Annotated in this window: 75 protein-coding genes (1 of these 75 running past the window's edge); 43 read left to right on the forward strand and 32 right to left on the reverse strand. The window is 68.8% G+C overall.

Features of this window, described 5'->3' with window-relative positions; genetic code table 11:
• The coding region (gene hrpA / locus D7X32_RS01400; protein ID WP_244238799.1) for an ATP-dependent RNA helicase HrpA at positions 1-3,670 on the forward strand (3,670 nt) is incomplete at its 5' end.
• A 288-nt stretch (positions 3,671-3,958) separates the two neighbouring features.
• Positions 3,959-6,532: a tetratricopeptide repeat protein gene (locus D7X32_RS01405; RefSeq protein WP_120600674.1), complete on the forward strand. Its 2,574-nt coding sequence runs from the start codon at positions 3,959-3,961 to the stop codon at positions 6,530-6,532.
• 28 nt (positions 6,533-6,560) lie between these two features.
• Here the strand turns inward: D7X32_RS01405 and D7X32_RS01410 are convergent, their stop codons facing one another.
• The 5 genes from D7X32_RS01410 to D7X32_RS01430 all read right to left on the reverse strand — a co-directional run bounded on the left by D7X32_RS01410 (position 6,561) and on the right by D7X32_RS01430 (position 16,559).
• Complete coding sequence (locus D7X32_RS01410) at positions 6,561-10,703, reverse strand: toll/interleukin-1 receptor domain-containing protein (protein WP_120600675.1); 4,143 nt, start codon at positions 10,701-10,703, stop codon at positions 6,561-6,563.
• A gap of 135 nt (positions 10,704-10,838) precedes the next feature.
• On the reverse strand, positions 10,839-12,860 hold the full coding sequence (locus D7X32_RS01415) for a TIR domain-containing protein (RefSeq protein ID WP_147449965.1): 2,022 nt from the start codon (positions 12,858-12,860) through the stop codon (positions 10,839-10,841).
• A 159-nt stretch (positions 12,861-13,019) separates the two neighbouring features.
• Positions 13,020-13,985 (reverse strand): CBASS cGAMP-activated phospholipase, encoded by a 966-nt coding sequence (locus D7X32_RS01420; protein WP_120600677.1) that lies wholly within the window; start codon positions 13,983-13,985, stop codon positions 13,020-13,022.
• Positions 13,986-14,118: 133 nt separating this feature from the next.
• On the reverse strand, positions 14,119-15,945 hold the full coding sequence (locus D7X32_RS01425) for a toll/interleukin-1 receptor domain-containing protein (protein ID WP_120600678.1): 1,827 nt from the start codon (positions 15,943-15,945) through the stop codon (positions 14,119-14,121).
• 320 nt (positions 15,946-16,265) lie between these two features.
• Positions 16,266-16,559, reverse strand: coding sequence for a hypothetical protein (locus tag D7X32_RS01430; RefSeq protein WP_120600679.1), 294 nt, complete (start codon positions 16,557-16,559; stop codon positions 16,266-16,268).
• A 236-nt stretch (positions 16,560-16,795) separates the two neighbouring features.
• Between D7X32_RS01430 and D7X32_RS01435 the strand changes: the two genes are divergently transcribed.
• Entirely contained in the window at positions 16,796-17,938 is a 1,143-nt protein-coding gene (locus tag D7X32_RS01435) for an esterase/lipase family protein (RefSeq protein ID WP_158625572.1), read from the forward strand.
• Positions 17,939-17,998: 60 nt separating this feature from the next.
• The gene (locus tag D7X32_RS01440; protein WP_120600681.1) at positions 17,999-19,327 is read left to right on the forward strand and encodes a PQQ-dependent sugar dehydrogenase; all 1,329 of its coding nucleotides are present in this window, start codon (positions 17,999-18,001) and stop codon (positions 19,325-19,327) included.
• Between the two features lie 12 nt (positions 19,328-19,339).
• On the opposite strand, the gene D7X32_RS01445 is transcribed toward D7X32_RS01440, so the two are convergent.
• The 5 genes from D7X32_RS01445 to D7X32_RS01465 all read right to left on the reverse strand — a co-directional run bounded on the left by D7X32_RS01445 (position 19,340) and on the right by D7X32_RS01465 (position 25,449).
• Positions 19,340-20,134 (reverse strand): alpha/beta fold hydrolase, encoded by a 795-nt coding sequence (locus D7X32_RS01445; RefSeq protein ID WP_208752275.1) that lies wholly within the window; start codon positions 20,132-20,134, stop codon positions 19,340-19,342.
• 10 nt (positions 20,135-20,144) lie between these two features.
• On the reverse strand, positions 20,145-21,086 hold the full coding sequence (locus D7X32_RS01450; protein WP_120600682.1) for an RNA polymerase sigma factor: 942 nt from the start codon (positions 21,084-21,086) through the stop codon (positions 20,145-20,147).
• Positions 21,087-21,173: 87 nt separating this feature from the next.
• The gene (locus D7X32_RS01455; protein WP_120600683.1) at positions 21,174-23,387 is read right to left on the reverse strand and encodes an alpha-amylase family glycosyl hydrolase; all 2,214 of its coding nucleotides are present in this window, start codon (positions 23,385-23,387) and stop codon (positions 21,174-21,176) included.
• 103 nt (positions 23,388-23,490) lie between these two features.
• A complete protein-coding gene (locus D7X32_RS01460) occupies positions 23,491-24,300 on the reverse strand; it encodes a class I SAM-dependent methyltransferase (protein WP_120600684.1) in 810 nt (269 codons plus the stop codon).
• Between the two features lie 204 nt (positions 24,301-24,504).
• Positions 24,505-25,449 carry an alpha/beta hydrolase family protein gene (locus tag D7X32_RS01465; protein ID WP_120600685.1) on the reverse strand — a complete coding sequence of 315 codons (945 nt, stop codon included), beginning with the start codon at positions 25,447-25,449 and terminating at the stop codon, positions 24,505-24,507.
• Positions 25,450-25,464: 15 nt separating this feature from the next.
• On the opposite strand from D7X32_RS01465, the gene D7X32_RS01470 reads away from it, so the two are divergent.
• The gene (locus tag D7X32_RS01470; RefSeq protein ID WP_244238800.1) at positions 25,465-26,514 is read left to right on the forward strand and encodes an AraC family transcriptional regulator; all 1,050 of its coding nucleotides are present in this window, start codon (positions 25,465-25,467) and stop codon (positions 26,512-26,514) included.
• A gap of 103 nt (positions 26,515-26,617) precedes the next feature.
• Here the strand turns inward: D7X32_RS01470 and D7X32_RS01475 are convergent, their stop codons facing one another.
• From D7X32_RS01475 to D7X32_RS01490, 4 genes are all read right to left on the reverse strand, one after another.
• On the reverse strand, positions 26,618-27,133 hold the full coding sequence (locus D7X32_RS01475) for a hypothetical protein (protein WP_120600687.1): 516 nt from the start codon (positions 27,131-27,133) through the stop codon (positions 26,618-26,620).
• 156 nt (positions 27,134-27,289) lie between these two features.
• A complete protein-coding gene (locus D7X32_RS01480) occupies positions 27,290-28,513 on the reverse strand; it encodes a methyltransferase (protein ID WP_120600688.1) in 1,224 nt (407 codons plus the stop codon).
• Between the two features lie 18 nt (positions 28,514-28,531).
• Positions 28,532-29,533, reverse strand: a complete 1,002-nt coding sequence (locus D7X32_RS01485) for an alpha/beta hydrolase (RefSeq protein WP_120600689.1) — start codon at positions 29,531-29,533, stop codon at positions 28,532-28,534.
• A gap of 51 nt (positions 29,534-29,584) precedes the next feature.
• A complete protein-coding gene (locus D7X32_RS01490) occupies positions 29,585-31,093 on the reverse strand; it encodes an HD domain-containing phosphohydrolase (RefSeq protein ID WP_120600690.1) in 1,509 nt (502 codons plus the stop codon).
• Positions 31,094-31,413: 320 nt separating this feature from the next.
• On the opposite strand from D7X32_RS01490, the gene D7X32_RS01495 reads away from it, so the two are divergent.
• The 6 genes from D7X32_RS01495 to D7X32_RS01520 all read left to right on the forward strand — a co-directional run bounded on the left by D7X32_RS01495 (position 31,414) and on the right by D7X32_RS01520 (position 40,803).
• Positions 31,414-34,281 (forward strand): variable surface family protein, encoded by a 2,868-nt coding sequence (locus tag D7X32_RS01495; protein ID WP_147449968.1) that lies wholly within the window; start codon positions 31,414-31,416, stop codon positions 34,279-34,281.
• Positions 34,282-34,429: 148 nt separating this feature from the next.
• A complete protein-coding gene (locus D7X32_RS01500) occupies positions 34,430-35,899 on the forward strand; it encodes a matrixin family metalloprotease (protein ID WP_158625573.1) in 1,470 nt (489 codons plus the stop codon).
• Between the two features lie 585 nt (positions 35,900-36,484).
• A complete protein-coding gene (locus D7X32_RS01505; RefSeq protein WP_120600693.1) occupies positions 36,485-36,865 on the forward strand; it encodes a hypothetical protein in 381 nt (126 codons plus the stop codon).
• A gap of 205 nt (positions 36,866-37,070) precedes the next feature.
• Positions 37,071-38,219 (forward strand): trypsin-like serine protease, encoded by a 1,149-nt coding sequence (locus D7X32_RS01510; RefSeq protein ID WP_120600694.1) that lies wholly within the window; start codon positions 37,071-37,073, stop codon positions 38,217-38,219.
• A 345-nt stretch (positions 38,220-38,564) separates the two neighbouring features.
• A complete protein-coding gene (locus D7X32_RS01515) occupies positions 38,565-39,593 on the forward strand; it encodes a hypothetical protein (RefSeq protein WP_120600695.1) in 1,029 nt (342 codons plus the stop codon).
• 181 nt (positions 39,594-39,774) lie between these two features.
• Positions 39,775-40,803, forward strand: coding sequence for a trigger factor (locus D7X32_RS01520; protein WP_120600696.1), 1,029 nt, complete (start codon positions 39,775-39,777; stop codon positions 40,801-40,803).
• Between the two features lie 20 nt (positions 40,804-40,823).
• Here D7X32_RS01520 and D7X32_RS01525 read toward each other — a convergent pair whose 3' ends face one another.
• Positions 40,824-41,234: a hypothetical protein gene (locus D7X32_RS01525; RefSeq protein WP_120600697.1), complete on the reverse strand. Its 411-nt coding sequence runs from the start codon at positions 41,232-41,234 to the stop codon at positions 40,824-40,826.
• Between the two features lie 19 nt (positions 41,235-41,253).
• A complete protein-coding gene (locus tag D7X32_RS01530; RefSeq protein ID WP_158625574.1) occupies positions 41,254-44,352 on the reverse strand; it encodes a Kelch repeat-containing protein in 3,099 nt (1,032 codons plus the stop codon).
• A 472-nt stretch (positions 44,353-44,824) separates the two neighbouring features.
• On the opposite strand from D7X32_RS01530, the gene D7X32_RS01535 reads away from it, so the two are divergent.
• The 4 genes from D7X32_RS01535 to D7X32_RS01550 all read left to right on the forward strand — a co-directional run bounded on the left by D7X32_RS01535 (position 44,825) and on the right by D7X32_RS01550 (position 52,897).
• Positions 44,825-47,647, forward strand: coding sequence for an alpha/beta hydrolase (locus D7X32_RS01535; protein WP_147449969.1), 2,823 nt, complete (start codon positions 44,825-44,827; stop codon positions 47,645-47,647).
• Entirely contained in the window at positions 47,619-48,152 is a 534-nt protein-coding gene (locus tag D7X32_RS01540) for a hypothetical protein (RefSeq protein WP_147449970.1), read from the forward strand. Before D7X32_RS01535 ends, D7X32_RS01540 begins: the two co-directional genes overlap by 29 nt.
• Before the next feature lie 152 nt (positions 48,153-48,304).
• Entirely contained in the window at positions 48,305-52,468 is a 4,164-nt protein-coding gene (locus D7X32_RS01545) for an MG2 domain-containing protein (protein ID WP_120600701.1), read from the forward strand.
• Positions 52,469-52,540: 72 nt separating this feature from the next.
• Positions 52,541-52,897 (forward strand): GatB/YqeY domain-containing protein, encoded by a 357-nt coding sequence (locus tag D7X32_RS01550; RefSeq protein ID WP_120600702.1) that lies wholly within the window; start codon positions 52,541-52,543, stop codon positions 52,895-52,897.
• A gap of 11 nt (positions 52,898-52,908) precedes the next feature.
• On the opposite strand, the gene D7X32_RS01555 is transcribed toward D7X32_RS01550, so the two are convergent.
• Both D7X32_RS01555 and D7X32_RS47790 read right to left on the reverse strand, forming a co-directional pair.
• Positions 52,909-53,280 (reverse strand): hypothetical protein, encoded by a 372-nt coding sequence (locus D7X32_RS01555; RefSeq protein ID WP_120600703.1) that lies wholly within the window; start codon positions 53,278-53,280, stop codon positions 52,909-52,911.
• Between the two features lie 637 nt (positions 53,281-53,917).
• On the reverse strand, positions 53,918-54,235 hold the full coding sequence (locus tag D7X32_RS47790; RefSeq protein WP_120600704.1) for a tetratricopeptide repeat protein: 318 nt from the start codon (positions 54,233-54,235) through the stop codon (positions 53,918-53,920).
• A gap of 297 nt (positions 54,236-54,532) precedes the next feature.
• Here D7X32_RS47790 and D7X32_RS01565 point away from each other — a divergent pair, with 297 nt between their 5' ends.
• From D7X32_RS01565 to D7X32_RS01580, 4 genes are all read left to right on the forward strand, one after another.
• Positions 54,533-58,141: an FG-GAP-like repeat-containing protein gene (locus tag D7X32_RS01565; protein WP_120600705.1), complete on the forward strand. Its 3,609-nt coding sequence runs from the start codon at positions 54,533-54,535 to the stop codon at positions 58,139-58,141.
• Positions 58,142-58,343: 202 nt separating this feature from the next.
• Positions 58,344-59,591 carry a hypothetical protein gene (locus tag D7X32_RS01570; protein WP_167506425.1) on the forward strand — a complete coding sequence of 416 codons (1,248 nt, stop codon included), beginning with the start codon at positions 58,344-58,346 and terminating at the stop codon, positions 59,589-59,591.
• A 174-nt stretch (positions 59,592-59,765) separates the two neighbouring features.
• Positions 59,766-60,248 carry a GNAT family N-acetyltransferase gene (locus tag D7X32_RS01575; protein ID WP_120600706.1) on the forward strand — a complete coding sequence of 161 codons (483 nt, stop codon included), beginning with the start codon at positions 59,766-59,768 and terminating at the stop codon, positions 60,246-60,248.
• 77 nt (positions 60,249-60,325) lie between these two features.
• Positions 60,326-62,272: an Ig-like domain-containing protein gene (locus tag D7X32_RS01580; protein ID WP_120600771.1), complete on the forward strand. Its 1,947-nt coding sequence runs from the start codon at positions 60,326-60,328 to the stop codon at positions 62,270-62,272.
• A gap of 23 nt (positions 62,273-62,295) precedes the next feature.
• Here D7X32_RS01580 and D7X32_RS01585 read toward each other — a convergent pair whose 3' ends face one another.
• Positions 62,296-62,685 (reverse strand): DoxX family protein, encoded by a 390-nt coding sequence (locus D7X32_RS01585; protein ID WP_244238806.1) that lies wholly within the window; start codon positions 62,683-62,685, stop codon positions 62,296-62,298.
• A 123-nt stretch (positions 62,686-62,808) separates the two neighbouring features.
• Complete coding sequence (locus D7X32_RS01590) at positions 62,809-63,663, reverse strand: hypothetical protein (RefSeq protein ID WP_147449971.1); 855 nt, start codon at positions 63,661-63,663, stop codon at positions 62,809-62,811.
• 19 nt (positions 63,664-63,682) lie between these two features.
• Between D7X32_RS01590 and D7X32_RS01595 the strand changes: the two genes are divergently transcribed.
• The 4 genes from D7X32_RS01595 (at position 63,683) to D7X32_RS01610 (ending at position 68,063) form a co-directional block, all read left to right on the forward strand.
• Positions 63,683-64,318 (forward strand): glutathione S-transferase family protein, encoded by a 636-nt coding sequence (locus D7X32_RS01595; protein ID WP_120600709.1) that lies wholly within the window; start codon positions 63,683-63,685, stop codon positions 64,316-64,318.
• A 104-nt stretch (positions 64,319-64,422) separates the two neighbouring features.
• On the forward strand, positions 64,423-65,481 hold the full coding sequence (locus tag D7X32_RS01600; protein WP_120600710.1) for a hypothetical protein: 1,059 nt from the start codon (positions 64,423-64,425) through the stop codon (positions 65,479-65,481).
• Positions 65,482-65,688: 207 nt separating this feature from the next.
• The gene (locus D7X32_RS01605) at positions 65,689-66,930 is read left to right on the forward strand and encodes a peptidoglycan-binding protein (protein WP_120600711.1); all 1,242 of its coding nucleotides are present in this window, start codon (positions 65,689-65,691) and stop codon (positions 66,928-66,930) included.
• A 203-nt stretch (positions 66,931-67,133) separates the two neighbouring features.
• Positions 67,134-68,063 carry a hypothetical protein gene (locus tag D7X32_RS01610; protein WP_244238801.1) on the forward strand — a complete coding sequence of 310 codons (930 nt, stop codon included), beginning with the start codon at positions 67,134-67,136 and terminating at the stop codon, positions 68,061-68,063.
• Positions 68,064-68,080: 17 nt separating this feature from the next.
• Here the strand turns inward: D7X32_RS01610 and D7X32_RS01615 are convergent, their stop codons facing one another.
• Entirely contained in the window at positions 68,081-69,076 is a 996-nt protein-coding gene (locus D7X32_RS01615; RefSeq protein WP_120600713.1) for an alpha/beta hydrolase, read from the reverse strand.
• Between the two features lie 67 nt (positions 69,077-69,143).
• On the opposite strand from D7X32_RS01615, the gene D7X32_RS01620 reads away from it, so the two are divergent.
• The gene (locus tag D7X32_RS01620) at positions 69,144-71,495 is read left to right on the forward strand and encodes an SH3 domain-containing protein (protein ID WP_120600714.1); all 2,352 of its coding nucleotides are present in this window, start codon (positions 69,144-69,146) and stop codon (positions 71,493-71,495) included.
• 7 nt (positions 71,496-71,502) lie between these two features.
• Complete coding sequence (locus D7X32_RS01625; protein ID WP_120600715.1) at positions 71,503-71,889, forward strand: hypothetical protein; 387 nt, start codon at positions 71,503-71,505, stop codon at positions 71,887-71,889.
• A 9-nt stretch (positions 71,890-71,898) separates the two neighbouring features.
• Here the strand turns inward: D7X32_RS01625 and D7X32_RS01630 are convergent, their stop codons facing one another.
• Positions 71,899-72,696, reverse strand: coding sequence for an endonuclease/exonuclease/phosphatase family protein (locus tag D7X32_RS01630; protein WP_120600716.1), 798 nt, complete (start codon positions 72,694-72,696; stop codon positions 71,899-71,901).
• Positions 72,697-72,811: 115 nt separating this feature from the next.
• On the opposite strand from D7X32_RS01630, the gene D7X32_RS01635 reads away from it, so the two are divergent.
• Positions 72,812-74,824: a right-handed parallel beta-helix repeat-containing protein gene (locus tag D7X32_RS01635; RefSeq protein ID WP_244238802.1), complete on the forward strand. Its 2,013-nt coding sequence runs from the start codon at positions 72,812-72,814 to the stop codon at positions 74,822-74,824.
• Positions 74,825-75,678: 854 nt separating this feature from the next.
• Here D7X32_RS01635 and D7X32_RS01645 read toward each other — a convergent pair.
• Complete coding sequence (locus D7X32_RS01645) at positions 75,679-76,830, reverse strand: serine/threonine-protein kinase (protein WP_158625576.1); 1,152 nt, start codon at positions 76,828-76,830, stop codon at positions 75,679-75,681.
• A 159-nt stretch (positions 76,831-76,989) separates the two neighbouring features.
• Here D7X32_RS01645 and D7X32_RS01650 point away from each other — a divergent pair, with 159 nt between their 5' ends.
• From D7X32_RS01650 to D7X32_RS01685, 8 genes are all read left to right on the forward strand, one after another.
• Complete coding sequence (locus tag D7X32_RS01650) at positions 76,990-77,880, forward strand: sigma-70 family RNA polymerase sigma factor (protein ID WP_120600719.1); 891 nt, start codon at positions 76,990-76,992, stop codon at positions 77,878-77,880.
• A 300-nt stretch (positions 77,881-78,180) separates the two neighbouring features.
• On the forward strand, positions 78,181-79,569 hold the full coding sequence (locus tag D7X32_RS01655) for a S8 family serine peptidase (RefSeq protein ID WP_120600720.1): 1,389 nt from the start codon (positions 78,181-78,183) through the stop codon (positions 79,567-79,569).
• Between the two features lie 60 nt (positions 79,570-79,629).
• Positions 79,630-81,483, forward strand: a complete 1,854-nt coding sequence (locus D7X32_RS01660) for a Hint domain-containing protein (RefSeq protein ID WP_120600721.1) — start codon at positions 79,630-79,632, stop codon at positions 81,481-81,483.
• Between the two features lie 133 nt (positions 81,484-81,616).
• Positions 81,617-85,249, forward strand: coding sequence for a choice-of-anchor A family protein (locus D7X32_RS46135; RefSeq protein WP_208752277.1), 3,633 nt, complete (start codon positions 81,617-81,619; stop codon positions 85,247-85,249).
• A gap of 86 nt (positions 85,250-85,335) precedes the next feature.
• A complete protein-coding gene (locus D7X32_RS01670; protein ID WP_158625577.1) occupies positions 85,336-89,274 on the forward strand; it encodes a M36 family metallopeptidase in 3,939 nt (1,312 codons plus the stop codon).
• Between the two features lie 48 nt (positions 89,275-89,322).
• Positions 89,323-90,075 (forward strand): class I SAM-dependent methyltransferase, encoded by a 753-nt coding sequence (locus D7X32_RS01675; RefSeq protein WP_120600723.1) that lies wholly within the window; start codon positions 89,323-89,325, stop codon positions 90,073-90,075.
• Between the two features lie 63 nt (positions 90,076-90,138).
• The gene (locus D7X32_RS01680) at positions 90,139-90,669 is read left to right on the forward strand and encodes a hypothetical protein (RefSeq protein ID WP_120600724.1); all 531 of its coding nucleotides are present in this window, start codon (positions 90,139-90,141) and stop codon (positions 90,667-90,669) included.
• A 24-nt stretch (positions 90,670-90,693) separates the two neighbouring features.
• Positions 90,694-91,170, forward strand: a complete 477-nt coding sequence (locus tag D7X32_RS01685; RefSeq protein WP_120600725.1) for a hypothetical protein — start codon at positions 90,694-90,696, stop codon at positions 91,168-91,170.
• A 71-nt stretch (positions 91,171-91,241) separates the two neighbouring features.
• Here the strand turns inward: D7X32_RS01685 and D7X32_RS01690 are convergent, their stop codons facing one another.
• Both D7X32_RS01690 and D7X32_RS01695 read right to left on the reverse strand, forming a co-directional pair.
• Complete coding sequence (locus D7X32_RS01690) at positions 91,242-92,051, reverse strand: hypothetical protein (protein WP_147449972.1); 810 nt, start codon at positions 92,049-92,051, stop codon at positions 91,242-91,244.
• A gap of 9 nt (positions 92,052-92,060) precedes the next feature.
• Positions 92,061-92,624: a hypothetical protein gene (locus D7X32_RS01695; protein ID WP_120600727.1), complete on the reverse strand. Its 564-nt coding sequence runs from the start codon at positions 92,622-92,624 to the stop codon at positions 92,061-92,063.
• Between the two features lie 94 nt (positions 92,625-92,718).
• Here D7X32_RS01695 and D7X32_RS01700 point away from each other — a divergent pair, with 94 nt between their 5' ends.
• Positions 92,719-95,469 (forward strand): TonB-dependent receptor, encoded by a 2,751-nt coding sequence (locus D7X32_RS01700; RefSeq protein ID WP_120600728.1) that lies wholly within the window; start codon positions 92,719-92,721, stop codon positions 95,467-95,469.
• Position 95,470: 1 nt separating this feature from the next.
• Positions 95,471-96,394 (forward strand): hypothetical protein, encoded by a 924-nt coding sequence (locus D7X32_RS01705; RefSeq protein WP_120600729.1) that lies wholly within the window; start codon positions 95,471-95,473, stop codon positions 96,392-96,394.
• On the opposite strand, the gene D7X32_RS01710 is transcribed toward D7X32_RS01705, so the two are convergent.
• The gene (locus tag D7X32_RS01710; protein WP_158625578.1) at positions 96,395-97,801 is read right to left on the reverse strand and encodes a serine hydrolase; all 1,407 of its coding nucleotides are present in this window, start codon (positions 97,799-97,801) and stop codon (positions 96,395-96,397) included. It lies immediately after the preceding gene.
• 267 nt (positions 97,802-98,068) lie between these two features.
• Here D7X32_RS01710 and D7X32_RS01715 point away from each other — a divergent pair, with 267 nt between their 5' ends.
• The 3 genes from D7X32_RS01715 (at position 98,069) to D7X32_RS01725 (ending at position 104,712) form a co-directional block, all read left to right on the forward strand.
• Positions 98,069-101,662, forward strand: a complete 3,594-nt coding sequence (locus tag D7X32_RS01715; protein ID WP_120600731.1) for a VWD domain-containing protein — start codon at positions 98,069-98,071, stop codon at positions 101,660-101,662.
• Between the two features lie 119 nt (positions 101,663-101,781).
• A complete protein-coding gene (locus tag D7X32_RS01720; RefSeq protein ID WP_244238803.1) occupies positions 101,782-103,773 on the forward strand; it encodes an ankyrin repeat domain-containing protein in 1,992 nt (663 codons plus the stop codon).
• Between the two features lie 255 nt (positions 103,774-104,028).
• The gene (locus tag D7X32_RS01725; protein ID WP_120600732.1) at positions 104,029-104,712 is read left to right on the forward strand and encodes a DUF1361 domain-containing protein; all 684 of its coding nucleotides are present in this window, start codon (positions 104,029-104,031) and stop codon (positions 104,710-104,712) included.
• Here D7X32_RS01725 and D7X32_RS01730 read toward each other — a convergent pair.
• Positions 104,706-105,344, reverse strand: coding sequence for a glutathione S-transferase N-terminal domain-containing protein (locus D7X32_RS01730; RefSeq protein WP_120600733.1), 639 nt, complete (start codon positions 105,342-105,344; stop codon positions 104,706-104,708). The genes D7X32_RS01725 and D7X32_RS01730 overlap by 7 nt on opposite strands.
• 105 nt (positions 105,345-105,449) lie before the next feature.
• Here D7X32_RS01730 and D7X32_RS01735 point away from each other — a divergent pair, with 105 nt between their 5' ends.
• Positions 105,450-106,379 carry a LysR family transcriptional regulator gene (locus D7X32_RS01735; RefSeq protein ID WP_120600734.1) on the forward strand — a complete coding sequence of 310 codons (930 nt, stop codon included), beginning with the start codon at positions 105,450-105,452 and terminating at the stop codon, positions 106,377-106,379.
• Between the two features lie 58 nt (positions 106,380-106,437).
• Positions 106,438-106,638, forward strand: coding sequence for a hypothetical protein (locus D7X32_RS44815; protein WP_147449973.1), 201 nt, complete (start codon positions 106,438-106,440; stop codon positions 106,636-106,638).
• Between the two features lie 67 nt (positions 106,639-106,705).
• Here the strand turns inward: D7X32_RS44815 and D7X32_RS01740 are convergent, their stop codons facing one another.
• The 3 genes from D7X32_RS01740 to D7X32_RS01750 form a co-directional block, all read right to left on the reverse strand.
• Positions 106,706-106,990 (reverse strand): hypothetical protein, encoded by a 285-nt coding sequence (locus tag D7X32_RS01740; protein ID WP_208752279.1) that lies wholly within the window; start codon positions 106,988-106,990, stop codon positions 106,706-106,708.
• A 151-nt stretch (positions 106,991-107,141) separates the two neighbouring features.
• The gene (locus D7X32_RS01745; protein WP_120600735.1) at positions 107,142-108,023 is read right to left on the reverse strand and encodes an NAD(P)-dependent oxidoreductase; all 882 of its coding nucleotides are present in this window, start codon (positions 108,021-108,023) and stop codon (positions 107,142-107,144) included.
• 67 nt (positions 108,024-108,090) lie between these two features.
• Complete coding sequence (locus D7X32_RS01750) at positions 108,091-110,490, reverse strand: M28 family peptidase (RefSeq protein ID WP_120600736.1); 2,400 nt, start codon at positions 110,488-110,490, stop codon at positions 108,091-108,093.
• A gap of 483 nt (positions 110,491-110,973) precedes the next feature.
• Between D7X32_RS01750 and D7X32_RS01755 the strand changes: the two genes are divergently transcribed.
• Complete coding sequence (locus tag D7X32_RS01755; RefSeq protein WP_120600737.1) at positions 110,974-111,753, forward strand: endonuclease/exonuclease/phosphatase family protein; 780 nt, start codon at positions 110,974-110,976, stop codon at positions 111,751-111,753.
• 83 nt (positions 111,754-111,836) lie between these two features.
• On the opposite strand, the gene D7X32_RS01760 is transcribed toward D7X32_RS01755, so the two are convergent.
• Together D7X32_RS01760 and D7X32_RS01765 are read right to left on the reverse strand one after the other, a co-directional pair.
• Positions 111,837-113,066: a M23 family metallopeptidase gene (locus tag D7X32_RS01760; RefSeq protein ID WP_120600738.1), complete on the reverse strand. Its 1,230-nt coding sequence runs from the start codon at positions 113,064-113,066 to the stop codon at positions 111,837-111,839.
• A gap of 13 nt (positions 113,067-113,079) precedes the next feature.
• Positions 113,080-114,303, reverse strand: coding sequence for a hypothetical protein (locus D7X32_RS01765; RefSeq protein ID WP_147449974.1), 1,224 nt, complete (start codon positions 114,301-114,303; stop codon positions 113,080-113,082).
• A 255-nt stretch (positions 114,304-114,558) separates the two neighbouring features.
• Here D7X32_RS01765 and D7X32_RS01770 point away from each other — a divergent pair, with 255 nt between their 5' ends.
• Positions 114,559-115,343, forward strand: partial view of an alcohol dehydrogenase gene (locus D7X32_RS01770; protein ID WP_120600740.1) — the 5' portion only. Its footprint extends 232 nt past the window's final position; the window shows 785 of its 1,017 coding nt (coding positions 1-785); it begins with the start codon at positions 114,559-114,561; the stop codon falls past the right edge of the window.

Genomic DNA, 115,343 nt, shown 5'->3' on the forward strand with positions numbered 1-115,343 from the left:
CACCCTGCACTTCCCCCCCGAGCTCCCCATCTCGAGCCGGGTGGAGGACATCACCGCGGCCATCACCGCCCATCAGGTGGTCATCGTCGCGGGGGCCACCGGCTCGGGGAAGACGACGCAGCTGCCGAAGGTCCTGCTCGCCATGGGGCGCGGCCGCCCGCGCCAGATTGGCGTCACCCAGCCCCGGCGCATCGCCGCGACGAGCGTGGCGGCGCGCGTGGCTCGTGAGCTGGGCACGGAGCTGGGCACGGACGTCGGCTACCAGATTCGCTTCGAGGACCGCTCGTCCAAGCGGACGGCCGTGAAGTTCATGACCGACGGCGTGCTGCTCGCGCAGATCCACAGCGACCCGCTCCTGAAACGCTACGACACCATCGTGCTCGACGAGGCCCACGAGCGCAGCCTCACCATCGACTTCCTGCTCGGGTGGCTCAAGCGCATCCTCCCCAGGCGCCCCGACCTCAAGGTGGTGGTGAGCTCGGCCACCATCGAGACCGAGCGCTTCTCCCAGTTCTTCGGGGGGGCTCCGGTCATCCAGGTGGAGGGCCGTACCTTTCCGGTGGACGTGCTCTACGAGCCGCCCCCCGAGGACGACGAGCTCGCCGACGCCGTCGCCGATTCGGTGGCGAACGTGATCTCGCTCGATCCGAACGGGGACGTCCTCGTGTTCCTCCCCGGGGAGCGGGAGATCCGCGAGGCGGAGAATGCCCTGAACGCGCGCGAGCTCCGCGGCACGGTGGTGCAGCCCCTGTATTCGCGCCTGTCGGCCGCCGAGCAGTCGCGCGTCTTCGCCACCATCCCCCAGCGCCGCGTCATCCTCGCCACCAACGTCGCGGAGACGTCGATCACCATCCCGGGGATCGTCTACGTCGTGGACACGGGGGTGGCGCGCCTGTCGCGCTACGACCCACGCTCGGGCACCACGCGCCTGCACATCGAGCCGGTCTCCCAGGCCAGCGCCGACCAGCGCAAGGGGCGCTGCGGCCGCGTGCGCGACGGAATCTGCGTGCGCCTCTACGACGAGGTGAACTTCACCACGCGGCCCGCCTTCACCGACCCGGAGATCAAGCGCACCGGGCTCGCGGGGGTCATCCTGCGGATGAAGTCCCTCGGCCTCGGTGACGTCGAGGACTTCCCCTTCCTCGACCCGCCCCAGCCGAAGGCCATCGCCGAGGGCTGGCGGGTGCTCGAGGAGCTCGGGGCCATCGAGGGCAAGGAGCGCACCTTGACGCCGCTCGGGCACCAGCTCGCGCGCTTCCCGGTGGACCCGCGCATCGCGCGGATGATCCTCGCCGGCGCCGAGTACGGGTGCCTGGAGGAGGTGCTCATCGTCGCCGCGGCGCTCAACCTGCAGGACCCGCGCGAGCGGCCACGGGAGCTCGCGCAGAAGGCGGACGAGTCGCACCGGCGCTTCCGTGACGAGCACTCGGACTTCACGGGGCTCCTCAAGCTGTGGGCGTTCGTGCGCGAGGCCGAGGGCCGGGGGACGTCCCACCTGCGGCGCGTGTGCCGGGACAACTTCCTGTCCTTCCTGCGGGTGCGCGAGTGGCGGGACGTCCAGCGCCAGCTCGAGGAGACCGTCCGCGAGCTGCGCCTGCCGCGCAAGGGCCAGGGCGCCCCGGCGCGCGGGGACGTGCTGCACCAGGCGCTCCTTACCGGGCTGCTGTCCCGCATCGGCCAGTGGAATCCGGAGCAGCGCCAATACACGGGCGGCAAGCAGACGCGCTTCACGGTTCACCCCTCGTCGGCGCTCGCGAAGAAGCCCCCTGCCTGGGTGATGGCGTTCGAGCTCGTGGAGACGTCCCAGCTGTTCGCGCGCACCGTGGCGAAGCTCGACCCGGAGTGGCTCGCGGCGGCGGCTCCCCACCTGCTCAAGCGCAGCTACTCCGAACCGCACTGGTCGGAGAAGTCCGCGCGCGCCGTCGTGAAGGAGAACGCGACCCTCTTCGGGCTTCAGGTCTTCAAGGAGCGCCCCGTGGCCCTGTCCAGCATGGACCCTGCCCGGGCACGGCTGATGTTCCTCGAGCATGCCCTGGTGCGCGGCGAGTACCGCACCCGGGGGGCGTTCCAGGAGGAGAACCAGCAGGTGCTCGATCGCGTGGCGCGCCTGCGGGACAAGGCCCGGCGCAGCGAGCTGCTCGACAGCGAGGCGCTGCTGACGTTCTTCGACCAGCGCGTCCCGGCGGACGTGACGGACGGAGCGGGCTTCGAGGCCTGGCGCCGCAAGGCCGAGGCGGCCGACCCCGACGTGCTCATCCTCACGATGGAGGATGCCCTCTCTCACGACCCGGGCCTGTCCCCTGCGCAATACCCGGATGCCATCACCCTGCACGGCGCGTCCGTGCCGGTGACGTACACCTTCGACCCCTCGGCCGACGACGACGGAATCACCCTGAGCGTGCCGCTGCTGCTGCTCGCCCAGCTGGTCCCGGGTGAGCTCGACTGGACCATCCCCGGGTGGCTGCGGGAGAAGCTCACCGCCCTGCTCGAGCAGATCCCCCGCGCCCAGCGCAAGCAGCTGGGGCCGGTGCCGGACCTGGTCGACCGTCTCCAGAAGGAACTGGTGCCCTTCCGCGGGCCGCTGATTCCAGCGCTCGCGCGTGCGGTGTCCCGGCTGTGCGGCGTGGACGTGCCCGAGGAGTCCTTCCGGGCGGATGCCGTGCCACCGTACCTGCGCATCACGCTCCAGGTGCTCGACGAGCGGGGAAAGGAGCTCGCGCGCAGCCGCGACGCCGACGCGCTGATCGAGCAGCACGGGGGACGTGCACGAGCGGTGCTGCGCAGCGTGGCACCGGCTTCGGACTGGGAGCGCAAGGGGCTGACCGCCTGGACCTTCGGCGAGCTGCCTTCTTTTATTACCCGGCGGGTCGGCGGGCTCGACGTCCGCAGCTACCCCGCGCTCGTCGACCGGGGCGCGGCCGTGGACCTGGTGCTGCTCGAGACCTCCGCCGCCGCCGACGCGGCCACGCGCACGGGAATCCGCCGGCTCCTGATGCTCGCCGCGCGCGGACACGTGGCCGTCAGCGCCGCGCGCATGCCCCTGCCCTTCCCGTCCCTGGACGGCGCGCCGCCCGCGCGGGGCCAGGCCGACGCCTTCCGGGCGCTCGTCCTGGCGCGCAGCGTCGACGATGCGTTCAAGCTCGCACCGGGTGCGCCGCTGCCCCGCACGAAGGCGGCCTTCGAGGCGCGGGTCCAAGAGGGCTCACAGCGCATCGAGCAGGAGGCCAAGGACTGGGCGAACGTCGTCGTTGCCACCTCCGCGGAGCTCGCTGAGACGCTCGCCGCACTCAAGGCAGCCTCCAAGGGGCCGAGCGGCGCGGCGGCCGTGCGGGACATCCGCTCGCAGCTCGGGCACCTGTTCCCCGCGAAGCTCATCGAGTGGATTCCCCTCGTGCGCCTGCTGAACTACCCGCGCTACCTCCGCGCGGCCCAGGCCCGGCTGTCGCGTGCGGTGGCGAACCCCCCCAAGGACGCAGCGAAGGCCACGCCCTTCACGCCCCTGTGGGAGTCCTTCCTCGCCAGGAGCGCCACCGTGCGTGATCAGGAGGCGGCGCAGGAGCTGCGGTGGGCCTTCGAGGAGCTCCGCGTGGCCATCTTCGCTCCGGAGGTGACGACGCCCGTGTCGGTGACGGTGGCGAAGGTCGGCGCGGCCCTCGCGGCGCTGCGCTAGAAGCGAGAGCATCGGCGGCCTCGAGGTGCTGCCGCCCGACTGCCCACCGCCGGCCGCGGGCGCTGCTGGGCGCTCCCTGCTCTCCGGCCCCTGAGCGCGGTCCCCATCCCGGCCCGAGGCCCGGATTGTGGCGGTCTTGTAACGTCCACCTCGGGATGGGATGGCTCATTTCACTACACGGCACTCCCGGAAGCGCATCACGAAACCGCGCAGGCCAACGCGCCTCCGATACACGAGCGATGACGCCAGGCACCGCATTGGGGAACACGGAATACCGTCGGAGACACCATGGGTCAGCGCTCCACTCCATCCGTTCGGAAATCACGCACCGGTACCTTCCGCTACGATTTCGCTTTCTCGATGGCGGGCAGTCAGAGGCGCAGAGCCCGGCGTCTCGCGTTGGAACTGCGCCGCCTGTACCCGAATGTGAAGCTCTTTCTCGATGAGGAACGCCCGTCGGAACTCGACTGGAAGAATGAGCACGACCTTCGCGAAATCTACGCCTCCAGCGCGCGCTACGTCGTGACATTCATCTCCAAGGACTACGAGACCAGCGACTGGACGCGCCTGGAGTTCGAGGCCGCGAGGTCGGCGGAGCGGCAGCGAGGCAATCGTGTCCTCCTCCCAATCCAGTGCGATGACACGACGTTCCTGGGACTGGGAAGCAACGTCATCAAGCCCGACGCGCGCAAGAGGACCCTCCGGAGCATCGCCGAGTCACTGCTTGCCAGGCTGGAGGAGAAGAGGCCAATCGAGCCTGGAGCGCCGCCCGGGCCACCGGTGCGCGAACTGTCGCGGCTGTTCTCGGCCAGCCATCGCCGTGCCCTGGGGCTGCTTGCCGTTTTCGATTGGGTTCCTTTGGAGCTGCTGCATCCGGCCTTCCCCGACATCCCCTGGACGAAGGTTCTCCGAGACGTGCGAAGCTCCGGGCTCGTGATGTCCGAGGATGGGCTCCTTCGGCTCAAACCCGAGCTGAGCCGATCGCTCCTGCAGGACGCCGATGAGGCGAAGAAGCATCAGTCTCGTTGGAAGGAAGGACTCACGAAGCTCCGGCATCATCCCGACATCGCCTTGATGTACGCAAAGGTCAGCTTCGACCTGGGCGACCTCCAGTCCGGGTGCGAGGCGCTGATCTCCGCAGGGCATTCCGTGGAGTTCCCCGCGTTGTTGAGCGCCTATACCGATGCCCTTGTGGGCATCCTCACTCACGAGCGCTTCCATGTGATTGGAAGCCACCAACGCAGGCGCGCCCTCAACTCGCTGGGCATCTGCCTCTGCCGGCAGGGAATGCTGCAGGAGGCGCTCAAGTACTTTCAGCATCTGCAGAGCTGGAGCAGAGCCTCGGGCGATGCCTGGGCACAGGGGCAGGCGCTGATCAACGCGGGTGTCGCGGAGGCCCGACTCGGGCACCTGCTCCATGCCAGGGCATTCTACGAAATGGCCGCCGAATTCGGCCGGAAGACCTCGGACCGCACCCTGCGGGCCAGGGCTCTGGGGAATCTCGCGATGACGGGAATGGGCCGTCCGGAGCGGGCCGAACGGATGCTGCGGGAGAGCATCGCGCTCAAGGAGGTCATCCACGATGAGGCCGGCCTTTTCGCTGGAGACTTCACTCAGGGGCTCCTGGCCGCGGGGGCTGGCCAATGGCGCGAGGCCATTCCACACTTCGCGAAGGCCGCCCAGCGAGCCCGGAGTACGGGAAGAGTGCCTGAAGAGGCGGCTGCGCTCGTGCAATTGGGTGAATCCCGGTTCAAGGCTGGACGCGTCTCGGCGGCCCTCTCGACCTATCGGAAGGCGCGACAGCGCGCGAGCAGCCTGCCGGAGCAGCATGCGGAGCGGAACGATGCACTCATCGGAGCCGTCCAGGGCGAGGCGGTGGTCCTGCGTGAGTCGCGGCAGTGGAAGGCGGCGGAACCCCTGTTCCTGGAGCTCATGCAGCTCAAGGAACACGGCGGAGACCGACGGGGCGCCCTTGACGTCGCCCACGACCTGGCGCTGCTTCACGAAGAGCATGGGAAGAAGGCGGAGGCCCTGAATCTCTTTGAGAAGACGGCGGCCCGGGCGCTCCGGTTGAAGCTCTTCGAGCCTGCCTGCCGGTGTCTCCTGGAAGCGGCGAGACTCACAGACGGGAAACACGCCCGTGCTCGCACACTGCTCCGGCGGGCACGGGCCGTGGTCGAGACCCACGGAACTTCCGAGCAGCGCATCCATGTCGCACGCCTCCAAGCGGCTTACGAGAACGCGCAGGGGTGCCCTGACAAGAGCGAAGCACTCCTCCGGGACGTCCAGCCCCTGGCGACGGAAACAGGACTGAAGCTGGAGCTCCTTCATTCCCGGATGGAGATACTCTTGCAGGCAAACCGCTGGCCGGAGGCAAGGCGGCTGTACTCGAGACTCACGCACCTTGCTGCGGAGAGCGGTCAGCACGCGGCATCTATCAATGCCCGCCTGGCCATGGGAGGCCGCCTCTGGGCCGCCGGCGGCGAGTCTCGCTTCGAGGCCTGTCAGGCCTATGTCATGGCGCTGCTCCTCGCGATTTCAGAGAGCGAGCACCTGGAGGCCGACGCGTTCATCACGGTGGGCATCCAGATGGTCGCGACCCTCATGAGCAATCCCAGCGGCAAGATTCCCTTCGAGAAACTCTCGGACAGGCTGGCGCGCTGGCTCATTCGGGAATGGGATCTGGCCAAGCACCCCGAGTTCCAGCATCTCGGACTCTGGCCACTTGCGGTCGTCCGTACACTTCAGCCGATACGCCAGCGGCGCAAGCCTTCCCTGCGCATCATCGAACGAGTGGTCGAGCACGAATTCAGGAGCGCACTGGACGGGGTCCAGAAGGTCCTCGTCCGCGGCCCCCAATGACGAGCTTCGGGGAACTCCTGATAGCGAATCAAGACCACCAGGTGCCCACATCAAGAATGGTGTGGATGGTTCGGACCAGTTCCTGCTCGCCACCGAGGAAGAGGAGGACGGGAGCGAGCGCCTCGAGGTCCGATAGCAGCTCCCTGCGTGGCCTGGCGGAGAGCGTGGGCAACATCTCGGCCCAGAGGCGGCGCAGTTGCTCTCGGGGGAGTCGTCGCAGCTCTGGAGCGAGCAGGTGAAATGCGGATTGGCGCGAGGCGGCGTGGCAGGCCTCTCGAAATGCTTCCTCAAGAGCCTCAATATGCCGCGCCGAATTTCCCATCTTCGCCAGGGTTCCAAGCACCACCGCGCGTGCTTCGGGCTCGGGCTGTTCCCTGGCGAGTTGGAAGAGCATCGGTAACAGGTCGACTGGAATGTGCGGTGCGATCTTGAGCAGCGGCTCCTCGGTCCAGACCAGACTGTATTGCAGGCAGCCGCTGAGCGCGCCTGTCAGCACGTCAGGTCTTCCTGGAAACCGGACAACCAGCGAGGCCAGTGCCTCGGTCTGGAGGTCCCCTGTATTCATGGATTGTGCAACGGAGATCGCCTCCTCGGCCAGGACGTCTGGAAGGAGTGGGGTGACCAGTCGCAGGAACTCCGCGATATCCATGTCGGTCGGCGATTCGCTCCGTAGCAGCTCGAAGGCCTCCCACAGCACAGGCTCACGCTCGGAGATGGAGAGCCGCGGGAGCAAGGCACCCAGCACCACTGCGCGACCGCTTCCTGTGCACCTCGCGACCAGGTCACGCGCCTGCGGGAGGAGATGGCGCTCCAGAGACGGAAGCAAGGCAACCAGCGTTTCGACAAGCTCGCCTGGCCTGCTGGCATGGCTGGAAGTGTCGAGGACCCAGCGCTGTGACTCGGGTGGCAGCCGTGGCGCCAACTCGCGGAGCCCGCCGCGAGCAAGCCATCCCTGGGTGTGCACGAACATGGCTTCCAGGGCATCCTGAAAGAACGCCTCAGGAATGAAGGGGACGAGCAGGTCCAACGTATCGTTGAGAATGTCCCTCCTCCGTTCCGCGACGAGGTGGCCCAGGGTCTCCCACACCCGTGGGTGGCCCGCAGCCTCACCCAACACGCGAAAGACGCCCCGCCAATCAAAGATGAGTCCCCGGACATTCGCTGCGGCGAGCGCTTCATCAAGAAACCCGGTTCGCATGGGTTCCTCGCACACCGATGCAAGTCGTGCCATGAGCCGATGCCAGTGGGGCTGTTCGCTTCTGAGTCGGGTGCCCAGTTCCACGAGCACCGGCTTCCGTGTCGGAAACGGAAGCCGGGCTGCGATTCCAATGCACGCATCAACCAGTGCCCACGAGTCCTGGACTTTTCGGGCAAGGGCCAGGGCTTGATGGAGCCGTTCCTGGCGTCCTGGAGCGGGCGTTCGCTCTGCCAGACTCGCCAGGACCCGGGCTTGGACATGTGGGGTCGGGAGCCTGTCCACGGCGCGCACGGCTTCATCGATTGAGTCCTGCTCGAGAAAGGGCGCCAACGACTCGATGGCAGTTCCCCGGGCGAACTCGTTGGGAATGGCGAACGCTGCCTTTGTCAGCCGCGGCAGGTCGCTCCTGGCCGGAGCACCCGGCAGTTTCGCCGGCTCGACCGCATGCCGTTTCCAAGCCTCATGCAGCGCCCGCTGGCCCTCTCGCATCGCATCCTCGTCGCCGAGCAATTGATTTAGTGCGAGCCCCAAGTCCAGGGGGACATGACTTCCGTGGGATTCGATTTCTGTTATTCCATGATGCAGGCGCAGGTCCGGGGACAGCTCCCCCAGAATCAGCTGCTTTGTGTTCTGTCGCGCTGCCGCGGCAAATGAGACAACCTCCTTCACCAATTCATCCTTGTTCGCCTCGGGCTGATGGTTGGCCAGGAACGCCAACACACGTGCCCGGAAGGACGCAGGCCGGAGTTGACGTGCGGTATCGATGACCTGGGCGGCGAGCTTCGGTGACAGGTGGGGAGCCAATTCGCGCAGTGCGTACTCCAGCGTGTCCTCCGGCGCCCGGAAGGTATGCTCTATCGCCTCACGCAGACACTCCTCCTCTTCACCGGGACAGGCCTTCCCAAGAGCAATGAGCGCCGTCACCCGCCCCACCACATCCGGAATCTGCCTCGCGTAGGCCCGGCACTGCGACAGTGTCCACTCCCCATGCTGCACGAGTCGTCTCAGGAGCAAGGGAGGGATGTCTTGCGCCAGCGTGTGGACACTGGCTCTTGCCATGGCGCAGCGGATTTCATCCGCCACTGCGCTTGTGGCGCCGCGACGTGCGGCAAGCTCCGCCTCCCGCTGGACTGCGCGCGACGCCCGTTCAAGATCAGTCAGGAAACTGGCGAGGGTCGAGTCACGCGCTTCCACCGCACGCCGCCATTCGTCACTCACGAGCCGCAACATCGTCGAGGCTCCGCTCCTGGCTTCCTCCAGGTGCGCCCCCAGATACTGAAACAGATATGGGGGGACTTCCGCTGGCGTAACGTCACCGGTCGCGAGCCCGCGCAGCGATTCCTCACCCCATTCGAGGAATCGCTCCTTCCACCTGCGCCGATCCCCTGTGCTCAGCTGGCCGGCAAAGTAGGTGCCCAGGCCTGGATGCGTGAACGTGTAGCCCTGATCGCGACCATTCCCGATGATGAAGCGGGCCAATGGCCGCAGCATCTCCACAAGTTCAAGGTCCGTATCGGCCCTCAAGAGCTTGAGGACCTCGTCCCGGCGCATTGGCCCCAGGGCGCAAGCCAGAAGGCCCAGGAGGTTCCAAACAGCCCGCTCATGTTGGGCAGCCTGGGCACCCCAGAGTTTCAGTTGCTCACTCCACCATCGCTCGAAGTAGCCCGTGAGTCCTGGATGGAGAGTCCCCATTCCAGCGGGTTCGTGAACGGGCCTCCCTTGCTCCTCCCATTCGGCGAGGTACAGGCTCAGCACCAGGGGGGCTCCCTCGGTGAGCCGGTACAGTTCATCCACCCGCGCTGAGTCCCGGGCGAAGTCCCCCAGGGGCGGTCCCAACTGCTCGATGGCCTCCTCGACTCCATCACGGTCCAGGTGCTCGAGCCCGCTCACCGAGGCGAGCCGAGCACGCTCCCAGCCCAGCTCCTGCCGCCACCAGACCGCATCGCGCGCCACCATCTGCCGTGCGGACAACAGCACGCGCAGTCCTGGCAGAGGGGCTTGTGGGAACAGGGCTGGGCCGAGGTCCAGGTCGGCCGCCTCATCGATTCCATCGAGGAGGACCAGCAGAGGGCGCCCGTCCTTCAGCGGCCGCGTCAGCGCATCCGAAATGAGCCGGCGCCAGGTCTCCAGCGTCATGTCCCGGCGCGAGGGAACAGCCTCGCCGTGAAGAAACGCGAGGCGCGCGCCCAGGGCACTGAGAATTGCCCCCGCGAGGTTGGTCTGGAAGCGCACGCTCACGGGCATGTACGCAACAGCCACGTCCGAGCGTGCCGCCAACCGGGATACCCACTGCGCGAGCAGCGCGGACTTGCCCTGGCCTCCTGGTGCCAGAAGCAGGCGGTAGGGAGCCTCTGTGCCCGATGCGAGCCAGGTGTCGAGCGCGCTCAACTCCCCTGCCCGACCGCCGAATGGCGCGGCTCGGCGGCTCGGCGCGCCCACGTAGTGGCGGAGGAAGCTCTCGATCCGATGCGCCAGGTCTTCCGGGAGCTCGGTGATGCCCCGAACCAGTGCCTGGACCGGGTCTGTAGGGGCGGCAAGCGACGTCACAGGCAGCGGAGTCGGAGGCACCTGCGTCCCGGGCTCCGCCACCGCGCGAAGGAGTTCTTGGACTCCACGCTCCCAGTGCCCTTCCGGAAAGACGTCTACCGCGTGACATGCCCTTAGGGCCGGGAGGAGAGCTACGTTCTCCAAACGAACCGGAATGACCCGGCAATCGCGGCCCGCCAGTTGGCGCTGTAGCGCGAGGTCAACCTCGCGCTCGACCCAGCGGCTCTCGCACGCGCCACGCGAGAGGCAAACCACCACGAACTCGGCTCTGGCGATCTCCTGTCCGATCCGGGAGGGGAAGGGCTCTCCTGCCCGGAGCCCGGTTCGATCCCACCAGACCGTGTGGTTGGCTCGGCGGAGCGCCTCCTCAAGCCGCGCGACCTTGCGCTCATCTTCACGTGCGTATGAAAGAAAGATCGTCGCCATGCGCGGCGGACGCGCAATGGAAGCGCATCCTGCGCCGGCATTAAACCCACCTTCCGAAGCGACACAACCCAGGTCGACTCAATCCGTGCGCGGGGCGTCGGACGCACGCCACAAGACCGCAGGAGCAGCGCGTCCTCACTTCTTCGCGCGCAGCCGGGACAGGCCGGTGAGGATCAGCTCAATGATGCGGTTGACATCGCGCGTCCAGAACAGCTCGCGGTTCTCGGGGCCGCTGAGCTCATTGCCACGGGAAAGTCCCTCAACGCCCGTCGTCCTCAGGAACTCGGTCATCTCGGAGTAGTCCCACCACCTGACGCCGCGCTCGTCATAGAGGCGGCGCATGCCCTCGGCGTGGGGCGCCTGCCTCTGGTAGTCCCAGGTGAACTCGCGCCGGGGGCGGTCCTCAAGGAGGTCGACGAGAACCGCGGAGGCACCTCCGAAGGCGCCCACGACATACAAGGCGCCATTCGCCGCGAGCGTCAGCAGCGCCTCCTCGATGACCCCGGGGATGCGTCCGGAGTACCACTGCTCCTTCTTGCCACCGTCCGGCGTCGCCGTAAGCGTGGGGCCGGCCTTGCCGCCCATCAGGATGCGCGCCTGGACCTCCTTCACCTGGCGCTCCCGCATTACGGTCATCCCACGGGCCCAGGCGTAGCGGCGCTTCTCATTGTCCGCAGGGAACCACGGCGGCTCCTCGGTGAAGGTGCCGGCCTCCAAGTCCTCAATCCCCTCAGGACGGGAGACGCGGACGAACGTCGCGAGCTTCCGGTACTCCGAGCGCTGCTCCTTGGAGATGGACAGCGGCCACCCCACGTAGTTGCGGATCCGCTCGACGGGAGGAATACCGCTCATCGACTGATGGGCCTTGACCAGGTTGAACAGAGTGGCGGTGTAGCCCTGCTTTCCAAGGTGCCCTCCGTAGGCCAGGCTGGCTCCGCGTACGAGCAGGTAGCGGGAGACCTCGACGAGCGCCGCGTCCAGGTGCTCTGGCAGGACTCCGTAGCGGTGCGGGTCATCACTCTCGGAGATGGACAGCGCGAGGGTGAGCCCCGCCAGCGGTTGCCCGGCGCTGGCGCGCTGGAGCGGAGTCTCGATGTGATGGCCCAGCGGCTCGAAGAGTTCGAGCTCCTCGTCGCCGAGCGGTGGGTCGGGGTACAGGACCCCCGCTCCCTTGGGGAGCCGGACGAGGGTTGCCAGCTCCGGGGGGACGGTGAGCACGACATCCCCCTTCCGCATCTGGGCCTTGAGCACGCATCGAGTGTGAAAGTGCCGCAGGGTCTCCTTCAGCATGAGGTCGACAGCGCGCGCGGCGCTGCCATCAGTCCAGCGCATCACGGGGGTGTTGCCGATGTACGGGAACCTGCGGAGGTCGAGGTCATCGAGCGCGTCGACAACCACGAGCGGGCGGTTCTTTTCCTTGGCGAGCAACACCTCCCGGCGGCACCAGGGACGCCCGCTGTAGCTCTTCGTCACGAGGGCCAACAGGACCGAGTCGTGAACCCCTTCCGCGATGGCCGTGGAAAACTCGGAGCCTCCTTCAATCTTCGCGCTGTCCACCCAAGTCTCGACGGGCTGGGTGGCATCCAAGTGCTTGACGATTTCGCTGAAGACCTGGGGAGCCGAGTGGATGTCCTGCTTGGCGTGGCTCAGGAACACCCGCACCGGAACCTTGGTGCCCCGCTCCTGCCCCATCAGGAAGCGAACCAGCTCGACGACGACGATGCGGGTGGTCCAGGCCGTGCGCTCCGCCTGGGGCTGGAGGAACGCCTTGTGGAAGCTGGTCTCCTCCAAGCGGGGGTCCAGTGGCCAGGCATGCTTCGTCAACTGCACCGGCAGGAAGCGATGCCGCCCGTCACAGCAGCGCTCCCACAGGTCGCCGATGAAGGTGGACCAGAGCTGACGGCCTAGTGGAAGCGTGTCGGGCTCGCTGTTCAGGTCGTCATCCGCGAGAACCACCACGATGCTGTTCTGGGCTTCATCCAGGGCGTGCTGAAGAGGGGGATGCCCCGTGCCGTCCTCGGCGACGAGGACGGTGGGCACGCGCAGCCCCGGGAGTGCAGGGTCGTCATTGAGCGCGCGGTGAAGTTCGACGGCCAGGGCCCGGGCCTCGTTGGACGCGGGATGGAACACGAAGTGGACGAGCAACGGAGTGGACACGTGCACCTCGGCGGGAGAGTGGGATGCCGCAGCCGAGCTTCCCACTCCTCAGCGGTGCCTGCACTCCACTTCTTTGCCACCGTTCAGGACCCGAACCTGCGCAGGTCGTGGAACTCCCATCGCACCAATGTCAGACTCCACGGTTCTTCGAGGCCGGCTCTAGAGTCGGTGATTGGGAACGAACGACTCGGCATGGACTCCGTTGAGAAAGCGCTGGCGAACGGAGGCTAGATGCGCCTCCTTCATCCCCTCGCCATGTCCGAGCGCAATGAGATCGTCGATAGCGCGAGCATCATCGAGGGAGAAACGCCCGGGGCTGACCACCTGGTCGATTCGATGCACGTTGCGCCCCGTCAGCAACTGCGCATGGGCCTGCGCCGCTTCTGCCTGACCTCTCATCAGGATATCGATGAGCGCCTTGTTCCACCCAAGGATGCCTGCGCGCCGGCGGCTCGGGGAGACGCTGAATGGCTCTCCAAGCGTCCCAATGCTAAGTACATCTATTTGATCCAGTGGAATCTCGAGGAAGTGAACTGCCTCGGCTACTCCAACCATGATGGGGCAGTTGGCCCACACACCGCCATCGACGTAGCTGGCTCCTGGATGGTCGGCGAAGGCGGCGGCGGCAAAGTAGGTGGGAGCCGCCGAAGTTGCGAGGGCGCAGTCCACCGCGCTCGCCTTGTACTCCCCGGTGAAGCGAGCATGGTGCGCGGTCTTGAGCAGGAAAATGCGTCCCCCGACAGCGTCGTACGTGGGAATGACGAGTCGGCAGCGCGCCTCGCCCAGGCGCATGTCGTTAAACACCGAGCGCAGCGCGGCCTTCAGCGCTTCGTGCGAGCGCTTCGGCGCGAACAACTGCCGGAGCGTGAGACTCGTGCGCTGCACGAGCCCCGTTCCTGGAAAGATGTCGAGCCCCTTGTCCCGGTAGAAGTCACGAATGGTCGACGCTGGGAGGCCCAACGCGAGACCAAGGGCGATGATCCCACCGGTCGACGTCCCTGTAATAAGATCGAAGTGGTCGACGCAGGCGCGGCCCGTCTCCTTCTCCAACGTCGCCAGTACCGAAGCGGAGAAAGCTCCCCGGATTCCCCCACCATCTAGACTCAGGATACGGAAGCGGCTCATCAGATTCACTCGCCTCAAAGGGTGTCAGCCGACCGGGCTTCAGATCAAGAGCTTGCTCCTGATGGGGTCTCCCAGGGAAGGGCAAGCGACGGCGCGGAAGGAAACCCACATGCTGGACCATTTGGGCGCCCCGCTACCGGCTCCCGGTGATGCCCCACAGCAATTGGCTAAGAGGATCAGGAGCGGTTCTGCGGTAGTCCACCCACATCATCCCCTCGAGAAACAGCGGTAACGTGGGTTCACCGACCAGACTTGGCAGCAGCACCGGGATCACCGGCCGGTGCGAACGCACAAAACCACGCAGGAGCGCGTCCACCTCCAACTGCTGCCAGGGCCCTGGCCCGCTTCCTCCCAAGAAGACGGCTGCCGCCTGGGCCTGCCGGACCTGCTCCTCCAGTGCGGTTTGCCATGGCAGACCTGGACGAAGCTCCCACTCATCGAACCAGGGCCGCAAGCCGACTGCCCGCATCTGGTGGGCAATGCTCCTCACCGCTGTCTTGTCCGCACTGTTGTGGCAGAGGAAGACATCAAAGCCGCTCGACTTGGCCGTTGGTGCGCATGGCGTGCACCTGCCCTGAAGGCGGTACTCCACGTCGGCATGCTTGACCAGGGGATGCGAGTCAACCAGCCGCTGGCCTCCTATCCCGGCCGAGCGGAACATGTCCAGCCCAGCACGTGGCCCCACCTCTTGGAAAACGGCTGTCAGCGATGGATGATCCGGCGCGATGCAGGCCGCAGTCAGCGATGAGATCCTGCTTCGCGTCGCCTCCAGCCGCTGCCTGCCGGTTGTCAGCGCCTCCCGGGCTCGTTCCAACTCCGGGCCCACCCGCTGCCTCAGTTGCTCAATGAGTTCCTCCTCCGTGGGCAAGAGCGCCAGGAGACGCCCAATCATATCTGCCTGGAGCTTTTCCATCTCGCGTACCCAGCCATTGCAAGTCTCCTGGATGACCAAGTCCGGAGGAGGCAGGCTTTCGGAGAGCAACGGCTGGACATGGCTTTGGTACAGTCGCTTGAGCTTGGCCTGCTCTCGATCTACTGCCTCGCGGCTAGCGCCATGGTACTGCAACGTGCCGATGGTCCGGCTTAGCCTTTGTAGATCCCGTTGCACCCGACGGACCTCGCCGAGGACTTGATCTGCTCGCGCGGCATCCAGGTTGGGGATTCTGCGAAGCGCAGCAGCAAGCAGCCTGGGGCTGCCTTCTTCTACTCTCCTCCTTACCTCCAGAAATGCAGACCGGATGACCTCCTGCTCCAACTGATACTGCGTCTCACAGTCGACCAGACTCTGCCTACCGCGCGCCAGCGACCAATCCTGCTGCTGCAATTGCTCCGCCAAGCTGTTGGCGGTCTGGATGTTTTCCAGGTAGCGACTGAATGTCGGCTGGCAACGCAGACGTTGCACAACTCGCCGTAGGATCGGCACCAACTCATGGAGGTGCTCAGGGGCCAGTGGGACGATGCACTGTTCCCGCTGGGGGATGCCGTCGATCACCACCATGCAGGGGAGGTGGTCCAATACCCCCAGTGATCGAGCGACCTCATCGGCTGCCGGCGTCACGGCCGTGATCTCCCGTGTGCTTCCAGACCACAGGGATTCCCCCTCCTCCACCAACCGCCGAGCACGCCCGAAAGCCATTCCAGGCTCGCGGCTGATATTCTTCAAGTAGACGTCATCGTTCTGTGTTTTCCGGATCGAAAACCGAGGCCTGGGCGACTCGGCGTATTCGCCATGCGACCGCACCCGAATCCGGCGTGCCAGGATGGCGCAGGCGATGTCCTCGCCGGTCAGAGAGTCGATAGAGACCAAGTGGCGCGCGAACCAAGTGGCGATCTCCGCATCGGCCTCCCCGAACAGGAAGAGGAGGTAGCCGCCGAAGGGCCGCCCGAAGACCTCGCCCGGGTTGGAGACGAGTGACGGCAAAATCGGGTCCGAGCTTCGCTCAACCTTTATCTGAAACATTCCCCCTCCACGGCGATTGGCTGGATGGGATCCCATCCTACCAGCACGTCACACGGCGTCGATGGGGTGACGCATGGCTTTAACAAGCTCGGAGAGCATAGGATGGCACCCTGCAGCCCGCGGGGGCTCGCGCGCCGGGGGCAGGCGCGCACCTGCCATGGGCAGGCCCAGGTGCTCCAAAATCGCGCGCCCCCTCGCGGCGTCTTTTCCTTCAGCGGCTCCTTACCGTGAACCGTTCCGGCATGAGCACGAGCCAATCCGGAGCGGGCCCCCTCCTCCCGCTCCGGTGGCATGGTCCCACGGCGACATGCCGCGGTCCTTCACTGCGCGGTCCAGATGGCGGCGATGCTCTCGTTCACCGTGGCACCGCCCGCTGTGTCGATGAAGATGGACCGGATGCGCTTGGTGGACTGGACGCCCACGAACTCGAAGGCATTGGGATTCGTATCGAGCACCGCGTCGTCGAGGACCTCCTGGGTAGCGTCCGTGAAGGTCAAGGGCACCTTGTGCCGGGCCAGGTTGTTCGTGAGCAACTCCAGGCCCACGGCGGAGACCGGACGCAAGAAGGCGATCTCGTAGTCGTCCTCACCGCTGGCGAGGATCGTGGGCTTCACGGTGGGGATTCGTGTTGTTGCTGTGGTTCCAGCCGGGTCCCATGAAGCAGAGCCAGGTCTTGGCGCGAGGCGCCAGGACGTTGATGGTGGGCGTGCTGAAGCCCCACGGCAACCCTTCACCGAGAAGGACCTGCGGTTCGGGTAAGGCTCCCTGCCGTCCAAGACAACGGTTCGGGACTTCACGTTGGGTCCGCGGCCCAGCGCCGCGCGCCATCCTCACGTCTAGGCTTGCCCCCATGGCAAACCGGCACCGCGTCTATCTGGTCCCCGGCTTCTTTGGCTTTACCCAGATGGGTGACAAGGAAACGGAGCGCATCGCCTACTTCCAGAACGTCCCCCGTTTGCTCCAACAGCGGTTCAAGGAGCGCGGCATCGATGCGCAGGTTCATGCCGTGGCCTCCTCCCCCACCTCCGGGCTGGAGGCGCGTGCCCGCGACGTGTTCCAGGAGATGGCACGGACCGCGAACGAGGACGACGCGCAGCTCCACCTCGTCGGGCACTCCACGGGCGGGCTGGATGCACGGAGCGTCGTCTCACCGCGCATGGCCCAGGAGGCCCCGGCCTTCGTGAAGCGCGTGCGCTCGGTCGTGACCATCGCCACCCCGCATCACGGCACCCCGCTGGCCAGCTTCTTCCACGAGGGCGACGTGGGGAAGACGCTGCTGCGCTACCTGTGGCTCTTCACCTTCCTCACCCTGCACCGCAAGGCCATGCCCTTCCGGACCGCCGCGCTCCAGGCGTGCTACTGGCTCGTCCTGAAGAGCGAACAGGCGAAGCTCCCGCCCAACCTCTTCAATCAGATCGTCCGGCTGACGGCGGACCTCTCCGAGGGCGAACGCGAAGACCTCATCCGGTTCTTCAGCCAGGTGGGCGAGAACCAGACACTGATCCAGGACCTCATGCCGGCCAGCATGCGGGCCTTCAACGCGACCACGGCGGACCGGGAGGGCGTGCGCTACGGCAGCGTCGTCACGGGCGCGCCGCCGCCCAAACGGGCCATCCCTCTTCTGCTCACCCCGGACACGCTCCTCCACGGAATCTTCTCCTTCCTGCACGCGAAGAGCGCGCCCCTGTCCCCGGAGCTCCAGATTCCCGCGCGCACGGCGGCCCAGTCCCAGTCCCTCCAGGATGTCTTTGGCAGGAAGTTCGAGCCCCGGAGCGACGGCATCGTCCCGAGCCGCTCCCAGGTCTGGGGACGGGTCCTCCACGTCGCGGTCGCGGACCACATGGACGTCATGGGCCACTTCGACCAGCCTCCTGAGTACATCAGCTGGCTGAAGTCGGGCTCCGACTTCCAGGAGCCGCAATTCCAGGCGATGTGGGAACGGGTGATTGACTTCACCGTGGGCGGCGCCGCGACTGTTCACCCAGGGAACTGAGGCAGCGGTGCGCGCCCGTCGGCGGATGACGTCCAGCCCGTCTCGACGGAGAGTCACCCCATGCGCCATGGACTCGTGACCCCGTTCCTCGCCGCCTTCCTGCTGAGCGCCACCCCCGAAGCGCAGGCCCAGACGTCCCGGCCGCCCACGCGCCAGGAAGGCAACCTCGCCCCGGGACGCGGCGGTGACAGTCAGCAGTCCGTGCCGCGCCAGGGCGACATCCCCTCGGGCGCGCCCGTGGAGACCGCGCCCCCCAACGTTCCGGAGTTCAAGCCCGCGTTCCCGCAGCAGACGCGCGCGCCAGCGGTGAAGACGCGCACGCCCATCGTCGTGACGGAGGTCGCCTCGGGCTTCAACAAGCCGTGGGCCATCGCCTTCCTGCCGGATGGCCGCTTCCTCGTCACGGAGAAGCCCACGGGCTCGCTCTTCATCGTCACCGCCGCGGGCAAGAAGTCGCCCCCGGTGACGGGCCTCCCCAAGGTCGACGGCCGGGGACAGGGCGGGCTGCTCGACGTGGAGGTCGGGCCCGACTACGCGAAGAGCGGGCTCATCTACTGGACCTATTACGAGCCGCGGGAGGGCGGCAACGGGCTCGCGGTGGCGCGCGCACGGCTGGTGGACGGCCCGAAGCCGCGCATCGAGGGCCTCCAGATCATCTTCCGCATGCAGCCCACGCTCAAGTCCACGCTGCACGCGGGCGGACGGCTGGTCTTCACGCCTGACGGCAAGCTCTTCGTCACGCTCGGCGAGCGCTCCATCCTCCAGGGCCGTGTCCAGGCGCAGGACCTCAAGAGCGACTTCGGGAAGATCGTCCGCATCCTCCCGGATGGCTCCATCCCCCAGGACAATCCCTTCGTGGGCAGGAAGGACGCCCGGCCGGAGATCTGGTCCTCCGGACACCGCAACGTCCTCGCCGCGGCCCTGGACGCCCAGCAGCGGCTCTGGGTCGTGGAGATGGGACCGCGAGGAGGCGATGAGCTCAACCGCCCCGAGCCCGGCAAGGACTACGGCTGGCCCACGATTGGCTATGGCGAGGAATACTCGGGTGAACCCATCCACAAGACGACGCAGGCCGCGGGCATGGAGCAGCCTGTCTATTATTGGGATCCGGTCATCTCGCCCTCGGGGCTCACCATCTACTCGGGGGCGCTCTTCCCGGAGTGGAAGGGGAACTTCTTCATCGGCGGCCTGTCCAGCCAGGCGCTGGTGCGGCTCGTCCTGAAGGACGACCGCGTGGTCGGCGAGGAGCGCCTGCTCACGGAGCGCAACGCGCGGATCCGCGAGGTGGTCCAGGGACCCGACGGTGCGCTCTACCTGCTCACGGACGATTCGAACGGCCGCCTGTGGAAGCTCACCCCGGGGGCCACCCCGCCGGGCCGCGCCCCTTGACGCGGCGATACCTCACCCGCCCAGGAACGCTTCCAGCGCTTGGGCGAGCGCCTTGGGGTCGACGGCATGCGTCTGTCCCTCCAGCGTCCGGTGGCGTGCGTTGGGAATGGCCCGTGCCAGGGTCTGGATCGCCTCGCGCATCCAGCCCGGGCTCGCACCTCCTTCCATGACGAGCGTCGCCGCGCGGACGGCCGACACCTGCTCGAGACGCAAGGGACCGCGGGCCGTGATGAGCAGGTCGTAGCTCAGCGTGTGAGCGAGGTGCTCGAGGCCCGCCCACATCGGCGCCTTGCGCATCTGCGCGACGGCCGACGCGGGCATCTGCATCACCTTCGTGAAGTACAGCTCGACGGCCTCCGAACGCCGATTCCCCGCGGCTGCGTCGTCGAGCTGCTTCGCGAGGTCTTCAAACGCCCGGGCCCTGCCCTCATCGAGGATGACGGGAGGCTCATAGACGACCAGCTTCGGGATCGAAAGGCCTCGGGCCGCGGCATCAAGGGCCAGCAGGCCACCGGACGAATTGCCGAACACGGCGGCGGATCCGCCAGCGGCGGTGATGAGCGCAGCGAGGTCCTCCACTTCCCTTTCGAGCGCATGGGGCGGTGTGTCCTCGCTGTCCCCACGGCCGCGCCGGTCGTAGCTGAACACGGTGAATCGCTGGGCCAGCAGGGCCGCCAGCGGAGTTCCCGAGGCCGGCGCCGTGCGGTCACAGAACGCTCCGCCGACCAGGATGAGCGGTGGACCCTTGCCGGTGGTTTCGAACGCGATGGACGTCCCATCGGCGGACTTCACGGTGTTGATCTTCATGGCAACTCCTTCAGGGCAAGGCAGCAGGCGGGTAGCCGTGCGTGCGGAAGGGGACGTCGAGCTCGCGGCAGACCTCGGTCAGCAGCTCGGGCGCGTGGTAGTAGTTCCGCAGCCGCGCGATGTGGTCGCCGTCCAGTTCGACCCGCACGACGGCGTGCACTGCGTCTCCCGACCACCAGAGGAAGAGCGATTCACCGCGGTGCGCTCGGAGCTCGCAACGAGGCGGATCCACAAGCCCGTAGCCGCCCTCGGGACAGCCGAAGAGCGTTCCCTTGAACGAGCCGTCCCGGACCGCCTGGGCCCCGGACTCGATCTTGAAGCCCGGATACTCCAGGGTCGCCGTATCGAGGAGGAGCGCCGTGAGACGATCGAGGTCCCGCGCGTTGAAGGCGTCACAGAAGGCGTTGAGGACGGCGGGCGCCACCGGAGCCGGTTCGGCCGGTTCCGGCGTCACCAGCTTCGCCCTCCCCCTGTGCAGGGCGGCCTTGATGGCTCCGGTGGTGGTGGAGAGCGCTTCGGCGGTCTCCTCGAGTGACAGCCCGAAGGCATCCTTGAGCACGACCGCGGCTCGCTCTTGTGGCGAGAGCTGGGAGAGCAGCGTTCCCGCGGCCTCACGCGTCGCACGAGGCTCGGCGCGCGTCGCCGGCTCCGGGACCTCGACGCCTTCGGGGATCGGGGCCTCTCGCGCCTGCCGCATCCGGTTGAGCCACAGGTTGCTCGCGACCCGGAAGAGCCACGCCCGCGGGCTGCGCGGTGGCTCCGCCATGATGGCGAGGCTCGCGAACGCCCGGGCCATCGTCTCCTGGGCCATGTCCTCGGCATCCCAGGGGCTGCGCGTCAGCTGCCGGCAGTACCGGTAGAGGTCCGGGCGGAGTGGCTCGTAGGTATCAAGGAAGCGGCGCCAGGACGCCTTGACGGCTTCTCCCAGCGGACCTTGCGACTCAGTGCTCATGACGGAGAGACACGCGACAGGCGAAAAAGGATACGGGCACTGCGGAGGCCCCCGGACATGCTCCGGGAGCCTCGACACGTCAGCGCGTCAGGGGCACTTGCTCACCATCAGCTCGCCGCCATTGTTGGTGGCATTGATGCGGAAACTGAACACGTAGTTGCCGGCCTCCGGAATGGCGAGCGAGGACTCCTTGCCGGGGCCCGCGGCGAGCGACATGGGCTGCTCCGAGGCAATCACCACCGGGGCCGAGCCCGACACCGCCAGCTCCGTCGACCAGTCCGCGCTGGCGAACTTGAACGTATAGGCAGTGACCGCCGGCTCGTTGACCACCACCTGGTAGATGTTGTCGCCCTTGTAGGCGAACCGGCGGTTGGCGGGCGTCGCACCGAAGTTGTCCCCACCCACGTAGCTGCCTCGGATGAAGAGCTCCTTGCCGAGCGGGCCGAGTCCGTCGACCGTCGGAGCGTCGCAACGGGCCAGCGGTCCCTGACCGGAGAGCCCGCCTCCCGGGCCTGTCTGCGGGCCCTCGGCCGTCGGCGAAGCGATGTCGAAGAACCTGCCCTCGAAGGGCTTCAGCGCAATCGCATGGTGCCCTTCCGAGAGAGCCACATCGGTGCCCCCCAAGAGCGCGACGAGGGCTCCCCCGCTGCCAATGGCCGTCCCTGCCACGGTGATGACCGCGGGCGTCGCCTTCGCGTTCAACACATACAAGACGTTGTCAGCGCCCTTGTCCTTGCGGTCGATGAAGACGTTGTCGTCCGCGTAGATGTGCGTCCGGCTGCCGTTCGCCAGCGCCGGATGGGCATCGCGCAGCGCCATCAGTGAAGCGACGTGGTGCCTCAGGTCCGCCTGCGCGGGCGAGAGCACCGTGGCGGGCGCCCCCACCGTGGTCGGGATCCCTTCCACGAGGGCGGAGGTCCGGGAGACATGGTCGTCGCAGACGCCCCGGACGGCGCAGGTCGCGTTGTCCTCCCGGGCCGCGAAGCCCGGCAGCTCCTGTCCGACCTCATCACCGTAGTAGAGGGTGATGGGGCCGCTGTACTCGGCCATGACGCTGAAGGCGGCCTTGTGCCGCGCCCACCAGGCGCTGTCCTGGGGCTCCGCCAGGGCCCCGCGCTGGAGGAGATCGCCGAAGCGGACCAGGTCGTGGTTGGTCAGCATCAAGTTCGGCATGGCGTGGGCCGGATACGCCAGCTGGTTCTGATACCCGGCCTGGAGGTTGCGAGCGGCGCGGTTCCCCGTGCCGGACTCCTCGACCGCCAGGGTCTGCACCAGGCTGGTGCGCATTGGGAAGTCGAACGCGGACAGCAGCGCGGGGCTCGCGGTGGTGCCATAGCCGTTGCTGGCGATGTCGTTCGGCCCGCTCCAGATCTCCGCCACCATGTACCCCAGCGGATGGACGATCTGGCCGGCTGCGTTCGTGTAGCTCACGTCCGCCGCGGCACTGGCGACAGCGGTCCGCAGGTCGTCCCAGTACTGCACCGGAACCTGGGCGGCCTGATCCAGGCGCCATCCGTCGACCTTGTACTCGGTGACCCAGTGCGTGGCGACCTCCTTGAAGAAGTCGAGGTCCGCCGGATAGACCGCCGCCCGCCCGGTGCCTCCCTGCTGCCCCGTGGTGGAGAGCTTGCGGCCCAGCGGCGAGGTGTAATCACTGGCATTGACCTTGTAGTGGCCGAACACGCCATCGAGGAAGACATACAGGCCCCGGGCATGGGCGCCCTCCACCAGCTCCTTGAGCCTGGCGTTGGTGCCGAACTTCGGATCGACGTTGAAGTAGTCCGAGGCGAAGTAGCCCGTGGCATCGAGGCGGCTGGCCCAGTCGTCCTGGCCACTCACGGGCACGCTGGTGAAGATGGGGGTCAGCCAGAGGGCGTTGACGCCCGTCGCCTTGATGGCGTCGAGGCTGTTGATGATGCCTTGCAAATCTCCCTTGTGATGGCTGGTGCCGTAACCGGTGTTGTAATCCGCGGTGCTGTCGGCATCGACGAAGGCCTCGACCATGACCTGGTACAGGCGAAGGTTGCACTCGGGTTCGCCGTTGCCCTTGAAGCAGGCCAGGCGGCTGTCGGCCCGTGCCGCGGCGGCGCTGACAGTCGCGGTGTAGACAGCGCCCGCATCCGTCCCCGCGTCCACCCCTCCATCCTCCACGCCAGCGTCCACACCCGCATCCACGCCAGCGTCCTCACCCGCATCCGATGGCGGAGGCTGGGTCCCTCCATCGCTTCCACTGCTCTCGCCCTGGCAGGCGACCAGGGCACCCGCCATCGCGAGCGTGAGAATGGACTTCCGCCAATGCATGACACGCGCTCCTCTGGGGCCGGCGCCCCATGAAAATCCATGGAGCAGCATACTGTCGGCATGGCGAGGTCCACCCCTCCTTCGGAACGCACGCCGCGAAAGCCTACGTGAGCACCCTCGCCCAGACTCCGAAGGCCAGCTCCCCGATGTAGGTCGCACCCGCGTTCACGCGCTCCTCCGTGAGCCGCAGGTCGAGCGTGTCCACATCGAGCTCCGCCTCCGTCGCGACACCGTGTCTCACGATGCGGGGCACCATCGCGCGGACGATGGCTCCCGTGGGATGCGCCTGCGCCGGCGTCTGCACGACGGCCACCGCCCGGACCTGTTCGACCGTGAGTCCCGCCTCCGTGAAGACCGACGCCAGATCGAAGCCCATGTGGATGTTCGCGCCCTCGCGCTCCACCGTGCGCCAGATCCACTCACGCACCTTCGCGTGAAGCGGCAAGGGCGTGAGGCTCACCGGTCCCACCGTCGAGTCGTGCTCCTGGAAGACCATCAGCCCTCCGGGCTTCACCGCCCTTGCGAGCCCCCGCACGGCCTCGACGGCGTTCGCCTGGTACATGAGCACCCGTCTTCCCACGACGGCGTCGAACAGGCCCTGCTCGTTCGGAATCGCATGGAGGTCTCCCTCCACGAACGTGACGTTCGACAGGCCCTGTTCCCGAGCCCTCACGCGGGCCTGTTCAATCGCCCCGGAATCACGGTCCACGCCTACGACCTGCCCCTGCGCTCCCACCAGGCTCGCGGCCATGAAGGTCACGTCGCCCCTTCCACAGCCGACATCGAGCACCCGCATTCCCGCCCGAAGTCCCGCATCCGCCAGCAAGCGTTCCGTCATCGTCGCCACATTGTCCATGCGACCGACCGTAGGCAGCCCGCGCCGTCCTCGGAAGGGCGCGGCTTCGGATGGCATCGGCGGATCTTTCGATACGCGCTTTCGTGCGGGGGGCGCGACGGCGGGCTGAAGTGAGGCGCCCGCTTCGTACTGAGTTCCGCTACTCCGCGAGCCGCATCAACGCGTCGAACAGGGAGTCCTCTACGTCCCGCCAGGCCGCGCTTCCGAAGCTTCAACGTGCCGATCGACTCGAAGGCCACCACGCCTCCTGACGTCAGGCGCTCATTTGCTTTCAACCCGTCCCTGCGGAGTCGGGCTCGCCATCAACTCCGCGCACGCCACGGACCAGGCGCGATCGTCGGGGTAGAACGCCGTGCGGAGGTACGCCCACGTGAGCCGCTGGACGGCTGCGACCCTCGCGGGGTTCTCGTCGGTCGTTTCCGTCACCAGAGACCCGGAGATTCCACCGAGCAGGTGCTCGGCTCCAAACAGCGTCAGGAGCGACTTGGGACCCGGGCTCAAGGTGTACGCGTCCGTGAACCATTCCGGACCGCGGACAGTCAACGGAGACTGGTCCCGATCGCCCGCGACGACGAGGGTCGGCGTGGTCATCTCGGCATAGACCTGATTCAAGTACGGAAAATGCTCACGCGCGAGCGGGCTCAGCGCGTCGCCCCCTCGGCCACCCGCGCAAAGCAACACGCCGACCTTGATCCGAGGATCGGACAGGTCGTCACCCAATCGGCCATCGGGCCCCCTCATTCTGGCGCCAAGCAGCATCCCCGTCGTCTGAGCCCCGAACGAGTGCCCAACCGCGGCGATCCGGCTGCGATCGACGCGGCCCGTGAGTCCCGGAACGGACGCTTCGATGACGTCCAGGTGATCAAGCACGCGCGTGACATCTTCGATGCGGTGTTTCCAGATCGACGGAGTCCGCGGGTCGTCCGGTCCGAGGCCGAACGTCCTCGAATCGAGAAAGGTGGGCTGGACCACGACGAAGCCACGAGCCGCCCAGGAGTGTGCGAGGGGAAGATAGCCGTCCGACGATGACCCATAACCGTGCGCGAAGACGATGATTGGCAAATCGCTTCCCGTGACGGGCGCCGAGACCCGCACTTCCAGATCCGCGCCACGCCCCGCCGCCGGCAGAACGACAGGACTCACCGACACCACCGGCGCGGGCGCGCCGAAGGCTCCGTCTTCAGCTCGAGTGATTGGCTTGCTCATAGGACCGCGCTCCCAATGTGTGACCTGGTCTTGGGATACCGCCTGCGCTATGGACGATCCATGCGCAAAACTCCAAAACAGTTAGCTGAAAAGCCAACGCCGTTGGAGCTCCGCGATCCACGTGGAGACGCGGTCGCCGACGTGCTCGGCGCCTCGCTGATCCGGCACGCGCTCTACAATCCCATCGAGGCGCGCGCGCCGTGGGGGCTTCGCATTCCCCGCCGGAATCGCGCGAGCTTCTACCTTGTCGCGCACGGCGGCGCGCGGCTCGAGGTCGAGGGGGAGCGAGCACACGTCCTATCGCCTGGAGAGGTCGGGTTCGTCCCACACGGCACGGCCCACGCGCTGCGCGACTCGGCTGACAGCGAGCTGCTCCCGGTCTGCGACGGACCCTACTCTCCCAGCTGGGTACCCCGGCGCATCGGGGGGCGCGGCGCAGCCACCACGATTGTCGCGGGCTTCTTCGAACTGAGCGACGGACGCGGGCCGGTGCTCCTTCAGGGCGTGCCGCCGCTCGTCGTCTTGTCGGCGAGCGACCCTGCCTCGGGGCCATGGATCTCCGCCGCGGTTCAATTCATTCTCGCCGAGAGCGCGGCGCCCCGGCCGGCGAGCAACATCGTGCTTCAGCGTCTTGCCGACGTGCTGTTCGTGCTCGCACTCCGCTCGACGGTGGGGGATGGCCCGTGTAAGCGCGGCGCAATCCCCGCCGTTGCCGACCCACGGATCTACGAGACGCTGAGCCTCATGCACGCCCGCGTCGCCGATCCCTGGACCGTCGACGTGCTCGCGCGACGCGTGGGCATGTCGCGCTCAGGGTTCGCGGCGCGCTTCACGGAGCTCGTGGGCGAGTCCCCGCTCCAGTACCTCGCGCGCTGGCGCATCGCGCGGGCCGCGGAGCTGCTTCGCGACACCACCGAGAAGGTGGAGACCATCGCGGGCCGCGTGGGGTACGAGAGCGTTCCTGCGTTCAGCCGCGCGTTCAAACGGTGGCAGGGCACGGGCCCGGCGGCGTTCCGGCGCGGGCCCTTCGCACACACACTCGAGAAGCGCTCCGCGACGCGATGAGCGCGAGGTTGCGCGGAGACAGGCGTGGGGAGGAGCTCGACCTGGAAGCCCAGCTCCTCCAGGAGAATCGCGCGATCGCGAGTGACAGTCGCGGGCGCGCCGGCTACCTCGCGCAGGTGTACAGGTTGCTGCCGACGTTGATGCCACTCATGGCATACCCACCGGCCCCGCACACATGCATGGGATAGGAGTCGGTGGTCGCGGGATTCCCGTCCACGTACTCGGAGACGACAGCCGTCCCCGGCGCCTGGCACGCCAGGTGGTTCTTGCTGGTGTTCATGCCGACCATGACGCTGCCGTAGGGACAGGCATGCATTCCGTTGCGCGAAGTCCCCGTGTCGAGGTAGCGGGCGCCGCTCGTGGATGAAAGCTGGGCGCACTTGAAGACGTTGTTGGTGACGTGCGCGCCAATCATGGCGTAGCCCACAGGACAACAATGCATGGTACTGCCATTGACGGTGCATTGCGTTCCCGCGTCATTGACCACCCATCCCGTGAAGGAGAGCGACGACTTCGACAGCTCGACGTCGAACTCCTCCACGCTTTCGGGCGTGCCACCACAGCCGCCCAGCACGGTGATCGCCGCCAGCACCAGGACCGCCTCGAATGCGCTCTTCATGATTTCATTCTCCGTTCGTCCGCCGTTGAGACCGTCGGCGGCTCTTGATGCGTTTCCCTGGACCGGTGGGCACCTGCCACACACAATTTCAGGCTTATCCGCATTATTACGGAGTTTGATTTTTCAAGCAAGACAATGCTCACAGCGGGAGTTATTTCAATCACCAACAGTATGACACGATGCGACGAGCGCGAGGTTGCGCGGAGACAGGCGTGGATCGAAGAGCTGGAGGAGCTCGACCTGGAAGCCCAGCTCCTCCAGCAGGAGCGCGCGATCGAGCAGGAGCACGACCTCCAACGCCCTCGCGAAGCGGTCTCTCAGCAGATGGCAGAGCAAGAGGTCCCGCGTCTCGACGCGAACGGACACCTCGAAGGCATCCAACTCAGCGTCCGTCATGCCGGCATCCAGGCCCAGGCGCTCCAGGCGGTCGCGCGCATAGACGGCGAAGCGTCCGTCATAGAGCGTCCGGGGCGCGTCCCCTGCCCTCACGAAGCCGCGCTCGGGGAAGCGCTGTCTCGACAGGAGATCGAACGCGAAGCGCCACGCGTACACCTGCTTCATCCGCGCGAACTCCACCTCGGTCTTGTGATGCCGTCCCCGCGTCGTCAGTGCCAGGGCATGCGGGGTGAAGGGCAGCGGATGCGCGCTCCCGAAGCGGGAGACGGGGTAATCCCTCGGGGCCTCCAGCTTGTCGTAGCAGCAGCCGATGTTCAGGACGAAGCCCGCCCCCTGGCTCTTGCGGAGCTGCGTGAGGGCGAGCGGCCCGCAGGTGTGCAGACCGATGGAGGCCCGGTCCCGGCCGTGGAAGAGCGGATCGATTCGCGGTTGGAGCCCGTCCTCGACGGAGGCCTGGATGAAACACAGGGTGTCCCCGCCCGGGGGGTGGGTTTTCGTCAGCCACCGCCGGCCCTTGTCCTGCAACGCGGCGTCCCGGTCGATGCTGTGGAAGGTCCACCCGAACGTCCGCGCACAGAGGCGGGCGAGATGTCCCATGCCGCCGCCGATATCGACCGCATGGTGGATGAAGCGCGTTCTGGGCGCGAGCAGGGCGAGCACCCGCTCGAGTTCGTGGGTCTTCTTGGCGCTGAGTCCCTGCGTCTCGGCGACCGTCAGTGCGTGAAGGCCCTCATGCCAGGGCAGCGCCGTCAGTTCCTGGAGCGCGCCCAGGAGCGCATGCAGGGACGGAGGCGGGACGCCCACGAGCGCCCCCTGGTCCAGCCGCCGCTCGCCCGCTTCATCGAGTGACCGGGCATAGGCCAGCCACTCCTCGGGATAGGCGGCGCCGGACCCGGGCCAGCCCTGGAGGATGGAGCGGGACCAGAGCGGGGACCAGGGCTGGAGTTGGTGCGTGAGCGCCTCGAGTCGCGCCTGGAAATCCATGTCGGCGCATCCTATGCGTCACTCACCCTGCCGTCGGTGGAGAGCGCGCTGATTCTCTGCCGGGCCCGCTGCGGCGGCGCTCGGCGGGACGTGTGCTTCCACCCAGCCCACGATGTCTCCGACGACCTTCGCCGCGTCCGGCTCGTGCGCGAGGTCATGGCGCTGGCCCTCGTAGATGATGAGGCGCTTGTCGGAGCTCGTGGCCTGCTCCACCAGGGCGCGGCTGCCATCGATGGAGGTGATGACGTCCTCGCCCCCGTGCACCACCAGCAGTGGGAGCTTCAGGTCCTGGAACTTCCCATCCAGCGCTTCGATGGCGGCGATGAGCGCCTTGGCGGAGCGCGCGGGCAGCTTCTCGTGGGTGATGAGCGGATCCGCGAGGAACTTCTCCTTCTCCGGGCCGTCGTGCAGGAACATCTGGCTGTCCAGGTCCTGCGCGGGAAGCCCGGGGAGGATCGTGCCGAAGATCTTCGCCAGCCGCGTGTCGAAGCCAGTCACCCCCGGCGGCAGCACGATGCCCGCGCCGCTCAGGATGAGCCCGGACACGCCGGAGGCGTGCTGGAGCACGTAGTGCGTGGCGATGAGCCCGCCCATGCTGTGGCCGAACACCATCACCGGCACGCCCGGGTGTCGCGCGCGGGCCTCCTGGACGACGCCGTCCACGTCATCCACCAACTGCTGCATTGACTCCATGCGCTGACGGTCCCCGCCGGAATGGCCATGGCCCCGGTGGTCCTGCGCGACGACGGCGAAGCCCTGGGCCTGGAGCGCTTCCGCGAGCCGGCCGTAGCGGTCGGAGTAGTCACGCAGGCCGTGGATGAGGACCACCACGCCACGCGCGGGCGGTTGGGTGGGCTCCCACCGGACGCTGCTCAGGCACATGCCGTCGGAGGCGGTCCGCTCGAAGCCGGGGGACGTGGCGGGACGCGTGCGGCACGCGGTGGCGGCTGCGCAGCCCTGCAACAGGACGAGCGCGGCCAGGGCGGTGAAGAAGGGGACGGCGGGAAAGGGCTTGTTCATGGGGCCCCATTCACCATGCGGTGCCCAGGCCCACATCGGCCAGATGGCGGATCACACGATGCCCGCGCGCGCGGCCACCAGTGAGGCGCCCGCGCGGGTGCTCACGCCCAGCTTTTCGTAGATGTGGATGGTGTGGTGCTGCACCGTGCGGTCCGACACCCCCAGCTTCCCGGCGATCTCCTTGTTCGTCGCTCCACCTGCCAGCAGGCGCAGCACATCCACCTCACGGGGCGTCAGCGCGGACGTGGGGCCGGGCTCGGGGACTCGCCGGACGTCCTTCGTCCCGGCCACCACCGCGACGCAGTCCGCGTCCAGCCTGCCCGCCTTCACCTCGGCCTCCAGGACCTGCTTCGCCAGGGCCGCGGCCCGCGCGGGACGGTGGGGCCGCTCCTCCTGGAGCGCGACCCAGACGTCGGCCACCGCGAGCAGTCGCGCGGCGCGGGACAGGCCCGCGGGCGGAAGGCCCCGGGGATAGCCTCCGCCATCCAGCCGTTCGTGATGCGCGCCCGCGAGCCGCGCCGCGTCCCGCAGCATGGGCGTGGCGGTGAGCAGCTGCTCGGTGGCGTGGGCATGGCTCCGGGAGGTCTCCCGGTCCGAGGGGGACCAGTCGGGTTGCAGCCACAGGCCGGTGGGCAGGGTCACGTGTCCCAGGTCATGCAGGTACGCCGCGAGCTGGAGCGCGGACTGCTCCGCCGCGTCCAGGCCCAGGCGGGGCGCGGCGGAGGCGCACGCTTCCGCCACGCGCCGTGAGTGTCCGCGCGTGAAGGGGCTCTGCAGGTCCGCGAAGTCCCCGAAGGTCGTCGCCAGCGCGGTGGCGTCGATGGTGGGCGGCGCTTCGAGCAGGCATGCTTCCGCCGCCTCGATGCGCGCATCCGACAAGGTCTGGAGCGAGGCAGTCGCGGCCAAGGCCCGCTTCGCCCACGCCGGGTCCAGCGTCGTCCCGGCTTGCAGCGCCAGGGCTTCCTGCGCCACGGCCGCGCCCGAGCCAACGAAGAAGACGACGGCCACATGCGCCGCCTGCGCGACGCGCCCGACCTCGAGCAGGTCCGTGCCGCCCAGCAATCGCGGGCCGCCCTCCCCGTCCCAGCGCTCGTACGCCTCATCGAGCCCCTGGAGCACTCGCGCGTCCAGCCCCAGGCCGGAGGCGAGCAGCCGCGCCGCGCCACATGCCTCCGCGAACCATTCCGAGCGCAGCCGCCGCGAGGACGTCAGCAGACGCGCCAGCCCGGCGGTGCGGCGGGGCAGGCTGGGATTGGCGTCCAGGACCGAGCGTACGACATGCGCGGTACGGCCCGCGTCCCCGCGCAGCAGGTTGCGGCGCAGGTGCACGTCGTTGCCCAGCCGCGACTCCTCGGCGGCGTAGGCGGTGCAGCCCAGGTGGCGCAGCAGGCCCACGTAGAAGGCGGCCCGGGCGTCGGCCCGTGACAGGCCGCCGTCCAACGCCAGCTCCAGCGAGAACAGACCGGTCAGCAGGCTCTTCTCCCCCTCCAACCCATTGGCGAGGTCGAGCACGGAGGACAACGCGGAAAGCGAAGCCACCGGATCCTGGCGCAGGTTCATCACGGGAAGATCTTGGCACGGAGACGGAGCAAGTGTCCGGAACACAGCGGGTCCTGGCCCGGAGCGCATCGGCCAATTGGCGGAGGCCCGACTGCCCGGGGACGCCAACCCCACTGCCTTCGGCCGACGCACGACCGGCAAGACAGGGGCAATCCATGACACAGTAGCCCCCGTGAGGGGGACACATGGACGGGTCAGCCGGGCTTCCTCGCCCACGACCCGACGCAAAGCCGCCCGCTCCTCCAGCCAGACGGTGATGGGACTTGCGTATGTTCTCCGGCACGCGACACGCCGACAAACATCCCCCCTGGGACCTCCCCATGAATACCGCCTCCCTGCTCCGGCGCTTCTGTCTGGCGCTTCCGCTGTTGTTCTCCTGTTCCACGCCGCCTCCTCCGGCGGCACCGGAAGCGGCGAAGGTGACGACGCGGGATGCCGCGCGGCTCGTGGCGCTTGGCGATGAGCGCACCTTCGGCCCGACCACGCCCCTGCCGTCCGCGTTCGACCAGCAACTGCCCGCGCTCTCCTCTGATGGCACCGGCTTCCTCGCGGTCTGGTCGGACGACGGGGCGCGTGGCGCCGGAAACATTCGCGGCGCGCGCATGGCGGCGGATGGAACGCTCGTCGACCCCGTGGGGTTCGCCATTGGCGAGGCGACGCAGTACTACCGCGTGGGTGCCCCCGGCGTCGTCTGGAACGGAAATGAACATCTCGTGGTCTGGCAGCGCGGCTACTTTTCGGAGTCCGGGAACATCCTCGTCACCGTCGAGTCCGCGCTCGTCAGCCCGTCCGGCGCCATCCGGCGGTCCGCCCTGGCGCCGCGGCTGAACCTCCTGGTGCCGCAGGCCGTGAAGATCACCATGGGCGCCCACGGCTTCCTGGCGGCCTGGTCCGTTGGCACGCGCATCATCGGCCTGCTCTTCGATGAGAGCGGTACCCCCGCGGCCCAGCCCATCGAGCTGATCGCGGGCAAGAGCCTGGGCGAGGGCCTGACGGTCATCTTCGATGGCACGAACTACCTCGTCGTCGGGTCCGGGCAGCTCACCACCGGCGGGAGCCAGGGCATCTGGGCGCGCCGCTTCAACGCGTCGGGGGCGCCCGTGGATGCGGCGCCCTTCAGCCTGAGCGGCGATGTCCTCGCCGCCAGGCCCTCCGCGGCGCGGGTGGGCGACAACGTGCTCGTCGCATGGGAGGACGCGGGCTCGACCGGGGGCGCGGAGTGGGACATCCAGGGCGCCCTCGTGACACCGGGCAGCACCGCGGCCGACCGGTTCCTCATCGCGGACGGGACGGCTGGCAATGGCAAGAAGCAGCCCGCCATCGCCTTCGACGGGACGCACGCGCTCGTGGCCTGGGCGGATGAGGCTTCCAAGCAGGTGCGCGCCGTGCGTGTCCCCGCGGCTGGCAGCGGTGGGCCGGGCGAGCCCATCACCGTGCTCGACCCGCAGGGGGTGGCCACGGAGCCTTGCGTGGCGTTCAGCGGCGGCAGCTTCCTGGTGGCGGGGACCCGGTCCCTCCCCGTCGGTGGCAACGACGTCGTCGCCGCCCGCGTGAGTCCGGAGGGCACCCGCGTCGATGCGGCGCCCGTGACGCTTTCGGTGGGGGCCCCGGCGCAGATGACGCCTCGCGTGGCCTGGTCCCGGGACCGCGCGCTGATGGTCTGGTCAGCCTGGAACGGCGTGGCCTTGGACATCCACGGCGTCCGGCTGGATGCGAACTTCCAACCCCTGGACGGGACGCCGTTCGTCATCTCCGGTGCGGAGGGCAACCAGGATGAACCGGACGTGGTGTCGAACGGAGAGGACTTCCTCGTGGTCTGGCGGGACGACCGGAAGGATGACACCGGAACCCGGCGTGACATCTACGGCGCGCGAGTCACCGCGGAGGGAGCGGTGATGGACGCCCAGGGAATCGCCATCGCCGCGGGCGACCCGCCCGTGGGCCCTCCGACGGCGCGCCAGCATCCCCGGGTCGCCGTCGATGGCTACCGCTACGTCGTGGGCTGGTCGCACGACAACAGTGAGGTGGAACTCGCGCAGGTCAGCCCCCAGGGTTGGGTGAGCGGGAACGTCACTGTCGCGAAGGCGAACAACACCAGCAGCTTCGGGCTTGCCTGCACGCTGAATGGCCTCTGCGCGGTGGTGCTCCCGCTGGACTACCGGGGGTTCTCTCCCCTGGCGTTGTACCGGTTCGACTCCCTCCTGACGAAGTTGAACGAGGCGCCGATGTTCGTCTCGCCTCTCGAGGACCACACCCGGGCCGCGGGCCTCACGTTCGACGGCACCCAATTCGTGGCCGCCTGGATATCCAACAAGAAGTCGAGTCCCGCGGTGCTCGCGGCCCGGTTCACGCCGGTGGGGACCGTGCTGGATGGAACACCGGTCGAGGTCGCGACCGAGGCGAACGCCAGCGAGCCCCAGCTCGCGTCGGACGGCCACGCCGTGCTCATGACGTGGGAGCAGCGCACCTCCGGCAGCTGGGACGTCATGGGACGGCAGTTCGACAAGGCGCTCGTGGGACCGCCAGCGGAGGCGCTCGCGAAGCGGCCCACGGACGAACGCGCCCCGTCGCTCGCGGTCTCCGCGGCCGGCGCGGTCATCGCCGTCTGGGAACTGGATGACCCGGGGCAAGGCGCCATAAGGGTGCACGCGAGCACGGGACGCCTCCTCTCCGTCCTGGGCACGGCCTGTGGCGCCGCGACCGACTGCGGCAGTGGCTTCTGCGTGGACGGCGTGTGCTGCGACTCCGCCTGCGGCGGTGGCACGTCCGACTGCATCGCATGCAGCATGGCGGCGGGCGCGGCGGCGGACGGGACCTGCGGTCCCCGGGCGGCCAATGCCACCTGCGACGACGGAGCGGCGTGCACGCAGAACGACCTCTGCCAGGGCGCGAGCTGCGTCGGAGCCCCCAAGACGGCGCCCTCGCCCGGCCCGTGTCAGGTCATCACCCCGGTGTGTGATCCCGAAACAGGGGACTTCCCCACCACGCAGGCGCCGGACGGAACCGCCTGCGACACGGGTGAGTGCCGCGCGGGAGCCTGCGTGCCAAAGAACGACCCTCCGGACGACGCCGAGCCGGAGGAGTCCGGCTGCGGCTGCACCACCGGCCCTGGCGCGGCGGGCACGTCGTTCATGCTCCTGCTGACGCTGACGGGAATCCTCTGGCGCCGGGCGGGACACGGCCGGTAGCGCCACGAATAAAAGACAACCGCGGTCCGCTCCCCCATGTGACCAGGAATGGGGGCCCTTGCGTATCTCGTACATCCCGTCCTCGCCCCGCGCCTGGGGCACGGGAGCACCGAAAGACGCACTGGGGGAAATGATGAAACGACCTGGCTTGATCGCAGTCTTCCTGATGGGATTCCTGCCCGCCGCGACAGTAAGCGCCTATGTGCTCAACTCGGGGAACCGGTGGAGCGACAATCCCTATGTCATTGATGTCATCACCGGCCCGTTCCAGAGCCACTTCGGACTGGACGCCACGCGCACCATGCACATGGCGCGCTCGGGCCTCCAGGCCTGGCTGAACGTGGGCGTGGGCTTCTCCACCAACCTCGCGTTCTACAACACGACGTCCAGCGCGTCTGACATCGAGATCGAAGCGAAGACGTGCTGCGATGGCGACTGCACCTCGGGGTGCCTCGGACGCGCGACCAACGTCCCCTTCTCCGACAACTGCGCCCTCGACATCTACAAGAACACCAACAGTCCCCAGAGCTACTCGGACGACCGTACCGGCACCTGGGACATCCAATCCATCCTCTCTCATGAGTTCGGGCACTGCCTCGGACTGGGCCACCCCTCCAACCCGGAGGAGGCCATCATGAAGCAGGGGCAGTACGCCTTCGCCGCCTATCCGAAGCGCTTCCCACGCGTGGACGACAAGACGGGCGGGCAGCACGCGCAGTTCATCGCGGACTACCCCATCCGGGTGCGGGAGCGCACCGGCGGCGCCTGGACCCAGGTGGCGAAGACCTCTGGCAGCGTCGGCGTGGCGACCCGCGCGGATGGCTGGTCCCTGGTGGCCTATGAGACGGATCCCACCCGGGACACCACCAGCAACGTGGCCCACCTGGCCATCTCCGCCACCGGTGGCGTCAGCCCCGAGTGCATCAACTGGGACGAGTGGACGTACGACGGCGTGGCCGTCTCCGAGGACACCTCCGGCGGCTTCGCGAAGGCGTTCCTCGCGGCCAACGACGGAGGGCAGATCCTCGTCTACCGGAATATCTACCCCGCCCTCCTGGGCTGCATCACGGGGACGCGCACCCTGACGACGATGTCGTCCCGGCGCCGTCCCAGCCTCGCGTACGACGCGGGCACCGCCCGGCTCGTGATGGCCTTCATCGACCGGGACAGGGGCCTGCTGCGACTCTCCACCTCCGACAGCTCCGGGGCGTGGACGACGCCCACGCAGCTGAACACGGAGTGGACCGACGCGCCCGTCGGCATCGACTGCGGCTACTGGGCACCGGCCGGTGCGAACCGCTGCTTCATGGCCTTCCCCTCCGCGGATGGCACCCACCTCCTGCGCATCGCGGAGGGTTACATCAATGCCTCCGGCAACTACGTGCACGTGGGGACCTCCGTGGCCGGGGGCTGGACCCTCAACGTCGCGCCGGACCTCCAGATCATCAACGGGAACCGGCTGGAGATCATCCACGGGTCCACGGACAACACGCGCAACGCGTATATGTATGTCCGTGATTGCAGCAGCGGGTGCACGGACTCCACGTATCCCCTGGATCAGCGGACCTACGTCGGCGGTGGCATCTCGAGCACGAAGCTGGTGACGGCAGCCCCATGAGCGGCGCTCGCGCAGGCCTGTCACGACACCTCACTGTGAATGACTTTCGGAGCAAGCCAATCATGATGCCTTTCATGAAGCAGGGAATGACGCTCGTCCTTGGAGCGGTCCTGGGTGTGGGCGCCACCGGAGTGGCGACAGGGTTCCTCCCCGAGCAGGCCCGGTCGGGGCCCGTGGCGACACAGGGGCAGATCCACGATGATTATGGCGAGTATGACTTGGGCCCCGAGGGGTACGTGGCCCAGTCGGACGTCATCGTCACGGGCCGCATCACCCGGGTCCTCGGCGCACGAACGGAGACGCGGGGGAGCAAGAACCCGCGGTACTCCCACCAGCTGGAGCTCGAGGTGGACGAGGAGCTCTACCGGAACACGGAGCGCGTGCCCGGCGAGCGGAGCGCGCGTCTGGTCATCTCCGTGCCCGCGGCGGGAACGGACCTCTCCACGGGGCGCCCACATCGCGGCCCCGGGCGGAGGCACGCACCTGTTCTTCCTGAGGCGCTCACCGCTCGTTCCGGGAGCCTTCGTCCTCCTGCACGGGGAGAACGGGCGCATCGACCTGACGGGCCCCTCGGTACGGCACGAGGTGCTGCGCGGCGGCACGCCCTCCGCCGTCCTCGACGAGGTGCGGCGCTACGCCGCGACGGCGCGGGCCTCGCTTCCCTCGACGGTGCGCGAGTCGCTGGGTGCGCTGCCCGAGGGCGTGAAGCCGGGCCGGTTTTACGGGCGGAGCGACACGCCGGCCACGCTGCGGCAGACGCTGAAGACCCAGGCAGAAGGGGTGCCGGTGTTCGACGCGCTGCCGGAGGGCGCGGTGGCCTCGCGGCTCCACGTCCTCAACGTCGGGGACAAGTGCTTCGTGCGCATGCAGTGGGAGCCCGGTGCGGCCTCCGGACCGGTGGCGATCCATGTGAAGGACGCGACCCTCGCACCGACGTGTGAGGCATTGCTCGATAAGACCTTCTGACCCACACCACGGCCCGCTTCGAGCAGTCGGGGCGGGCCGTGGCGGAGGATGACGGTCTATTGGGTCCACGGACGTGTCAGGACCTGGCATTGACGTGTCACGGGCCCGCGTGGACGAAACCGTGCCCCACGGGCATCCAGGGAGGCCCAGGAGGCATGTCCCCTGCAATGCCTGCTTCGAACCTTCCGCTCGTGGAGCGTGTCCCGTGGCCCCCCTGCTCTCGAAGTCCCGCACGAAGTCTTCGCACCGCATCCGCGCGGTCCTGTCCCTGGGCGCGATGGGCGCCGCGCTGATGGGCGGCTGTGGTCCTCAGGACCTGCCCAACGCCGGCGTGGGGGAGGTGTCGCAAGAGATTGTGGGTGGCACCCCCGCGGCCATCACGGACTTTCCCTGGCAGGCCTCCCTGCGGACAGCGAACGGCTCGCACTTCTGTGGCGGTGCCATCCTGGGCCCCTGGTACATCCTCACCGCGCAGCACTGCGTCGTCGGCAGGAACCCGGCAAGCGTGAGCATCGGGGTCGGCAGCGCGACGCGCAGCACGATGGCGTCCACGGGGCAGGTGGTGCAGGTAGCCGACTTCCTGTTGTACCCGGGGTACAACTCCAGCACGGTCGACAAGGATGTTGCGCTCGTGCGGCTCGCCTCTCCGTTGACCTTGAACACCACCACGGTGAAGGGCATCACCATGGCCACGGCGGCGGACGTGACGGCCGGCCGGACCAACCTGGGCGTTATCGCCACCGCGACGGGCTGGGGTATCACGGCCCAGGGGGGCACCCCTCCGGATGACCTGAGGACGGTGGACCTGCCCATCAGCGCGTACACGAATCCCCCCGTTCCGTTGACCGCGTTCATGCTCGCCGCGGGCGGCGTTGCGGGGCAGAGCGCTTGTGACGGGGACAGCGGGGGTCCGCTGGTTGTCAACGGTGCGTCGGGGAAGATCCTGGCGGGACTCGCGAGCTGGGTCGTGAACTGCGTCCAGGCCAGCCACCCGACCGTTTTCGCCCGCGTCTCGGCCATCGAACCGTGGGTGACGAACATCCGCGCCCGTCCCGTCACCCCGCGCCTGTCCGAAGTCCTGTCAGTCCCCGCGGGGACCGGGTGGGCCCATTACACCTTCACCGTCGCGGCGGGCACCCCTTCGCTCAACGCGCAGTTGGTGGGGGGGACGGGCGAAGCAGACCTCTACGTCCACAGCGCCATGCCCACGACGAGCACGTACACCTGCCGCTCGAACCAGAGCGGCAACGCGGAGTACTGCACCATTTCCAGCCCCGCCGCTGGCACCTGGTACGCCTCCGTGCGCAGCGTCTCGGGCGTCTCCAACACGGCGCTGCGCGTGACGACCTACTGAGCCTTGGCAACGGAGGCCAGCACGCGCCGCCTGCGCGATGCCCCACCCGCAACGCCGCACCGTGGCATCGGGGCCGTGGCACTGGGAGTACCGGCCCCGGAACGGCGAGGACGGCCTGGTGCGACCGTTGGACGTGCAACCGCCTGCACCCCGGGTCGGTCAGGATGCGAGCTGAACGCCCGGCCGGGCAAGCCGCCTGGAAAAGTTCAATGATTCCAGGCCCCTGGCGATTCGACGCTCCTGGCCCGCGCGTGTAATCCTGGAAAACGAGTCTCAAGCAACTCGCGCGCTTCGCGTCCGATAATCAGTTCAAGTTCCGCCCCTTCCAAACCTACGAGGCCCACCATGGGTTTCCCCGACATCAAGCGCACCTTCAACGCCGTCCGCACCAACGTCCAGCAGACCTTCGAGGCCAACAAGCAGCTCGTGAAGGGCGGGATCGCGGTCGCGACGCAGGCGTCGAAGGCGATCAACTTCAGCAAGGACGCCTTCCAGCAGATCAAGAACATCAAGGACGGCGCCCAGGGCATCCTCGGGAAGACGAACCTGGACTTCGTCCGCAACCCGACCTTCTCCCAGGGCTTCAAGGGGCTGACCAAGTTCGGCGCGCAGATGGGCGCCGCCATGCGCTACGCGGGCATCCCCGGCGCGGTGGCCGCGGGCGCCACGGCCTTCAAGGACGTCCGCCAGGCCATCCGCTCCGGCAGCAAGGACGACATCATCACCGCCACGCGCTCCTCCCTGGACGCGGCCAAGTCCACCATCTCCGCCGCGACGGGCGGCATCGTCGGCAGCAAGGTGATGGGCGGCGTGCTGGGCGGCAGCATCTTCAAGGGCAAGCTGGACGCCGGCAAGGCGGCCTTCGACACCTTCAAGAAGGCGCTCCCCAACGCCAGCGACGACGTGCTCAAGGCCGTCAAGGGCGCCGCCACCAAGGGCATCATGGAGGGGGCGTCGCTGAAGAACGTGGGCCGCGCCGTCACCACCGCCGCGGGCGACGCCGCGAAGGCGGGCAGCACGCTGGCCAAGGGCATCCTGGGCAGCGGGACGCGCTCCGCCGCCAAGGCCGCGCTGTCCACGGTGGGCCGCGAGGCCGGTGAGGCCGCCCTCAAGCAGGGCGCGAAGGCCGCCGCGGGCACCGCCGCCAAGGCGCTGGGCCGGTTCGCCCCGGGCGTCAACGTGGCCATCGCCGCCGTGGACGTGGCCAACGCGGGCGCGACGCTGATGGACAAGAACGCGGGCGTCGGCAAGAAGGTGACGTCGGTCATCACCGCGGTGGGCTCCATCGCCGCGGCCACCAACATCCCCATCGTCAGCCAGGTGGGCGCCGCGGTCTCCACGGTGTCCAGCATCGTGGGCGCCTTCTTCAAGTAAGCGTTCAAACCCTCGCGGTTTGTCAGAGCGGCTCGGCTGGACTAGATCTCAGTCCATGCCGAGCCGTCGCTTTGTTCCCCATTGGCGCGGACGCGGACACGTCGTCTATCTCCCGGGAGCATTCGTGACCCCCCCTCAAGGGACTGCAGGATCCGGCCGCGGTGTCGAGCGACTGCTGAAGATGAGCCCGGTGGTGAGCAGCGTCTCCGCCGAAGCTCTCAAGCTTCCCAGCGTGCAGGCCCCCTCCCTGGAGGGCATCGCCGTGAGCGTCCCCACCCCGGACGACCTCACGGAAGAGGACCTGCTGCGCGCCTTCCACGAGAAGCGCCGCGCCCTGGCCACCACGCGCGAGCGTCAGAAGGGCGAAGCGCTGGAGCCGGGCGACGACGTCCAGCTCAACATCGTGGGCTATTGCGACGGCAAGCTCATCCCCTTCTCCGCGCGCTTCGGCATGACGACGGAGCTGGCGCCCATCGAGGCGCTGCCCGGGTTCTGCGAGGCCCTGGCGGAGGGCGGCAAGGTGGGCGAGTCCATGCAGATCGCCCTGGAGCTTCCGGCGGACTACCCGGTCGAAGGCCTCCAGGGGAAGCCCGCCCGCTTCCTGGTGGACATCGTCGGCGCCCACCAGGTGACGATGCTTCCGGACAGCTCCCCGGAGTTCCTCCAGAAGCTGGGGATGGGCAGCACGCTGGAAGAGGTGTTCGCCAACATCCGCGAAGAATTGGAGGACGAGGTCGCGGGGCAGCTCTGGGCTCGGGCCCAGGACATGGTCCTGGACGAGGTGGCCCGGCGCGCGCCGGTGGAGCTTCCCCGGGTGCTGGTGGAGGAGGAGCTCCGCCGCCGCTGGGTCCAGGCCGAGGGCCAGGCCATGGTCGCCTACCACTTCGACGTGGACGAGCAGCAGGAAGCGCTCCAGGGGTGGCTCACGGACCCCACCACGCGCGCGGACACCGAGCGCCGGTTGCACATCGGCATCGCGCTGAAGGCCGTCACCGAGGCGGAGAAGCTGCAGCTCACGCCGGAGAAGCTGGAGCAGCTGATCCGCGACTACGTGGAGCCCTTCGGGTTGAGCGCGGAGGACGCCCACGCCGCCCTGCGTGAGTCGCCCGAGACGACACGCCGCCTGGCCGAGCTGGGCTGGTACCTGCTCGCCGTGGAGCACGTCATGAACAAGGCGAAGGTCACCTTCGAGGGCGCGGAGCAGGGCTGAGGCGGCCTTGGCTTCGTGTGTCAGCTCTCGCTGAACCACAGGCCCAGGCCGCCCAGCAGGCCCAGGCCCAGGAACATCACGGCCAGTCCCCACGTCTGGCGGCGCGACCACCGAAGCCCTTCGCCGTACCGGTGGCCACACCACAGGATGAGGACGGCGAACCCCAGGCAGATGGACGCGGGCCCGGCGGCGACCAGCATCCGGCGGGCCGTGCCGCTCACGTCCGCGACCGCCAGCACCGCCAGCGGCCAGAAGCCCACGACGAGCACGCCCAGCACCAGCCAGAAGGCCCCCCGCCCTTCCCAGGTGTTCAGCTCCAGGTAGTCCACGACGCGCCGCCACCAGGTGCGGGGCGGTTCCGGGGGCGGCGGCTCGGGGCTGCGCTGGGAGTTGTCGGGGAACACGGGCGTCTTTTCTAGCACGGGGGCCATGGCCGGGAGACGTCCCGTGTCAGTACAGCTCCGCGCTGGCGAGGTAGGGCGCGGCGGTGCTGTTCTCGCCGCCCACCACGAGCAGTCTGCCATTGGCCAGCAGCGTGGCCGTGTGACCCCGGCGGGCCTGGATGAGCGAGCCGGTGCCGGACCACACCTTGAGGGCCGAGTCATACGCCTCGGCGGTGCCGAGGATGCCGGCGGTGCCCGCTCCGCCCACCACGAGCACCTTGAAATCGGGCATCCGCGTCTCCGTGAAATGGGATCGGGCTTGCGCGAGCCCGGCCGCGGGGCGCCCGAGGGTCTGCGCGTTGCCCGGCGTGAAGGCCTCGGCCGTGGCGAGGGCGCCGCTGGCCCCCGCCCCGCCCATCACGAGCACCCCGCCGGTGTTCAGGAGCGTCGTGCCGTGCGCGTAGCGAGCCTGGGTGACGGAGCCCACGGCGGTCCAGGTGCCCGTGACCGGGTTGTACCGCTCGGCCGTGGCAACGGCAGCGGAGCCATATCCGCCCACCACCAGTATCTGCCACTCGGGAGCCGCGGGCACCGCGGTCGCCGTGTGGGTGTGGCGACCCGCGGTGAGTGAGCCCGTCGTGCTCCAGGTGCCCGTCTCCGCGTCATAGATCTGGGCCGTGGCGAGGGCGCCGCTGGGGCCAGAGCCTCCCGCCACGAGCACCTTGGCCGTATTGAGAAGCGGGGTCGCGGTGTGGAGATAGCGGGCCGTCGTCAGCGAGCCGGCGGCGGTCCAGACGCCCGTGGCCGGGTCATACACCTCCGCCGTGGCGAGCCGGGCACTGCCAAATCCACCCACCACGAGCACCCCGCCCGTCGCCAGCAGCGTCGCGGTGTGGGAGTAGCGGGCCTGGGCGAGCGCGCCCGTGGCGGACCACGTCCCGGTGACCGGATCATAGAGCTCCGCGCTCGCGAGCGCGCCGCTGGGACCCTGACCGCCCACCACGAGCACCTTGCCGTTGTCCAACCGCGTCGCCGTATGGAGGCGGCGGGCCTGCGCGAGCGCGCCGGTGGCGGTCCACGCGCCGACGGCCGGGTCGTACTCCTGGAAGCTGCTCAGGGGGCCGCTGGGTCCCGAGCCGCCCGCAATGAGCACCTTGCCGTCGGGCAGCAGGGTCGCCGTGTGCCAGGTGCGGCGCTGCGCGAGCGGGGCGAAGGAGCGCCAGGTGCCGGCCGCGGGGGTCAGGACCTCGGTGCTGGAGAGGATGTCGCTGGGGCCCTTGCCGCCCGCCACGAGCACCGTGCCATCCGGCAGCAGCGTCGCGGTGTGCTGGGAGCGGGCCACCGCCAGCGAGCCCGTCGCCGTCCAGACGCCGGTGGCCGGCGCGTAGAGCTGGGCGGTGGCAAGCGGGGCGCTGGCGCCAGCTCCACCCGCCACCAGCACCTTGCCGTCGGGCAGCAGCGTCGCCGTGTGGCTGGAGCGGGCCGCGGCCAATGCGCCCGTCGCCGTCCAGGCGCCAGTGGCCGGATCATAGAGCTGCGCGGTGGCCAGCGGGGCGGTGGCGCTCCTGCCGCCAACGACCAGCACCTTGCCGTTGGGCAGCAGCGTCGCCGTGTGGCTGGAGCGGGCCGCGGCCAGTGTGCCCGTCACCGTCCAGGTGCCGGTGGCCGGATCAAACACCTCCGAGGTCGCGAGGGGCGCGCTGGGGCCCTGCCCTCCCGCGACGAGGACCCGGCCGTCGGGCAGCAACGTCGCCGTGTGGACGCTGCGCGCCTGCGCGAGCGAACCCGTGGGACTCCAGGCGCCGGTCGCGGGGTCATACAGCTCGCAGGTCGCGAGCGGGCCGCTGGGGCCCTGGCCACCGGTGACGAGCACCCGGCCATCACTCAACGGTGTCGCCGTGTGGCTGGAGCGGGCCTGGGCGAGCGCGCCGGTGGTGGACGCGGTGTGGGTGAACGGGTCGTGCAGTTCGGCGCTGGCGACGGGGCCGTTGGGGCCCTGCCCTCCCGCCACGAGCACCCGGCCGTCGGCCAGCGGGGTCGCCGTGTGGAGCTGACGGGCCTCGGAGAGCGACGGCGGCGCGGTCCAGAAGCCGGTGGCCGGGTCGTACACCTCGGAGGTCGCGAGGCGGTAGCCGCCGGGGGCCAGCCCTCCCGCCACGAGCACCCGGCCATCGAGCAGCCTCGTCGCCGTGTGGAAGCCGCGAGCCTGCGTGAGCCAGCCGGTGAAGGAGGCGCCAGTCGCCGGGTCATACACCTCGGCACTCTTGGGGGCGCTGCTGGTGCTGTCGAATCCGAACGCCTCGTGTCCGCCCACGAGGAGCACCCGGCCATTGGGCAGCGGCGTCGCCGTGTGCTGGGAACGGCCCTGGAGGCCGGTGGCGGCGGTGGCGGCCCAGACGCCGGTGACCGGGTTGTACGCCACGGCGGTGGCGTAGACGGTACCGCTGGGGCCACCCCCGCCCGCCACGAGCACCCGGCCATCGGACAGCAGCGTCAGCGCGGGAGCGTCACGGTAGTGAGGGAGTGCACCGGTCGCGGCCCACGTGCCGGTCGCAGGGGTGTAGAGCAGGGCCGAGGAGTAGTAGCTCGTACTGGAGGTGCTCAAGGACCTCCCGCCCACGAGCAGCACCTTGCCATTGGGCAGCAGCGTCGCCCGGTGTTCGTAGCGGATGTTGGGGAGTGAGCCGGTGGGGGTCCACGTGCCGGTGGCCGGGTCATACAGCTCGGCCGTGGCGAGCGCCGTGGGGATGTTCTCCATGGGGACGCCGGGCGGGTAGCGGCCGTATCCGCCCGCCACCAGCACCTTGCCATTGGGCAGCAGCGTCGCGGTGTGTGAGTAGCGGGCCTGGATGAGCGAGCCGGTGGCGGACCACGTCCCGGTGGCCGGGTCAAACAGCTCCGCGAGGGCGACGTTGCCGCTGCTCCCCGTCCCGCCAACCACGAGCACCCTGCCGTCGTTCAGCAAGGTCGCCGTGAGGTGACGGCGGAGCACCGCGAGCGAGCCGGTGGCGGACCACGTGTTGGTGGCCGGGTCATACACCTCGGCCGTGACGAGCTCACCGCTGGGCCCCGTCCCGCCCACCACGAGCACCCTGCCGTCGGCCAGCAGCGTCGCCGCGTGCTCCGTCCGGACCGACGTCATGGAGGCCGTGAGGGGGAGCGCCATCGCCCCATCTCCTTCGTGTTCCGGCCCGGGCCCGCAGGCAAGAAGCGCGAGCGCGAGCGCCGCTGCCAGGTGGATGGTGCGATGACGAGGCCCGGGGGCTGCGGCGCGCGACGGAGTCGCTGCCAGGGAGAGGTGATGCATGGGGTTCACGCTTTCGGGGGTGTGGAGACTTCGAGTTGAAACAGTCCTTGTTCACCGGCATGGCCAAACACGATGCAGGCCCGCGCCTGGCCCTGAATCCAGCTCAAAATAATATTCTAGTTTTACCATGAATCCATCTGTAACCGGTAAGGCTATGAATTGTAGCCTTGCCGGTTACAATCCTCCTCGGCCGCGAGTCCCCTTCCTCCGTCCCTCCTCTGAGCGGCCCCTCCGTCCTTGCGTGGCACCGTGAGTGCAGCGGAGGCATTGCCACTCCATGACCGGGACCGGGGACATTCGCCTCCGGTTCCATCCCCGCATCGGAGGTTCCGTGAAACGTCTTGCATGGCCCTTCGTGCTGCTCACCGCGTTCTCGACCGCGGCCCTGGGCAGCACGAATCCGAAAGGCAGTCCTCCCAATCTCATCCAATCCGCCACCCGGACGGCTGTCTTCACCCCCGTGGATGACCGGGGGCAGCCCATCGACATCCTGCCCGTGGGTGACTCGCTCACCGTCGGTGCCCAGGGGCTGGAGCCCAACACCGTCTACGAGCTGCGCTTCGCGCTGGACGCGGAGCGCATCCCCACGCTGAAGGAGGCCGTCGGCTTCGCCCGCGCGACGACGGACGCCAAGGGCGTGCTCGCGCCGCACATCCTCTGGTTCCAGTCCGGTGTCGTGGGCTGCCCGGAGCGCGCGGCCCCGCCTGAGTCGCCCTACCGCTTCCCCAGCTTCGAGCGCGCCCGGGAGGCGCTCGACGGCCGCACGCTGCTCGTCACCGCGCAGGCCGTGGCGGCGGACAAGACCGGGGAGATTCCGCCCATGAAGCTTCCCGTGGGCGAGCCGGTCGCCGCGTTCAACCTCCCCATCAAGGTGGGCGCCACCCCGCGCGTCTACCCGTCCACCGCCGACGGCTGTCTGCTCAACGCCCATGAGACGGGCCGGGGCGACCTGTACGTGACGGGCTCCGGCTTCCGGGGCAACGAGACCGTGGAGGTCTCCATCGTCCCCAACCAGCGCGCCTGGCGCGAGGGCGACGCCTTCGCGGACGTGTCGGGTGACAACTTCGCCGCCGCTCCCAAGAAGGTCGTCACGGACGCCTCCGGCCGCTTCACGATTCCGGCGTGGAACGCCGATTTCCAGCGCCGTGGCGTCTACGACATCATCGCGCGCCGTCCCCTGTTCAACCCGCCCACGGGCGTCCTGAGCGCCAGCGACATCGTGTCCTACGGCATCGACACGGGCGTCGTGCTCTACATGCTCTACCCGGTGGGCGGCCCCACGATGGACCTCGCCGGCCGGCCCCTGAACAGCTTCCCCTACTTCGAGTTCGCGGACTCGTTCGCGGACACCGCCGACCCGGTGTGGGGCGCGGTGGATCCCACCTACGTGCCCGCCGGCCACCCCGGCGGCACCTGGGCGGCCTACTACGTGGTGAACCACCGCACGGTGCTGGGCTGGACCTTGAACACCAGCCTCGTGGACGTGTCGGGCGGCATTGAAATCCAGCAGGTGAAGGCGGGGTGCGTGAACGGCACCGACGTCGTCATCTGGCAACCGCCGCTCGTGAAGGGCTCGTACGACGTCGTCGTGGACTTCGGCTCCACCGTGGCCAGCACGCCCGGCGCCTACGCCACCGACGGCAACTACAACGACACCGTCGACTTCCTGGATGGCTCCAACCAGATTGGCTTCCAGGTGGCGAAGGATCCGTACGCCTTGGGCACCTACCCCATTGGCCAGGACAGCTACTCCGTCGACGACTACTTCCCCACCATTGGCGGCGCCTCCAACGTCGACCTGCGCGCCGTCGTGCGCTACCCGGCCGTCGCCGCGGGCGTGGGCACCGCCGTCGCCGCGGGCACCTTCCCGCTCTTCGTCATCCAGCACGGCAACCACCGCATCTGCTACAACTCCCAGACCCACGCCGCCTGCACCAACCGCGTGCCCAATCATCAGGGCTACATGCGGCTGCTCGACACGCTGGCGAGCAACGGCATCATCGCGGTCTCCATCGACGCGTATGACCTGTCCGGGGCCGTGCCGCAGTGGATCCCCGAGCGCGGCCAGCTCATCCTGAAGCACCTGGAGCAGTGGTCGCACCTCAACAACGCCGCCACCTACCCCAGCTACCCGAACTTCTTCGCCGGGCGCTTCAACGGCAAGCTGGACATGACGAAGATCTCCGTGTCGGGCCACTCGCGCGGCGGTGAAGCGTCGGTGTCCGCGTACATGCAGAACACCGCGTTCAACATCGTCTCCGTGTCCTCCATCGCGCCGGTGGACGGGCAGCTCTACACGCTGCCCGCGGGCGTGCCCTACTTCGTCATCCTGCCCGCGGCGGACGGCGACGTGACGTCGCTCGCCGGCGCGAAGATCTACGACCGGGCGCTGGGGACCAAGAGCTCCATCGACGTGTATGGCGCCAGCCACAACCTCTTCAACACGGTCTGGGCGGCGGACGGCGATGACTCACCCAGCACGCGCAACGACTACATCACCGCGCCCAACCAGCAGCGCATCGGTGAGTCCTACCTGTCCGCCTTCGCCCGCATCTACCTGAAGAACGAGACGGTCTACGCGGACATGATGCGCGGCCAGCTCACGTTCCCGTCCACCGCGGGCTACAAGATCTACGCGACGCACCACGAGAACTCGCACACGCGGCTCAACAGCGGCTCCACCACCGGCTTCACCCCGGGGGGGCTCATCACGCTGGCCAACGCGAGCAACCCCGCGCCGCACAGCACCAGCGTCCTGCGCGCCACCTGGACGGGCAACACCGCCACCGCGACGTTCACCGTCCCCGTGGCCCAGCGCGACACCACCGGCTACGAGGTGCTGTCCTTCCGCGTGGCCCAGACGACGTCCGCGTCCAACCCCGCCAGCGGCACCCAGGACTTCCGGGTGGAGCTGGCCACCGGAGCGACCGTCAAGGCCACCTCCACCTCCCTGTTCGACGTCATCCCCAAGCCGTACGTCCGGCCGGGCAACGTCGTCCTGCACACGGTGCTGACCACCGTGCGCATCCCCCTGCATACCTTCATCATGAACGGCAACGGGGTGACGCTGACCAACGTCGACACCGTGCGCATTCGCTTCACCAGCCCTTCCACCGGAGACATCTATGTCGACGACGTCGAATTCTCCCGCTAGCCGTCTGTTCCTCGTGGCGGCGGCCTGCCTGGCGCTGACAGGCTGCGCGGAGGAGACCAAGGGTGCCACCGAGCCCCCCGCCACGGCTCCCACCGCGGCGCCGGCCACCCAGGCCCCCGCGCCCATCCGCGCGGAGCCCACCTCGCCGGACGCGGCCCGTCCGGTGGAGGTGCTCCGGGTGTCCGCGCGCAAGGTGCGCGGGGACGCCGAGCTGACCCGGATGGCCGGGCCGGCCCTGCTCGCCCGCGCGGAGGCTCCGATCGCCATCGAGGTGCAGACCCAGGAGCCCCTGGGCTCGCTGGAGCGCTCGTCCTCGCCGGAGATCTACCTCAACGGCGAGCGCGTCGGAGACACCTGGGCGGTTCCGCCCGACCGCCTCTTCGTCTTCCTGCCGGACGCCAAGTCGCTCAAGGACGCGAACGAGGTGACGGTGGCCTGGCTGGGCAACGAGGCCCAGACGCGCTCCACCCGTCCGGCCACGCTGACCCGCCAGATGCTGCCCTGAGCCTGGGGCAGTGCTGACTCCGGGCGCGGGCGCTCCCCTCATGGGGGAGGGCCCGCGCCCTTTTCACGCCCGGCCTCCAACGCCCTCGCGAAGCGGGCCTTGCGAAGCCGGAGGGCTAGAACTTCTGGCGCACATGCCCGTTGAATGACGCCATGGCCTACAACGTCCCGCTTCCCCTGCGCGCGCTCCTGCCGCTGGGGTTCACCGCCCTCCTCGTGATGCTGTCGCCCCGGGTCCTCGCGGCCCGGGCCACCACGCGCTCCCTGGGCGGCGAGAACCGCTACCTGACCCACGTCACCACCGACAAGCCGCTCTACCGCCCCGGAGAGCAGGTGCTGGTGCGCGGCCTGGTGCTGGAGGCCCTGAGCCGCAAGCCGTACGCGGGCTCCCTCCAGGCGCAGCTGGAGGTGCGGGGCCCCAAGGGGGACGTCGTCACCACCAGCACGGCGTCCACGGCGGACGCCGTCTGGGGCTACGCCTGGCCCATCCCCGCCGGCCAGCCCGGCGGCGAGTACACCCTGCGCGTCACCTACCCGTGGACGGGCGCGGCCCCCGCGGAGCGGAAGTTCGACGTGCGCGCCTACCGGGCCCCCCGGCTCAAGTCCCAGATTGAGTTCCTCCGGGACGGCTACGGGCCGGGCGACACCGTCACCGCCACGTTGGACGTGAAGCGCGCGGAGGGCGGCGTGCCCGAGGGCGCGAAGGTCACGGCCAACGCGCTCGTGGATGGCGCCACCGTGGCGCAGGTGCCGTGCACGGTGGACGCGAAGGGGCGCTGCACCGTGCGCTTCCCGCTGCCCGCGGCGATGGAGCGCGGCGAAGGCACACTGGCCTTCACCATCGAGGACGGGGGCGTGGTGGAGTCCGCGGCGAAGACGATCCCCATCCTCCTCCAGACACTGGACCTGGCCCTGTACCCGGAGGGCGGCGACCTGGTGGTGGGGCTCGCGTCGCGCGTCTACTTCGAGGCGCGCACGCCCGCGCGCAAGCCGGCGGACCTGGCGGGCCGGGTGGTGGAGGTGGGCAGCGGCAAGGTGGTCGCCCGCGTGCGCTCGGAGCACGAGGGCCGTGGCCGCTTCGAGCTGACCCCGCAGGAGGGTGTGCGGTACGCGCTGCGCATCGACTCGCCGTCGGGCATCCAGAAGAGCTTCCCGCTGCCGGAGGTGAAGCCGCGGGGCGCCGTCATCCGCGTGCGCGAGGACGTGGTGCCCGCGGGCCGGCTGGTGCAACTCGCCGTGGGCCTGTCCAACGTCGGCCGCGCGACGGTGACGCTGAGCCAGCGCGAGGTGCGCGTCGCCTCGGCGGTGATTGGCGATGTGAAGGGCGGGCCGGTGACGCTGGATCCGGGCGAGGCGGACGGCGTGCTCGTCGCCACGGTGTGGGACCACGACGGGCGGCCTCTCGCGGAGCGGCTGGTGTTCCGCCAGCCCTCGAAGGAGCTGGCGGTGGAGCTGAAGGCGGACCGCACGCGCTACGTGCCCGGGGGCCCGGTGCAGCTCACTGCCAGGACGACGCGCGGCGGCCAGCCGGTCTCCGCGCTGGTGATGCTCACCGTGACGGATGACGCGGTGCTGGAGCTGTTGGAGACGCGCGACCAGGCGCCGCAGCTTCCGGTCATGGTGCTGCTGGAGCCCGAGGTGAAGGAGCTGGCCGACGCGCAGCTCTACCTCGACGCGAAGAATCCGAAGTCGAAGCTGGCGGTGGACCTGCTCCTGGGGACGCAGGGCTGGCGGCGCTTCGCGCTGACCGACACGCAGGCCTTCCTCGCCCGGCATGGGGACGCGGCGATGCGCGTGCTCGCGGTGCGCTGGCCGCAGGAGCCCGTCCGCAAGCCCCGGCCGTCCGTCAGCAGGTCCGGACGCGGCGGCGCCGTCGCCTCTGGCCTGGCGGGGCCCCTGGGAGACGGACAGCCCCTGATGGACCGGAACATCGTGGACGAGGATGACGCCTTCGCCGGCCACGCCGAGGGCGCGGTCCTCCCCGAAATGGCCCCTGTCGCCGCGGCGGTCGCGGCGCCCATGGCTCCGGCACAGGATGCCCTGGAGGCAGAAGCCCCGGCCCCCGTGCTCCAGTTGGCGAAGGAGGAGGTGGCGCCGATGGAGGCGCGGAAGGCCGCTCGCGCGAAGCGGGACATGCGCTTCGACGACAAGCATGTCCTCCAGGGGAATCTGCTCTACCTGCGCGAGTTCGCGCACACCGCGCGGCCGAACCGCAAGGCGGGAGACCGGGTCGACTTCGCGGAGACGCTCTACTGGAACGCCGGGGTCCGCACGGATGCCCGCACCGGCGAGGCGCGGGTGTCCTTCGCGATGAGCGACTCGGTGACGACGTTCAAGGCGTTCGCGGGGGCGGTGGGCGGTGACGGCGCGCTCGGCTCGGCGGTGGCGGAGCTGGAGTCCGTGCAGCCGTTCTACGCGGAGCCCAAGCTGCCGCTCGAGGTGACGTCGGGAGACGTGGTGCGGCTGCCGGTGGCGCTGGTGAACGGGACGGAGGCGCGGCTTTCGGGCGCGGGGGTGAAGGTGGAGCTGAAGGGGGACGTGAAGGTCTCCGGCGGCCCCACGCTGGACCTGGCCTCGCAGGCGCGGGCCCGGCAGCTCTTCTCGCTGGAGATTGGCCAGGAGGCGCGGCCGGTGGACGTGAAGCTCACGGCGAGCGCGGGCGAGTACACGGACGTCGTCACCCGCACGCTGTCCATCAAGCCCCGGGGCTTCCCGGGCCGCGTGTCCTTCGGCGGGCTGCTGTCCGCGAAGGCAGCCGCGGCGCACCGGGTGGTGCTGCCCCAGGGCCTGGTGCCCGGCAGCGTGCGGACGTCCATCGCCGTGTACCCGGGCCCGCTGGCCAACATGACGGAGTCGCTGGCCCGCCTCATCCAGGAACCCTCCGGCTGCTTCGAGCAGACCAGCTCCACGACGTACCCCATGACGATGGCGCAGCAGTACTTCCAGACGCACACCGGCGTGAACCCGGAGCTGGTGGCGAGCGCGAAAGAGAAGCTGGAGCGCGGCTACCAGCGGCTGGTGGGCTACGAGACGTCCGAGAAGGGCTACGAGTGGTTCGGGCAGAACCCGGGCCATGAGGCGCTGACCGCGTTCGGCCTCTTGCACTTCACGGACATGCGCCAGGTGCGTGAAGTGGACACCGCGATGCTGGAGCGCACGCGCGAGTGGCTGCTCCAGCAGCGGGACGGCCAGGGCGGCTTCAACCGCAAGCGCCGCGCGCTGCACGTGTGGGTGGAGGACGCGGACACGTCGAACGCGTACATCCTCTGGACGCTGCTGGAGAGCGCGGGCCAGCCGGGCTCGCAGGCGAAGGAGCTGTCGCGCGAGGTGGCCTCGCTGAAGGCCGCCGCGGCGAAGAGCACCAACAGCTACGTGGTGGCCCTGGCGGCCAACGCGCTGGCGCTCGCCGGTGACACCGCCGAGGCCCGGAAGCTGATGGGCCGGCTCGCCTCCTCGCAGGGGCAGGACGGCGTGGTGGGCGGCGCGACGCAGTCCATCGTGGGCAGCTCCGGAGAGACGCTGAACATCGAGACCACCGCGCTGGCGGTGCTGGCGTGGATGCGCGACCCCGCCTACGTGGGCAACGTGGAGCGCGCGATGAAGTTCCTCGCGGAGTCCAGCGACGGTGGCCGCTACGGCGCGACGCAGAGCACGGTGCTCGCGCTGCGCGCCATCATCGCCTACGACAAGGCGCGCGCGTCGAAGCTCACCCCGGGCCTGGTGCGCGTCTACGTGGACGGACGCCCGGTGGGCGAACCGGTGCGCTTCGACGGCTCCACCCAGGAAGCCCTCAAGCTGCCCGACGTGAGCGCGCTCCTGGGCGCGGGCGAGCGCCGCGTGGAGCTGCGGATGGAGGGCGGCGCGGAGCTGCCGTACTCGGTGGAGGTCACCTTCAACATGCTGACGCCGGACAGCTCGAAGGACACGGCGGTGACGCTGGAGGTGGCGCTGGCGAAGACGGCGCTCACCGAGGGTGAGCCCACGGAGGCGCGGGTGGTGGTGGCCAACCGCACGGGCCAGCGGCTGCCCACGGCGGTGGCCATCTTCGGCGTACCGGGCGGGCTGGAGGTGCGGCACGACCAGCTCAAGGAGCTGGTGAAGCGGCAGGTGGTGGATGCGTACGAAGTGCTCGGGCGCGACGTCGTCCTGTACTGGCGGGGCATGGAGCCCCACAAGCGCATCGACGTGCCGCTGTCCCTGATCGCCGCGGTGCCCGGCACGTACACGGGCCCGTCCAGCCGCGCGTACCTGTACTACGCGGACGAGCACAAGACGTGGAGCGAAGGTGTGAAGGTCACCATCGCCCCGAAGCCGTAGCCGCGCAGGGAGCCGGACAGACGGGGGTGGGGAGGCCGTGCCCTGGCCTCCCCGCTCGTCTACTGTAGGCGTATGAGGACCGTCGCTGAATGGAAGGCAACGCTGCGTGCCGAGCTGAAAAACGCACTGCGCACTCGCAATGCATCCGCCTCGGCGGTGCTTCGGGAAACGCTCGCCGCCATCGACAATGCAGAGGCGCCCGATATCAGCGTCGCGCCCGCACCGCTCGGTGGCGCCATCGCCGGCAGCGCGGAGGGACTCGGGAGCGGCGAAGTGTCTCGACTGCTCTTGTCTCCAGAGGCGGTGGAGGCGCTCATCCAGCGTGAACTCCAGGAGCGTCGCGACGCGGTGGCGCTCTACATCCAACTTGGAAGGCACGAAGAGGCCAGCGCGCTGCAGACGCAAGTGGATGTGCTCCTGGCGCTTTGAGCGCGGCGGGCTCAGCGCCAGAACACCACGCACGTGATGGAGTTGCTCGCTCCGAAGCCCGGCAGGACGCCCGCGTCGCCACCCCAGTACACGCAGTTGGCGAGCGCATCGTTCTGGTATCCCAACACGCCGCCATGCCCGTTCGGCGTCATGGCGAGGCTGAAGTCGAAGTTGCCCGCTCCCAGGCTCGCCGTGAGCAGGTCGCTCACTGCCTGTCCAAAGGAGTCCGCCGACCCCGGAGCGTCCGTCGCCGCGCGGTAGAGCACCCAGTAGAGGTCGTCGTGCGACAGCGCATTCAGGTTCGACCTCGCCAGGAACTCCTCGCGCGTGCGGTTCTTGATGCTCTCGGGGACGGGACCGCTGACAGCCTTCGCCAACTTCATGGGGACACTCCGTGTCGTGTGTGGAAGGAACCCTTCCTTCCCGCCCCCAGCCCTGAGCAATGACGATGCCAGGGCGCAGGAACACCCCTTCCCTCGGAAGCCCCGTCCCGGACGAATGCCACTGACGCGTCAGCGCCCACGTTGACCCGTCAGCGCGGCGAGCTGATGGGCACGGCGGGTCTCCGGAGACTGCGAGTGTTCACCGGCGAAGGAGTGAGCCCATTGGCCTGACGCGAATGACAGCGCTACCCTGGCGAGGCAGCACAAACCCTCAACCAGGAGAAGCGAATGCGATCGCTAATCATTGCCGGACTGATGGCCGTGGGGCTGATGGTGGGATGTGGCGGCCCCGAAGCCTCCGCGGACGAGCAGGCGACCCTCATGCAGACAGCGGAGAGCGCGAGCAACGACGAAGGTGGAGTGGTTCAAGCGGCGGGAGCATGCGACCTCTGCCATACCAGGTGGGTTGCCTGCCTCCGTCGCACGGGGGGAGATGTCAGTTGCGATGAGACCTATGAAGCCTGCCTGCTGGAGAATGGCTGCGAGTCCCAATAGGCATCACGGGTTCGCGTCCACGAGTGGCCTGGGCCCGCAGCCCTGGCCACCTCATCCACGACGTGACGCGGTTCATGAGCCGTCACGGGGACAAGGCGCGCCGGGCCTGCTCCAGGTGCTCCTGGCACTCGACGTTCGCGGGTTCCAGGCGGACGCACTGGAGGAAGGCCGTTTCCGCCTGAGGGTAGTCCCCCTCCCGCATGGCGAGGACGCCCAGATGGAAGTAGGCCCGCGGGTGCTCCGGATTGTAGCGAAGCGCTTGACGGAGGTGTGCCTTCGCCTTCACCGGATCGCCCCGAGTGAGCGCGATGAGGCCCTTGTTGGCCCCACAGGTCGGCGGAGCGGGGCGTGAACTCCAGCCCCAGGTCGCAGTACATCTCCGCCTTGTCCAGGTTGCCATCGAGCAATTCCTGGACGCACCGTGGATTGTAATCACTCACGTACTCACATCTGAAGGACTCCGGTTCGTGAGCGCAGTCCGCGAGGAGCAGCACCGCGACACAGGCCATGACCGCACGCATCGAGTCCATGCGTGCCATTTTTGCACGAAATCTTCTGGCGCGTACGCCGTGCTCACGGCGCCAGGACGAGGCGCTGAACCCGCCTTTGACTGGCAAGCCAGGGCCGCCTGGCATGTCAGACGGGGGGAGTACTGTCTTCAATTCCTGACGCCCCCACGGCTGGAGAAGAAACGCGAATGAGAACCGCATTGTTGTTCCTGACGACGACCCTCATTGGAGTCGGCACGCTCGGATGTGGAGCGGAGCCTTCCTCCGCCGTGACCTCCCAGCAGCAAGCCATTGCAGCCCCCTCGGGTGTCACCGCGGTCGCGGGCATCCGGGCGATGACCGTCTCCTGGAGCTACACGCCTGACACCACGGGCAGCGCCCTCGCCTCCTTCGAGGTCGTGGCCACGCCCGGAGGCGCCAAGGTCGTCACGGGCCCCACGGCCCGGAGCGCCCTGGTGACGGGGCTGACGAACGGGACGAACTACAAGTTCACCGTGACGCCCATCCTCGCGGATGGCACCCGCCAGACTTCGAGCGCCTCCGCCTACGTGCGCACCTTCGATGTCCCCACCAGTCCCAGCTGGGGCGCGTACAAGTCGGGCGACCAGCAGGTGGAGTTGAACTGGTACGCCCCGGCGACTGGGGGACAGCCCATCCAGGGCTACACCGTCACCGCCTCCCCCGGAGGACAGACGTATGTCACCACGGGGACGTCCTTGGTCGTCACCGGGCTCACCAATGGCCAGCCGTACAAGTTCACGGTGCTGGCCACCAACGCGGTGGGCAGCTCACTGCCTTCCGGTTCGACGAGCACCCTGACGCCCGCGGCCCTGCCGAGCGCGCCCCAGAACGTGACAGCGACGGCGGGCATCCGTTACGCGACGGTGCGCTGGACGGCCCCCACCAGCAATGGAGGGGGCTCCATCTCCGGGTACCTCATCACCACGAATCCGGGCGGCCTCACCCAGTTCGCGGGTTCCACCGCGACCTCCGCGACGGTCGGGGGCCTTGCCAACGGCGGCACCTATGCCTTCAGCGTGGCCGCCCAGAACGCGACGGGCACGGGGACCGCAGCGACGACCAGCGCTGTCACGACCCCCTCCCTCCCCTCCGCGCCCATCAACCTCACGGGCGTCTTCCACCAGGGAAACATCGAACTGGATTGGCGTCCGCCTGCCGCTGACGGAGGCGCTCCCGTCACCTATTACAAGCTGACGTCCACGCCCGCGGGCGCGGAACGCACGGTGGCCGCCAACCTCCTGGTCGCCTCCATCTCCGGGCTCGCGCTGGAGACGCCGTATACCTTCACCGTGAGCGCGCTGAGCGGAGTGGGTGAAGGCCCACCGGCCACGATTGGCCCCATCCTCACGCGCCCGCAGCCCCGGGCACCCACGGATGTCCGCGTCACGTCCACCGCCCAGGGCGCCGTCGTGCTCTGGAACCCGGCGACCGCCCCCGCGGGAGATCCCGTCACGGAATACCAGGTCACCGCTTCGCCCGGTGGGGGCTCCGTCACCGTCCCCGCGGGCACGCTCGTCGCGACCGTGCCGGGCCTCGTGTCTGGCAACACCTATCGCATCCAGGTGAAGGCTCTCAACTCCGCGGGACAGGGCCGGCCGTCCGCCCCCGTGATTCACCGTCACGTCACCCCGCTGGCCTGCGAGGCTCCGTCCTTCGCGCCGGCTTCCGGGCACTATTTCAACGATGTGAGCAGCTTCGTGGGGGCCGGTGACTTCACGGGAGACGGGCTCGCGGACGTGGTCGTGGGCAACGTCTACCGCCTCGTCGTGCTCGCCAGCGGGCCCCGCCGTTCCCTGACCCCGCTCGCGCCCTCCGTCTCCGCCGGCTCGACGTTCAGGGACCTGCCGCCCGCCGTGGCGGACTTCAACGGGGATGGGAAGCTGGACGTCGCGGCCATCTTGAAAGAGGACAGCACGACCGCGGGAGGCTTTGTCGTCTTCCCGGGGACGGGCACGGGGGCCTTCCAGACGCCCGTTCAAACGCGGCTGGCCGTGAATGTCGGGCTCGACTGCCTCCTGACCGGAGACTTCACCTCCGATGGGACGCGGGATGTCCTCGCGCACACCACCGACAAGCGAATCCTCCTCTACCGTGGCGTGGGCAATGGGAGCTTCTCCGTGCCCACGACCGTCGCCTCGTCCGCGGCCTACTGCCCGGCCGTCGCGGACTTCAACGGCGACGGGTTCCTGGACTACGCCCGGCTGGACAACGTCAACAACCGGGTCGTACAGGCCCATGGCACCGGGACCGGCTCCTTCAAGGTCCCCCTGTATGCCGCCTGCCCCAATTGCTTCGGGGACATGACGGTCGGTGACTTCGACCGGGATGGCGCTCGGGACGACCTGGCCATCGTGCAGTCGAGCCAGGTGCGCATCTACAGCTCTCCCGCGGGCTCGCTGGGCCTGCTGACCCAGTACACGCTCCCCGCGCCCGCGGGCGCCGCGTATTCCCATCCCGTCGTCGCGGACCTGGATGCGGACGGGCTGGACGACCTCTTCTGGACGAACGCTTCGGGTGCAAGGCTGAACCTGATGCGGGGCAGCACGTCCACCCCGCCCTTCGCGCCCCCCATGACCTATGGCTTCAGCGGCGAGGGGGACGCTCCCGCCGTGGGCGATTTCGACGGGGATGGCCGGATGGACGTCGCGCTCGGGGGCAGCTCCCCGGACGTCCGGATCTTCTGGGGAGGCCCCCTGACGCCTGAAAGCCTGCGGCTGGAAGGCCAGCCCGCGGGGCTTGCCAGCGCGGACTTCAACCAGGATGGGGCCACGGATCTGGCCGTGGGCATCCGTGAGAAGAATGCCATTGCCCTGTCGCTGTCTGCCATTGGGGCGCGCGGCGCCGCGCTGCTGACGCCGGTGTTCGTGCCGCCCACGGGGAGCACCCTCACCGGCGGCGTGCAGGACATCGTCGCGGGGGACCTGGATGAGGATGGCCAGGAGGACCTGGCGGCGATCACCACGGCGTCGAACACGACGGCGGACACCCAGCTGGTCGTCTTCAAGCGCGCCGCGGGCGGGGACTTCAGCCCGGCCGAGCGCTACACCGAGGGGTATGGCCCGGCGGAGCTGATCAAGGTGGACCTCAACGAGGACGGCCGGTTCGACCTCGTGACCCTGCGCTCGGTCTCGTACAGCCAGGTCCACCTGAGCCTGTGGCTCAACGTGGGCGGCGGGCGCTTCGCCCCCCGGGTGAACTTCATTGTCACCGCCGAGGGCCCGTCCTCGAGGCTCCTCGCCGCGGACCTGGACCGGGATGGCCACATGGACGTGGCGGTGATGCGCCAGGGAACGCCCAGCATCACGACGGGCCTGGTCCACGTGCTCTGGGGCAGCGGCGACGGCACGGTCACCGGTCCCACGACGTTCACCGGCGAAGTGAACCTCTGGGGCATGGGCCTCGCGGACCTGGACGGTCAGGGGCGCGTGGGCATCACGCTGGAACAGCGCGCGCTGGGGTTCCTCACCTTCGATGCCGCCCGCCAACCCACCCTGACGCCGCTGACCCCGCTGGGGGCCCGGGGGGCCATCCGCGTCCTCACCGACGACTTCAACAGCGACGGCCGGGTGGACCTCTTCTCGTTCAGCGACCACGAGGCCGCCATCGTGCTCCAGCAGACCACCGGAGCCTACGCGGCCGGGCCCAGGACGGCCTGGGGAAGGACCGTGCAGGACGCGTTGAGCGCGGACTGGAACGGGGACGGACTGCCGGACCTGGCGCTCGCGGATGTTGACGCCCAGAGCGCCACCCTCGTGATGAACGTCTGCATGCCCTGACCGGACGCTGGACCGCGAGGCGGCGTTCCGCCGCCGGGGCCCCGGGTCATGGGGACCCGGCGGCGGAACCTCCACGGCAATGACTGAGCGATTCCTTCAAACCGACTTAGGCAGGTAAAAAAGAAAATCCGAAAAAACCAGCATCTCGCAAGAAAGGGGGTGATTGGCACGAAGCCAATCCCTTGAGAACCAAAGGTATTTCATGTCCAAGCTGAACAAGACGCTGCTGACTGCATCCGCCGTGCTCCTGGGGTTGACCGGGTGCGGGGACGCGCAGCTTCCTGATCCGGAGCTGGCCACGACCTCGCAGGGCGTAGCGCCCGCGGCAGCCATCCCGCTGCCCATCCCCGCCTGCGCGGGCGCACTGGACACGGATGGCGATGGCGTCTGTGACCTGGTGGAGACGCTGCTGGGCACCAACCCCAACAACCCGGACACGGACGGGGACCGGCTCAACGACTACGCGGAGTCGTTCGGCTTCGGCGGCGGCCTGGACCTGACGGCCCTTGGCACGAACGCGCGCAGGAAGGACCTCTTCATCGAGGCGGACTACTACCCGGGGCTGCGGCCGACCCAGGCGACGCTGAACCGGGTCATCACGGCCTTCGCCAATGCGCCGGTGTCGAACCCGGATGGCTCCACGGGCATCACGCTGCACCTGGTGGTGGACCAGCAGATCGCCGCGGCGGACGCGGACGCGGACCTGAACCCCGTCTGGACGGACTTCGACAAGATCAAGGCGAAGTACTTCGCCGCCAACCGCGCGCCCTACTTCCACTACATGCTGTTCGCGAACCGGTACGGCGGCGGAAACTCCAGCGGCATCTCGCGCGGCATCCCCGCGCATGACTTCGTGGTGACGCTGGGCTTCGCCGGCGGCGTCACGGAGCTGCAGCTGGCCGGCACCCTGATGCACGAGCTGGGGCACAACATCGGCCTGCGCCACGGCGGCACCGACGACGCCAACTTCAAGCCCAACTACCTGAGCATCATGAACTACGAGTACCAGTTCTATGGCTTCGGCATTGGCGGCCTGAACAACGTGCTCGACTACTCTCGCGTGCAGGTGGCCGCCTTCAACGAGCTGAGCGTCAACGAAGGCGCCGCGTTCACGCCCGCCGGCACGACCACCGAGGCGGACCTCGCGAGGATCAGCGGGCTTCGCTTCAACGACGCCCAGGTCACGGGCAACGCAAGCACCAACCTGGACTTCAACAACAATGGCGCTGTCGATGGCGCGACCTATGGCCGGGACTTCAACCGCAACGGCGTCGCCGACGTGTTCCCCGCGACGCAGAATGACTGGCTGGCGCTCGCGTATGACGGCGGCGGGCAGATTGGCTTCGCCACGGCGGGCCTCACCCAGGACCTGGGCCGGCAGGAGCTGTTCCTCGTCGCCCCGGAGAAGATGGAGCCCTGCCTCACCGTGCCCGAGCGTGACGCCCGGTAATCACCGACGTCCCCGCTGAACCGTCGCATTCCGCCACCGGGCCCACCTTCAGGGGGGCCCGGCGGTCGGGGCTCCAGGCCTGGACGCCCCTGGCGACGCCGACATGGGTATCGTGTCGCGGCGCGGAGGGCCATTCACTTCCTGTTCCTGCCTCCGCGGGGAGACCTGATCCGGATGAGCACCCGTGGTGATACCGCCCCCCTTCCCCACGCCTTCGAGGTCCACGGAGAGGACGGCTTCTTCGTCTCTGACGACGCCGCCCGGATCGACCTGGACGTGGTCCACGGCTATCTGACGCGCTCCTACTGGAGCACGGGAATCTCTCGGACGACGGTGGAGCGGGCCTTGAGCAACTCGGTGCTCTTCGGACTGTATGGCGCAGGGGGAGCCCAGGTGGGCTTCGCGCGTGTCGTCACGGATCGCGCGACGTTCGCCTACCTCTGCGACGTGTTCATCCTGGAGTCACACCAGGGCCAGGGCCTGGGCAGGTGGCTGATGCAGGCAGTCATGGCGCATCCCGACCTCCAGGACCTGCGGCGCTTCATCCTGGCGACGCGCGATGCACACAGTCTGTATGCGCGGTGTGGCTTCACTCCGCTCAAGAGCCCCGAGCGCTTCATGGAACGCCATGACCCGGACGTCTATCGCCGGAAGTAGCGGCGCGCGGGATAAGGATGCGGCTCAATCCGGAATCCGCATCATTTTTCCGCTCCTCGGCTCACTCCCTACAAACCATGCCCCTCCACCGATCTCTCCCCGCCATCGCCGGGTTGCTGCTGCTCGTCCTCATGGCGTGTAGCGCGCAACCCGTCGGCTCCGTCCAACTCGCCGGCTCCGTCCAGCAAGCCCTCTCCTCGAGTGACGTCACCCGCGTCAAGGTGACCGTCTCCTCCTCCGACATGGCTTCCCGCGTCGTCGAGCTGGTCAAGTCCAGCGGTTCCTGGGGTGGCCTCATCGGCAACATCCCCGCGGGAGCGGACCGCTCCTTCCTCGCGGAGGCCTTCGACACCTCCGGCACCCTGCGCTTCCAGGGCCAGGCTTCCGGTGTCTCCATCACCGCCAACCAGACCACCGCCGTGTTCCTCAGCCTCCAGGAGATTGCGGTCCCTGTTCCCTATGACAACGAAGCGCCCGTCATTGACTCCCTGACCGTCTCCGCCAACGCGCTGCTGCCAGGCGGGGCCCTCGCCCTGTCCGCCATGGTTCATGATCCCAACCCCGGAGACACCCTCACCCTGGCCTGGACCGCCACCGGCGGCACCTTTTCCACCGCCACCGCCGCGACCTCTTCGTGGACGGCGCCTGCCTCTATCGGCGTACAGACCCTCACCTTCACCGTGACGGACTCCCAGGGCTCCGCCGTCTCCGTCTCCCTCGCCGTCAACGTCGTCCCGGAGTTCTCCACCGGCGACGCCGCCCTCGGCATCTCCTTCAACCGCTGGCCTGTCGTCACCAGGGTCTCCGCGTCCCTCAACCGCCTCGACGTGGGACAGTCCACCGCCGTCTCCGCGCTTGCCTCCGATGCGGATGCGGATGCCCTTTCCTACCAGTGGACCTCTTCCTGCCCCGGTACCTGGACGAACGCGACGTCCGGCACCGCGTCCTTTGTTCCCGCCTCCAGACCGGCTGACGCGTGCAACAACTGCCGTCTCACCGTCACGGTTCAAGACGGCCGGGGTGGGCAGACCACGGGAGCGATCAACCTCTGTGTCACCGACTCGTCTCCCGTGCGCTTTGCTCCGGCTTTCACCAGCGTCTACCAGTCCGCCACCTCCACCTCACCAGGCCAGACGGTGACCTTTGACGTCACCGCCCTGGACTCGCAGGCCAGTCCCCTGACGTTCGCCTGGACGGCCAACACGGGCTCACTGGCCACGGCGCAGAACACCGCCAATACCAGCCAGGTCGTGTGGACGGCGCCCGCCTTCACGGGCGTGGGTGTCATCCCCACGATTACCGCTGTCGTCACCAATGCCCACGGCCTCTCGGCCTCGAAGTCCTTCTCTGTCTCCGGGCTGCCGACGGATCCCTCCTACCCTCCCGGCACCGTCACGAGCGGAGGTTTGACCTGGGTGAAGCCGGGGGCGGCCACCGTGACCTGGACGGAAGGAAACATGTACTGCACGAATACGGCGATCGCGGGGCTGACCGGATGGCGCATGCCCGTCGAGGAAGAACTGACCAATTTGTGGGTCGACAAAGGGACGGCTTTTCTCGCGGCGCAAGGCTGGCCGCTCGAATGGATCTGGAGCATGTCACCCTATTTTTCTGGCCACGTGGTGACGCGCATGGCGAACGGCGCTAGCAGCTATGCCAATGAGGCCGACAAGCAATTCCTGACGTGTGTTCGTGGGACGGGTGAATACCCGGCCACCGTCTCCCATGCGGGACTGACCTGGCTGAGGCCCGAAACGACGCCGCGGCTGTACACGGACGCGCAGACGTACTGCGCCAGCAGGACGACAGCCGGCCACACGGGGTGGCGGCTGCCGGTTTCATCGGAACTGGACGCCTTGCACGTCGCGAAGGGCAGCCGTTTCCTCGCGAACGCGGGGTGGACGCTCGAGTGGATCTGGACCTCGACCCCCTATCGCACCGGGCACGTCGTCGTGCGCGCCGCCGCCACCGAAAGCTGGGCCGATGGCACCGCCTCGTACTTCGTGACCTGCGTCTACCCCTGACGCCTGACTGCCTCCGGATCCGGCTACGGGAGGGACCGTTGCCGCAGCGCTTTGTTGGCCCCGGTGGACCACAGCGCCCAGCCCATCAGCACGGGCTGGAAGAACAGCCGCACCAACCGCTTGGTGTCCGTATCGAGGCCGAACGCGGAGAGGTGCCTGGCGTACTGATGCAGGTTGCCGGGAAAAACCAGCGCGAAGAACGCCGCCAGTCCCAGCCCGACGGGGACCCGGTGCCGCTTGTTGAAGAGCAGCGTCAACCCGAGTCCTATCTCCACTACGCCGGAGAGCAGGACCACGGTGTCCTTGTTCATCGGGACCCAGTCCGGCACCTGCGCCTGGAAGGGCACTCGCGCGAAGGAGAGATGCCCCGTGCCGGCCCCGACCATGAACGAGCCCAGAAGCACGCGACCCACGTTCTGCAAGGTTGTCGTCCTGGTTTCTTGCAGCACGTGTCTCCTCCGCTCCAGTCCCTGCTCGGAAGATGAAGAGGGGGGATGGAGGGTGCAAGGCGGGGTTGAGCCTGCCTGGCCGCTACCTCAGGGCACTGGCTCCCACGCTGACAGCCGGGTGAAGTCGCCCGCGGTGTAGCGGCCCGTCTCCAAGCCGTTGGTCACCCAGGCACCCTGGAGTCCCAGGGCTTCGTGCATGCCGCGATACGCTTGCACGTCGGTGAGGCTGGGGGCCACCCCGCCGCCCACGACGTTCACGGTCTCCGGCGTGGTCCACAGCCGGTCTCCCGGCACGCGGTCGAACATGAAGTTGTGGTTGTGCGCGTGCGCGACGAGCACGAAGCCGCGAGCGACCTCCGCGGCCACCCGTTCAGTCACCTCGGACCGGAGCTTCGCGCCCGCGCGGTCCGCGCCGGAGAAGTAGACGTGCAGCCGCCCCTGGCCACGCAGGACGTACGCGCTGAACTCGGTGGGGTGCTCCAGCATCGGGAAGCGCCGGGCCTGTCGTTGGAAGAGCCTCCATTCCAGACAGGAGGTGGGCCCTACCGTCCCGGCGCCGCCTTCGAGAACGCGCGCGTTGTTCTCCGCCTCGCGGCGCAGCGGCAGCGCCTGGGCCGCGAACTGCTCGCGCGAACGCGCCAGCAGCGCACGCGCCTCCACCCCGCCGGCTCCGAGCCGGGCCACCAGCGCTTCCCGGTAGCGCTGTCGCTCCGCGTCCTCGGGTGCGGGGGCCCACCACGCCGGGCTGTCAGGCAGGTCGAAGCGTTCGTGCAGCTCGCCAGGGATGGGGGCTTCGGCCAGCGGGATGAGCTCGGCGGGGCTCGAAGGCAGCTCACACGTCGCGACGGACAGGTCCGCCCTCGCCGCGGCGCCCGCTTCCGGCCGAGGTGTCCTGCAGGCAGCGCTCCCCAGGAGAAGCGCGGTCAGCGCAAGGGCTCTCATGGGCATAGAGTACCCGCCCATGATCAAGCTCCACCAGTTCAACCCCTCTGGGAATTGCTACAAGGTCCGCCTGCTGCTGCATCAGCTTGAGATTCCCTTTGAAACACGGGAGGTGGATCTTGCCGCGGGAGAGGCGCGCACGCCGGAGTTCAAGGCCATGAACCCCATTGCCCGGACCCCCACCGTGGAGCTGGAGCCAGGGGTCTTCCTGGCCGAGTCCAACGCCATCCTCTGGTATTTCGCCGAGGGCACGCCCTTCATGCCCACCGACCGGCTGGAGCGGGCGCGGATGCTCCAGTGGATGTTCTTCGAACAGTACAGCCACGAGCCCTACATCGCCGTGGCCCGGGCGTGGCTCGCCTTCTTCGGGGTCCCCGCCGGCAAGGAGAAGGAGCTGGAGGAGCGCATCCAGAAAGGCTACGCCGCGCTCGATGTCATGGAGGGCGAGCTGCGCAAGCGGCCCTTCTTCGCGGGCGAGCACTACAGCCTCGCGGACATCGCGCTCTATGCGTACACGCACGTGGCGGAGGAGGGCCGCTTCGACCTGGGCCGCTATCCCGCCATCCGCGCCTGGTTCGAGCGGGTGCAGGCCCAACCCCGCCACCTGCGCATCACCGACGTCATCCAAGCGCCACCGGCTTCAGGGCCAGCTTGATAAGGTTTTCCGGGTAGACCGCTTTGACAGCACGGCTGTAAATTTTATATACTCCTGGACACACCCGGTTCAACAGAACCCGACCCAGTCCAGCGAGAAGACCGATGTGGAAGTTCTTCCTCTTGATCGTCATGTCCTGGCTTTTCGGCCTGGGCGGCTCGACCGGCCTCGTGGTGCTGCTGATCTTCTTCCTTGGGAATGCCTATTCCATCCGGTACCGGGGGCACTACGGGAAGCTGACAAAGGATGAGTCGCGGTCCCTGCGGCTCAAGACCGATGTCGACACCCATGGCATGCGTGGCCAATGGGATGTCGTTCCCTGGTGGGGAACTTCCAAGCATGTCATCCGCAAGTGGACCTGGGACCAGATCGCACTGGATACGCGGCTCCACAAGGTCATGGAGAAGGCCTCCGGTTCCCTGACGCGCGCCTCGGAAGGTCTCGCGGATTGGATCGACAAGAAGCTCCCGGGCAAGGGGATCAATCCCTACCAGGGGACGCTGGCGGTGATTGACGCCAACCACTCGAAGTCACACACCCCCAAGACAGCGCTTGCGCTGCTGAACAAGGCCTCCCTGGGTTACAAGACCTGGACCAACCAGGCCATCTGCACGCTGGGCGGAACCTTCATCATCTGCGCGGACGCGTACAAGGGCGAGGTCAAGCTCCGGCTGAAGGAGAAGGAGAAGCCGGAGCCGCGAATGAAGTCCGGCACGGTCGCTGAAACGTCCCGGCTCACCTGGAAGATGGGGCAGCTCGTCCTGAGTCCGGGTGCCCCCGCCGTCACGAACTTCCTGAAGGCGCTCTTCGCGCGGATCAACCCGTGGGACAAGCACGCGGTCATCAAGTACCAGGGGGACGCGTACTACGCGCCGACGACGATGTTCGGTGCCTCCGCGACCATCATGAAGGTGATGAACCTCTGCGAAGCCCTCGACTTGAGCAGCGAAGACAAGGAGTTCGTCGGCTATTGCGTGGCCATGCACTGGCTGGACAAGTACCTGAACGACAGCTCGTGGTTCCTGGGCGGCATGCTCACCCCGGATCGCCATTCCCTGATTGAAGCGCTGCAGGGGATGTACGCCCACATCGAGGACAACCCGACCAAGGCCGCGGAGGTGCTGGCCAAGATGTATGAGGAGGCAGACGAGGCGCGGCAGTAGCGCGCGCCCGTTCGTGGCACGGATTTAACTCGGCTTAACTCCACCGGAATGCGGCGGGCCCCGATACTGGATTCATCGGGGCCTTGGGCGGCCCAGAGGGGGAAGTCCATGTCACGCATCCAGAGCCATCCGTTTTCATTCTTCACACCTTCGTCGGCCACGGGGGGCACGCGGAGCTCCCCCCCGCAGTGCCCGGCGGGGACGCAGATGGGGCCGGCTCCCGCGTCTCCGCGCAATGTCGTTCGCGACGCCTTCGAGAGCGCGGTGAACGGCGAGGCGATGCGGCGGCTGCAGGGGCTGGCGAAGCTGGTGACCGTGGCCCAGCAGGGCCCCTTCCCGATGGCCCAACAACCCCGGGGCGGTCCGCCCTCGCTGACCGACGCCACCGGCGTGGGCGACGTCGTCTTCAACCAGTCCGACAAGGCCCAGGAGGGCCCCGTCACGCGCATGCAGAAGTTCCTGGAGGGCGCGGGCTACCTGGACATGGGAAGCGCCGACTACGGCCTGTTCGGGACCAAGACCCAGACGGCCCTCAAGGACTTCCAGACCGCGGAAGGCATCAGCCCCGCGGACGGAAAGATGAGCCCGGCCACGCTCGCCGCCATGCAGCGCCCGCAGTACCCGGCCACGGACTCCACGATGGGCGTCCTGGCGGACGCCTACGCGCCGCAGCTCGGGCGGCCCATGAGCCCGCTGGAGCCGGGAAAGGACGGCGCGATGGTGCAGCGGTTCGAGCGCGGCACCCTCACCCGCATGCCGGGGGGTGAGGTGCGGGTGCAGGACCTGTCCGGCAAGAACCTGGTGCCTCCCACGCCCCCCAGCACCGTCACGACGCTGGAGGAGGCGAAGGCCCTCCACGTCGCCCAGTGGGGCAAGACCGACTACAAGGACTTCAACGACGGCAGCGAGTACTACGGCGGCAACGACTGCGGGCCGACCTCGGTGGTCATCACCGCGACGGCCGTGGGCGCGATGGAGCATCCGGACGCGGCCGGAGCGGGCGAGGCCATCGACGGCGTGCGCGACAACATCCTCGACTACGACTCCAACACGTCCACCACGATGGACGTGACCCAGGTGGCCGAGGGCGTGACGGATGCAGGCGCCGTGGCCACGGTCGTGTACAAGAACCACGTCGACGTGGCGGCCGTGGACGATGCGCTCTCGCGCGGGCACCCCGTCATCCTCGGAGGCAATCCCTTTGGCAGCGACGCCGACCACCAGGCCTGGGGCCCCACGGCGAGCGCCGCCGACAACTACCTGATGGACCACAACTTCGGCGGGCACTGGGTGGCCGTGACGGGCAGGACGGAGTCGGGCAACTACATCGTCAATGATCCGCTCTGCCCCAAGGGCCCCATCGAGGTGACGCCAGAGCAGATGGCCGAGTACGTGGATGGCAACCTCGGCATGGTGGAGGTGAGTCCCAAGCCCGTCCCCGTGTCGTGAGGTGATGACGGACGGGTGCTGGAATGGGGGCGGCCATTTTCCGCGCAACTTCCGCACGCGGTCCGGGTTCATGGGGGCTTTCCTGGAGGAAGGCCCTCATGAAGCGATGTGGAAGGACGCAGTTCAGCTGGGCGTGCGGAATGTTGGCGCTAGGCATTGCCGGCTGTGGAGCCCCGGAGGACGCGGTTGAGCCCGGTGAGGGCGTGACCTGGGGAACGTCCCGTGCGGCCCTCACCGTGTACGAACAGGCCGCGCAGGACACGGCCAACGAGGCGGCGAGCTGCAAGCCGCTCGGGAACTTCTACTGGGAGATTGGCGACGGGGCGGGCCGGATCTACGGCCTGTCGCGGGGCAGCGGCGTGTCGGCCACGACGGTGATGCCCATCGCGTCCGCGAGCAAGTGGCTGTACGTGGGGGCCTACGTGCAGTCCAAGGGGTACGCGAACCTCACCCCGGATGAGAAGAAGCGGCTCAACTTCACCAGCGGCTACATCGAAGAGAACACCACCCTGTGTGGCGCCGCCGGGACGACCGTCTCCGCGTGCTACGGGACTTCCTTCAAGGACGTCACCTACCGCCCGCTCCAGAACGGCCGGTTCTTCTACAACGGCGGGCACATGCAGAAGCTGGCCCTGGACGACATCGGCGCGAGGAAGGGCACGGGCCTCGTCAGCGTCATGGACTGGCTCAATCCCTTGCTGGGCACCACCTTCCCGGAGTCCGACAGCGACGTCGCCGTGGCGGGAGGGTTCTCCGGCAGCGCGGTCCAGTACCGCGTCTTCCTGATGAAGCTGCTCAACAACCAGGTGGCGCTGGCCTCCAAGCTGACCGTGGACTCCGTTCCCGCCTGGCCGGGAGGACCCAACGTGGCCTACACGCCGTGGAGTGCCGCGGGCGAGGCGTACTACGGGCTCGGGCACTGGATTGAAGGAGAGCCCGTCAACGGCACCTGGACCGTCACGGGCCACTCGTCGGCGGGGGCCTTCGGCTTCTATCCCTGGGTGAACGCCGCCAGGACCCGGTACATGGTCCTGGCCCGCAGCCGTCAGCTCGGCGAGGAGGAAGGCGAGAAGTCACGCGCCTGCGCCCAGACCGTCCGCAAGGCGTACGAGACGGGCGTGGCGCAGCCCTGATCAGGACATCCGGGCGGTCATGGGACAGGCACTGTGCCCTTGCCCGCGGCAGCGCGGGCAAACATCCGTCCCAGCCACGCATCGCGCGTCGCGACGCAGGCCCGGGCCACGTCTGACCGCGGGGCAATGTCATAGAAGCCGTGGAAGGCTCCGCCCCAGACGTGCAGCTCGCACTCACCGCCGGCAGCCAGGATTCCTCGCGCATAGGCGACGGCTTCATCCCGGAACGTCTCCGCTGCCGCGACGTCGATGAAGGTCGGTGGCAGCCCCCGGAGATCCGTTGCGCGCGCGGGCGCGGAATAGGCAGACACCTCCGGGCCCCCGAAGCGCTCGCCCAGCACCGCCCGCCAGGCCGTCAGGTTGCTGGTGCGGTCCCAGACGCCCACGCCGTCATAGCGATGGGCGGACTCCGTCTCATTGCGGTCGTCCAGCATCGGGCATTGCAGCAGCTGGCCCGACAGCCGTGGACCGTGCCTGTCCCGGGCCAGGAGCGTGGTTCCCGCCGCGAGCCCGCCGCCGCCGCTCCCGCCGAAGATCACCAGCTGGTCCGGATCAAACCGCAGCCGGTCGGCGTTCGCCGCCATCCACACCAGCCCGGCGTAACAGTCCTCCACCAGGGTGGGCGCCGGATGCTCGGGCGCCAGCCGGTACTCGACCGTCACGCAGACGGCGTCATGACGGAGCGCCTGGTCCACGAGCGGCTTCGCTCCCGCGAAGCGGGTCCCCATCACCATTCCGCCGCCATGGATGAAGTAGACCGCAGGGCCCGGAGCCGAGTGGCCCTCCCGGGCAATCACCGAGACCGTGATCTCAGCGCCCTGATACCCGGGGATGCTGTAGTCGACGCAGCGGACCTTCGCGTCTCCCATCAGGTCTTCCCGGGTGACGCGGCTCAAGCCACGGAAGTGCTCGAGCTGCTCCAGCGACATCTTCAGGGGCACATACCCCTCCAGAGCAGGCAGGAGGGCGGCCAGCTGCGGGTCGAAGCCGGGTGATGCGTTGGGGCGGGTCATGTGGGGTCCTGGCTGAAGGGTCGCTGACTGGCTAGCATCCACCGCCTCCGTCACCTGAAGGGACGCCATGTCGAAGCAGTGGGTACTTTCCGGCGGCGGGACCTCCTATGTCGTCGTCTTGTGGAACGACGCGGAGGCGAAGGACCCGAGCCGCCGGGTCGCTCCCGCCGTGATGCAGATGTCCATTGACGGGTGGATGCGCACGCACCGGCAGGCCCTCCGGGAGATGTACGCCGCCTGCGCGCCAGCTCCCCCCGCGGGCACCTCGGTGGCGCAGCTGGACGCCCTGATGAAGCAGCGCCTGTCCGAAGCCTTCAAGTCCGGGAAGCTCGTGGGGCTGACGCGCTCCCCTTCCCTGGTGCTCGCCCAGCCGCTGAGCCCTGTCCCCATGCGCCTGCCCAGCGCGGACGTCCCTCCCGCGCAGGGGGTGGGGATCGTCATGTGGAACAAGACGCCCCTCCTCCAGCTGCGCTCCAGCCCCGAGCAGGGCAACAACGTCCTCGCCAGCTTGAAGTTCAACACGCCCGTGCAGGTGATCGCGCAGATGCCCGGCGGCTGGCTGTCGGTGAGCACGCGGGACGGGCACGTGGGCTTCGTCTCCGGTGACTACGTCTGGTCCGCGCCGCGCCACCCGATGCCCGAGCCGAACGCCCGGCTCCACCTGGTCGCCAAGGGCTTGCAGGGCACGGCCATCGCCATCGCGGAGACGTACTACAAGGACGTCGCGCACACCTGGGGCTCGGACCTGCGCTTCTTCGTGGCCGTGCTCGCCCACGTCAACCGGCGGCCCATCCCCCCTTCGACGGACGGCTGGAAGTCCGTCGCGTTCAAGGCCGACACGTTCATCTGGATCCCGAGCAAGGAGTTCGCCAAGGGGCTGCGCGGCACGGTCAACTCGGGCTCGTACAGCTTCAACGCGGTGGACGCGATCGCGTCCGGTTTGCAGCGCGTGGGCCAGTTGCTGAGCGACATCGGACAGGCCATCAAGCTGTCGCTCCAATACATGCCCGAGGCGATCGCGAAGCACGTCGAGCAGGCCCTGCGCACCATCCTCATCGCGCTCTTGGAGATGGCGGTGGGGGCCATCCTCCTGCTCGCCATCTGCACGGCGGTGGGCGCCGCGCTGGGGGCGCTGGCGGGCGGCGCGGGCGCCGCGCCCGGTGCCGCCGCGGGGTTCGAGGTGGGGCTCGCGCTGTTGGAATGGATGGGGCTGGCCTTCCTCGCCAAGTGGATCTTCGACTCGCTCAAGAAGGTCGCCTCGGCGTTCGGAAAGTTCCTCGGCAAGGTGTGGGACGCGCGCGGAGACGCGCACCGGCTGGACGAGGCGGCGCGCGAGCTGGCGGAGGCCATCGGGGTCCTCGCGGGCGTCCTCGTCGAGGCGCTGGTGATGTGGATCACCGCCAAGGGTGCCGCCGCCGCGATCCGGGGGCTCAAGGGCACCGCGGTGGAGAAGGCTTTCGGCTCGACCCGCCTTGCGCAGTGGATCAAGCAGCGCACGACCAATTACACCGAAGGCAAGTCCCCGCTGCCCGGCCCTCGCCAGACCGCCGGCATGGTGCGCGATCGGTTCATCGAGCACCTCGCCGAAAAGGCCGCGCCCCGCTACGCGAAGGAGCTGGAGCCCGCTCGCAACCTGATTGCCCGGGTGTTCAAGGACATGGGCGCGGTGCAGGCGCGCGCGAAGGATGCCGTCTCCGCGGCCAACCGGTTGCAGCGCGCGGTCAAGTTCTTCAACGCGAAGGTCACCACCGTCGAGGGGGCCATCGCCAACCTCTGGGATGCCATTGGCACCCGGCTCATCCTGTCGGACACCTCCCCCGCGGCGATGAGCCAGGTGGTGAGCCGGCTCGCGGAGGCCATCCGCCTGGGAGAGCTGGAGGTCACGGACATCAACAACCTCCATGGGCCCGGGGGAAAACCCTACTTCACCCCCGAGCACCTGGAGGCCTTGCAGGTGGCGGCGTTCGAGGCCGGGAAGCCCCTGAAGATCAACGTCTCCAAGGTCATGGAGAGCGGGTACACGGTGGTGTGCGCCTACCTGAGGCACGCCAACGGGGTCCGGGGCGAGTTGCAGATCATCGGCAAGGAGGTGCTGAACATCGCCAACGCCGAGCACATCCCCTACGACGTGTTGCTGCACAAGCCGCTCATCCGCAACGTGTCGCCGGCCGCGGAAGCCGAGCTCCAGGTCCTGGTCAAGCCCGTGGAGGCCGCCATGGCTTCACTGAGTGAGGCGCAGAAGGCGCAATACCTGCAGTACCTCAACCAGAGCTACATCCACGCACGCATGCTGGAGCTCGGTCAGAAGTCCACACCGCCCCCGCTGCCTCCGGGACTCAACAAGGTCCTGAGTGTCGACCGGATCCAGGCGATTGAGCACGCCATCGCGGACATCAAGGCCAAGGACAAAGCCCCCTGAGGAGCGCATGCAGGCCATCCTGAATGAACAGAAGCTGCAACAGGCCATCGCCGCCGCGCTCCTCGAGCTGACGGCGCACGCGCGCCAAGGCCTGCCCGACACGGGACAGTTCACCCCGTTGAGCAGCCGCTTCGCGTGCGGCGAACTCGTGCAAGGCGCGGGCGAAGTCGAGTTGCGACTGGCCCCCTTGAGCGGGGACGCGGGCAAGCACGAGCGCTTCCTCGAGGTGCGGGTCTCCACCCCCAGCGGAGGCAGCAGTTCCTCCACCTGGGTGTTCTACGGGAGGTCGGCCGCCCTCAAGGAGGTGCTCAAGAACGAGGCGGTCCTGAAAGGGAAGATCCGCACGGCGCTCCTGGCGGAGGCGGAGTCCCTCCTGCGGCACGAGCTGGGGTGAGGCGGCGCCTCACGCGTCGGAGAAGCTCGCCGTCAGGGCCTGGTGGTCGGAGGCCGTGCCCACGTCCACCACGTTCGCGGCGATCAGCCGCCGGGCCAGGGACGGTGAGGCGAAGACGAAGTCCGTGCGGAAGTCGATGACCTCCCCCTCGCGTTCGCGCCGGGCGGTCACCCACTGGGGCGAGCCCGGCTTGAGGCGCAGCGTGTCCACCCAGCCGAAGCCCTCCAGGTCGTCGACGACGTCGAAGCGGGGCGGGTGGCCGTACTTGTCCACCCTCGCGCGGCGGACGCGGTCGGCCAGGTCCACCGGATAGGGATCCGCGCGCGACAGGGAGTTGAGGTCCCCGGCCAGCAGGAAGGCCCGCTCGCCGAAGGCCGCGGGCTCCAGCAGCGAGCGCAGGTAGCGCGCCTCCACGAAGCGCAGGGTCTCATGGTGGGAGTCGAAGTGGGCCGCGAAGAGCGTCAACGGCCCCGCGCCCGTCTCCAGTTCGCATTCGAGGAGGCAGTGGCCGATGAAGTGGGCATTGGCGTGGGCGCGGGCCGAACGCAGGGGCAGCCGGCTCGCGACGGCGACGTGGAAGCGGCGGCCACTGGGACGAGGGCGGGCGGTGCCCAGCCGCACGTGGGCCTCGGTGGCGGGGAGGTTCAGCGAGGCGGCGACCTGGGAGAGCCGCTCACCGTCCTCCCAACCCAGGCACTCCTGAAGCACGAGCACGTCCGGGTTCTCACGGGCGATGAGGGCCAGGAGCAGCGGCATCCGCTCCTCGCCGCCCATCAGGATGTTGAGCGTCATCACCTTCAACCGCATGCCGGACAGCCTATCCCCACTCCGCGCCCATCTCGCCAAGTCCTTGTCGCCAGCCCGGTCGAAGTCCAGGATCCGCCGAAGCCAACCCTTCACCGAAGAGCGAGCGTGAGCGTCCATGCACCGTCCATCCTTTCGCTGGGCTGTTGTGCTGGGGTTGTTGACCTGCGCCGCCTGCGGTGACGACACGCCGGACGATGGAAGCTTCCCCCCCGATACCCAGGCGCCCTCGGTCCCCGACGCACCGGGCGCCAGTGCCGTGTCGGACTCACAGCTCTCCCTCACCTGGACGTCCAGCACGGACAACGTGGGGGTGACGGGCTATCGCATCGAGCGGTGTCAGGGCACGGGCTGCATGGACTTCGCGCTCGTGGGCACGGTGACCGCGCCTCCGTTCGCGGACACGGGCCTTCCCGCCAGCACCGCCTTCGGCTACCGGGTGCTGGCCTCGGACGCGGCGGGCAACACCAGCGCGGCCTCCGCACCCGCTCGCGCCACCACGCTCGCCAGTGGAGGGGGCGGCGGTGCCAACGCCACGGTGGCGGGAGCGACGAGCCTCCCCTTCCCCACCCTGAACCATCTGACGGTGGAGTGGGCATTCAGCGGGGACGCCAACGCCAATGGCGTGGTGACGGTCCGCTACCGTCCCTCGGGCACCCTTCCCTGGCGCGAAGCGATGCCGCTGCGCCGTGTTCCGGCGGGCGACAACGAGGGCTTCAGCTGGACGAGCCGCCATTCCGGCAGCGTGTTCAATCTCCAGCCTGGGACGGTCTACGAGCTGGAGCTCACCCTCACGGACCCTGACGGCGGGACGACCACGCGCACCACGACCGCGACCACGCGCCCGCTGCCGGCCCCCATGCCGAACGCCCCCATCAAGGCGGTGACCCCCGCCACGTTCGCCAGCGTCGCCGCGGGCGCGCAGCCCGGGGACATCCTCCTGTTGGGCGCGGGCACCTACGCTGGCTTTGATTGGTCCCGGAGCGGCACCGAGGGAAAGCCCATCGTCCTCCGCGGTGGCTCGGGAGTGGTGATCAACGGCGCCATCAACCTCTTCACCCAGGCCTGGGTCCACCTGGAGGGGCTCACCGTCAACGGCCGCATCCGGTTCAACGGCTCAAGGCACGTCGTCATCCAGCGGTGCACCGTCAACGCCAGCAGCGCCTTCGGTGGCGACGGCATCGTGACCTACACTCGCGCGGAGAATGCATACATCGCGGACAACGTGGTGACGGGCTTGACGCAATGGGCGGAGGCCTCGCTCGGCGCCAGCGGGAACAACCTGGGCGAGGGCATCGCCGTCACCGGCCCGGGCCACGTCATCCTGCACAACCGCGTGACGGGGTTCCGCGATGGCATCTCCCTGCTGGAGGACGACGAGGCTGTTGATCAGTACAGCATCGACATCCTGAACAACGACCTGAGCGGCAACGCGGACGACGGCATCGAGGCGGACTTCTGCTTCCACAACTGCCGCATCGTCCGCAACCGGCTGACCCACAACTTCATCGCGCTGTCCTCCCAGCCGGGCCTGGGCGGTCCCACTTATTTCATCCGCAATGCCATCTACAACGCGGTCCACGTGGCCTTCAAACTCTACCGGGGCAGCACCGGGGACGTGCTGCTCCACAACACGGTGGTGAAGAACGGAGACGCGTTCGGCATCTACGCGGGGCGCCCGGTGGCGGGGCTCTACGCTCGCAACAACCTCTTCCTGGGTGGCACGGGCGGCACCTTCAATGGGTACAGCAGCGGCACGGGCCGGGTGTTGCACCTCCCCGACCTGGTGGCCGCCAGTTCCAGCCTGGACCATGACGGCCTGGGCTCCACCACGGGCACCCTCACGGGACGCCTGGGCGACACGGCGTTCAGCAGCCTCCAGGCCCTGCGCACGAGCACGACCGAACAGCACGCGGTGCAGGTGGACCTCACGGTGTTCTCCACTCCGGTGGCGTACCCCGCCGCGCCGCTGACGCTCTCCCCGACGCCGGACCTGCGCATCCGCGCGGACTCCGCCGCGGCGAACGCGGGCCAGCCCCTGGCGAACATCAACGACGGCTTCGCCGGGCTGGCGCCAGATTTGGGGGCCTTCGAAGCGGGCGCGGAGCCCCCTATCTACGGCCCACGCTGAACGGCCCGTTCAGACATCGCCACTGGCGGAGCCGACGATGCGGATGTGGCTCAAGCCAGGGTCACTGCACGTCGCGTCGATGCTGACGCGCCAGTTGGGGACATCCGAATGGACGGTGAGCGTCCCTGTCCAGGCGGAGCAGGACGTCGTGGCGCCACCGGAAAAGAGGGAGACCCCCGAACGCGGCAGGGTCACGCTTTGTCCAAGCGCCGGAAGCGGGCGCCTGACGATGACATGGATGGAACGGTCGGACAGGGCGGGGCACGTTCCCGTGGTCATCGGAGGGGCGATGTAGAACTCGAGGCTGCTCTGGTCGCACGTCGAGGGCGCCGAGCAATAGCCACTGCCCCGGTCCCGGTCTTCCTCCAGGTCGTACGTCCGACCGGCGATATCAGGATTGCTGAAGGACCAGCCACAGCGGACCTTCGCGGGGCGGCAGCAGGCGGTGGCGTCACCAGGACAGTCCGTCGTGAAACAGCCCACCGGATTGTTATCGGAGCCTCCGGTGCAGGCCCCGAAGCTGAACGCATCCGCACCGGACCGGCTGCAATAGGAAAGGTTTCCGCCATCGCAGAAGGGCTTTCCGCGCGAGCAGAGGATCGCGCTCGAGCCCGTCTCAGACGCCTGGGGACCCACGCTGCCCGCGGGGCCCGCGGGGCCGGGAGGCCCCTGCGGGCCCGGGGGTCCTTCCGCCAGACACGCGGCGGAGAGGGCCAGGCAGAGACATACTGAAACCAAGAGGAGGGATCGCATTTGCATTGCGGATCCAATAGGCCGCCTCACCCGCCCTGGAGAATCCCTCGGGCGGGGTATTCACACGCGGAGGGGGGCACCGCCCAGACAGCGGACGTGGATCAAAAGACGTTGTGCCCGGCGAGGATCCCCTCGTCTTTCGGAGGCGGGAATCCGGCTCCCATCCACGGCGTGGGGAACACGCGGGAGGTCCGCTGGAAGGCCACGAGACGCCGCACGTGCTCGAGCACGGCGCAAAGCACATCCGCCTGCGCGAATCGCTCCGAGGGGTCTTCCGCGAGACAGCACGCGATGACGGCGGCGAAGCCTGGATCGATTCCAGGGAGCCACTCGGTCAGCAGCGCCGCCGGGCCCCTCCCCGCCTCCGGCTTGAAGGCCGCGCAGGCTCCGCGCCGCACCGGAGGCAACCGGCCCGTGCACAGCTCGAACACCAGCAGCCCCAACGCGTAGAGGTCACTTCGCGCGGTCGCGGACTCGCCCATGCGGATCTCCGGCGCCATGTAGCGCGGCGTCCCCACCACCTCCCGCACTCCCCGCGGCGCCGTGCCTCCGCTCCCCACGAACGTGGCGAGACCGAAATCAATCAGCTTCACCGTGCCATCGGGTTCCAGGATGGCGTTGCCGGGCTTGAGGTCGCGGTGCAATACCCCGCACTGGTGCGCGGCCCGCAGGCCCGCCGCGAGCCCCACCGCGATGTCCAGCACCCGCGGCCATGGCAGTGGCGGCCGCAGCTCCGCCAGGCTCTTTCCGTCCACGTACTCGTAGACGAGGTACGGGCGCCCGTCGACCTCCCCCACGCGCTCCATGGTCACCACGTTCGGGTGCTGGATCCGTGCGATGGCGCGCGCCTCGGTCGCGAAGCTCGCGAGCGCTCTTTCATCCGGCTGAAGCGCGACACACACCTTCAAGGCCACCCGGCGATCCCCCCGCGCGTCCTGCGCGAGGTAGACGGCCCCCATGCCGCCCCGCCCCAGCAGCCGCTCCAACCGGAACCCGTCCAACACCGCGGGCGGCGTCCAGGTGGCGTCCGGCACGGAAGGCCGCCGCGAACAGCGCCTTCCCTGCTCCAGCGGAAGCAGGGCCAGGGGCACGGAATCCGACGGCAGGGCGTCTCCGTGCGCCAGCGTCACCAGCAGCGTCCGGCAGGCGGCGCAGCGGGCGGCATGATGATGCGCCAGCACATTCACCGACACCGGAAGCCGGCCCTCGAACAGGGCGACCACGTCCTCATCGCGCAGGCAGCTGGATGGCAATTGTGTCCCCCCCTGGAACAGCAAACAGCAGTCTCGCATGAAACGTTCTTGTTCCGGATCCCTTGAGACGTATGGGATTCCCGAGGGGCATGAACATACGACTAGCCTTAAAAAAAGAACTCAAGGCATAGTCCGCTCGCCGTAAGAAGAGGGGGAAGCGTGGAACTCGCACCATCATTCCTGGCGCGCGCGGGCTGGCACGTCAAAGAAGCAGCGAAACCCGAAGCCCTGGAGGGCCTGCTGCGACAGGTCTGGACGGAGGGATGCCGGCCCTGGCCAGACATTCCCCTCTCCCAGGATGCCTTCATCGCCTGCCTGGCCACACACACTCCCTGTCCGTCTGTCGGAGTGGGCATCCCAGGTCTCTTCGCGCAGCTCACCCCAGGCGACCTCTATCTGGCCTGCGCCTGCGCCGAGGGCATCCCCGCGGCGCTCGCCGCGTTCGAGCGGCGCTACATCGCGAGCATCCCCGCGACGCTTGCGCACATGAAGCTGACCGAGGCCATGATCGACGACGTCCGGCAACGGGTGCGTGAACACCTGCTGGTGCGCGACGACGGGCCACCGCGGATCGCGGAATACTCCGGCCGCAGCCCGCTCGCCAACTGGATGCGCGTCGTGTCCGTGCGCACCGCGCTCAACCTGCTGCGCGCCGCGCGCGAAGAGGACACGGTGGGCGATGACGCCGTCCTGGAGTTCCTCCCCGCCTCCGACGGAGATCCGGAGACGGAGGCCATCCAGCGGCGCTACCAGGGCGAGTTCCGCCAGGCCATGGAGGAAGCCTTCGCCGCCCTGCCCAGCAAGCCCCGCTACCTGCTCCGCCTCCACTTCGTGGACCGCCTCTCCACCACCAAGATTGGCGCCCTCTTCAACGTCAATCAGTCCACCGCCTCGCGGTGGCTCCAGAGCGCCCAGCAGGCCGTCCACGACGAGACCCGGCGCCTGCTGAAGGAACGCCTGGACCTCTCCTCCCAGGAGTTCACGAGCGTCCTGCGCTCCGTGGAGAGCCAGCTGGACCTCAGCCTCAGCCGGCTCCTCACCGAAGCCTGATGCGGTTTTCCACGATGCGACCCCGGCACAGCCACGCAATAACAATTCACTCCCCGTGAATTCTGAGAAATATTGCATAGCTTGATTCCGGGGTGCGTCCTTAAGACGCGAACACCCGGTGTGTGACGGACAGCACACCTCATCGCCCTGGTGGAGCAAGGCACCCGGCCTCGCTGCACCGCGCCCATCTCCGACCTTCCGCCCGAGCGCGTTCGGCCCCACGGCCACGACGGCCGAGGCACATCCACGTGGGGCTCGCGATGAGCGCGAGGCCCCCTCACCTGCAGCACAGGAGGCCACATGCTGACAAACCAGACACGCTACAGCCGCGCCCCGGCCAAGAGAACGCAGCTCCTGCCTTGGATGGGCATGCTCACGCTGGCGTTGGGCGGATGCAGCGATCCGGTCTCGCAGGACGTCCGCACGCCGCCGGAGCAGCTGGTGAGCCGCGTGGCGCCCCTGAACGCGGCGCCCCCGGGCCTGGCCATCTCCGGTGAGTACATCGTGGTCTTCGGCTCGGAGGTGAGCACGTCCGCGATCGACACCGCGGTGGCGGAGGTCGCCCAGGCGGGCGGCGCCAACGCGCTGATGCACCAGTACGCCATCGTGCCCGGGTTCTCCGCGAAGCTGGACGCGACCGAGCTTGGCAAGCTGCGCGCCAACCCGGCCGTCGCCTATGTCGAAGAGAACGCGGCCGTCAGCATCAACACCACGTTCCCCAGCCCCGCGGACGGCACCGACCGCGTGGATCAGCGGCTGGGCCGCGACGGCACCTACAACGACCACGGCCGCACCGGCTTCGGCGTGCACCTCTACATCGTCGACACCGGCATCAACTCGCGCCACACGGAGTTCACCGGCCGCATCGGCAACGGCTACACCGCCGTCGCCGACGGGCGCGGCGTCGAGGACTGCCACGGCCACGGCACGCACGTGAGCAGCACGGCCGCGGGCACCCAGTACGGCATGGCCAAGAAGGCCCGCATCCACCCCGTCCGCGTGCTGAACTGTGGCGGTGGCGGGACGTGGGAGGGCGTCATCGCCGGTGTGGACTTCGTCCGCTCCGACTGCGCCAACCAGAGCGGCCCCTGCGTCGCCAACATGAGCCTGGGGGGCGGGGTGTCCCCCACCGTCAACGCCGCCGTCGCCAACGCCATCAACGCGGGCGTGACGTTCGTCGTCGCGGCGGGCAATGAGTCCACGGACGCCTGCACCCGCTCTCCGGCGAGCACGCCCGGGGCCATCACCGTGGCCGCCACGGACGACAACGATGGGCGCGCGTGGTTCTCCAACTACGGCACCTGCGTGGACATCTTCGCGCCGGGCGTGAGCATCCTCGGCGCGTGGATTGGCAGCACCACCGCCACCAACACCATTGACGGCACGTCCATGGCCAGCCCCCACGTCGCGGGCGCCGCCGCGCAGTACCTGACGGACCACCTCAACGCCCGCCCCACCCAGGTGGAGGCCAACATCGAGGGCTCCGCGAGCCTGGAGTGCGTCACGGACACGCGCGGCTCCCCCAACTCCTTCCTCTTCAGCGACCTGAACCAGGGCAACTACACCTGCAGCAACACGGTCGCCAGCTGCAGGGGCCTGTGCGGTGGCCCCGGCTACGGCTGCTTCTGCGAGGAGAGCTGCATCCAGTACGGCGACTGCTGCCCGGACTACGCCGACGCCTGCCAGTGACCTGAAGCCATCCCTTTTTCCGCGTCCCTACCCCACCGTCTGAAGCAAGGAGGATGCAACATGATGCGCATGCGTCGTTATCTGGTGCTCGCTGGCGCCAGCCTGAGCCTGATGTCCGGCTGCACGTCGAACCCCCAGGAGTCCACGCCGGAGTTCCACGGCCGCAACCAGCAGGGCCTGGGTGAGCCGGGCCAGCTGAGCCGGGCCGAGTGGACCACCTACCTCTCCGACCAGAAGTACCTGCACTCCATCGCCAGGCCGGACGTGCGGATCCGCCTGAACCTGGCGGACCCGGCGCAGCACCGCTTCGCCCTGTCCCGCCTCAAGCTCGCGGGCAAGACGCCGGAGAACTCGCCCTACCTGTTCAAGGCCCTGGAGCAGCGGCGCCAGGACCAGGTGGCCCGGGGCTACCAGCCCGGCCTGCTGCCCCCGGAGGCGAACAGCCTGGTGGGCACGGCGGACCGCCAGGAGATGCACCTCATCGAGGAGGCCAGCACGGGTGAGACGACCGCGGTGGCCAATGACGGCCTGGGCACCGCCAGCTCCACCTTCCCGGGCGGCGCCATCTACACCTACGTCGACACCAGCTACTCGGACTCCAGCGGCAACGCGCTGGGCGACCTGGCGTGGCGCGAGGAGTTCGACGGGGGCTACAACGTCACCATCAACGCCACCGGCAACCTGGCGCTGACGACCCTCAAGCGCTACCGCGTCTCCTCCTACAAGGTGGAGGAGTCCGCCAGCCAGGGCGTCACGGACTCCTACATCTACAAGGAGGTGGGCGTCGAAGGCGGCCCCGTCGTCAACGAGGCGCCCCGCCTGGGCGGCCTCACGGTGCTCGCGCCGCTCGACGTCGCGTTCAACGACAACCTCATCTCCGTGTGCCTCAACCGCACCTGGACCCAGGACTGCGACTACGACCTGACGGGCAACCTGAACTCCGTCAAGCTGCCGCTGAAGGGCTCCATCTCCGTCACCAGCAGCCACGTCTTCGACGACGCCGTCATCACCCAGCTCAGGACGGACCTGAACTCGGGCGTGGCCCGCCCGGACGCCGGCCACCTCAAGCTCATCCTCACCAACACGGGCGGCGGCTGCGACGTCACCGACGGCAACACGTTGGTGGGCAAGATGAACCAGTTCTGGAACGGCGTCACGCTGAGCACGGACAAGAAGACCTTCTCCTGGGACCTCACGGGCGCCAACGCCGCCTTCTTCGATGACGGCTGCCGCCAGATGCAGGACTCCGCGAAGCTGACCGCGCTCATCTCCCTGCCGCTCATCTCCGCGGGCGTCAAGTACCGCTCCTCCATCACCCTGAGCAACGACCCGGACGCCATCCGTCCGGACTTCGTCTTCAAGAAGATCACCGTCACCAACAGCTGCCTGGCCGAGGGCACCGAGATCGCCCTGGCCGAAGGCAAGCCGGCCGCCATCGAGTCCCTGAAGGCGGGCGACCACGTCACCAATCCCTACAACCCGTCCCTCACCATCATGGACACGGCCGTCGGCATCGAGACGACCCCCATGGTGCGCATCCGCGACGAGGCGGGCCGCAGCCTGCTGATGACGGAGATGCACCCCATCCAGGCCGTGGCGCGCGGCATGGTGCAGGCCCGCGACCTGCGCACGGGGGACCTGGTCATGACCCGCACGGGCCCCAGCAAGCTCACCGAAGTGAGCCGCGAGGCGTTCACCGGCAAGGTCTACAACGTCAAGGTCGGCTCCAAGGCGGAGAAGGCCCTGCTCGGTGAGGACCAGACGGCGGTCTACGCCAACGGCTTCCTGGTGGGCGACGGGCAGATCCAGAAGAAGTACGAGGCCATCGCCCAGCAGCCCAAGACAGGCGACATGCTGGCCCGGCTCCCCAGCCGCTGGCACCGCGACTACCAGCTGTCGCTCCAGCGCAAGTAACCCCCTGTCCCCACGGCATGGATGAGCGGCCACCCCACGGCTTTCGAGCGTGGGGTGGCCGTGCCGTTGCCGCCGTGGGGGCGCCCTTCTTTTCGCCAAGCACCCACGCGTTCAACGCCACGGAGTGAACCCGATGCAGCCGTTCAAGACCTTCCTGCTCCCGCTCTTCGTCGCCCTGGCGGCGTGCGGGGATCCTCCCGAGCCATCCACCCCCGAGAAGCCCCTCCGGGTCTTGAGCGCCGAAGCCCTGGCCGAGCGCCAGCGCATCGCGAGCAGGGCCCTGGCGAAGCCCGGGGCCGTCAAGGCCTCGCTCGTCACCACCGCGGAGGTCGCCTCGGCGCTGGACCTGCCGCCGGGGGTCGTGGCGAGCGCCTCCATCACGAGCCCCAATCCCCAGGCGACGCTGGTGGCGCCCTCCTACGGCAACATCCTGCCGCGCAGGGGCAGCTCGCTGTTCATCATGAGCACGGGCAACATCAACACCGCCAACCTGCCGGAGCCGGGCACGGACTACCCGCCCAGCGGCGTCGAAGGCGACAAGGTCGTCTACCGCGTCACGCTCAACGTGCCAGCCGGCACCAACCGGATGACCTTCGACTTCCGGTTCCTCAGCGCCGAGTCCCCCGAGTACATCGGGACGCAGTTCAACGACACGTTCACCGCGCGCGTCATCGACGGGCTGGGAACGCGCACCGTCGCGGACTCGTCGGTGAACAGCTCGCAGTTCTTCGACGTCTCCTCCACTCGAGCGGCGGGCACCGGCTACGACACGCTGTTCTCCGACGATCCGTCCGGGGTGGACTTCTTCCCGGCCACCTACCCGCCTGAAATCATGCTGTTCCCCGATGCGGGCATCACCGACTTCCGCACCGTCAACTTCGAGGTCCTGCGCGGCGGGCAGGTCACCATCGAGTTCGAGATCAGCGACCTGGGTGACGGCGTCCTGGACTCCGCGGTGGTCATCGACAACATCACCTTCACCAGCCTGGAGGTGGTCAACCCGAACCCGACCCTCATCCACTCGTATACGGGTGCCGTGGATGAGGATCCGCTGCGGCTGGCGATGCCTTCGTCCGAGGCGATCCCCCCGGTCCAGGGCGTGGCGGCGGACGGCGTGACGCAGGTCCTGCTGCGCACCAAGGTGCCCTCCGCCGGGTCGATGACCTTCTCGCTCAGCGGGACCAGCCCGGCCAACGGAGGCCTGGGCGCGGTCGGGACCTCCACCCGGGCGGCCTCCGTCACCGTTCCCACCATTCCCGTGGGCGGCGTGCACTACGCGTTCGCGCTCTACACGAGCCCCCCGGACTTCAACAGCGGAGGCTTCGAGACCGTCAAGACCCGGTCCGTCACCCTCTCCGGCGCGTACACGCCGGCGTCAGGAACGGGCTACACGTCGACGGTCGAGCTCTCCATCCTCCGGCCGCCGCTGGTGCTCGTCCACGACCTCTGGTCCTCGTGCTCCGCCTGGCAGGGGGCGGACAGCATCGCCACGAGCGACCTCTTCAACACGACGTGCGCGGACTACTCCGGGACGAACTCGGCCAGCTTGACCGTGATGGCCAACGAGCTCGCGGTCCCCAACGCCATCTATGCGGCGCTGACCAAGATGCGCCAGGGCCAGAACGCCGTCACCCAGGTGGACGTCGTCGCCCACGGCGCGGGCGGCCTGCTGACCCGCAAGTACATCGACTCGGCCAACTACCGGAGCGTCGCGACCTTCAAGGAGGGTGACATCAACCGGCTCATCAGCCTGAACACCCCCCATGAGGGGACGCGCATGGCCACCGAGCTCGCCCGCATGCGCGACGACCTCAAGGCCACGGCCCCCGGAACCTGGGACCTGGTCCGGGCCGCCCTCGCGATCCCCCACAAGATCGTGCTCGACGCCCCTGAGGGCGCGGCCATTGACGACCTCAAGGTGGGCAGCGCGCTCATCAGCAACATCCGGCAGACGGACGTCCCCACGCACTTCATCACCGGCCAGGGAGCACAGCCCCTGCCCCGGACCCCCACCTGGGCCCTCCTGCCGGACGGACTCAAGGTGCTCTACCAGCAGATGGAGACCTACCACCCGGACTCCCGTCTGCTGCCCACGACGGCGGAGCGGCAGAAGCTCATCCTGGGTTCCAACAGCATGCTGTTCTGCAACGACTCGCACGACGTCTTCGCCGGGACCGCGGAACAGCAGGGCGGCACCGTGACGGGCAGCCCGGCCATCACCCCCTTCACCGTGGCGCTGACGAACCGGAACACGGAGCACTTCAAGGTCCAGATCAACGCGGCCCACCGGGATCGGATCCTCCAGCTGCTCAACAGCCCTGTTGGCGGGCCGAACTTCGTCGCCTCCATCCCCAGGCCCAGCACGGTTCCCACGGTGAACAGCTGCGCGGGCTTCACCGCGCTGCCAACCTCGCGGCGCGCCCCCGAGGCCATCGCCACGGCCGCCGCGGGCACCGTGGTCATCACGTCCCCCCAGCCCGGCACCGTGGTATCGCCGGGCGGCACCGTGACGGTGAGCGTCGCCGGGGCGGGAGGCTTCCAGCCAGCGACCGTCCTCATCCTGAGCGAGGGCGCGGCCTCCATCCTGGAGGCGGGGCCGTTCACGACCCCGTTCCAGGTTCCGGCGCAGGCGCTCGGCGCGTTGGAGCTCGTCGCGTTCGGCATCGACAGCCAGGGCCGGATGGTGCGCTCCGCCAGCCTCCCCCTGACCGTCAGCAGCTCCGCCCAGCTGAGCTCCATCCAGGTCCTCAACGGGGACGCGATCCTGAGAGGCCCCGGCGCGAAGCTGCAGCTGGTGGCGAACGGCAAGTACACGGACGGCGTGGTGAGGGACATCTCCTCGCCCTCGCGAGGCACGCTCTACTCGGTCTCCAACACGGGCATCGCCACCATCACCGCTGACGGGATGCTGACGGGCGTCTCCAAGGGCATGGCCACCGTCATGGTCCGCAACGGCACGGTGCTCACCAGCATCACCCTCACGGTGGGGGACGAAAGCGCCGCGTCCTGCATCCCGATCCGGCTGGGCGAGTACAACCTCTTCGTGCTGGAGGACTACCAGCAGGGCAACGAGGTCCAGGGCAAGCTGGCCGCGGGCCGCAACATCTCCCTCCAGAACTTCTCCGTGGGCGAGAAGCTGCCCGAGACCGACACGGCCAACGTCCTGGTCGCGGGCGGGAACCTCTCCCTGGCCAATGGCTATGTCTGGGGGTCTGCCCGCTACGGCGGCAAGCTCACCCAGGAACCCAACGTCTTCTATCCCCGTGGGAACGTGGCCCGGGCGACTCCCATCAACTTCACCAACCAGGGCAGCGCCCTGCGGGCACTCTCCGCTGAACTGGGCGCCCTGCCCGCCAACGGCACCGCCACGCGCGAGTCCTGGGGTGGCGTCACGCTCACCGGCAAGGATGCGAAGGTGAATGTCTTCGACGTCAAGGCCTCCTCCTTCAAGGGCGCCACGCTGCTGTCCGTCGAGGCTCCCGCCAACAGCCTGGCGGTCATCAACATCCGGGGGACGTCCGCGACCTTCACCAACTTCGGCCACACCTTCAGCGGCGGCATCGACGAGCACGGCATCCTCTTCAACTTCCCGGATGCCACCACCCTCACCGCCTTTGACTATGGCTTCTACGGCACGGTTCTTGCCCCGAATGCCAACGTCAGCTTCTCCGACGGGAGCTGGGTGGGTGGAATCTACGCACGCTCACTGAAAGGCAATGCCGTCGGACAGCTCAGCCGGCTGCGGGACACAGACATCTGCAATTGATGGCAGGATTCACGCGTCGGCGCGAAACCGCGACAGTGGGGGCCAAGGTGCTCAAAAATCTGAGGAGCCGCACCGCCACGGGAGGAATGCTGCTCGCCTTCTGGATGGGCTGTGCGGCGGAAGCCCCCGCTGACCATGTCCCCGGCCTGGGAACGCAGGCCGGGGACGTCACGGACGCGTCACACCCTCTGACCGTCGTCGCCAGGGACACGGAGCGCGGCGTCCCGACGCTGGCGTGGGCACCGCCGGGACGGCCGGCCACCCACCCGGCGCTGCAAACGCCTGAAGCCGCCGCGCGGCGCTACCTGGAGCAGCACGCGGCCCTGTACCGGCTGTCTCCCACCGCGCTGCAAGCCGCCTTCGTGCACCGGGTCCACGACACGGGCCGCGGAGGCATCATCGTGGCCTTCCGCCAGCGCGTGGATGGCATCGACGTGGTCCGCAACGAGCTGAAGGTGCTGATGACGCGCGACCTGTCGCTCGTCGCCATCACCGGAAGCCTGCATGACGGCGTGGAGGGTGCACGGGCGAAGGCCCTGAGCCCATTCCGCACGTCCGCGTCCCAGGCGGTGGCCGCCGCGTTGGGAGACCTCTACGGCATCGCGCTGGATGACAAGGCCGTGGTCGCGCAGGCGGGGGCCACACCGGCGGGTCGCCAGCGGTTCGACCTCGCTCCCGGCCGCGGGGCGAAGCGCGCGGGCGTGTCATTGGTCATCCCCGCCGAGGTCCGGCAGGTGTACTTCCCCCAGGCGGACCGGCTCGTGCCTGCCTGGGCCGTGAACGTGCTCGCGGAGCGCACCGGGCAGGAAGGCCGGCGCGGCTACGAATACCTGGTGGACGCCGGCCAGGGAGGCACGCTCCAGCGCAGCGATCGCATCTTCCATGACAGCCATTCCTACCGCGTCTGGGCGGACGCGGACGGGACGCCCCGGGATGGTCCCCTGCAGGACTTCACGCCGCATCCCACGGGCATCCCCGACGCGACGTTCGAGCCGGCCTTCGAGTCCCCGCGAAACATCACCGTGGACGGACGCGCCCATGCGGGCGGAGTGGATTCCTGGCTGCCTCCGGGCGCGACCACCAGCTCCGGCAACAACGTGTCCGCCTATGCGGACCACTTCAACCCGGATGGCTACACCGAGGGCTCCGACACCTGGGCCTTCGTGAATCCCGCCACCCGTGACTTCCATTACGACTACGAGCCCACGCTGGGGCCCCTGGCCCGGCCGTCGCAGACGCAGGCCGCCATCACCAGCCTCTTCTACACGACCAACTGGCTGCACGATTACTTCTACGCCTCCGGCTTCACGGAAGCCTCGGGCAATGCCCAACAGCGGAATTACGGCCGCGGCGGCCTGGAGGGCGACGCGCTGCTGGCCGAGGCCCAGAACCAGGGGCCCAACCCCCAGGCCCGCAACAACGTCGCCATCTACGTGCCGGACGACGGCCAGGCCCCCCGCCTGGAGATGTACCTCTTCGAGATGCCAGAGACCCGGTCGCTCCAGGCCGAGGGGACGGACTACTCCACGGGCCGGGCCAACTTCGGCCCACGCACCTTCCACCTGGACTCGCTCCGGCTCGTCGTGGCCCAGAGCGGCTCCGCGTCGGTGACCACCGCCTGCCAGGCGCTGACCAACGACGTCTCGGGCGCCATCGTCCTGGCCGACCGGGGTGGCAACTGCTCCTACGAGCTCAAGGCGGTGAATGCCCAGGCCGCGGGCGCGGCCGGCCTCATCGTCCTCAACCACACCGCGGGCGCCGCTCCACCCGACATGTTCGAGTCGGATCCACTGCTCGACCCCACCCTTCCGCTGCTGTCCGTTTCGTATGAGACGGGGCAGACCCTGAAGGGCCTGCTCGCCAGCGGGGCGGTGACCGGGACGATGATTCGCGCATCCGGCCCCGAGCGGGACGGGACGATTGACAACACCCTCGTGTCGCACGAGTGGGGACACCTGCTCCACCAGCGGCTGGTGGACTGCAACCTGCCCGTGTGCTTCGCGCAGAGCGAGGGCTGGGGGGACTTCATCGCGCTCCACCTGATGGTCCGGGAGGATGACGGCTTCGGCTACAACGGCACCTATGGAATTGGCGGGTATGCCGCGTATGTCTTTGGCGACAGCCCCTATTACGGCGTCCGCCGGGCCCCCTACTCCCGCGACCCCACGAAGAACGCGCTTCGCCTCCGCCACATCAGCGACGACGAGCCCCTTCCCTGGGAGCACCCGCTCCGCGACAACGGCGGGTTCAACTCCGAGCGGCACAACGCGGGCGAGGTCTGGGCCTCGATGCTCTTCGATGGCTACCTGGCGCTGCTTGACGAGGCCCGGAAGCCGGGCTCGCGCTTCGCGTCCTTCGCGGAGGCGAAGCGGCGCATGGCGGACTACGTCGTCGCCGGGATGATGCTGGCGCCCGTGGACCCCACCCTCACGGAGCAGCGCGACGCCCTGCTCATGGCGGCCGGCAGCTGGAATCCCCAGGACCCGCGCGACATGCTCCTCCTGGCCGAGGCCTTCGCGCGGCGGGGCGCGGGCACCTGCGCCCGTTCGCCTCCGCGCAGGTCCCTGAACTTCACCGAGGTCCACGAGGCCTACACGGTCCAGGCGGACCTGCGCTTCGAGGTCGTGAAGGTGGATGATGCCCGCCGCACGTGCGACGCGGTGCCGGATGGCGTCCTCGATGCCGGGGAGGCGGGTTCCCTTCACCTCAAGGTCACGAACCTGGGGCCCGTGGCCTCCGCGGGGACCACCGTGACCGTCGCGAGCAGCCGGCCCGGCGAGGTGTCCCTCCCCACGGGCGAGCTGCCCGTGCCCCCGGTGCCGCCGCTCGGGTCCATCTTGATGGCCATCCCCATCGAGCTGGCCGCCTCACCCACGCTCCCCCGGGACGTGGAGCTGACGCTCACGCCAGGGGGCTCCCACTTCTGCCAGGCCCCCGTCCCGCTGCGGCACGTCCTCAAGGTGGACCACGACGAGGAGTCCTCCACGACCGACACCCTGGAGAGCCCCACGACGACCTGGAGCACGGAGGTGTTGAAGGGGGCCCCGGACCAGGCGTGGCAACGGGTCCTGGCCCCGGACACCACGCTGGATGCGGTCAACCATGTCTGGTTCATCCCGGACGGCCCTGACGTCGCGGACACGGCGCTGGTGTCGCCCCGCATCACGGTGTCGGATTCCGCGCCCTTCGTGGTGAGGTTCGACCACCGGCATCGCTTCGCCTTCGACGTGGACTCCTGGTCGGGCCTGAAGACCTTCTGGACGGGCGGCGTGATCGAGCTCACCCAGGATGGCGGCAAGACCTGGGATGACGTGAGCCTGTATGTCGACCCCGGGTATGGGGGGAAGATCGACGCGACCACGGGCAACACCCTGGGCGGACGTCAGGCGTTCGTCGCGCAGAGCAGCCTCTGGCCACGGATGAACGTGGGCACGAAGTTGGATTTCGGCTCGCGGTTCGCCGGGAAGACAGTCCAGCTGCGGTTCCGCTTCGGCTCACCCTGGTACGTGGAAGCCCATGGCTGGGAGGTGGACAACGTCGCGCTGTCGGGGGTGGAAGGAAAGCCCTTCAAGGCCGTCATCTCCAATGCGGGCACGTGCCAGCCGGGCGCCAACGCGGGTGAGGATCAGCTCGTTGAAAGCGGCGCCGCGGTGACGCTCCAGGGCGCGGGGCACTCGACCGCGTCGGGGAGCGTGCTGACGTACACGTGGCGGCAGCTCGATGGTCCTCCCGTGGAGCTGGCGGGGGGGGATACCGCGAGCGCGTTCTTCCTCGCGCCCATCGTTTCGAGCGAAACCCCGATGCACTTCGAGCTGAAGGTGAGCGTCGGGCCGTTCTCCGCCACGGACACGTTGGAGATCCGGGTCAAGCCCGAGGACCCGCCGGATCCGAATGACCCGGATCCGCCTCCGGAGGGCGGGGGCTGCGCCGCCGCCCCCACGCCCGGGCCTTCCACCTCCTGGGTGGGGTGGCTGGCGGGTGCGCTGGCGGCACGGCTCCTTGCCTTGCGCAGGGCCAGACCCTAGGGAGTGGTAGCGTCCCCCAGGCAGTCGTCCCGACACGCTGGGGGAGTCATGGGAATCACAATGTCACCGCAGGAGTACGCCACGGCGTTCCGCCTGCTCGCGGCTTCCGCAAGGCATCCGCGAAACATCCATACGATCGTCACCGAGCGGCTGTTCCCAGGTCTTCCCGAACACCCCACCCTGCTGGACGTCGGCGCGGGGGCGGGCAAGGTGGCTGAACAGCTCGCGCCACACTTCGATTCGCTCACCCTGCTCGAGCCCCATCCCGAGCAGAGCGCCGGCTTCCATCATGAGAAGGCGAAGGTCATCCCTGTCCCCCTGGAGCGGTACGACTCCCAGGACAGGTATGATCTGGTCGTCTGTTCTCACGTCCTGTATCACGTCCCCCTCTCCGAATGGGGCGGCTTCATTGACAGACTGCTCCGCTTCGTGCGCCCTGGAGGGACCTGTCTGCTGGTGATGGCCGCCGCCCGGGGACCGACCCATGCGATGTGCCGTGAGTTCTCAGACACCTTGCACTTCAGCGAAGACATCGTCGCCGAAGTGCGGCGGAAGCAGCTGCCCCACGAGACAATCGCGACGATGAGCGGGTTCGCCGCGAGCACCTTCGAGGAGATGTATACGCTCTGCCGCTTCCTCGTGCTGGAGGGGTGTTTCACGTCCGAGCAGCTGGCGGCCCTGAACCCGGACGAGTGGCGAAGACTGGATGCGCGAATCCGGGGTCATGCCGAGCGTTGCCAGCAGCCTGACGGAACGTACCGGCTGGAACAGGATGAGGATGTGATCCTCATCCCCCGGTAGGAGCATGGGCCGGGCACCCTCCTGAACAGGGAGCACTGACAGTGTCTGGAGCGAAGAGAGGGCGTGGCGGAGGCGCCCTTCTATCCTGGCGCGATGAACGCTCTTGCCCTGCTCGCCCTGGTCGTCCCTGCCGAGTCGTCGACCGACGGCTCCCCGCAACCCTGGTTCACGGTGGGACCGCTGCTGAGCGTGAGCCGCCGGCAGGAGGACACCGCCTGGGGCGTGGGCCTGGAGTCCACGCTCAATGTGGCCATGCACAACAACCGCCTGGATTCCTTCAAGTCGGGCGCGGTGGGCGTCTTCGGGCAGGCCCAGTGGATGGACGGTGACCACGCGCGGCTGTGCGGCGGAGTCCAGGGCAACTTCCTGATTTTCGGGCTGGAGACAGGCGTGGCCCACGAGACGGGGACGGCGGCATCCCGGGCCACGACGTCGCTCCACCTGGCGCCCTTCCTCGGCTTCGGCTACGGCTCCGTGGGCGTCCGCTTCAGCCTCCCGTTCGAGAACGGGCGGGACCTGTCGGGCCGCCTCCCGTATGGCCGGGAGATCGGCCTCACGTTGACCCTCAAGAAGCCCTTCTCTCCCATGCTCTGAGGCCCCACCCCGGGCCGGGCCCTTATGACGACCGAACCCGCCGCGGTGATCCACCTCCAGTTCGATGACCAGCAGCGCCGGGTCGGAGACCTGTCCCCGGCGAAGTGTGGCCTCTGCGGCGCCTCCGCCCGGGGAAGGACGCTTCACGCGGGCATGCTGGAGGGTGCGCTCGGCTGGGAATGTCCATGCGGGGCCCGGGGCGTCCACGTCGAGCTGATGGACCTGGACGAGGTGTATCCAGACGTCCTGGAAGCCTGGGGGCTTGAAGCTCGCGAAGAGCCGGACCTGTCCCCGCCCACGCCCGTGGGGGATTCAGGCCTGCTGTTCGCAAGCTACGTGGACGGGCCCGGCCTGCTCGCCCAGCTGTTCACCGAGGCGCGCCGCCAGGGCGCCCAGATCGCCGCCACCCAGGTGGTGGCGAGAATCACCACGCCCGCGACCACCTTCCCGGACTGGACCTGGGACGTGCTCTGGGCGCGTCCGGTATCCCAAGGGGACTGATCGTCCGTAGAGGGACAGGTCGGCGTAGGCCGTGTCCCACGCCCCATGGAAGGCCCGGATGGGCAGCGGCTTCAGCGTGCAGACCTTCTGAAGGAGAACGCAAAGGGATTGAGCGGGGACTTCGGCAGCGGACGCGTCACCCAGGCGCTCCAGCACGCCAGGTGCCAGGGCATGAACAGGGTGTAGCTGGACGGGCCAATGTTTTCGAGGGAGAGGCAGGTGAACCCCGACCAGAACAGCGCCTGCGCCATGATGAGCAGCCAGCCGGTGTTCTGGAGCCAGCGGCGCTTCAAGGCATGGCCGCCCAGCGACACCAGACCCGGCAGCACGGCGGTCAGGGTCATCAACGCCCACGGCACCACGTTGTGTCGCGTGAGCTGCTCGGGCGGCAGGTGGATGGAGTGCTGCCGGTGCACCACCGCGTCGTGTAGCAGCACCACGTAGAAGAGCCCCGTCTGGTAGAGCATGGAGGCCGTCGTGACGGCGGCTCCGAACCCTCCGAGCCGCGTCCGGCGGCGCGCCTCCAGCTCCACCACCTCCGGCGGCAGCTCCAGCGCGTAGGGATGGCCCAGCTCCAACAGGGCCTCCTTCGCCGCGTGCCGCACCGTCACGCCGTTCCGGGCCCGGAGGTCCCCCACCGGAGCGCCGGGCGCCATCAACTCCAACAACAGGTCCGTCCGGTCCCGGGGCGTCTCTTCCCCTGTGGGGGCCCGTCCCAGCGCGGCGAGGAGCAGGTCGGTGTCCGCCTGGGTCGTGTCGGGTGCACGCACCGCTTCCACCAGCGCCTTCAGCGACGGAGCCGCGGCTCCAGCCTCCGGGCCGGCAATGTCCGTCGTTGCTTCGCTGGAGGGGTTCGCCTGACGTGACTGCGACCTGGACATGGTGTGCACCTACCTCGCTACCTTCGAGGCAACCTCTAACAGGACGTCGCGGGGAAGCTTCAGCGCACCGTGAAACTCCGCCTTGAGGGCAGCGGAGACGGGAGGCTCACGCGCGTCGAGCGCCGCGAGCACACGCTCCGTCCACGCGAGGAAGGCGAGTCCCTGCCGAGCCAGGGATTGGGCAAAGGGGAGGAACATCACTTCGACCCGGGGAGTGAGCGGTTGGTCCGAGGCGCTCCGGTCCTCCATGCTCAAGACCTCCCCCTGGCGCCAGAGCCGCATGTGGGATTCCTCCCAGGGGTGGGCGCCCGTCTCCTCCGCGCCATCGAGCAGCGCCTTCAGCGCGACGAACCAGCTCCAGGTCATCCAGAATTCATCAACCGAGCCGTCATCGGTGAAGGGGTGGCCTCCAACGTCGATGAAGAAGCCTCCCTGGAAGCTGCAACAGGTCACGGACGGGTGACGGAGGTACATGTCCACGGCCTCGGCCTCCCGTCCCTCCAGGGACTCCAGCGGTACCCAGTCCGGACCGATGAGAACGCGGAACTCCGCATGGAAGGGTGAGGGAGCCATCCGGGGAAGCGTAACGCATCCTCCAGTCGACCTCGCCGGGACGCTGAGCCGGGCTGCTTGGCGTAGGGGCCGCATCCCGTATGCTCCGCGCCCCATGTCCCTGAACCTGAACGCTCGAAGCGCGCTTGCCGCGGCCTCGCTCCTGCTGGCGCCCCCGGCGCTGGCACAGGCACCGCAGGCCGAGGCGCCGCCCGCGGAAGCGGCCCCGCCCGCGCAGGCCCAGCCCGTGATGACGAAGCCTCCGGAGCTGCTCCAGCAGGTGGAGGCCCCCTACCCGCCTGAAGCGCTCGCGGAGGGGATCACCGCCTCCGTGCGCCTCATCATCACCATCGCCGCGGACGGCAGCGTGGCGGACGTGTTGCCCACGGAGCCGGCGGGCCACGGCTTCGACGAGGCGGCCATCGCGGCGGTGCGCCAGTTCCGCTTCTCGCCCGCGGAGGTGGACGGCGTGCCCGCGCCGGTGCAGGTGGAGTACGTCTACCACTTCACCCTCAATGCTCCGCAGCCGGAGGCACCTGGACCGGAGCAGGTCCAGGCGGCGCCGAAGGCCACGCTCACCGGACAGCTGATCTCGCGCGGCAGCCGCTCGCGGGTGGCCGGTGCCACCGTGCGCTGCGGTGACGACCCGGAGGCGCCCGAGGCCCTCTCGGACGCGGACGGCCGCTTCACCCTGGAGGTGCCTCCCGGCGAGTGCGCCGTGCGCGTGGTGGCGTCCGGCTTCCAGCTCTACCAGACGAAGGAGCAGCTCCAGGCGAACGAGACGACGGAGGTGAACTTCTTCCTCGCCCCCACCGCCGGCGCACTGGAGACGGTCGTTCGCTCCGAGCGGCCGAAGAAGGAGGTCGTGCGCCGCACCATCACGCGCCAGGAGGCACAGAAGACGCCGGGCACCTTCGGTGACCCCATCCGCGTCATCCAGACCCTGCCCGGCGTGGCGCGCGCGCCGTTCATCTCCGGCCAGCTGCTGGTGCGCGGCTCCAACCCCGGCCAGACGGCGACGATGATGGACGGGGTCAGCATCCCCCTCCTCTTCCACCTCCTCGGCGGCCCCTCGGTGGTGAACGCCGAGTTCATCGACCAGCTCGACTTCTTCCCGGGCGGCTACGGCAGCCAGTACGGCCGCGCGGTGGGCGGCATCGTGGAGGTCGGCACGCGCAAGGGCGCCGCCGACACGCTCCATGGCTCCGTGAAGGTGGACCTGCTGGACGCGGGCTTCTTCCTGGAGGCGCCCGTGACGGACGGCATCAGCGTGGCCGCCGCCGCGCGGCGTTCGTACGTCGACACGCTCCTTCCGCTCGTCCTCCCCAAGGACGAGGGCAGCACGCTGTCCGTGGTGCCTCGCTACTGGGACTACCAGGTGCGCGTGGACTTCGGCAGGAAGCGGGATGCCCGTTCCGAAGAAGAGGCCCAGTCCCAGGCGGGCGGCGCGCGCAGCACCGGCTACATCATGGCCTTCGGCAGCGACGACCAGCTGCGCCTGGTGTCGTCAGGCCCGGAGACGGAGCGGGACCTGTCGGTGGACACGCACACCAACTTCCACCGCCTCAAGGGTGACTGGACGTACCGCAAGGGCGCGCTCACCTCCGTCTTCACGCCGTACGTGGGCTACGACGGCACCAGCTTCAAGTTCGGCGCCGCGAAGCAGGACGGCTCGGGCTACACGGTGGGCGCGCGCGAGGTGCTGGGCCTGGAGCTGTCCTCCGCGCTCACCGTGCGCACCGGCCTGGACCTCGTCTACGAGCACCAGTCCTTCGACGTGGAGTTCCCCGCCCCGGAGAACTTCGAGTACGTGGCCTTCCCCGGCGCCGAGTCCGTGGGCGAGCTGCTGGTGGAGCACATCGGCCTCGGCTCCTTCGACGGCGCGCTCTTCGTCGAAGCGGACCTGAAGGTGGGGAAGTTCACCTTCACCCCCGGCGTGCGCGGCAACTTCCAGCGCGCGGGCGACGCCCGGAACGTGGCGTTGGATCCACGGCTGTGGGTGCGCTTCGAGGCCACTGAACGCACCCAGCTCAAGGGCTCGCTCGGCCTCTACAGCCAGCCGGCGGAGACGTTCCGCTTCATCACCCTGCCGTACGGCAACCCGGAGCTCGCCTACCAGCGCGCGTTCCAGAGCAGCCTCGGCGTGGAGCACCGGCTGACCGACGTGTTCAACGTGGACGTGACGGGCTTCTTCAACCGCCGCTTCAACAACATCGCGGCGCCCGGAGAGATCATCTCCCTCCCGGGCGGAGGCGTGGTCCAGCTGCCGTACTCCAATCAGGGCATCGGCCGCGCCCTGGGCCTGGAGGTGATGGTGAAGAAGCAGCGCGCGTCCGCGACGGACAAGTGGTCCGGCTGGGTGTCGTACACCTTCAGCCAGTCACTCGACGGGCGCACCGGCCCCGCCCCCGAGAACAGCGGGAATGACTTCGGCGGAGGCTTTGGTGGCAGCGGCGACACGACGTACGGCCTCAGTCCCTTCGACCAGACCCACATCCTCACGCTGGTGAGCAACTACGTGCTGGGCGGCGGCTGGGAGCTGGGCGGGCGCTTCCGCTACACCACCGGCCGTCCGACGACACCGCTCAACCACACGTTCGACCTGTACCAGGTGGACCGCAACCGCTTCAACGGCACGTACGGCCCCTATGCGTCGGCGCGCACGGCCGGTTTCCACCAACTCGACGTGCGGCTGGACAAGAGCTGGCAATTCCAGAGTTGGACGCTGGGGCTCTACCTCGACGTGCAGAACCTCTACAACGCGGAGAACGTCGAGTTTGTCTTCAACGACTACCGGCAGCGCCGGGAGTACGAAGTGCCCGGCATCCCCATCCTTCCCGTGGTGGGCGTGAAAGGAAGCTTCTGACATGAAAGCCCTGCTCCAGACCGGAGGCCTGCTGCTGCTGGCCATGGCTTCCCTTGCCTGCGTCGGGCCCGAGGACAAGCCCTCGAACGTGCACGACCTGCGGGTGCTCGGCGTCTCCACGGAACAACCCGAGCTGATCGCCTCCACCTGCGAGCGCACCCCGGAGGCCCTGGACGAGCTCGCGGCGGAGGTGACGTACCGCGCGCTGCTGGTGGACCCCGCCGGCGAGGGGCGCCCCATCCAGTACACGCTGTGGGCCTGCGCGGATCCGGATGACCGCACCTGCGAGAACGAAGCGGACCGCGCGCTGCTCGCGGAGGGCACCACCGTCGCGGGCGAGCTGACGCTCCCCATCCGCCCCGGCGCGGCCCGGGGCGCGGAGGACAGGCTCCTGTTGGAGCGCGTGCTGGAGGAGGACGCCTACCAGGGGCTGGGGGGCATCCGCATGCCGCTCGTCCTCCGGGTGGTGGCGGGCGGCGAGGAGGTCTACGCGCAGAAGCTGATGGTCTTCTGGTGCCCGGTGGTGGAGGGCATGAAGGCCAACGAGCAGCCGGTGCTCCCAGGCCTGCGGGTGGACGACGTCCCCTGGCCGGAGGGCGAGCCGCTGGAGCTGAGCGGCCCCGGTCCCTTCGTGGTGACGGCCGACGACGTGTCGGACCGGGAGGAGAACTACGTGGTGCCGGGCCTGCGGCTGCAGGCCGTGAACCTCAAGGAGGCGTGGGAGATCGCCTGGTACAGCACGCTGGGCGAGTTCAGCCTGTCGGAGACGGGCGGCGCGGACTTCGGTGGTCAGCAGGGACGCCACCGCGTGGAGTGGGAGCCCGCCGAAGGCGCGACGGCCCAGGACGTGACGTTCTGGGCCGTGGTGCGGGACGGGCGCGGCGGCAGCTCCTGGTTGGTGCGCCGGGCGCGCTGGAGTCCCTGATCAGCGCGGCGCGGCGCTGGCGATGAGGTCGTTGATCATCTGCGGCATCTCCGTCGCAGCGCCGACGTCGAACCTGTCGAGGCTCATGAAGAACCCGACGCCGCGAACGGGCGAGAACGCGAGGTAGTTGAACACGCCCGTCGTGGCACCGGCCTTCTGGAGGATGAACGGCCGGTCGCCCCTGGGCATCATCACGACCCAGCCAAGGCCCATCGCATCCATGTGGCCGGACTCGTCCAGCCCGAGGACGGGGTGCAGCCCGTCGCGCTGTACGTAGGTGGCGTGGTCCAGGAGCCGCGTCTCCGCGTCGAGCCGGTCCGGGTTTCCGCCCGTCTCCAGATGCCACTGGAGCCACCGGAGGAGGTCCTCGGGGGTCGAGTACAGGCCGCTGGCACCGCGAGGTGTGGAGTCGTGCTGCCCCCTGGGCCACGGCTTGCCGTCGGGCATGTAGCCGCCGAACAGGTTCTGGCCGCGGTCGTCGCTGCTCCCCTTCTTCCAGGGTGGCTCGGTGAACGAGGTGTGCCCGAGCTGGAGCGGTGCCAGCACTTCTTGGTTCAACAGGTCGCCATAGGATGCACTCTTTGACGTGTGGCACTGGTCGAACAGCGCCCGGGAGAGGACGTTGAAGCCGACGTTCGAGTAGAGCGCACCCGTTCCCGGCGGGAACAGGACGGACGGCAGCAGCTCTGGCTTCGGCGCTTCGAGCCCGATGTTCGGCGTGATCTCGCGGGGCAGGCCGCTCGTGTGCGTGACCAGATCGATGAAGCGGATGGCCGGATTCTCGACCACCTGTTCCGTGAAGCGGGCCTCGCCCTTCGCGACCATCCTGGCGAGCAGGTGTCCCGCGAACGCCTTGGTGATGGAGCCGAGGGGTATGAGCGTCTGTTCGTCCGGCACGCAGGAGACGTTGGCATCGCCCCACCCCAGGACCGTGCTCGCGAACGTCCCATCCGCGGCCCGGACGATGGCGCCGATCACCATCTTGGGGAGCTGGTACTTGAATTGAAAGATATCGCCAGCGAACGCTGCGCCTTCCACGAGCGGCTGGAGCCGCGCATGCGCCGCCGAGAACGGGAACATCTTGTCGATCTGGTATTGCCAGATGAGCAGATGCCCCGAGTCCCTGAAGGTCCCAACGTCGCCGTATTGCTTTTCGAGCGGCTCGGGTTCAACGCCGCTTCCCCGGTAGAGCCCGAGGATGAGGATGGACTTCTCGCCGTCCTGCTTCAGGTAACAGGTGAAGTCCCGGCTGGCGCGGGTCAGCCCCAGATAGACCATGGCCTGGCGCGCCGGATCCTTCGTCAGGTCGAGCAACGCGACATCCACGAAGTTGCTCTCGCCGGGCACGATCCGGGTCCCCACCGGCAGGGAAATCTCCTCCTGGGCGAAGCCCTCGTAGCCCGTCACATGGAGGGTCTGGTTCGCGAGGGTCAGGATGCGAAGGGTGGGATTGGGGTTGTCCATGATGACCTCGGAAAGTACACGAAGAACGAAGGTGCACCGTTGCCAGGGGGACAACATCCCCCGCCACTTGTAACCTCCCAGGCCACGGTCGCCCGCGCACCCCAGCGTGATTCCGCGCGGTTGAAGACGGCCATGTCCTTGCAGCGCTCGTGAGCACTCCAACGCTTCACGTCCTTCCCGGGATGTGGGCGCACCCGCGGAGCCGCACGCATGAGACGCAACCGACTCATTGCTTCATCCTCCCATCCCCGCCTCCGGCCCGTCCTGGGCGCGCTGGTCGTCGCGGCCTCACTGGGCGCGGCGAGCGCAGAAGCCGCGGCCCTCAAGGTCATGCCCCTGGGGCTTGGCTCCGGAACCGTCACCACGACTGGCATCAACTGCAACAGCACCGGTGGGGACTGCGACGAAACCTATGCGTCCACCGTCACCGTGACGCTCACCGCCACGCCGTCCCTGGGGTCCACCTTCGCTGGCTGGAACATCGACCTGGACGCGGACCTGTCGTCCACCCCGGACTGCACGGGCACGGCGTCCACCTGCGTCCTGCCCATGAACGTGGCGCGCTCCGTGAAGCCTGTCTTCCGGCTCGCGGCGGGCACCGTCAATCCCATCCCTGTCGCCAACGCGAGCGCCATCACGCCCGAGGAGATCGAGAGCTACCTCAACAACCCCACCAACGCGGGCACGAACACCGTGGCCCGCTTCATCAGCGCCCTGCCGGACGAGTACAGGGCCAGCCCCATCCTGATGGCGCGCTCGGAGAGCCTCCAGACGGGCACCGCGGAGCACCCGCGCCTCCTGCTCGCCAGCAAGACTGCCCGGTCCGTCTTCTCCATCGGGCCCGCGCCGCATGCGTCCTATCCAGGCTCGCATCCGGACGTCATCGAATACATGCAGTGGGACGAGGCGACGAAGAACTTCCGCTTCCACGAAATCATCCTCACGGCCATCCCCCAGATGGGCGTCATCCCGCCGCGCTCGCGCCACATCGAGAAGGATGACGGGAAGTGCTCCGCCTGCCACTCGACGCGCAACGTGCTCAACCGCACGGGCACCCCCGGCACGGATGGCTTTCCGGTGGGCGTCATCAAGACGAAGAACAAGCCCAACTGGGACCCGTACGACAGCTGGGGCGGCATGCTCCCCTTCAACCGGGACCGGCTCTACCAGGGCTCGGTGGACACCGCCGCGTTCCGCAAGCTCTTCAATCCCTGGACGTGGCGGACGCAGCCCGCGGTCCGCCAGCTCGTCGAACAGCTCCGGCTGCAACCGCCGGGGCGTCTGCCCGCGGGCAGCCCCCACCTCATCACGCGCTACCGGGGCGGCCCCAACGACGGCACGCCGCGCTTCTCCTTCGACACGTCGCCCCCGGTGACGACGGAGCCCGCCCCGTCGGGGAGTTCGACCATCGCGACGGCGTATGCCTTCAACGGCCTGCCGGGCAGCGGCGCGCTCACGAATGTCACGCGGGGCGGGACATCCGTCACGCTGTTCCATGACTCACCCATTTCCGGGGACGAGGGGCGTGGCGTTCAGCTCTTCGACCTGCTGGGCGGCCTGGATGGCAGCCTCAACCAGCGGAGAATCGCGGACGAGCTCGCCAGCCACCGCTGGGCGACCGGCAGCGTGTACATCGACCCGCGCCCGGTGGCCCTGGCCATCACCAAGGGCTGCCTCACCATCAACACGTCGCTGAACACGGTGCAGAGCAGCCCCACCGGACTGGCGGTGGACCAGGCGTTCTTCACGTCGCGCAACGGCATGGGCATCAACGCCCTGCGCGACGACACCCTGGCGCGCACCCAGAGCATCCCGCGCCGCAAGGCCGACATCGAGAAGCTCAACCTGAGCCGGACCGGCGACCCGTATCTGGTGACCGGCACGACGGTGAACGGCACCATCCCGCAATACGGCGCCGCGACCAGCGCGTCCACGGACGTGTCCCTGCCCCGCCTGCGGCAGGAGGTGTTCCGCCGGCCCATCGACAATCCGGTCGCCGACTCGACGGTCATGGGCGGCATCCTCGTGGACCGGGAGCAGTACACCCCCAACACGAACCTGGTGACTCTGTACCGGTACTTCCTGGAGCCGCTTGGCGTGTCGGTGGACAAGTGGTCCCTGGGCGTGCGCGGCCGCTCCCGCGCCTATGGCTTCGCCGACGTGTTCGGTTCGTACACCGGTGCGCTCCAGACGGAGCTCGAGGCCAACCTGACGGCGGATCCCATCCCCGGACTGGTGACGCCCTTCTCCTGCGCCAGCCTGATTCCGGCCGTGAACGCCACGCTGGCCTCGCTGCCGCTCCCGGGCGCCGTGCCGACGTACACGGACGTGCAGCGCATCTTCAACAAGAGCTGCATCGAGTGCCACGGCGGGCTGGACTACCCGCCGTACAAGAACTTCGGCACCTACCTGAACCTGGCCGAGGACCAGAGCAGCCCCAGCGCGAATCCGCTCACGGCGCCGCACGACATCGCGGCGGTCTACGCCACCAGCCTGATGGGCCCGCTGTACGACCGCATCACCCGCACGACGGAGGACTGCCCCAGCGGGATGATGCCGTGTGGCGGACCGCCGCTGAGCAGGACGGACACCGAAACCATCAAGCGGTGGATCCAGGGCGGCAATCCCTCCACGTGGGGAGACCCGCACCTGACGACGCTGGACGGCGTGCGCTACGACTTCCAGGGCGCCGGTGAGTACGTGCTCCTGCGCGACCCCGGGCTGGAGCTCCAGGCGCGCCACACGCCCGTGCAGACGGAGACCCCCGTGGGGCCGGATCCGCACACCGGCCTGACGGCCTGCGCGAGCATCACCACGGCGGTGGCGGCGCGCGTCGGCCCGCATCGCATCAGCTACCAGATGAACGTGGAGCGGCGGGAACTGCTGGAACTGCGCGTGGACGGCAAGACGGTGTCGTTGGACAAGGGGGAACTGCTGCTCCCCTCCGGCGGACGCATCACGCGCACGTCCGCGACCGGCGGCATCCGGATTGAATCCGCGGGAGGCACGCGCATCACCGTCACCACGGATTGGTGGGCGCACTACGGCCTCTGGTACATGAACATCGACGTGCAGCAGGCGCGCGCGACGGAGGGCCTGCTGGGCCCCATCGCCCCGGGCAACTGGCTGCCCGTGCTGCCGGACGGGTCGCAGCTGGGAGAGCGTCCCTCGGACCTCGGGGACCGGCACGTCGCGCTGTACCAGAAGCTCGGCGAGTCCTGGCGGGTGACGAAGAACACGTCCCTCTTCGACTACGCCTCCGGGTACTCCACCGACTCGTACACGCTGCGGGAGTGGCCGGAGTACAAGGCGGACCAGTGCCGCATCACCAAGGCGCCGCCCGGCATTCCGGTGGTGGAGCCGCTGAAGGCCATCCCGCTGGAGGAGGCGGAGGTGCTGTGCAAGGGCGTCTCGAAGGAGCGCCTGCGCGACTGCGCCCAGGACGTGGCCGCGACCGGCGAGCCGGGCTTCGCCAAGACGTTCATCACCACGGAGAAGCTGGGCCGGAACCTCCCGCCGGAAGTGCTGGAGCTGGTGTCGCCGAAGGACAACACCACCGCCTCCAGGACGGTGACCTTCGAGTGGAAGGACGCGTACGACAAGGACGGTGACGCCGTCGTCTACCGGCACTGCGTCTGGAACGTGAACAGCCGCTTCACCTACGCGGCCTGCACGAAGGGAGTGGCCGAGCAGTCCCGGACGATGACGATGGAGTCCGGCGGGGACTACTTCTGGAAGGTCCTCGCCGAGGACGGCCGGGGTGGCACCACGGAGAGCCGCACCTGGCGTGTGACGGTGAAGTAGCCAGGCGTCACCGTGGAAGGACGAAGGCCCCGGACCGCGTGCTCGCGTCCGGGGCCTTGCCGTGTGGGGCCGCTGTTTGCCCAGGCAACGCAAGGCGGCTGCTGGCAAGGTCCCAGGCCATGCCACGCGCCCAGACGCCCAGGAAGCCCGACACCGCCGCGTTGATGAAGAAGGCGGACCGGTTGCTGGATGAGACGCCGCCCCTATTGGACGAAGCCATCCCGCTCCTGCGCGAGGTGGTGGCGGCGGATCCGGAGCATCTGCTGGCGCTGCACTCGCTCAACTGGGCCCTGGATCCGACCCGGCGCATGGAGCCCCATCGCTGGGAACACGAGGTGAAGGCCGAGCATTGGCGGGTGCGCGACCGCGTTCTCGAGTTGACGCGCGGCACGAAGCCCGGAGGAAAGCTGACCACCGCGCAGAAGGCCCGCGCGCTGGCGCTGAGCCAGTGGGCCGAGGACCTGGTGCGCCGCGAGCCGACGGCGAAGCAGCTCGAGCAGGCCGAGGCCGCGCTGGAGGAGTCGGAAGGCCTGCGCGAGCTGGTGGACCAAGCCCGAGCGCGTCGCGGACTCGAAGCGTGGCGCGCGCTGCGCGAGGGCCCGCCGGAGCAGGGCTACCGGAAGTTGCTCGCCCGCGTGGAGCAGACTCCCGGCATGCGCGCCCACGACGTGGAGAGCGACGACGATCCGCTCGCCTTCCAGGGCCTGGAGGGGGCCTTCTCCGACGAAGGCTTCCACGCGTGGCTCCGGAAGCAGAAGCCCGCGCGGCGTCCCCCGGCACGCCAGGCCAAGGCCCTGAACGAAGGATTCCTGCTGGCGGCGGGGCTCGACGCGGCCCCCTTCTTCGGCCCCGGGTTCGAAGGCCACAGCCGGACCGGCCGCGTGCTGGCCCTGGTCGCGCTGGGGGCCGACCTGGAGGCCCGGGACAAGAACAAGCGCGGGGCGCTCCACCTGGCCGCGATGGTGGACGACCCGGCGCTGCTGGAGGAGCTGCTTCGTCTGGGGGCGGCTCCTGACGTCACCGACGCGGCGAAGGCCACGCCCCTGCATGCCGCGGCCGAATACGGCAGCACGTCCTGCATCGCCCTGCTGGCCGGAGGCGGTGTTCCCGTGGACGCGCGGGACCAATCCGGGCGCACGGCCCTCTTCGACGCGCGGCGGGCCGACGTGGCACGAGCGCTCATCGACGCGGGGGCCAACCCCAACGCGGGCAAGGGTTGGACGCCCCTGCACCAGCACGCGCGCGTCCAGGAACGGGGGCCCGTCATCGAGGTCCTGCTCCAGGCCGGGGCGGATGCGGCTCGAACGAACGCGGCGGGCCAGACACCGGCGCGGGAAGCGCTGGAGCACGGCCACCCGCACCTCGCCCGGCTCCTGGGCGTCCAGGCACCTTCGGGCAAGGCGGGAGCGCTGGACGTGCAACCGCTGCGGGACGCGCTGGCCCGCCGCCGGAAGGCGGTCCTCAAGGCCTGGTACTACGAGGACAAGGACGTGGCCCCGGTCGAGCAGGTGCTCGAACGGCTCGCGCTGGAAGGCGCCACGTCGTGGGATGCGCTCGCGGCGGCGGTACGAGGCGTGCCTCCCTGGACGGCCATGGCCCTGGTGGAGCTCGCGCGGGACGTGCTCCCGGCCGAAGCGAAGACTCCGCGCATCGCCAAGCTCCCGCGCTTCGTGCGCGGGGACCTCGTGGTGAAGGGCGACGTGCACGTGGACGGGCCGTTGCTCGTGACCGGCGACCTGACGGTGGAAGGCGTGCTGCGCAATGCGGGTCCCGAAGGCATGCTCGTGGTGGGCGGCTCACTGCGCGCCAGCGGCGTGGACACGGATGGGGAAATGGTCGTGGGCCAGGACCTGGAGGCCCAGGTGGTCTGGGGTCACGGCAACGATGCCTCGCTCCGGGCCGGCGGCGTGCTGAAGGCCGAGGCGGTCATCGCGGACGGCCACGACGTGCGGGCGAAGGTGAAGGCAAGGCATCACTTCGCCGTGGATGACTTCGACGCCTCGGCCGCGTCACTCCGCCAGGTCTTCGTGCCCAAGGCCTTCGCCCGGGCACGGCTGGACCGCGAGAAGCTGTTCAATGTCCTGCGCAAGGCAGGACGTGTGCTCAGCTGAGTGCTTCCCTCGCGCTACGGCTTCATCACGTTCGCGGCCTTCAACCACCGCACCATGTTGCGGGTGGGCCCAGTCTCTCCCGGAATCGCTTCGCCCCGCAGTCAGGGGCGGGCCATTCCGTGGACTGGCCCGCACATTGCTCTGGGTCGGGCCCGAGGGGCTCCACTCGATGGCGCGCCGGCCTCACGCCCCTTCCGGAGCCGTTCCTCCGTGGTCATTGGGCCACGGTGCGCGGCTGACTCGCCACACGCCACCATGTCCAGACCCTCTCCCACCTTCCTATCCGTCCTGAGCCGCCATGGCCTGCTGCCCGCGACCGTGTGCAGCCTCCTCGCGGTGGATCTGCTGGCGGTCCGGCTCGACTGGAGCGAGCGCGCCAGCTTCGCCTTCTTGTCGTGGAACCTGTTCCTGGCATGGGCGCCCTACACCCTGGCGCTGCTCGCACGGGTGCTCATCGCGCGGGGGCTCGGCAGTCCCTGGCGCCTGGCGCCGCTGGCGTTCGGATGGCTCGCGCTCTTCCCCAACGCGCCCTACCTCGTCACCGACTTCATCCACCTGCGTCAGCGGCCCGTGGTGCCGCTCTGGTTCGACGCGGCCCTCCTGGCCCTGTTCGCCGCCACCGGGTGGATGCTGGGCCTGCTGTCGCTGGAGGTCTGGAAGCGGTGGCTGGAAGAGCGCTGGGGACGGACGGCGGCGTGGGCCTTCGTCGCCGTCACGTCGCTCCTGTGCGGCTATGGCATCTACCTGGGGCGGGTGGAGCGCTGGAACAGCTGGGACGTGCTCGCGCGGCCGGAGCGGCTCTTTTTCGCCATGGCCACCCACGTGCGCGAGCCCCTGGCCCACCCGGCCCTGCCCCAGGTCACCGTCTTCTTCGCCCTGCTCCTGCCGCTGTCCTACGCCGGCTATGAGGCGCTCCTCGCGCGCCTCCGCCGTCACTGACGCAGCTTGCGCTTTTCGAGCTCGGCCCCGTAGAGGCGCCGCTCCTCGGAGAAGGCCTTCGCGACGCTGGGCCGGTCCTTCAGGCGCGCGAAGTAGGCGCTGAGCGCGGGCCACTTCATGAGTTCGATGGGCGTGGCCACGCACCAGCCGAGCACCGTCACCAGGTACGCGTCCGCGACGCTGAAGCGCTCCAGCAGGAACTCACGTCCGGTGAGGTGTTGATCCAGGTAGGCCAGGCGGGCCGTCCCCCTCTCCAGGGCGTAGCTCCGCGCGCCCTCGGGCGACTTCGAGTCGAGGAGCGGGGAGAAGGTCGCCTTGTGCAGCTCCGTCCCGATGAAGGACAGCCACTGCTGGAGCCGCGTGCGCCCCCGGCTGTCGTCCGGCGCGAGGCCCGCCTGGGGCAGCGCCTGGGCAAGGTATTGCAGGATGGCTGCGTTCTCCGTGAGCACGTCCCCGTCGTCGGTGCGCAGCGCGGGGACGAGCCCGAGCGGATGCACCTGCCGGTAGTCGCTGCCGTCCTGCGTGCGCTTCGTCTTCGAGTCGACCTCGATGTACGTCGCCTCCGCGCCCGCTTCGTACAGGCAGATGCGGGTCGCGACCGAGCAGGACAGGGGAGAGAAGTAGAGCTGCATGGCATGTCCTCCAGGACGTCGTTGCGTGGGGCCTTCGCGAAACAGGCGGCACTCTCCGCCCTCGGGCTGGATGCGTCCAACGCATCGTTGGCATAGGTTCGATGCATGGATGACATCGCCCCTCCCCCCTCCCCCCGCCTCGACGTGCGCGACCTGCGCGTGGTGCTGGCCCTGGCCTCCTCCGGAACCACGGCCAGGGCCGCGGCCGTCCTGCACCTCACGCAGCCGGCGGTGAGCCGCGCGCTGCTCGCGGCGGAGGAGCGGCTGGGAGCGCGCCTCTTCGACCGGACCCCGCGAGGGCTCGTGCCCACGTTGGCGGGGCAGGAGCTCGTCTCCGGCGCCACGCGGCTTCTCGTGGAGCTGGGGGACCTGGAGCACCGGGTGCGCGCGCCGGCGGCGCCGTCCATCCGCCTCCGCCTCGTCTGCGAGTGCTACACCGCCTACCACTGGCTGCCGTCCGCGCTGGTGACGCTGCGCAAGAGCCTGCCGGGCCTCCACCTGGCGCTGGCGGTGGAGCACACCCGGGACCCGGTCACCGCCCTGGTGGCGGGAGAGCTCGACGTGGCGCTCCTCACGACGGCGGCCGTGCCTCGCGCTGGGTTCGAGACCCGGCCGCTCTTCTCCGATGAGATCATCTTCGTGGTGGCCGCGTCGCACCCGCTGGCCTCCCGCCGGGCGCTCACCCGGGAGGACCTGCGCGAGCACGGCCTCCTCACGGGGCAGACGCCCGCGGCGGAGTCGCAGTGGTTCATGACGCAGGTCTTCGGCCGCGAGCGGCCCCGGCTTCGCGTGGAGCGGCTGCCGCTCACCGAGGCCATCCTCGACGTGGCCCGCGCGGGCCTGGGCGTCGCGGTGCTCTCCGAGTGGATCACCACCCCGCACCTCGGCAAGGGCGACCTCGTCGTGAAGCGGCTGGCGTCAGGGCCCCTGCGGCGGCCGTGGCGGATGGCCTGGCGGAAGGAGGTCGGAGACGCGGCGCGCCGCCTCCTCGCGGCGCTCGAGTCCACGGTGCCCCGGGGGCTCGCGGTGGGATGAGCGTTCGTGACAGAGTCCGCGCTTGCCGTTCGACGTCAACCCACTCCGGAAGGTGTGTATGATTGATTTCGTGAAGAAGGCGGGACAGACCTTGCTTGCCGTTGTCGCCGGATCTGCCTTGTCATTCAGCGCCACACAGGCCCTGGCTCCGGCACCCGAAGCGCCCGCGCCGTATGAGTGTTCCGCCTGCATCGCGCAGTGCATCGAGATGAACTTCAGTGGTGGCTGGTGTACTCGCACCGAGTGCTACTGCTACTGAAACCGCGGGCTCTCCGGGAATGGGCATCCGCGAAACAGCGGATGCCCGGCTTCCGGGTGAGACGTTGTCAGTAGCACTCACCACAGTTGTAGGTGACGGTGCCGCCGGGATAGGAGACGCCCGTCGAGGGATTGTAGCAGTAGTACCGGAGGAGATTGCCCCAGCGGCCTCCGCATTCATCAATCTGCGTGCATTCCCAGACGGTGGTTCCCGTATCACCAGGCTCACAGTCGTAGAGCGCTTGATCCTGGGCCGCCATCGCTTCGTCCACGGGCACTTCTGCATCCACTCCGCCGCAGCCCAGCGCCAACAGGCCCATCGTCAGCAGTCCAAGGACTCCCTGTACTCGCATTGACTCTCCAGAGGTGGTGGGTGTCGCCGTGAGGCAGACGAATTCTAACATGAGTGCCTCTGATTGAATCAATGCGTGTCTTGACACACCCACCCGCATGCCAGTCATTCCGATGACACGGAATTGTTCCAGGGCATCCTGGGGGACGGGCTCAGTCCTGTTTGAGGGTGCGGAACACGGCGGGCAACTCCTGCTCACCCAGGCCCGCGCCCAGGGCCCGCCGGTAGTTCTCCAGCAGTTCCCGGGGGAAGCGGGAGCTGATGCGGGCGTCCGTGCTCAGCCGGACGATGTGCTCGATGGCCGCCACATGGGTGTTGAGGCTGCACTGCTGGCCGGTGAAGTCGTTGCTCTCGATCATGCCCTGCGCGGCGTCGGCGGTGACGGAGATCAACCCCAGGAAGGAGTTCTTCTGGGCGAAGAAGGCCTTCGGGTCCAGCCCCTCGGCCTGGCACATCGCCGCGGCGTGGAGGACCGCCAGGGAGCCTCCGTAGTAGGCCTCGAGGATCGCGCAGTCGAGCGTCGCGGCGGAGCCGATCTTCTCGTCGACGTAGACGGAGTTCCTGGCGATCGCCTGGAGCGTTTCCTGGTGCCGGTCGAACACGGCGCGCGCCCCCGCGTAGAAGACCGTCGCGTAATCGGTGGCCACGAACGCGGGATAGGCGAGGATCGCGGCATCCAGGTAGTCCACGCCGTGCGCTCGCGCCCATTCCAGGCCTCCACGGGCGTCCGAGGGTGAGCCGCTGGTGAGCTGGACGAGCGTCGTTCCGGCGAGTGCCGACGCGACGCCCGACGACGAGACCACCTCGGACCAGGCCGCGTAGTTGGACAACGAGACGACCACGAGCGCTCGCCCGGAGACGGCCTCCACCAGGGAGTCGAACGCGACGGTGCCACCGCCCACGGCCCTGGCCTTGCCTGGCGTCCGGTTCCAGACCGCGACGTCATGCCCCGCCGCGGCGAAGGCTCGCGCCAGGGCGCTTCCCATGAGACCACTGCCAATCACCGCTAGCTTCGTCGGACGGCTGGAAGGCATCTGCACACTCCTGAGGTGAAGTCCCCAGCCTCGGAGCGTGAGCCTGCCACGTCAACCCATGGTGCGTTCAGGGCACGGGGCTGGGGGAGACCGCCGTGGACGCGGCATCCAGCCGCAGCGTCCGCGTCACCCGCGTGCCCTCGTCCAGGCCCTCTCCGAAGGGCACCGGCATGCTGTCCTCCGGGCGCGCGGGCAGCCCCTGCGTCACCGGCGCGGGCACCGCGTAGAGGTGCTCGCCCACCCTCACGGTGGGACTGCTGTTGGCCGTCAGCTCCAGCTCCAGATCGAAGCCCCCGGCTGACGGCACCCAGTAGCGCAGCAGCACTCCCTGGGCCGCGTTGCGCGTCCGCAGCGCGTCGCCCGTGGCCTGCACGCCCGCGAGCCGCGCGGAGACCACCGCGTCCCCGGGTAGCACCTGCACGTCCACGAAGGCCGCGTCCTGGCGGGACGGGGTGATGTGGAGCGACACCTTCCGGCGCCCGCCCTCCCCGGCCTCCACGCGCGAATCGACCGTGGGCGCCCGCACGTCGTCCGCCGGTGCCGGTGCAGGCGCGCTCCAGAACGGCCCCTTCACCTCCGGCAGCGCGTCCACGGCTTCACGCTTCGGGTCACGGCCCAGGTACGCCCGCGTCCAGTCGTTGAGCACGGGATCCGAGGACACCCAGCGCGCCGTCTTCGCATCCGCGTCCACCAGATACAGCAGGCCCGTGGGGCGCGGCTGTTGCGCGTCGAAGCGCTGCCCGGCGGCGAGCGACACCAGCAGGCCCAGGCCCAGCAGCGCGGCCCCGCCCGAGGCCCACGGCAGCCCCCGGCCCGCCAACCACAGCCAGCCCGGCGCGAGCAGCGAGATGCCGAGCATCAGCAGGTCGGAGGCCACCAGGGCCCGCTCCAGCGGAAGCACCGTGAAGAGGGTGGACAGCACGTGCGGCAACAACAGCAGGAGCGGCAACGCCGCCAGTCCCCACAGCGGCACGTGCCACGGGGTCAGCGGCTGCGTCCCCCGGCGTCCCAGCCACAGCAGAAACAGGACCATGCCCGCCAGGGGCCAGAGGAACAACGCGCTCGCGCCCGGCGAGATGACGCTCACCACGACAGTGACCACCGCCCACGGCACGCATCCCCCCGCCGCCAGCTCCATCACCGGCGCGCGCCGGCGGAGGAACAGCCCGACGCCCATCACCGCCATCACGCACAGCACCACCGCGAGGCTGAAGCGCGCGTTGTCCTGCGTCTCCGAGCGGCTGAGGGCACGGAAGGCGGGCTGGAGGGCCCGAAGCAGCGGCCACGCGAGGCGCGTGAGGGCGCTGGCCAGGATGCCCACGAACAACAGCACCAACGCCTCCCGCACCACGGCCCACAGGCGCAGCTGCTTGCGCAGGCGCGCCCGGAGGACCGCGTACACGAACAGCCCTGCCCAGAAGAGCGCCAGCGGGACGGCCCAGGACCTGGAGTAGTGGACGCGCAGCGGGCCCACGTTGAAGAAGATGAGCTCCTCGCCCTGCGGCACGGACGCCTCGCGGGAGATGCGCCGGGTGAGCGCGAGCAGCGTGTCGCCCTGCTGCTGGAGGAGCCCGTCGGAGACCGCGTCCACGGTTTCCCGGCGCGTGTGGTAGGCCTGGGTGCCCTCCACGTTGGCGAAGTTCAGCCCCTGCCAACCGCCCTGCCGCAGCGCCGTGAAGTCCGTGGTGTTGTTCATCCGCTGGTACGCGGGGGTGAAGAGCGAACTGGCTCCGACGTCCGGGGCCTCCTCGGCCAGCCTGCGCACGAGCCAGCCGCCTCCCGGGGAGACCTCGAACATCAGGAGCGGCCCCGCGTTGCCGCGCGCGTCCACGTTGAGGATCACGCCCGTCTCACGAGCCCAGGGGTGGGAGGCCGCGAAGGCGGTGCTGCCCAGCAGGAGCTGCTCCTCCGCGTCCGTGAACAGGATCAGCACGTCGCCCGCGAGCGCCGGTCCCTGCTGGAGCGCCCGCGCGACCTCCAGGATGGACGCGACGGCGGCCCCGTTGTCGGACGCGCCCGGCCCCGTGGGCACGGAGTCGTAGTGGGCCACCAGCATCACGGCCGTCCCCTTCGCGCCGTCCTTCGCGCGCAGCCGGCCGATGACGTTCTCCACGTTCGCGGCGGACCGGGGGATGCCCTGGGCGGGCGCGAAGACGGACTCCCGCTGGAGCTGGACCTCCGCGCCCAGGTCCCGCAGGCGCGCTTGCAGGTAGTCGCGCACCGCCGCGTGCCTGGGCGAGCCGAGAGCGTGGGGCTCGGCGCCGATGAAGCGCAGGTGTTCCCGGGCGCGCCCGGCGGAGAACCGCTCCCCGGGCGCGGAGGCAGGCACCAGCTCCGGCAGGGGGCCACCGCGCAGCACCAGCAGGATCACGCCCAGGCCGAGCACCGCGGTCACCCACCGTGCGGGCCGCGACGCGCGGGGGGAGGCACTCCGTTCCAGGCCCGCGGGCGCGGGGGTGTCGCTCATGGCTCAGTCCTTCGAGCGCGCCCAAGGGTCCGGGGGCGCGGGGGGTTCGCGGAGTCCCCGACGAAGGGGGGTCCATCGCGCGGGCACTCTACGTCACCCGGAATCCAGCGGACACGCCGCCGTCACGCCCCCGGCCTGGATGCACGAGACGGAGCAAGCGGGCCGGCAGCGGTCGCTCGTGCGCCTCCGTGCTTGCGGCGTGGGAGTGCTCCCGTCGTCATCCAGTGGAGCTGCGTCGGCCAGGTCAAACTCAACCAGTGTTTCAAGCTCTTCGAAACCGACCCCGATGGGTTCAATGACCAGCGGATTTCGAAGGCCGGATACGCCCAGGACATGCGTGCTGCTACTCTCAGCAGTCCGTCGCGGCGGTGGGCATGCCCTTCTTCCCGAAGTTCCATGACAGCGCCTGCCTCGTGGTGACGAGCGGCTGCAAGGACATGCTCTTCTACGAGGACTCGAACTCCTGAGGAAAGGCCAAGGCCGGTGGACCTGAGAATCGCCTCGTACAACATCCTGGCGGACGCCTACATCAAACCCGAGTGGTTCCCGCACACTCCCGCGGACCTGCTCCAGCCGCGAAGCCGCCACGCGTTGCTGGCCTGGCGCATCGTGGGGCTGGACGCGGACATCGTCTGCCTTCAGGAGGTGGAGCCCGACAGCTTCGCCGCGCTCCAGGAGGCGCTGGCGCCGCGCGGGTACGCGGGGGTGATGGCCCAGAAGCAGCAAGGCCGCCCCGATGGCTGCGCGGTGTTCCACCGCCTGGAGCGGAGTCCGGGCCACCGGATCCATTACTTCAGCGACCGGCTGGAGGACGGGCGCGTCTCCGGGCATCTGGCGCTGGTCGTGGACTTCGACGTCGGCGGGGACCGGCTGCGCGTGGCCTGCACGCACCTGCGCTGGGACCGGCCCGACAGGCCGGTGGCGCAACACCAGGGCATGCAGCAGGCCACCGAGCTGATTGACGAACTGATCCGAAGGGATCCAGAGGCCCTGTGGATCGTCTGCGGCGACTTCAACGCCCGGCCCGGGGAGCCGCTGGTCCAGGCGTTCGAAGCAGCCGGGCTGCGCGATGCCTACGCCGGGCGGCACCAGCCGACCTGCAACGCGAACGGCTCGCCCAAGGCCATCGACTTCCTCTTCCACTCAAGCGCTCTGCGAGCCCAGCCAGACCCGCTGCCAGTGGTGGAAGCCCAGACGCCGCTGCCCTCGGAGCAGGAGCCGTCCGATCACCTGCCGATCGCCGCACGCCTGCTGCGCGATTGAGCCGTTGCTCCTGAAGCACGCGGAAGGGCCCCCTGGAGATACACCGCCAGGGGGCCCTCTTCAGGGCACCGGGTGCCGCGTCTTCAGTTCATCGACCAGGGCATCTGCAGCCCCGCGCGGTTGGCGCACGTGCTGGCCGCCGGCCATTCCTCGAACTGGATGGCCACCGTCGGGTACGCGGTGCTTGGCCAGAAGTTGGCCCAGGGCACGGTGCTGGCGGAACACCCCTGCCCCGTGGAGCCGCACTCGCACGTGGGGGCGCCGGGATGCACGCCGCTCACCTCGAAGTGCAGGTGGTTGGCGCTGGACCATCCGGTGTTGCCCGCGGTGGCCAGCTGCTGCCCCCGGACCACACTCCCACCGCACGTCACCCCCGCGGCGAGCGAACCGCCCTTGAGATGCAGGTAGGTGGAATGGGTGCCATCCCCATGGTCGATGACCATGAAGTTGGCCTGGTTCACGCAGGCATTGGAGTTACAGCCGGACACGCTGTTCATCTTGAGGTGCGTCACGATCCCGCCCCGCGCGGCGACCACCGGGAAGGTCACGTTGCCCGCCATGGCGAAGTCCCACGCGTACTTGTCCACGCCGACGTGGTCGTTGCAGCAGGAGTCATTGCAGTCCTGCGTCAGGATCAGGGCGTTGGCGCGCGGCCAGGGCAGCCGGTAGCCCTGCCCTCCCTGCACCCCCGCGCAGTAGTCCGCCGTCCCCGCCGGGGCCACCACGCAGCCATTGGGGCATGCCTGTGACGACGTGGGTGCCTGATTGGCGCCCGGGCATTGATACAGCGTCGAGGCCACGGCGTTGGACATGCTGTCGTTGCCACAATAGGCCCCGGCCTGGCTTCCCAGACACAGCGGGCTGCCCGTCGTACCGCCCGTCGAGCTGCAAGCAACGCCCGTGGACGTCCAGCCTCCCGTGCCGCAGGTGTAGAACTTCTTGTCGCCGCCGCACACGCGGAAGCCGCACTCGGTGATGTTGGGGTCGATGGCGCGCCCCTGGTCATCCGAGCCTCCCGAGCAGCGGCACTGACCGGCGCCACAGGTCGAGCCAGGCACCGAAACCCAGCCGGTCGAGGTGCACTCGAAGTTGACGTTCCCGACGCCACAGACGCGGAAGCCGCAGTAGGTGGCGCTCACGGGAATGGGGGTCCCATTGTGGTACTGGCCGCTGGCGCAGGCGCAGGTCGCGGCCTGCTCCACCCGCGAGACGTCCTCCACACCGGAGGCTTCGTCCAGGTCCGCCCCACTGCACGCGGTCAGCCCCAGCACCCCCAGGGCAAGCAACGTCTGACGGAAGAAATGGCTGTTCATGTTCGTGTCTCTCTCAGTTCATCCGGCAGGAGGAGCCCGCGACCGCGGACCAGGAGGTTCCCATGCACTCGTAGAAGGTGTTGCCGCCGCCGCACACCTCCATGTGGCACGACGTGTCGGCCGCGTTGATGACGGTGCCATTGACGTGCGCGCCGCTCGCGCAAGAACACGCGCCGCCACACGCCACGTTCGTGTTCACCCACTGGTTGCCCGTCCCGCACTCATAAAGCTTGTTGTCCGAGCCGCAGGTCCGGAAGCCGCAGTACGTAAGGGATTGGGGAATGAGGTTGCCATTCTTGTAGCGGCCGTTGGCGCACGAGCACGTCTTCGGCGCGCTGCTCCCGGAGAGGCACGAGTCCGCCTGGCCCGCGGGCGCGCGGTTGCAACCATTGGCACACACCTGCTTCACGACCGGGACGCCCCCCTTGCACACGTAGAGGAAGTTCGAGTCCCCAGGCACGCCATTGTTCCCGCAGAACAGGCCGCCCTCGGGGCTGCAGGTCGTGCCAGCAGGCGGCGGCGGGGTGGTGCCGTACCAGTAGCTCTCTCCGTACAGGTTGAGCATGGCGCGGGTTCCGCTGTCGTACTCTGCCTTGACGGTGACCCACCTGGCGGAGCCCCACGCCGCGCCGTTATAGGTGTTGGCAAGGAATCCGAGCCAGAGGTCCCAGCCGGCGCCCCCCACGCGGATGCCGTTGATCCAGTTGTACATGTCCTGCTTCGTGGAGAAGGCGGGCGTGTAGCCGGAGTTCCAGGCCCCATCGAGCACGAACTGCACCGCGGTCGTCATGTTCCCCTGGACCGTCAGGATGGTGTTTCCATAGAGCGCCAGTGTCTGGGGATAGGTGAAGTAGTCGAACTGGAACATCCCCAGGCCCCCCTCTTGGGAGCCATCGCAATAGTCATCCCAGTAGCCGGCCAGGACGGGCCCATTGCACTCCGGGGAGTACGGGCCGGGACACTCGTAGGGAGCATGCTCGCCGTAACAGTGGGCCATCCCCGTCTCGGTGTTGGCGATGCCCGCCCAGAGCAGGGGGTTGTCGACCCGCGGATCCGCCGCCAGCACGGCCTTGATGAGGTCCGAGCGCTGGCGCATGACGGTCGCGGACACCTGCGACTGTGATTGCTCCGCCAGCACTGCGTCCGTCTCGGATTCATCATCCATGGGCTGGCAGGCGCCCAACCCGAGGGCCAGGGTGACCAGGGCCCATTGACGGACCCGATGTTCGGCTTTCATGCGTCTCCTATCGGGCGGGACTCGCCCCCCCAGGGGTCGTGCATCGACCTTGGGGCGGGAGTGTCAGCGCACTCGTCGGAGGCGTGGGATTAACTCGAATTAAATCGAGGGCTTTGGCTCTAGCGCGAGGAATGAGGCGGCAGGGCCAAAGCGAGCAGGGCCTGTCTCCCCTGCTCGCCCTGCGGCCTGGCGTCCTCCCGCACTCCACGTGCGCCCGCACCGCGTCGTCCCCATCCCTCCCTCCGAGGAGATGCCATGGCCAGGAAGATGAAGGCGGTGCAGGTGCCGAAGGCGGGAGGCCCGCTTGAGATTGTCGAGCGAGAGGTCCCCGAGCCCGGGCCGGGGCAGGTCCGGCTCGCGGTGGAGGCGTGTGGCGTCTGCCACAGCGATGCCATCACCAAGGAAGGCTGGATGCCCATCCAGTATCCCCGTGTACCGGGCCACGAGGTGGTGGGCCGCATCGACCGGGTGGGGCCCGGCGTGACGGCGTGGAAGGAAGGACAGCATGTCGGCGTGGGCTGGCACGGAGGCCATTGCGGCCAGTGTGTCGCGTGCCGCAGCGGCGACTTCGTCACCTGCGAGAAGCAACAGGTGTGCGGCATCAGCTACGACGGTGGCTATGCGGAGTACCTGGTCGCGCCCCAGGAGGCGCTGGCCCGCATCCCGGAGGGGATGAGCTCCGAGGATGCCGCTCCCCTGCTCTGCGCGGGCGTCACCACCTACAACTCCCTGCGCAACATGGGGGCGCGGCCGGGTGACCTGGTGGCGGTGCAAGGCATTGGCGGGCTGGGCCACCTGGCCATCCAATACTCCCGCATGTTCGGCTACCGCACCGTCGCCATCTCGCGCGGAGCGGACAAGAAGCCACTGGCGCTCGAACTGGGCGCGCACGAATACATCGACACGGAGAAGGGCTCTCCGGCCGAGGCCCTCCAGAAGCTTGGCGGCGCGCGCGTCATCATGATGACCGCCTCGAGCAGCAGCCTCGCGGGCGAGCTGATCGGGGGCCTGGGGCGCAACGGCACCCTGCTGCTGCTGGG

This window comes from Corallococcus carmarthensis (assembly GCF_003611695.1).
Taxonomy (GTDB): domain Bacteria; phylum Myxococcota; class Myxococcia; order Myxococcales; family Myxococcaceae; genus Corallococcus; species Corallococcus carmarthensis.

Excerpts from the sequence above, each read along its gene's own strand:
- D7X32_RS01675 (WP_120600723.1), top strand. The coding sequence starts at position 89,323 with ATGGGAATCACAATGTCACCGCAGGAGTACGCCACGGCGTTCCGCCTG.
- D7X32_RS01565 (WP_120600705.1), top strand. The coding sequence starts at position 54,533 with ATGAGAACCGCATTGTTGTTCCTGACGACGACCCTCATTGGAGTCGGC.
- D7X32_RS01695 (WP_120600727.1), bottom strand. The coding sequence starts at position 92,624 with ATGGCTCCCTCACCCTTCCATGCGGAGTTCCGCGTTCTCATCGGTCCG.
- D7X32_RS01715 (WP_120600731.1), top strand. The coding sequence starts at position 98,069 with ATGAGACGCAACCGACTCATTGCTTCATCCTCCCATCCCCGCCTCCGG.
- D7X32_RS01410 (WP_120600675.1), bottom strand. The coding sequence starts at position 10,703 with ATGGCGACGATCTTTCTTTCATACGCACGTGAAGATGAGCGCAAGGTC.
- D7X32_RS47790 (WP_120600704.1), bottom strand. The coding sequence starts at position 54,235 with ATGGCAACCTGGACAAGGCGGAGATGTACTGCGACCTGGGGCTGGAGT.
- D7X32_RS01405 (WP_120600674.1), top strand. The coding sequence starts at position 3,959 with ATGGGTCAGCGCTCCACTCCATCCGTTCGGAAATCACGCACCGGTACC.
- D7X32_RS01635 (WP_244238802.1), top strand. The coding sequence starts at position 72,812 with ATGCACCGTCCATCCTTTCGCTGGGCTGTTGTGCTGGGGTTGTTGACC.
- D7X32_RS01485 (WP_120600689.1), bottom strand. The coding sequence starts at position 29,533 with ATGAACAAGCCCTTTCCCGCCGTCCCCTTCTTCACCGCCCTGGCCGCG.
- D7X32_RS01575 (WP_120600706.1), top strand. The coding sequence starts at position 59,766 with ATGAGCACCCGTGGTGATACCGCCCCCCTTCCCCACGCCTTCGAGGTC.
- D7X32_RS01480 (WP_120600688.1), bottom strand. The coding sequence starts at position 28,513 with ATGGATTTCCAGGCGCGACTCGAGGCGCTCACGCACCAACTCCAGCCC.
- D7X32_RS01475 (WP_120600687.1), bottom strand. The coding sequence starts at position 27,133 with ATGAAGAGCGCATTCGAGGCGGTCCTGGTGCTGGCGGCGATCACCGTG.
- D7X32_RS01765 (WP_147449974.1), bottom strand. The coding sequence starts at position 114,303 with ATGAAAGCCGAACATCGGGTCCGTCAATGGGCCCTGGTCACCCTGGCC.
- D7X32_RS01440 (WP_120600681.1), top strand. The coding sequence starts at position 17,999 with ATGCGCCATGGACTCGTGACCCCGTTCCTCGCCGCCTTCCTGCTGAGC.
- D7X32_RS01750 (WP_120600736.1), bottom strand. The coding sequence starts at position 110,490 with ATGAGCGACACCCCCGCGCCCGCGGGCCTGGAACGGAGTGCCTCCCCC.
- D7X32_RS01450 (WP_120600682.1), bottom strand. The coding sequence starts at position 21,086 with ATGAGCACTGAGTCGCAAGGTCCGCTGGGAGAAGCCGTCAAGGCGTCC.
- D7X32_RS01620 (WP_120600714.1), top strand. The coding sequence starts at position 69,144 with ATGTCGAAGCAGTGGGTACTTTCCGGCGGCGGGACCTCCTATGTCGTC.
- D7X32_RS01545 (WP_120600701.1), top strand. The coding sequence starts at position 48,305 with ATGGCCTACAACGTCCCGCTTCCCCTGCGCGCGCTCCTGCCGCTGGGG.
- D7X32_RS01615 (WP_120600713.1), bottom strand. The coding sequence starts at position 69,076 with ATGACCCGCCCCAACGCATCACCCGGCTTCGACCCGCAGCTGGCCGCC.
- D7X32_RS01735 (WP_120600734.1), top strand. The coding sequence starts at position 105,450 with ATGGATGACATCGCCCCTCCCCCCTCCCCCCGCCTCGACGTGCGCGAC.
- D7X32_RS01660 (WP_120600721.1), top strand. The coding sequence starts at position 79,630 with ATGATGCGCATGCGTCGTTATCTGGTGCTCGCTGGCGCCAGCCTGAGC.
- D7X32_RS01720 (WP_244238803.1), top strand. The coding sequence starts at position 101,782 with ATGCCACGCGCCCAGACGCCCAGGAAGCCCGACACCGCCGCGTTGATG.
- D7X32_RS01570 (WP_167506425.1), top strand. The coding sequence starts at position 58,344 with ATGTCCAAGCTGAACAAGACGCTGCTGACTGCATCCGCCGTGCTCCTG.
- D7X32_RS01435 (WP_158625572.1), top strand. The coding sequence starts at position 16,796 with ATGGCAAACCGGCACCGCGTCTATCTGGTCCCCGGCTTCTTTGGCTTT.
- D7X32_RS01590 (WP_147449971.1), bottom strand. The coding sequence starts at position 63,663 with ATGAGAGCCCTTGCGCTGACCGCGCTTCTCCTGGGGAGCGCTGCCTGC.
- D7X32_RS01625 (WP_120600715.1), top strand. The coding sequence starts at position 71,503 with ATGCAGGCCATCCTGAATGAACAGAAGCTGCAACAGGCCATCGCCGCC.
- D7X32_RS01760 (WP_120600738.1), bottom strand. The coding sequence starts at position 113,066 with ATGAACAGCCATTTCTTCCGTCAGACGTTGCTTGCCCTGGGGGTGCTG.
- D7X32_RS01495 (WP_147449968.1), top strand. The coding sequence starts at position 31,414 with ATGAATACCGCCTCCCTGCTCCGGCGCTTCTGTCTGGCGCTTCCGCTG.
- D7X32_RS01700 (WP_120600728.1), top strand. The coding sequence starts at position 92,719 with ATGTCCCTGAACCTGAACGCTCGAAGCGCGCTTGCCGCGGCCTCGCTC.
- D7X32_RS01425 (WP_120600678.1), bottom strand. The coding sequence starts at position 15,945 with ATGTTTCAGATAAAGGTTGAGCGAAGCTCGGACCCGATTTTGCCGTCA.
- D7X32_RS01530 (WP_158625574.1), bottom strand. The coding sequence starts at position 44,352 with ATGGCGCTCCCCCTCACGGCCTCCATGACGTCGGTCCGGACGGAGCAC.
- D7X32_RS01690 (WP_147449972.1), bottom strand. The coding sequence starts at position 92,051 with ATGTCCAGGTCGCAGTCACGTCAGGCGAACCCCTCCAGCGAAGCAACG.
- D7X32_RS01525 (WP_120600697.1), bottom strand. The coding sequence starts at position 41,234 with ATGGCCCCCGTGCTAGAAAAGACGCCCGTGTTCCCCGACAACTCCCAG.
- D7X32_RS01540 (WP_147449970.1), top strand. The coding sequence starts at position 47,619 with ATGTCGACGACGTCGAATTCTCCCGCTAGCCGTCTGTTCCTCGTGGCG.
- D7X32_RS46135 (WP_208752277.1), top strand. The coding sequence starts at position 81,617 with ATGCAGCCGTTCAAGACCTTCCTGCTCCCGCTCTTCGTCGCCCTGGCG.
- D7X32_RS01420 (WP_120600677.1), bottom strand. The coding sequence starts at position 13,985 with ATGAGCCGCTTCCGTATCCTGAGTCTAGATGGTGGGGGAATCCGGGGA.
- D7X32_RS01580 (WP_120600771.1), top strand. The coding sequence starts at position 60,326 with ATGCCCCTCCACCGATCTCTCCCCGCCATCGCCGGGTTGCTGCTGCTC.
- D7X32_RS44815 (WP_147449973.1), top strand. The coding sequence starts at position 106,438 with ATGATTGATTTCGTGAAGAAGGCGGGACAGACCTTGCTTGCCGTTGTC.
- D7X32_RS01460 (WP_120600684.1), bottom strand. The coding sequence starts at position 24,300 with ATGCCATCCGAAGCCGCGCCCTTCCGAGGACGGCGCGGGCTGCCTACG.
- D7X32_RS01705 (WP_120600729.1), top strand. The coding sequence starts at position 95,471 with ATGAAAGCCCTGCTCCAGACCGGAGGCCTGCTGCTGCTGGCCATGGCT.
- D7X32_RS01595 (WP_120600709.1), top strand. The coding sequence starts at position 63,683 with ATGATCAAGCTCCACCAGTTCAACCCCTCTGGGAATTGCTACAAGGTC.
- D7X32_RS01730 (WP_120600733.1), bottom strand. The coding sequence starts at position 105,344 with ATGCAGCTCTACTTCTCTCCCCTGTCCTGCTCGGTCGCGACCCGCATC.
- D7X32_RS01520 (WP_120600696.1), top strand. The coding sequence starts at position 39,775 with ATGAGCCCGGTGGTGAGCAGCGTCTCCGCCGAAGCTCTCAAGCTTCCC.
- D7X32_RS01600 (WP_120600710.1), top strand. The coding sequence starts at position 64,423 with ATGTGGAAGTTCTTCCTCTTGATCGTCATGTCCTGGCTTTTCGGCCTG.
- D7X32_RS01470 (WP_244238800.1), top strand. The coding sequence starts at position 25,465 with ATGTGTGACCTGGTCTTGGGATACCGCCTGCGCTATGGACGATCCATG.
- D7X32_RS01605 (WP_120600711.1), top strand. The coding sequence starts at position 65,689 with ATGGGGCCGGCTCCCGCGTCTCCGCGCAATGTCGTTCGCGACGCCTTC.
- D7X32_RS01465 (WP_120600685.1), bottom strand. The coding sequence starts at position 25,449 with ATGAGCAAGCCAATCACTCGAGCTGAAGACGGAGCCTTCGGCGCGCCC.
- D7X32_RS01455 (WP_120600683.1), bottom strand. The coding sequence starts at position 23,387 with ATGCATTGGCGGAAGTCCATTCTCACGCTCGCGATGGCGGGTGCCCTG.
- D7X32_RS01445 (WP_208752275.1), bottom strand. The coding sequence starts at position 20,134 with ATGAAGATCAACACCGTGAAGTCCGCCGATGGGACGTCCATCGCGTTC.
- D7X32_RS01655 (WP_120600720.1), top strand. The coding sequence starts at position 78,181 with ATGCTGACAAACCAGACACGCTACAGCCGCGCCCCGGCCAAGAGAACG.
- D7X32_RS01685 (WP_120600725.1), top strand. The coding sequence starts at position 90,694 with ATGACGACCGAACCCGCCGCGGTGATCCACCTCCAGTTCGATGACCAG.
- D7X32_RS01555 (WP_120600703.1), bottom strand. The coding sequence starts at position 53,280 with ATGAAGTTGGCGAAGGCTGTCAGCGGTCCCGTCCCCGAGAGCATCAAG.
- D7X32_RS01515 (WP_120600695.1), top strand. The coding sequence starts at position 38,565 with ATGGGTTTCCCCGACATCAAGCGCACCTTCAACGCCGTCCGCACCAAC.
- D7X32_RS01745 (WP_120600735.1), bottom strand. The coding sequence starts at position 108,023 with ATGCCTTCCAGCCGTCCGACGAAGCTAGCGGTGATTGGCAGTGGTCTC.
- D7X32_RS01740 (WP_208752279.1), bottom strand. The coding sequence starts at position 106,990 with ATGCGAGTACAGGGAGTCCTTGGACTGCTGACGATGGGCCTGTTGGCG.
- D7X32_RS01550 (WP_120600702.1), top strand. The coding sequence starts at position 52,541 with ATGAGGACCGTCGCTGAATGGAAGGCAACGCTGCGTGCCGAGCTGAAA.
- D7X32_RS01490 (WP_120600690.1), bottom strand. The coding sequence starts at position 31,093 with ATGAACCTGCGCCAGGATCCGGTGGCTTCGCTTTCCGCGTTGTCCTCC.
- D7X32_RS01725 (WP_120600732.1), top strand. The coding sequence starts at position 104,029 with ATGTCCAGACCCTCTCCCACCTTCCTATCCGTCCTGAGCCGCCATGGC.
- D7X32_RS01670 (WP_158625577.1), top strand. The coding sequence starts at position 85,336 with ATGCTGCTCGCCTTCTGGATGGGCTGTGCGGCGGAAGCCCCCGCTGAC.
- D7X32_RS01630 (WP_120600716.1), bottom strand. The coding sequence starts at position 72,696 with ATGCGGTTGAAGGTGATGACGCTCAACATCCTGATGGGCGGCGAGGAG.